Below are 115,343 nucleotides of genomic sequence, written 5' to 3'. Positions count from 1 at the left end.
CGTCATCGCCGTCGTGGTCACCGACTCGCCCACCGGGCAGATGCGCTCGAAGATCCTGCGCGGCTGGCTGGTCATCGGCGTCGGCGAGATCGCCGCGATGCTCCTCGCGCTCAGCGCCGCGCTGCGCCTGACCGGCTGGGTGCTGCGGCCCGTACGGGTCCTCGACGCCACCACCCACGACATCGCGACCGGCCGCCTGAAGTCACGCGTCGCGGCCGCGGGCGGGCCGCCGGAACTCAGACGCCTGGCCCGGTCGTTCAACGAGATGGCCGACAACGTCGAGGACGTGCTGGAACAGCAGCGCGCCTTCGTCGCCGACGCCTCGCACCAACTGCGCAACCCCCTGTCCGCCCTGCTGCTGCGCATCGAACTGCTCGCCCTGGAACTCCCCGAGGGCAATGAGGAGATCGCCTCCGTCCGTACCGAGGGCAAGCGCCTCGCGCAGGTCCTGGACGACCTCCTGGACCTCGCCCTCGCCGAGCACGCCGAGGCGGACCTGCGGCTCACCGACATCGGCGAGCTGACCGCCGAGCGCGTGGCGTCCTGGTCGCCGCTCGCCGACGACAAGGGCGTACGACTCGTCGGGACCTGCCCCGCCACGACCGCGTGGGCCGACCCCGTCGCCCTGTCCAGCGCCCTGGACGCGGTGATCGACAACGCGCTGAAGTTCACCCCCGAAGGAGAGTCCGTCGAGGTCGAGGTGGCCTCCAACGGCGAGGTCTCGACCATCGTCGTCACCGACCTCGGTCCCGGACTCAGCGACGAGGAACTCACCCGCGTCGGCGACCGCTTCTGGCGCAGCCCCGGCCACCAGAACGTCAAGGGCTCCGGCCTCGGCCTGTCCATCTCCCGGGCCCTGCTCGCGGCGGGCGGCGGCGCCATCACGTACGAGCACCACGAGCCGCACGGCCTGAAGGTGACGGTGAGCGTGCCGCGGACGGTGCCGGGAGCCTGAACGGCCGCGTGAGCGGCGCCCGCGCCGGCCGCCCCGGCCCCACTGCGGCCACCGTCGTACGAGCCGCAGCCGCGGCCCTGCGAACCGCTGTGGCTCAGCCGCAGCCGCCCTGCGAACCGCTACGGCTTGACCGAGCGGTAGTAGCGTCTCGCGCCCTCGTCCAGCTCCAGCGGATCGGTGTAGATGGCGGTCCGCAGGTCCACGCGCTGTGCCGCGTGCACCTCCTCACCGATGCGGTCGCGACTGTGGATCACCGTGCGGGTCATCCCCTCGGTCAGCGTCGCGTCCGTTCCCGCCCGGGTCACGAGCAGGTTCGCCACCGCCACCGTCTGCACGGAGACTCCGGACTGGGCACGGGGATAGGCCTCCGCCGGCATGACGGCGGACCGGTAGTACTCGGCTTCCTGGCCCTGGTCGTGCAGCTTCTCCACGAGGTCGGGGGTGATCGGGACCAGCCTGATGTCGAACCTGTTCGAGAGGTCGCCAACGGCAGTCGTCGGGAGCCCGCCGGACCAGAAGAAGGCGTCGATCTTCCCCGATTCGAGCAGCCTCGGCATGTCTCCTATGCCGACGGGCACCGGCTCGATGTCCTTGTCCAGGTCCAGGCCGGCCGCTTTCAGCACATGCTCGGCGACGAGCCGCACCCCGGAGCCGGTCGGCCCCACCGCGACCTTCTTGCCCTTCAGCTCCCCGATGGACTCCACGGTGGACGTCTGGGGGACGACCACGTGCACGTAGTCGTCGTACAGCCGGGCGCAGCCGCGCAACTGGTCCGCGCCCCGGCCGCCCTCCCGCTGGTACTTCGCCACCGCGTCGGCGGCCGCGATGGTGAAGTCGGCCTGCCCGGTGGCCACCCGCCGCACGTTCTCCTGCGAGCCGACGCTCTCCCGCAGATCCACGTTCAGGCGTGGCATGTCCTTGGCGAGCGCCTCCTGCAGCAGCGTCCCGTACAGCTGGTACACGCCGGAGGGCGACCCCGTACTGAAGGACACCGTCCCGCCCGGTGAGCTCTTGCCCAGGGGCAGCAGCCACCACAGGAGCAGCCCGAAGGCCACGAAGGCGGCGGCCGAACCCTGTAGGGCCCGGCGTCTGCCGATACGGGAAAATGCCTGGAACATGCGCGCGATCCTGCCAGCACACCGCCCACGATGACCAGGGCCGGGCCCCCGGAGGCGGGTGCCGCGGTCCGCACGCCCCCGTACGAAAGGCGCCAGGGCCGGACGTACCCCGGGCACCGCCTGCCCTTGTCGCATGAGCGGCAGCGACCGGAGCCGTGCAGGTCGTCCGGGAGGCTGAAGGCCGCATCGGTCGGAGGGGCGGGCGCCTTGGCCAGGATCTGGGCGTCGTGGAGCAGGCTGTCGGCGAGGGCTCGACCGGCGGGTCGCCGGCCGGAGCCAGGCAACACGCCCATTCCAATACATGTGGCATCCGGTCGCCGCGGTGCCGGTTCAGTATCGGGTGTCCGGTACCGAGCGGCACGGGCCGGTGCTGGCGCGGATGGTGATGAGTGGTCTCAGCAGGACGTTCCGGGGAGGGGCGGCGGGCGACTTCAGCCGCTCCATCATCAACTCGACGGCGATCCGGCTGATCTCGGCGACCGGCTCCTCGGCCGCGGTGAGCGGCGGGATCACCGAATGCGTCAAGGTGGGCCCGGCGGTCAGGCCGACGACTGAGAAGTCGCGGGGCACGATCCGCCCGGCGCGCGTCAGACCGCGGTACAGGCCGCCCACGGACGCCTCGCTCAGGGTCGCCACCGCCGTGGTGGCCGGATCGTCCCGCAGGATCTGCTCCAGGCACGCCTCGCCGGCGGCCGTGTCGTCTCCGCAGAAGTACGTGCGCCCCGTGAGCCCCAGTTCCTGGATGCCCTGGTTGAAGCCGTCGAGCCCGCAGTGCGCGGATTCGTACCCGGACCGGAAGAATTCCTCCGACCGGTTGATGAAGGCGATGGTGGTGTGGCCCAGATCGGCCAGATGCCGCACGCAGTTGCGCCCCAGGGCCACGAAGTCCAGATCCACCCACCAGGCGTCCTCGATGCCGGGCCGTCCGATCGCGACGAAGGGGAAGCCGATCTCGGTCAGGTGGTCGACCCGGGAGTCCGTCAGCTTGATCTCCATCAGGATCACGCCGTCCACCCGGTCTCCGGCCAGCAGCCGCTGGAGCGGGGGGTCGCCCACCTCTCTGCCGGTGGTGAGCAGCAAGTCGTAGTCATAGGCCTGGGCCGCCTCGGCCACCCGGCCGACGAAGTCCAGCTGCATCTCCGTGTAGTGGGGGTCATTGGGCGGGCAGACCATCCCGAGCACGCGTGTCCGGTCGACGGTCGGCAGCGCCCCGCTACCGGTGTCGGCGTTCCCCGGTGTCACAGATCTGCCCACCCCGGGCCGTTCGGCAGGAGCTGCTCGGCCCAGATGGTCTTGCCGGTGCTGGTATGACGGGTGCCCCAGCCCTGCGTGAGCTGGGCGACCAGGAGGAGTCCGCGGCCTCCCTCGTCGAAGGTACGAGCGCGGCGCAGATGGGGAGCGGTACTGCTGCCGTCGGAGACCTCACAGATCAGGGTGCGGTCGCGGATCAGCCGCAGCTGGATGGGAGCTTCGCCGTACCTGATGGCGTTGGTGACCAGTTCGCTGACCACCAGCTCGGTGATGAACGAGGCTTCCTCCAGCCCCCAGGCCGCCAGCTGGCGGGAGGCCTGCGCTCGCGCGTCCGCGACTACCTCGGGATCGACAGGCAGGCCCCAGGTGGCGACCTGGTCGGCGTGGAGGGCGCGGGTGCGGGCAACCAGCAGGGCGACGTCGTCGGCGGGGCGCTCGGGCAGCATGGAGCCGATCAGGGTGTCGCAGGTGGCTTCCAGGGAGGGGGAAGCGGCGGCCAGGGAGTCGCGCAGCCGGGCGAACCCCAGGTCGAGATCGCGATGGTGGGCGTCGACCAGTCCATCGGTGTGCAGGGCGATGAGGCTGCTCTCGGGCAGTTCCAGTTCGGTGATCTCAAAAGGCACGCCGCCCACACCCAGCGGGGGCCCCGGAGAGACACCAATGGTGACGACCGTGCCATCGGGGTAGAGGACGCTGGGCGGGGGATGGCCTGCGCTGGCGAGGGTGAAGCGCCTGGACACCGGGTCGTAGACGGCGTACAGGCAGGTGGCGCCGAACTCGCCCACGCCCGGCCCGCCCAGGCCCACACCGTCATCGTCGCTGCCGAGATGGGTGACCAGGTCGTCGATGTGGGTGAGGAGCTCGTCGGGCGGCAGGTCGACATCGGCGAGGGTCCGTACGGCGGTACGCAGCCGTCCCATGGCGGCGGAGGCGTGGACACCGTGTCCGACCACATCGCCGACGACCAGAGCGACCCGGGTCCCGGACAGCGGGATGACGTCGAACCAATCGCCGCCCACTCCGCTCTCGGAGCTGGCCGGCAGATAGCGGAAGGCGGCCTCGACCGCGGCCTGCTGGGGCAGCACCTGCGGCAGCAGGCTGCGCTGCATGGTGAGGGCGGCGGCATGCTCGCGGGTGTAGCGCCGGGCGTTGTCCATGCTTACGGCGGCCCGGCCGGCCAGTTCCTCGACGAGCAGCAGGTCGTCCTGCTGGAACGTCCCCGGGCGAGTCGAGCGCCAGAGTACGACCACACCGAGCACCATGCCCCGGGCTCGCAGCGGTACCGCCATGCCCGAGTGGATGCCGTCGCGGTGGACGCCGGCGCTTCTGATCTCGTCGCCCTCGATCCAGCGGACGAAATCGGGGTCGTCGAGCCCGCTCAGCAGGGGTCGTGCCGCGGCGAGACAGCGGGCCGGGGGAGAGAACGGCGGGTAGGTGTCGACCGCGCCCAGTTCGACGGCGAGCTCGGGGACGCCCTCAACGGCGGACAGGGCCGCGGCCCTGCGCAGCAGCACGGGTTCACCGGCCTCATAGGGCGTCGGCTCGTCTCCCTCGAGGACTGAGTCGAAGAGGTCCACGGTGACGAAGTCGGCGAGATTCGGGACCACCACCTGGGCCAGCTCCCGAGCGGTGCGTCCCACGTCCAGGGCGGTGCCGATCCTTGCGCCCGCCTGGTTCAGCAGGGCCAGCCGCTGGTGGGCCCCGTGCTGCTCGCTGTTGTCGAACGCGGCGGTGCCCACTCCGCACATCCGGCCGGAGGAGTCCTTGACCGGCCACATCTCGACGCTCCAGGCGCGGTCACCGATGTAGCCGTCGTAGCGTGCCGGTGATGCGGTCTCGGCGACCTGGCGCAGCTGCCTCAGCCAGCCCCCGTCGGCGCCGTCCGGAAGAACATCGGCGTAGGACCGTCCGTGCAGCTGTGCCTCCCCGGTTCCCAGCATGTCCACGTGGAGGCTGTTGACCTGTAGGTACCGCAGTTTCGCGTCGAAGGTGGCCAGGGCGACCGACGCCTGGGCGAAGGGCGGCTCCAGCATGGCCCTGTCGGACCCGCCCGCGGTCCCGGCCCCTTGGGTCCTGTTCCCGGACGAGTGCGGGGAGACGGTCACGGCCACGACGGACCACCCGTGGGCCTTGCCCTGACCGCCCAGGGACGGACAGGCGCGCAGAGTGCCGACGAGTCGGTGGCCGTCCCGATGGCGGACCTCCACGGGCCCGCTCCATGCCTCACCCGTGGCCAGGGCGTCCCAGGCCGGAGAGTCGTCCACGGCGAGCAGCTCGGTGACGGCGTGGCCGACGACCGCGGGGGAGTGGCCGAGCAGGCGCTGGGCGTCGTCGCTCCAGCCCAGCACCTCGCCGTGCGCGCCGACGACGATCGTGGCCAGGTCAGCCGGAGGCCGGTGGTCATGGGGGCTCTCGCGTACAGCGCTGCCACGCTGTGCCATCGCCGCTCACCCCGCAACCCTCAATCCGCTCGAAGCCAACAATACCTTCATATATCAGACATATCAGTGAAGCATCATGTGCGGCCATTCGCGCCGTTCGGCGTCCGTCGCGAACCGTGAGGCGGCATCTGGCCTCTGTCGCCCGCGCCTGAGTGTCGCGAGGGGTCGGGCGTTTGCGACCCCTCGCTGCGTCCGGCGTGGCGAGGGGGCCCCTTCCCTGGTTCCCTATAGTTCATATGCGAGACATTCCACCAAAAAGGGAAGTCTGTCCGTGTCGTTCTCTCCCTCGCCGCCTGTCGGTATGCGCCCGTCCGGTCCGGTCCGGCCCAGCGACCGGGCGCGGATCGCGCTGCGGCCGGCTGAGATCGCCCGGATCACCGGAGGTTTCTGGCGTGAGCGCCGCCGCGTCAACGCGGAGGTGAGCATCCCCCAGGGACCGGCCCTGCTGGAATCCGTCGGCAATCTGCACAATCTGCGGTTGGCCGCCGGGACCGCAGACGGTGCGTACCGGGGGGCGCTGCCCTTTCTGGACAGTGATGTGACCAAGTGGCTGGAGGCCGCTTCCTGGCAGCTGGCTGATCCTGACACACCGGACCGCACCACCCTCTCCGGGGCCGTGGACATGATGATCCGGCTGCTCGCCGAGGCCCAGCAGGACGACGGCTATCTGCAGACCTGGTACCAGGTGGCCGATCCCGGTCCGCGGTTCGCCGAGTTGCTCTGGGGCCACGAGCTGTACTGCGCCGGTCATCTCTTCCAGGCCGCCGTCGCCCATCACCGCTCCACCGGACGTGAGGATCTGCTCACCGTCGCCCGCCGCTTCGCCGACCACATCGACGGCACATTCGGCCCCGGCAAGCCCGTCGACGGCATCTGCGGGCACCCTGAGATCGAAACCGCCCTCGTGGAGCTCTACCGTGAGACCGGGGAGCGCCGCTACCTGGACCTCGCCGGATACTTCATCGACCGGCGCGGCCACGGCCTGCTCGACAAGGACGACCCCCTCGGCCTCCGTCCGGGCCCCGACTACTGCCAGGACCACGTTCCCGTGCGGGAGGCCGAGACGGTGACCGGCCACGCCGTACGCCAGCTCTATCTGCTCGCCGGGGCCACCGATGTGGCGGCCGAGACGGGCGAACCGGAACTGCGCGCGGCGACGGAACGGCTGTGGGAGGCGATGACCACCACCAAGACCCATCTCACCGGGGGCGTGGGAGCGCACCACCGATGGGAGGACTTCGGTGACCCCTACGAACTGCCCAACGAACGCGCGTACTGCGAGACCTGCGCGGCCGTCGCCTCGGTCCAGTGGAGCTGGCGGATGGCGCTGCTCACCGGTCAGGCACGTTACTCGGACCTGATCGAGCGGACCCTCTACAACGGCGTTCTCCCCGGAGTCTCCCTGGACGGCCGGAGCTGGCTCTACATCAACCCCCTCCAGGTGCGCGACGGCCACGAGCACCACGGCAAGGACCAAGGAGCCCACCGGGCCCCTTGGTTCACCTGCGCCTGCTGCCCGCCGAACGTCATGCGGCTGCTCGCCAGCCTGCCCCACTATGCCGCCAGCACCGACGCGGACGGCCTGCAGTTGCACCAGTACGCCGACGGAGCATACGGCGGGCCCACCGACGGCGGGCGGGTCCTGGTCCGGGTACACACCGACTACCCCTGGCAGGGCCGGATCGCGGTGACCGTCGACGAGGCGGGCCCGGGGGAGCGGACCCTCTCGCTGCGCGTGCCCCAGTGGTGCCGGGAGTACACGGTGACACCCCCCGCTGGGGACGCCCCGGGCTCCGGGAAGGCCAGCGGGGCCGGACAGCCGGCGCAGCAGGACGGCTGGCTGCGGATCCGCCGCACCTGGCGGCCCGGCGACACGGTCGTTCTGGACCTCGGGTTGCAGCCGCGGCTGACCGCGGCAGACCCGAGGGTCGATGCGGTACGCGGCTGTGTGGCTCTCGAACGCGGCCCCCTTGTGTACTGCCTGGAGCAGATGGATCAGCCGGGCGTCCCCCGTCTGGACGACATCCTGCTCGACACCACCGCCGGGCTGGCCACCAGGCACCGTCCCGATCTACTGGGTGGGCTCACCACTCTGATCGGCTCCGGACTGCTGCGTCGGCCAGGGGCCTCGCGGGCGGACTGGTGGCCGTACCGCTCGGTGCCCAGCGGCAGGAGGGACGCGGACCGGGTCCTGCGCGACACAGGGGCCCGGGACGCGGCGGCCGTCCCCGTCGAGCTGACCGCCATCCCCTACTACGCCTGGGCCAACCGCGACCGGGGCAGCATGCGCGTCTGGCTGCCCACCTGCTGAAGCACCCACCGCAAGCCTGCTCCTAGGACGGCAACCATGAAGAAAAGAGCGACGACCGCAGGCGCACTGATGGCGTCCGTCATGCTGCTGGCCGGAGCATGCGGGGCCGGAGCGCAGTCATCGGCATCGACCACGGACGCCACCATCAGTCTGTGGACCCGTGACACCCAGAAGGAGTTCATCAACCAGATCGTGGACGCCTGGAACGAGAGCCACGACACCAAGGTGAAGGTCACCATCGTCCCGGCCGCCAACTTCGTCCAGAAACTCGCCACCACGGCCGCGTCCGGCAACGCACCCGATGTCGCCTCCATCGACCTGGTGTATCTGCCGTACTTCGCCTCCACCGGGACGCTGGAGGACATCACACAGCTGGCCGACGACCTGCCGTACAAGGACGGCCTGAGTCCTTCTCACCGCGCACTCGCCGTCTACAACGAGCGCACCTACGCACTGCCGTTCACCGGTGATGCGTCCGTGCTGTTCTACAACAAGGAGCTGTTCGAAAAAGCCGGTCTAGACCCGGACCGGCCCCCGAAGAACTACGCGGACATCATCTCCGCCGCCAACAAGATCAGTGATCTGGGTCCGGACATCCACGGCTTCGCCATCGCCGGGCAGTGCGGGGGCTGCAACGTCTTCGAGTTCACGCCGCACGTGTGGGCCAGTGGCGGCGAGGTGCTCTCCGACGACGGCACAGAGGCCCTGTTCGACTCCCAGGAGGTCACCGACGCCCTCACCTTCTACCGTCGGCTGTACACCGACGGCACAATGCCGGCGCAGTCCCGGACGGACAACGGCACCCACCAGCCCGCGGCGTTCCTGAGCGGCAAGGTCGGCATGGTGCCGTCCGGCACCTTCTACTCGCAGGTACTCAAGAAGGATCCGGACATCGACTTCGGTGTCACTTGGCTGCCCGGCAAGAACGGTGGCCGGTCCTCCTTCGCGGGCGGTGACGAGATCGCCGTCATGAAGAACGGCGACAACACGGCAGGAGGGCGGGAGTTCGCCACCTGGGCCACCGGCGAACAGGCTCAGAAGGTGCTCGCCGACAACGGCATCGCCCCCGTGCGCAACGATCTGACCGACGAGATCTACGTCCCGCTCGATCCTCGCAACAAGCTGTTCGCCGAGGCCCTGGAAGCGGGGCGTACGCCGTACAGCACCGTCGAGCACCAGCTGTTCAACGACAACAACGGACCCTGGGTCCAGATGATCAACAAGGCCGTCTTCGGCGGCGACATCGCCACGGCCCAGAAGCAGGGGCAGGAGGCCGCCCAGGCCATCATCGACAGAGCGCCGCAGGGTACGAACTCCCGGGGCCGCAGCGGATGACGTCCCCCACCGGCCTCAGCGGTGATGCCGCACCGAGAAGGACGCTGACCCGGGCCGGGCGGCGCCGAGTGGCCGGGGCCGCCCTGACAGCCCCGGCGCTGGCGCTGATCGCCGCCTTCTTCTACGTCCCGCTCGTGACGATGCTGTGGATGTCGCTGCACGACTGGCCCCTGCTGGGAGAGCGCCGCTTCGTCGGGCTGGAGAACTACGGCACCGCACTGGACGACTCGGCGTTCCGCAGGGCCGTGCTCTTCACCTTCGAGTACACGCTGATCACCACACCGGTGCTGCTGCTGTCGGCGCTCGGACTCGCCCTGTTGGTCAGGAGGAAGGGCCGCGCAGCCCGCTTCTTCCAGGCCGTGTACTTCATGCCGGTGGTGATCGGTCTCGCCGCGGGATCCTTTCTCTGGCTGTTCATGTTCCAGTCCGACATCGGACCCGTCGGCGACCTTGCCGACCGCCTCGGCGTCGCGAGCCGCAACACCGACTGGTTCGCCGGAACGACCTCCGCGCTGCTCGTGGTCGTTGCCATGGTGACCTGGAAGATCGTCGGACTGCAGATGCTTCTGCTGCTCGCCGGGCTGCAGGCGATCCCGGCCGAGGTGGAGGAGGCCGCCCAGGTCGACGGTGCGAACCGGTGGCAGTCGTTCCGCCACATCACCCTGCCGCTGCTGCGCCCCACGCTGGCCCTGGTTCTCGTCTTCTCCGTGGCCGGCTCGCTGCTCGCCTTCGACCAGTTCTACATCATGACCGGCGGGGGCCCCACCAACTCGACCATCACAGCGGTGTTCGAGATCTACCGCACGTCCTTCATCCAGTTCGAGCTCGGACTCGGCGCCACCTTCTCCGCCCTGCTGATGATCGTGCTCGTCGCGGTCAGCGCCCTGCAGATGTATCTGCTCCGCTCGTCCGACGCCGGATCCGAGACCTGACCGAACCCCGAGGCGAACTGAGTCGATGCAAGCGAACATGCGCGGCGAGGCCCTGTGAGCGGCCGCAGCCACGAGCAGAACCCGCCGGAACCTCCGGAGCACGAGGAGAGCCCGCCGGACGCGGCCATGCGGTCACACTCGAAAGCGGCTCCCGAGCGGCTGCCGGCCGCCATCCGGCGATCGCTGCCACGGGCGGCCTGGTGGGTGGTCTGCGCCAGTCTGGCCGCGCTGTTCCTGTACCCGCTGTACGTGATGATCGCCCACAGCCTCAAGACCCCCATCGAGGCGACCGCCGCACCTCCCACCCTCTACCCGCACGATCTGTCCCTGGATCACTACCGGGCACTCGCCGGTGACGGGGGGATCGACGTCCTGGCCAACGTCCGCAACAGCCTGGTGGTCTCACTGGGCACCACCCTGGCGACGGTGGTCCTCAGCATCCTCGCGGGCTACGGCTTCGCACGGCTGCGCTTCCCCGGCAGCAACCTCCTCTTCTTCGCCGCCCTCGTGACCTTCATGGTCCCCTTCCAGGCGCTCATCACCCCGCTCTACCTGCTCCTCAAGCATCTCGGGCTGCTGAACTCGCTCCTGGGACTCATCCTCGTCTACACCACGTTCCAGCTCCCCTTCGGCCTGTTCCTGATGCGGAACTCCTTCGCGGCGGTCCCCCGCAGCCTGGAGGAAGCCGCACGGATCGACGGCTGCGGCACCCTTCAGACGCTGGTCCGGGTGATGCTGCCCGTCGCCGTACCCGGAGTGATCGCCACCGGCCTGCTAGCCTTCTTCACCGCCTGGAACGAGTTCTTCGCCGCGCTGATCCTCGTGACCGACCAGGAGCGATTCACCCTCCCGGTGAGCCTGAGCGTGATCAGCAGCGAAGCGCTCGGCAGCGTCAACTGGGGAGTCCTCCAAGCAGGCGTCACGGTGACCGTCATCCCTTGCGTGATCATCTATGTGCTGCTGCAGAAGTACTACGTCGGCGGATTGCTCAGCACTCTGGGCAAGTGAACTCCGGCCGCTTCGGAGGGGTCCCGCGGTACGTGCAGGGCGCCTTGGCCACCGGGTCCACGAAAGAGTCACTCCGCCACCACGCTGGGTACCCGCGCTTGCCGGGAGCGCCCTTACGGAACCCACTCCGGGAGGCGCGGGAAATCGGCTTCCACCAACCGCCTACCCTTGACGCATGACCAGCAGCAGCGACCGGAGCCCGGCAGTGGACGTTCGTTCATCTAAAACCTACGAAATCCGAACCTACGGATGTCAGATGAACGTCCACGACTCGGAACGGCTCTCCGGGCTGCTCGAGCACGCCGGTTACGTGCGCGCGCCCCAGGGCTCCGACGGTGACGCCGACGTCGTCGTGTTCAACACCTGCGCGGTGCGGGAGAACGCCGACAACCGTCTCTACGGGAACCTCGGCAGGCTCGCGCCGATGAAGACGAAGCGGCCCGGCATGCAGATCGCCGTCGGCGGCTGCCTCGCCCAGAAGGACCGCGACACCATCGTGAAGAAGGCGCCCTGGGTGGACGTCGTCTTCGGCACGCACAACATCGGCAAACTGCCCGTCCTCCTGGAGCGCGCCCGCGTACAGGAAGAGGCACAGGTCGAGATCGCCGAGTCGCTCGAAGCGTTCCCCTCGACGCTGCCGACCCGCCGCGAGAGCGCGTACGCGGCCTGGGTCTCCATCTCCGTCGGCTGCAACAACACGTGCACCTTCTGCATCGTCCCGGCGCTGCGCGGCAAGGAGAAGGACCGCAGGACCGGCGACATCCTCGCCGAGATCGAGGCCCTGGTCGGCGAGGGCGTCTCCGAGATCACGCTGCTCGGGCAGAACGTAAACGCTTACGGCTCCGACATCGGTGACCGCGAGGCCTTCAGCAAGCTGCTGCGGGCCTGCGGGAAGATCGAGGGCCTGGAGCGTGTCCGTTTCACCTCGCCGCACCCGCGCGACTTCACGGACGACGTCATCGCCGCGATGGCCGAGACACCGAACGTCATGCCGCAGCTGCACATGCCGATGCAGTCCGGTTCGGACACCGTCCTGAAGGCGATGCGCCGCTCGTACCGGCAGGAGCGGTACCTGGGGATCATCGACAACGTCCGCGCCGCGATCCCGCACGCCGCGATCACCACCGACATCATCGTGGGCTTCCCCGGCGAGACCGAGGAGGACTTCGAGCAGACCCTGCACGCGGTCCGCGAGGCCCGCTTCGCGCAAGCGTTTACGTTCCAGTACTCCAAGCGCCCCGGCACCCCGGCGGCCACCATGGAGGGGCAGATCCCCAAGGCAGTCGTGCAGGCGCGCTACGAGCGTCTCGTCGCCCTCCAGGAGGAGATCTCCTGGGACGAGAACAGGAAGCAGGTCGGCCGCACCCTGGAGCTGATGGTCGCCGAGGGCGAGGGCCGCAAGGACGGCGCCACCCACCGCCTCTCCGGCCGCGCCGCCGACAACCGCCTGGTGCACTTCACCAAGCCCGACACCGAGGTCCGCCCCGGCGACGTCGTCACCGTCGAGATCACGTACGCGGCTCCCCACCACCTGCTCGCCGAGGGCGCCGTCCTCGACGTGCGCCGCACGCGTGCGGGGGACGCCTGGGACAAGCGCAACGCCACCGAGGCCGCGAAGCCCGCGGGCGTGATGCTCGGCCTGCCGAAGATCGGTGCGCCCGCGCCACTGCCGGTCGCCACGGCCAGCGGCTGCGGCTGCGACTGAGGGCCCCGGCACGACACGGGCGGGAACGTGGCACGCAGCCGTCGAGGAGTGCCGTCGGGCCGCCACACGGGGCTACGCTGCCGATCATGCTTGTCGCCGCTGCCGTCTGTCCCTGTCCGCCCCTTCTCGTGCCCGACGTCGCCGCGGGCGCCGCGCCCGAACTGGACGCCGCGCGTGCCGCCTGCACGGACGCCCTGGGGGTGCTGGCCGCCGCGCGGCCCGACCGGCTGGTGGTCGTGGGCCCCGCCGAGCAGAGCGGGCGTGGGCCGCATCCGGAGGGCGCTCGGGGCACGTTCCACGGCTTCGGCGTGGATCTCGACGTCCGACTGGGCGGGAACGGGGCCCGGACGCCGGAAGACCCGGCCGGATCAGGGCCCGTCGAGGGCGCTGATCGTCCCCTGCCGCCGTCGCTCGCCGTCGCGGCCTGGCTGCTCGGTCGTACGGGCTGGTCGGACGCCCCCGTGGAAGGTCTCGGTGTGGGGGAACCACTCGCGGCCGAGCGGTGTATCCAAACGGGAAGGGAAATCGCCGCGCAGGCCGAGCGGGTGGCGTTGCTGGTGATGGGCGACGCCAGCGCGTGCCGCACGCTCAAGGCGCCCGGGTACCTGGACGACCGGGCGGCAGGCTTCGACGCGGAGGTGGCGCATGCGCTCGGAGCGGCCGACGTGGCCGCGCTCCAGACACTGGACGCGGAGCTGGCGTACGAGTTGAAGGCCTCTGGCCGCGCCCCCTGGCAGGTGCTCGCGGGCGCGGCCGAGGGCGCGGGGCTCGCCGGCGCGCTCCTGTACGAGGACGCGCCCTACGGCGTGGGGTACGTGGTGGCGGCCTGGTCGTAGCGCCAGGGCGGGGGGCGTAGGACTTGGGCGGGGTGCAGGGCGCTGGTGGGGCGCGCAGGGCCTGGGCTGGGCGGTCTTCGTGCCTGGGGAGGGTGCCGGCGGTCGTAGCGCCCGGGGTGGTCGTCGTGCCTGGGCCGACCCTGTCGTCCGCTCCTGCGCGCCGGTCACACTGACCGTGCGCCGGGTGCGTGGCACCGGGCGGGACATGTCTCTGCAGAGGTCGCGCGCAGGGGCGAATGCCGACAGGCACGGGGCGTCAGGCGATGTGTCGGGCGCGGACCACACGGCGCAGGCCGTCAGCGTCCCGCCAACACGGCGGACGGCCCGGAGCCCGACGTGCTCCGAGGCCGTCCGTCGATGTGGTGTCGCTCAGGATGCCGAGGGCGGTGGTGCCGGGGGAGACGGGGGCGTCGCGCCGCCGTCCGTACCGTCACCCTCCTTGTGCGCGAGTCGGTCCAGAGCCCCCTTGGCCTTGCCGGTGCCCGTCTGGATCTTGTCGCTGTACTTGCCCTTGGTCTTCTCATCGGCCAGCTTCGCGGCCTTGTCGAGACCCTGCTCGATCTTGTCGATCCTTCCCCCGTGCTGCTGCGCGAGGTCGGAGACCTTCTCCTTGGCAGGCGCGAGTCCGGCCTTCAGCTTGTCCAGGAGACCCATGGTTCACCTTCCCTCGCGGGACAGTTACTTTCGGGCGCCCTCGCCGGCCTCGCTGTCGGCCGCCTCCTCGGCGGACTGCTGCTTGGGGATCTCGACGCCCTCCGCCGCGGACTCGTCGGACTCCGCCGACTCCGTCGCCGCTCCGGATGCGGTCTCGGTCTCGGCCTTCGCCGACCCCTTCGCCGCGTCCTCCGCATCCGCCCCGGACTCGGCCGTCACAGCGCCGACCTCACCCTCGGCGGTCGACGTCTCCTCCGAACCCTTGGACTTAGGCCCATCCTTACGAAGAAGCCGTGCAAAAACGCCCATATCATCTCCATACTCTACTCATGTGGGCGAAATTCCGCGTTGCCCGGTGCGTCCCATTGCGTCGCCCGGGTCACCGGCCCTCACGACCGGCGGCTGGAACCTCGCAACAGGCAACGACCCCGGCCCCGCGCCGTCACGTAGCTCGTTCGAGAAGAGGCCCCGAGGTTTGCGAGACTGTTGCGGTGAGTAGCCCTGCCCCCGCCCCGCGGGTCATCGCCGTCGTCGGTCCCACCGCGGCGGGAAAGTCCGATCTCGGCGTCCATCTGGCCCAGCGCCTGGGCGGCGAGGTCGTCAACGCCGACTCGATGCAGCTCTACCGGGGGATGGACGTCGGTACCGCGAAGCTGACGCCCGAGGAACGGGGCGGCATCCCGCACCACCTCCTGGACATCTGGGACGTGACGGTGACGGCGAGCGTCGCCGAGTACCAGCGGCTCGCGCGCGACCGCATCGACGCACTCCTCACCGAGGGCCGCTGGCCGGTCCTCGTCGGCGGCTCCGGGCTGTACGTCCGGGGGGCCGTCGACAACCTGGAGTTCCCCGGCACCGACCCGGAGGTACGGGCCCGCCTGGAGGAGGAGCTCACCCTGCGCGGCTCCGGTGCCCTGCACGCCCGGCTCGCCGTCGCCGACCCCGAGGCCGCCCACGCGATCCTGCCCAGCAACGGCCGCCGGATCGTCCGGGCCCTGGAGGTCATCGAGATCACCGGCAAACCCTTCACCGCCAACCTCCCCGGCCACGACTCCGTCTACGACACCGTGCAGATCGGCGTCGACGTGGCGCGTCCCGAGCTCGACGACCGCATCGCCCTGCGGGTGGACCGCATGTGGGAGGCCGGCCTCGTCGACGAAGTGCGCGCACTGGAGGCGCAAGGGTTGCGCGAGGGGCGTACGGCGTCGCGTGCCCTCGGCTACCAGCAGGTGCTCGCGGCGCTCTCGGGGGAGTGCACGGAGGACGAGGCGCGTGCCGAGACCGTACGGGCCACCAAGCGCTTCGCGCGCCGTCAGGATTCCTGGTTCAGGCGCGATCCACGGGTGCATTGGCTGAGTGGGGCTGCGGCGGATCTCACAGAACTTCCGCAGCTCGCGCTGGCGTTGGTCGAACGACCGGTCACAGCCTGATCACGTCCTGGCATCGGGACGCTCCGGCCGTCATCCCGGTCTGCGAGGCCGTGCCATCATCGAGCTTCGATCGACCAAGTGGAGTCCGAGTTGGGAGGGCGCGTGGCGATGGAGGCCGGCCCTCGCGACACCGCACAAGGCGCGGAACAAGGCACCGCCACCGGCGGGGCGCACGACACCGCACAGGAGCAGCAGGACCCCGATGAGGACCGACTGAGCCCGGACGGGCCCGACGAGATCACCGGCGGGGTCACCGCCGACGGACCCGAGCCCGACGAGATGTTCCCGGGGCCCGAGGTCGAGGTCGAGCTGCGCCCCCAGCGCCGTATGCGCATCTGGCAGCTCGCCCCCATCGTGAGCCTCTCCGCACTCGGCTCCCTGATGTTCGCCTTCCCGCTCGCCTTCGACTTCGGCGACAGCGGGGCCATGATCGCCATGCTCGGCCTGCTGATCTGCTCCTGTGCCGCCGGCTGGGGCATGATGGCCGCCCGCCGCGTGGGTTACACGTGGCCCGGCCTCCCGCAGCGCGGCTCCGGCCGCCGCCCGGACTGGCGGGTCGCCATCGCGTACGCCGTGGTCGTCGCCGCGGTCGTGGTGCTCGCCGTGTGGCGCGTGGCCCGGCTGCGCTGAGCCCTCCAGGCGGCCTGCCACGGCGTCTGCGGTCCTGCGTGAGGCCCGGGGCGGGTCCGGTCGCCGGACAGCTCGGCCGGGTTGTCGTACCGACCCCTTACGATCGAGGAATGAGCACGCGGATCGCCTTCCTCAAGGGGCACGGGACCGAGAACGACTTCGTGATCATCCCCGACGCCGAGAACGTCATCGACCTGCCCCCGGCCGCCGTCGCCGCCCTGTGCGACCGCCGCGCGGGCCTCGGCGGGGACGGTCTGCTGCACGTCGTACGGTCCGCGGCGCACCCCGAGGCTCGGGCGATGGCGGCCGAAGCGGAATGGTTCATGGACTACCGCAACGGCGACGGCTCGGTCGCGGAGATGTGCGGCAACGGAGTGCGTGTGTTCGCCCACTATCTCCAGCGCGCCGGACATGTGACCGAAGGTGACATCGCAGTCGCCACGCGCGGAGGCGTCAAGACGGTGCACATCGCCAAGGAGGGCGACATCACCGTCGGCATGGGCAAGGCGCTCCTCCCCGAAGGGGACGTCACCGTGAGCGTCGGCGGCCGCAGCTGGCCCGCGCGCAACGTCAACATGGGCAACCCCCACGCGGTCGCCTTCGTGGAGGACCTCGACCACGCCGGAGATCTGTACACGGCGCCGCCGTTCAGCCCCGCCTCCGCGTACCCGGACGGCGTGAACGTCGAGTTCGTCGTCGACCGTGGTCTTCGTCACGTCGCTCTGCGTGTCCACGAGCGCGGCTCCGGCGAGACCCGCTCGTGCGGCACGGGCGCGTGCGCCGTGGCCGTGGCGGCGGCCCGCAGAGACGGCGCCGACCCCGCGGTGACCGGCACACCGGCGACGTACACGGTCGATGTGCCCGGCGGACGCCTGGTGATCACCGAGCGGCCCGACGGCGAGATCGAGATGACCGGGCCCGCGGTGATCGTCGCAGAGGGTGAGATCGACGCCGGGTGGCTCGAAACGGCGACCCCCTGAACCTTCGCTCGAATGGGTGATCCGTTTCACGCTCGGCGAGAGGCGGTCAGTCGGGCGTGGTGGGCTCGGTAGCATCAAGCACCGGCCCGGACGGGGGAACGACGCCATCCCCAGAGCCGCGCAGTACGCCATGGGGCACCCCGTCCGCCGGTCCACGCAGCCGGAGGTGCCCATGAGTGCGGAGGCCACGAACCCCGCGACGCCCGGCCCCACGACGCCCGGGGTGCAGCGCAGGAGAAGCCGCCCCCGGATCGATCTGCGACGCCTCGGCCGGGCCGCCCTGCTGGGACCCACGGCCCGCGGCCGGCTGCCCGACGCGATCGGCCATATGGCCGAGGCTCATCGAGCCCATTACCCCGACGCCGACCTGGACCCGCTGCGCCGCGCGTACGTGCTGGCCGAGTCCTCGCACCGCGGCCAGATGCGCAAGAGCGGCGAGCCGTACATCACGCACCCGCTCGCCGTGACGCTGATCCTCGCCGAACTCGGCGCGGAGACCACGACTTTGACGGCGTCCCTGCTCCACGACACCGTCGAGGACACGGAAGTGACGCTCGATCAGGTGCGGGAGGAGTTCGGCGAGGAGGTCCGCTATCTCGTCGACGGCGTGACGAAGCTGGAGAAGGTCGACTACGGGGCGGCCGCCGAGCCCGAGACGTTCCGCAAGATGCTCGTCGCCACCGGCAGCGACGTACGCGTGATGTCGATCAAGCTCGCCGACCGGCTGCACAACATGCGCACCCTCGGCGTGATGCGCCCCGAGAAACAGGCACGCATCGCCAAGGTGACGAGGGACGTGCTGATCCCGCTCGCCGAACGCCTGGGCGTGCAGGCCCTGAAGACCGAGCTGGAGGACCTCGTCTTCGCGATCCTGCACCCCGAGGAGTACGCCCACACCCGCCAACTCATCGTCGACAACGCCTCACGCACCGACGACCCCCTCGACGAGATCGCCGAAGAGGTACGGGTGGTCCTGCGCGAGGCCGGGCTGCAGGCCGAAGTCCTCATCCGGCCACGGCACTTCGTCTCCGTGCACCGCGTCTCGCGCAAGCGCGGCGAGCTGCGCGGCTCCGACTTCGGACGCCTCCTGGTGCTCGTGAACGAGGACGCCGACTGCTACGGGGTCCTCGGCGAACTGCACACCTGTCTCACGCCCGTGGTCTCGGAGTTCAAGGACTTCATCGCCGTCCCCAAGTTCAACCTGTACCAGTCGCTGCACACCGCGGTCGCCCGCACCGACGGCCAGGTCGCCGAAGTCCTCATCCGCACGCACCAGATGCACAAGGTCGCCGAGGCCGGCGTCATCGCGCTCGGCAATCCCTACGCTCCTCCTTCGGAGGAGCAGACGGACGGCGACAGCACACGCGCCGGCGACACGGTGGACGGCGAGCGCGCCGACCCGACCCGTCCCGGTTGGCTCTCCCGCCTCCTCGACTGGCAGGAGGCGGCCCCGGACCCCGACACGTTCTGGTCCACGCTCCGCGAGGACCTCGCCCAGGACCGGGAGATCACCGTCTACCGGCCCGACGGCGGCACGCTCGGGCTGCCCGCGGGCGCCAGTTGCGTCGACGCCGCCTACGCCCAGTACGGCGAGGACGCGCACGCCTGCATCGGCGCGCGCGTCAACGGCCGCCTGGTGAGGCTCAGTACGGTCCTGAGCGACGGCGACACCGTGCAACTGCTCATGGGCCAGGACCCCGCCTCCGAGCCCTCCAGGGAGTGGCTGGAGCACGCGCACACACCCGTCGCGCGGATCGCCATCACCCGCTGGCTGGCCACCCACCCGTCGCCCGCGACGCCGCCCGAGGCTCCCGCCACGACCCGCCGCCCGTCCGCGGACGGGCCCGCCGCGCGCCCGGCCGCCGCGGACGTCGTCGTCGACCAGCCCGGCGCGACCGTACGCCTCGCGGGCTGTTGTACGCCCGTGCCGCCCGACGACATCACCGGCTTCGCCGTACGTGGCGGAGTGGTGACCGTGCACCGCGTCGAGTGCGCGGGCGTGACCCGCATGAAGGACCTCGGGCGCACGGAGGTCTCAGCGCGCTGGGGCGACACCTCGGAGTGCCGCGTCACGCTCTTCGTCGAGTCCTTCGGCCGGCCCCATCTGCTCGCCGACCTCACCGAGGCCATCGCCCTGGAGGGTGTCGACATCGTCTCGGCGACCGTCGAACCGCCCAGCCAGCAGCGCGTACGCCACACCTACACGCTCCAACTCCCGGACGCCGCCGACCTCCCCGTGCTGATGCGGGCGATGCGCAACGTCCCGGGCGTCTTCGACGTGGGCCGCGCACAGCATCAGACGACGACTTCGTAGAACGCCGCGCACGGCACCGGACGACGACTCCGTAGAACGCGCACAGCACCGGACGACGACTCCGTAGAACAGCGACCGGGCGGAAAGCGCCCGTTCGGGTGGGCTCGGCGCGAGTCGTCGCCGTGGGGAGGGCCGTCGCTGATAGCCGTGGTCCATGCTGCGCACCCCCAGGACCACCCCCCGTACCGGGACTCCACGCCCGAAGGCCCCCCGGCGGCTCCGCACGGCGTTCCTCGCCTCCGCCGCCTCTGTCTGCCTCATCGCCGCGAGCGCCCCCGCCCCGGCCCCGCTCGGCATCGGCGACCGGCTCTTCCCGCACCTGGGCAACCCCGGGTACGACGTCAAGGCGTACGACCTCGCCTTCACCTATCCCGGCAGCAACAGCAAGCCGCTGCCGGCCGTCACCACTATTGAGGCCAGGACGACAGACTGGCTGGAGCAGGTCAATCTTGACTACTCGCACGGAACAGTGCGATCCGTCGAGGTCGACGGCGAGCCCGCGGAGTTCCGGAGCGCCGGGGAGGACCTGGTGGTCACGCCCGCGGAGCCGCTGCCGCCCGGCGTCCGGATGCGGATCACCGTGCGCCACGACAGCAACCCCGTGTCGAGCAAGGACCAGGACAGCGGCTGGGTACGGACCGAGGACGGCCTCGCGATGGCCAACCAGGCCGACGCCGGCCACCGGGTCTTCCCGAGCAACGACCACCCCTCGGACAAGGCCCTGTTCACCATCCGGGTCACCGCGCCCAACGGCTACACGGCCGTCGCCAACGGGCTGCCCCTGGGCGTGAACCGCCGCGCCGCCGCGACCACCTGGACGTACCGGACCGAGCACCCCATGGCCACCGAGCTGGCCCAGGTCTCCATCGGCCGCTCCTCCGTGCTGCACCGGAGCGGGCCGGACGGTCTGCCCGTACGCGACGTCGTGCCCACCAAGGACCGCGAGGCGCTGGAACCGTGGCTCAAGAAGACACCCGACCAGATCGCCTGGATGCAGGAGAAGGTCGGTGACTACCCCTTCGAGACGTACGGGCTGCTGATCGCCGAGGCCCGCACCGGGTTCGAACTGGAGACACAGACGCTCTCCCTCTTCGAGAAGGAGCTCTTCACGCGGCCCGAGTACCCGAAGTGGTACGTCGAGGCGATCATGGTGCACGAACTGGCACACCAGTGGTTCGGCGACAGCGTCTCCCCGCGCACCTGGTCCGACCTGTGGCTCAACGAAGGACACGCCACCTGGTACGAGGCCCTCTACGCCGAGGAGAAGGCCGACAGGTCCATGGAGGCACGGATGCGGGCCGCCTACCGGGCCTCCGACACCTGGCGCGCCACGGGAGGCCCGCCCGCCGCGCCCAAGGGGGCCGCGCCCGGCGAGAAGCTCAGCATCTTCCGCCCGAACGTCTACGACGGCAGCGCCCTGGTCCTGTACGCGCTCCGCGAGGAGATCGGCCGCCGCTCCTTCGAACAGCTGGAGCGGACCTGGGTGAGCACCCACCACGACGGGGTTGCCGACACCACGGACTTCACGCGCCTCGCCTCGGGCATCGCGGCCCGTGATCTGAGCGGATTCTTCGAGGCATGGCTCTACGGGGAGAAGACCCCGCCCATGCCGGGCCACCCCGACTGGCGCAGCGAGAAGCCCGTCGAGAAGCCCGCCAAGCCCACGCGATAGCCCCGAAAACCCGATGACGAGACGGGCCGTGCCGTGCGAACATCTTCACATCGACGCCACTTCACATCGACGCCACTTCGGGTCGACGCCACTTCGGGCCGGCGGCACGGCCCTCCGGAATCCGGACGGGAATCTCCCGGCGGCCCCGGACGTTGTGGTGGGTGTCGGACGGAAGTCCGTCGTCCCACAGGTATCCCCATCGACGTAAGGACCCAATGACCTCCTCTTCTTCCCCTTCCCAGGACACACAGAGCCTCGCGCAGAACTACCCCGACGGTCTTCGGGCCGATGCCCTGATGGAAGAGGACGTCGCCTGGAGCCACGAGGTCGACGGAGACCGGGACGGCGAACAGTTCGACCGCTCCGAGCGTGCGGCCCTGCGCCGCGTCGCGGGCCTCTCCACCGAGCTCGAGGACGTCACCGAGGTCGAGTACCGGCAGCTCCGTCTGGAGCGCGTGGTGCTCGTCGGTGTGTGGACCTCCGGGACCGCGACCGATTCGGAGAACTCCCTCGCGGAGCTCGCCGCCCTCGCCGAGACCGCCGGCGCGCTCGTGCTCGACGGCGTCATCCAGCGCCGCGACAAGCCCGACGCGGCCACCTACATCGGCTCCGGCAAGGCCAACGAGCTGCGGGACATCGTGCTGGAGACCGGCGCGGACACCGTCATCTGTGACGGTGAGCTCTCGCCGGGCCAGCTGATCCACCTCGAAGACGTCGTCAAGGTCAAGGTCATCGACCGTACGGCCCTGATCCTCGACATCTTCGCCCAGCACGCCAAGTCCCGAGAGGGCAAGGCGCAGGTCGCGCTCGCGCAGATGCAGTACATGCTGCCCAGGCTGCGAGGCTGGGGTCAGTCGCTGTCCCGTCAGATGGGCGGCGGCAAGGGCGGCGGCCTCGCCACCCGTGGTCCCGGTGAGACCAAGATCGAGACCGACCGGCGTCGTATCCGCGAGAAGATGGCGAAGATGCGCCGGGAGATCGCGGACATGAAGACCGGCCGCGAGATCAAGCGCCAGGAGCGCCGTCGCAACAAGGTGCCCTCGGTGGCGATCGCCGGCTACACCAACGCCGGCAAGTCCTCGCTGCTCAACCGCCTCACGGGCGCGGGCGTGCTGGTGCAGAACGAGCTGTTCGCCACCCTCGACCCGACCGTGCGCCGTGCCGAGACGCCCAGCGGGCGGATCTACACACTCGCGGACACCGTCGGCTTCGTCCGGCACCTGCCGCACCACCTCGTCGAGGCGTTCCGCTCCACGATGGAGGAGGTCGGGGACGCCGACCTGATCCTGCACGTGGTGGACGGTTCGCACCCGGCGCCGGAGGAGCAGCTGGCCGCCGTACGCGAGGTCGTCCGCGACGTCGGCGCGACCAAGGTGTCCGAGATCGTGGTGATCAACAAGGCGGACGCGGCCGACCCGCTGGTGCTCCAGCGGCTCATGCGGAACGAGAAGCGGTCCATCGCCGTCTCGGCCCGTACGGGCCAGGGCATCGCCGAGCTGCTCGCGCTCATCGACGTCGAACTGCCGCACCCCTCGGTCGAGATCGAGGCGCTCGTGCCGTACACGCTCGGCCGGCTGGTCGCGCGCGCCCACTCCGAGGGCGAGGTGATCTCCGAGGAGCACACCCCGGAGGGCACCCTGCTGAAGGTGCGGGTGCACGAGGAGCTGGCGGCGGAGCTGGCGGCGTACGTTCCGGTGCCGGCTGTCTGACCTGATCGGTCTGCTCTGATCGGTCTGCTCTGATCGAAAACGTCGAAGGCCCGCCCCCTCTGGCAGGGGGCGGGCCTTCGACGCGTGCGGGGCGCGGATGCCGTAGGCATGGCTCCTGCGTGCGTGCGTACGGGCGAGGGCGCCTACTTGGCGCCGTACTCCTTGCTCATGTTGTCGAAGAGCGTCTCGGCGCCCCGGCCCAGTTGAGGTCCCGCGAGCCAGGTGTTGTCGGCCGGGCCGATCGAGGTGTTCGAGACGAGCACGGTCTTGCCGTCGATGACCCGGAACCAGCCGCCGCCCGACGAACCGCCGGTCATGGTGCAGCCGATGCGGTACATCGTCGGCAGACTCGGGCTGAGCGAGAGCCGGCCCGGCCGGTCGACGCACTTGTGCATGATCAGACCGTTGTACGGCGGCGCCGCCGGGTAGCCCCAGGCGCCCATCGATCCCGCGTCCGCCGCGGCGGGGGTGGAGAAGTCCACGTCCAGCGCCGTACCGACGGTCTCCTCAAGGGACTTGGAGCCCGACTCCGGCTTCACGTGCAGCACCGCGTAGTCGTACGCGGCACCCGCGCCGCCCGACTCCGAGCCGCCCTGGATCCACTCGTTCGAGGTGGACGCCCAGTCCGCCCAGTACTGGCCGTACGGGGAGATCTCCTGCCGTGTCGCGTCGGCCAGCTCGGTCTCCGACTTGCCGAGGTCGTTGTAGGCGGGCACGAACGCGATGTTGCGGTACCAGCCGCCGCCACCGCCCGCGTGGACACAGTGGCCGGCGGTCCACACGAGGTTGGACTTCCCAGGGTTGCGCGGGTCCTTGACGACCGTGCCGGAGCAGACCATCGAGCCTTCGGGGGAGTCGAAGAAGACCTTTCCGACCGGGGCGGCGTTGTCGTGGTACGGGGTCTCTTCCCGCGTCGCGGTGACCGGGGCCGGTGCCGGGTCGCTCACGCCCTGGTCGGCCGAGGCGTCCTTCGCGGAGATCGTCTTGTCCGGGTCCTTGGCGGACTTCATCCGCTCGGGCTTCCAGAGGCCCTCGATCACCGGGTTGACGAAGTCCTCGGCCTCAGTGAGCCACTTGTCCTTGTCCCAGTTCTTCCATTCGCCGTCCTTCCAGTCGTCGACATCGATGCCGTGCTCCTTGAGCTTGCCGGCGATGTCGGCCGGAATTTCGATCCTGTCGCCACCGGAGGCCCCGGTCCCGGTCCCGGCCCCGGAGCCGGTGGCGGCCGGCTTGTCGGCGGCGTTGTCGTCGCCCGACTCGCAGGCGGTGGCGGTGAGCGTCAGAGCCGCCGCCAGCCCCGCGGCGGCGAGGACGCGGCGTCGCCCGCGCATCCCCGAGAAGGACAGACGTGTGGAACGCATGGTGTTGTTACCCCCGATGGAACGTGCAGCTTTCGTCTGCGGGTCAGGCGCGAAGAGCGCGAAGAAGGCTCTCCGCGGAGCCCGTGTCACCGCGACACCCCACTATGCCCGGAGAGTCGAGGACGAACGGCGGCCGGGCGGTGAAGGTTTCCGTGAGGCCCACCCTGCCGCCGTCCGTCCCTGTGCCGCTACTTGCTGTACTGCTCGGCTGCGCCACTGCCGTACTGCTACGGCCGCGCCGCTATTGCCGTGTCGCTACTGCTGCGCCGCGAACTTCTTGCTCACCGAGTCGTAGATCCCCTTGGCCTCCGTGCCCAGATGCGGGCCCGCGAGCCAGCCCGCGGTCACCGGGCCGATAGAGGTGTTGGACACCAGCGCGGGCTTGCCGTCCGACCCCGCAGCGACCCAGCCGCCGCCCGACGAACCGCCGGTCATGGTGCAGCCGATGCGGTACATCGTCGGCTGGGACTCGGCGATCGAGAGCCGGCCCGGCTTGTCCGCACACTGGAACATGGTCTCCCCGTCGAACGGCTTCGCCGCCGGGTAGCCGGTCGCGGTGATGTCCCCGACCTGCGCCACGGCCGGAGCGTTGAAGTCCACCGGGAGCGCCGAACCGACGGTCTCCTCAAGGGACTTGCCTCCGCTGCCCTTCTCCGGCGTCACATGAATGACCGCGAAGTCGTACGAGGCACCGTCGCCGCCCGTCGCGCCGCCCTGCTCGATCCACTGGTCCGAGGTCTGCGCCCAGTCACCCCACCAGAGACCGTACGGAGCGACCTCCTCCTTGGTGGCGGTCGCGAGCTCCGCCGCCGACATGGCGTCGTTGTTGTACGAGGGCACGAAGGCGATGTTGCGGTACCAGCCGCCCTTCTTGCCGGCGTGCACACAGTGGCCCGCGGTCCACACGAGGTTGGACTTGCCCGGGTGGGCCGGGTCCTCGACCACGGTCGCCGAGCAGACCATCGTGCCCTCGGGGGAGTCGAAGAACACCTTGCCCGCCTCGGGCGCGTTCTCGTGGTACGCCGCCGGGACGGACTTCGCCTCCACAGGCGCCGGCTCCGGGTCGGTCACGCCCTGGTCACCCGAGAGGTCGTTCTCGTCGACGCCCTTGCCCTGGTCCGGGTCCTCGGCCTCGCGCATGCGGTCCGGGTCCCACAGGTCCTTGATGATCGGGTTGATGTAGTCACCGGCCTCGCGCAGCCAGTCGTCCTTGTCCCAGTTCTTCCAGGCGCCGCCCTTCCACTGGTCGATGTCGATCCCGTGCTCCTTGAGCCTGTCCTTGATGTTGTCCGGGATCTTGATCTTGCCGTCGCCCGCCGCGGACGCCGACGCCTCGGCGCTTGCGTTGGTGTCCTCGTCCGAGCCGCAGGCGGTGGCGGTCAGGGCCAGTGCGGTGGCCAGTCCGACCGCGGCCAGCACGGGGGAGGTTCTGCGGCGCGAGCTCCTCCCTCGACGGGCGGCGAAGGGCGGGCGTATGGGTCGCATGGTGTGACTCCCCCTGGAGGTGAACGAACAACTCTGCGCTGCCACATGGGACTTCGTACGGATCCGGTGACCCGGATGTGTCCGACGTGGACCGTGGGTGCTGATCAGCGGGGATTCGCTGAACGGCACCACAGACTATGCCGTTGCTGTGGGGGACTTCCGACGGAACCGCAACGGTTCCGTCACGGCAAGGATCTTCGTCCCACCGTTGCCCCTCGCGGTCCTCGTCGTTGGTACGTACGGGGGACGTTCCGGCTGCGTTCATTCCCCTGTCGCCTCCCACCGGGCGGCCGAGCAACTCGCCTCTTCTGGACAGCGGGAGGACCGACAGACGTGGCTGTGACCGAGTCTGCGCCCCAGGCGGCGCCCGCGATGCCCGAGGCCGCGGGGGCGCGTGCGACACCGGAGAACGTCGGGGCGCGCGCGGCGCACGAGGGGATCCTGCGGCGCCAGGCGGCGCGTGAATCCGCGGCGCGCACCTACGCACGCGCCCTGCCGATCGTCCCCGTCCGCGCGCGAGGCCTGACGATCGAGGGAGCCGACGGGAACCGCTACCTCGACTGCCTCTCGGGCGCCGGGACGCTGGCCCTCGGCCACAACCACCCGGTCGTGCTGGAAGCCATCAGGAAGGTCCTCGACTCCGGGGCGCCGCTGCAGGTCCTCGACCTGGCCACGCCCGTCAAGGACGCCTTCACCACCGAGCTGTTCCGCACGCTGCCGCCCGGTCTCGCCGACCACGCGCGTGTGCAGTTCTGCGGGCCCGCCGGTACGGACGCCGTGGAGGCAGCGCTGAAACTGGTGCGTGCCGCGACCGGGCGCAGCGGGATTCTCGCCTTCGCCGGCGCCTACCACGGGATGACCGCGGGGGCGCTCGCGGCATCCGGGGGCGCGTCCGATGTACGTGTCGCGCGCCTGCCCTATCCGCAGGACTACCGCTGTCCGTTCGGCGTCGGCGGCGAGCCGGGAGCCGAACTCGCCGCACGCTGGACCGAGTCCATCCTCGACGACACCAAGTCCGGGGTGCCGAGCCCCGCCGGGATGATCCTGGAGCCGGTGCAGGGCGAGGGCGGAGTGATTCCGGCCCGCGACGACTGGATGCGGCGGATGCGGGAGATCACCTCGGCGCGCTCCATCCCGCTGATCGCCGACGAGGTCCAGACGGGAGTCGGACGGACCGGCGCCTTCTGGGCGGTGGAGCACAGCGGCGTCACACCCGACGTGATGGTCCTCTCCAAGGCCATCGGCGGCAGCCTGCCGCTGGCGGTCGTCGTCTACCGCGAGGACCTCGACGTGTGGGAACCGGGTGCCCACGCGGGCACGTTCCGCGGCAACCAGCTCGCCATGGCGGCCGGCGCCGCGACTCTCGCGTACGTCCGTGAGAACGGCCTCGCCGAGCGGGCCGCGGCGCTGGGCACCCGCATGATCGCCCGACTCCAGAGCCTCGCCGACGACTTCGACTGTGTCGGCGACGTGCGCGGCCGGGGGCTGATGATCGGCGTCGAACTCGTGGACCCCGAGAAGCCGCCTTCGTCCCCCGGCGGACCGTCTCCCGCGGCCCCCGAACTGGCGGCCGCCGTCCAGCGGCAGTGCCTGCGCCGCGGGCTGATCGTGGAGCTCGGCGGACGGAACTCCAGTGTGGTGCGCCTGCTGCCACCGCTCACGATCAGCGACGAACAGGCGAGCGCGGTGCTCAACCGACTGGCGGACGCGGTGGCGGAGGTCGCGAAGACTCCCACCGGCCCGGCGGCCGAGAGCACCCGGCGGACAGCGACCGTGCACGCCCAAAAGATCGCGCACGCCCAAGGCACCGAGCACACCCAACGGGCCGAGCGCTCCGGATAACCGGCCGGCCCAGCGGACGCCTCGGCCGTGGGACTCCGGATACGTCGTCCTCCGGCGGCACCCACACCGCATCACCACAACTGCCTCCTCCGCCCCCGCACCCCCAACACCCCCGCACCCTCGAAGCCAGACGACACCCGCACCCGCATCAACCAGGAAACGCACGGGTCCAACGCACGCCGGAACAGCCCCGGTTCGTCGCCGCACGAACCAGAACCACCCCCGAGGAAGCCTCTTGAACGCCATCCCCGCACCCGACGGCCACCCCTACACCCACGAGCGAGGAGGGCGCGGCACACAGGCCCCGCTCGGGTCGGGGGCCGAATCGGTCCCCAGGCAGAAGACAGGGTCCCAGGAGTCCGAACGGCTGCGCGGCGCCACCACCGACCTGCTGGAACACCCCGACCCCCACACCGCGGCCCAGGCCGCCGCCATCGAGAACCTGCTGCGCTGCTGGGTACGCGAGCACGACCTCGCCGCCCCCGACGACGGCACCCTCCGCATCCCCCTCCCCGCGAGCGGCACAGCCCTCGTCGTTCCCGTCCACTACTGGTCCCCCACCGGATGGCACCGCCTCGGCCCTCCCTACCTCTCCGACGCCCCCGACCAGGCACCTCCCACGGACGCGGTCACCCTCGCGGCCCTCCTGGGACGCGAGACCCCGACGACCGGGGCCCCCACCCAGCCGACCGCCCTCACCGCCCCGGACGCTCCCGCCGAGCCGAGCGCCCCCGACGCGACGGACACTCCTGCCGAGCCACACGCCTCCGCCACGACGGACGCTCCCGCCCAGGCCCAGGGCCACACCGCGGTCGACAGCGGTGACCTGGTCGGCCGAGTCGCCGACTCCGTACGGCGGACCGTCGTCTTCATCACGGACCGCAGGGAAAACCCCGCCGACGGCCCGGACCTCTTCCTCTCGGCCGAGCAGGCGCTGCTGCTCGGCCACCCGCTGCACCCCACCCCGAAGAGCCGCGAGGGGCTCTCCGGGGCCGAAACCCGCCTCTACTCACCCGAGTTGCGCGGCTCCTTCCCCCTGCACTGGATGGCCGTCGACCCCTCCGCGCTCGCCACCGACTCGGCCTGGACCGAGCGAGGCCGACTCGTGCCCGCAGAGCAGCTCACCCCCCGGCTCGCCGGTGCCGGACTGCGGCTGCCGGACGGATACGCCGCGCTGCCCATGCACCCCTGGCAGGTCCGCGAGATCCGCCACCGCCCGGACACGGCGAAACTGCTGGACGCCGGACTGCTCCTGGACCTCGGTCCCCATGGCTCCCCGTGGTACCCCACCTCCTCCGTACGCACCCTCTACCGCTCCGGTGCCCCCGCGATGCTCAAGCTGTCGCTGGGCCTGCGCATCACCAACTCCCGCCGGGAGAACCTCCGCAAGGAACTCCACCGCGGTGTCGAGGTCCACCGGCTGCTGCGCGGCGGCCTCGCCGAACAGTGGCAGGCGGCCCACCCGGGCTTCGACATCGTCCGCGACCCGGCCTGGCTCGCGGTGAACGACCCGGACGGCAACCCCGTGCCCGGCCTCGACGTGATGATCCGCCACAATCCGTTCACGCCGACGGACGACGTCTCCTGCGTCGCCGGACTCGTATCACCCAGGCCTCAGGCCCAGCCCACCGGACAGCAGCACCCCGAGCAGAGCAGGACCACGACACGGGCCAGGCTCACCGAGATCGTCACCCGGCTCGCCGGGCGCACGGGTCGGCCACGCGGCGCCGTCGCAGCCGAGTGGTTCCTGCGCTATCTGGAGCAGGTCGTCCGCCCCGTCCTCTGGCTGGACAGCGAGGCGGGCATCGCGCTGGAGGCCCACCAGCAGAACACCCTGCTCCTGCTGGACCAGGAAGGATGGCCCGCGGGCGGCCGCTACCGCGACAACCAGGGCTACTACTTCCGCGACTCCCGGCGCGTGGAACTGAACGAACGACTCCCCGGCATCGGCGACCACAGCGACACCTTCGTCTCCGACGAGGTCACCGACGAGCGCTTCGCCTACTACCTCGGCATCAACAACGTGCTCGGCCTCATCGGAGCCTTCGGCTCCCAGCGCCTCGCCGACGAACGGCTGCTGCTCGCCGCCTTCCGCCGATTCCTCGCCGACGTCGCCTCGGGGCCCGCCCGGCTGCGTACCTCCCTGCCCTCCCAACTGCTCGACTCACCCGTTCTGCGCTGCAAGGCCAACCTGCTGACCCGGCTGCACGGCCTCGACGAACTCGTCGGTCCGGTCGACACCCAGTCCGTCTACGTCACCATCGCCAACCCCCTTCATTCCTGAGGAACATGACCCACCCCGTCTCCTGAGAGGAGCGTCGCCGTGCCTCCCACCGATGCGAGCACCGACGCCGGTACCGCCCCCTACACCACCGCCGGCAGCGACACGGGTCCCGGTGCGGACACCGAGGACACCCTCGATCTGCGCCTGCCCGACGAATTCCTCGCGTTCTTCGCCGAGAAGGCAGAGGAAGCGAAGAGCGAGGTGGCCGGGGGAGCGAAGGCCGAAGCGGCCCGGGGAGCCGCGGAACGGGCAGAGCGGAACGGCGGAGGCCGGAACACGGTGGGCACGGCGTGGGGCTCGGCGCCGGGCACAGCGTGGCCCGCCCCGGTCCCCCCGGCCGGTGACGACCTGCTGGACCGTGTCGGTGACTGGGGGCCGACCGCCACCGCCGCGGGCGTCTTCCACCTGGTCCCCGTAGACCTTGACCGAGACCTCCCGCTCATCGGCCGCTGGATGAACGACCCTGCCGTGGCCGCCTTCTGGGAGCTCTCCGGACCCGGGACGGCGACCGAGGACCATCTGCGCGTCCAGCTCGGCGGCGACGGACGCAGCGTCCCCTGCCTAGGCGTGCTGGACGGCACGCCGATGAGCTACTGGGAGATCTACCGGGCGGACCTCGACCCCCTGGCCCGCCACTACCCCGCCCGCCTTCACGACACCGGCATCCACCTCCTCATCGGCGGTGTCGCCAATCGCGGGCGTGGACTCGGCACGACTCTGCTCAGAGCCGTCTCCGATCTCGTCCTCGACCGCCGCCCGTCATGCGCACGCGTCATCGCTGAACCCGACCTCCGCAACATCCCCTCCGTGTCCGCCTTTCTCAGTGCCGGCTTCCGGTTCTCTGCCGAGGTCGACCTGCCCGACAAGAAGGCAGCCCTCATGGTCCGGGACCGGGCCCTGCGCGATCTGTTGTAGCGCCGTCACTTCTAGTACACCGCTCGCCCCGATCAGGTTCCCAGTCGAGGAGTCCCCGTGCCGAACCCGTCCGCCGCCCCGACTCCCGGAGAGCCGTCGTGGCTCTACGACCCGCCCGAACTGAGCCCGGAACGATGGGAAAGCGCGGGGCGCCGCCTGCTCGCCAAGATGATCGGGGAGTTCGCGCACGAGGAGATCCTGGTACCCGAGGCGGACGGGAAACGCCCCGGCGCGGCAGCGGCAGCGCCCTGTCCTCCCGAGGTCACGGCACCGGTCGGAGCCCGGGACCCCAGAGGAGACGATTCGCCTCCCGCCGCAGGAGCCGATGCCGATGCCGAGCGTTCGTACACCCTCCGCCTCGACGCCGGCGGCATCGTCGCCTTCCGAGCCCGCCGCGGCGCGTACGACAGCTGGCAGGTCGATTCGTCCTCGATCACCTTGGCCGAGGCAGCCGGAGCGACCAGTGAGACCGCGGGACGAGAACCCACACGCCCCTACAGCGACCCCCTCGACTTCCTCACCCGAGCCCGCGCCACCCTCGGGCTCGACGGTGCCACCCTCGGGCACGTCATCAGGGAACTGACCACCACACTCGCGGCGGACGCCCGCCTCGACCACACCGCGCTGCCCGCCGCCCGGCTCGCCGACCTCGGATACGCCGAGCTGGAAGGCCATCAGACGGGCCACCCCTGGATCGTCCTCAACAAGGGGCGCCTCGGCTTCTCCGCCACGGACGCCGCCCACTGGGCACCCGAGGGCCGCAGAGGGACGGCCCTGCCATGGATCGCGGTCCACACCTCGCTGGCCACATACCGGGGCGTCGCGGGCCTGGAGATCGCGGACGAGCTGTACGCACGCGAGCTCGACCCCGCCACCAGGGAGTCCTACGACGTCGCACTACGCGCGCGTGGGCTCACGCCGGAGTCGTATCTCTACCTGCCCGTGCACCCCTGGCAGTGGAACGACGTCGTGCTGCCGCTCTTCGCGCCGTCTGTCGCCGTCGGCGCCATCGTTCCGCTGCCCCCGGACGCCGATTTACGTCTGCCCCAGCAGTCGGTCCGTACCTTCCTCAACACCTCGCGCCCGGACCGGCACACCGTCAAACTGCCGCTGTCCGTGCTCAACACCCTGGTGTGGCGGGGCCTCCCGACCGAGCGCACTCTCGCGGCGCCCGCCGTCACCGCCTGGATGCACGGCCTGCGCGACGCGGACCCCTTCCTGCGCGACTCCTGCGGGGTCATCCTCCTCGGCGAGGTCGCGTCCGTCACGGTCGGGCACCCCGTGTACGACGCACTGCCGGAAGTCCCTTACCAGTACAAGGAGTTGCTGGGCGCGATCTGGCGCGAGCCGCTCTGCCGCCATCTGGCGCCCGGCGAACGCGCCCGCACCCTGGCCGCTCTCCTGCACACCGACCCCGACGGCCGGGCCTTCACGGCGGAACTCGTCGAGCGCTCGGGGCTGGCCCCTCGGATCTGGCTGCGCCGACTCTTCGCGGCGCTGCTGCCGCCCCTGCTGCACTTCCTCTACCGCTACGGCACTGTGTTCAGCCCACACGGCGAGAACGCGATCGTTGTCTTCGACGACCATGACGTACCCGTCCGACTCGCGGTGAAGGACTTCGTGGACGACGTGAACGTCAGCGCCGAGCGGCTGCCCGAGCACGCCTCCATGCCGGACGACGTACGGGCCGTTCTGCTCAAGGAGCCTGCCGCCTTCCTCACGCAGTTCATCCACTCCGGGCTCTTCGTCGGTGTCTTCCGCTACCTGGCCCCGCTCTGCGAGGCGCAACTGAGTGTCCCCGAGGCCGAGTTCTGGTCGCTCGTCCGGGCGGAGATCCTCCGTCACCACAGGCTCTTCCCGGAGCTCAAGGAGCGATACGAGACGTTCGACCTGCTCACTCCGCGTATCGAGCGGCTGTGCCTCAACCGCAACCGACTGCATCTGGACGGCTACCGTGACCGCCCCCAGCGCCCGCACGCCGCCGTGCACGGCACCGTTCCGAACCCCCTGCACCAGCCATGATCGGGTCCCTCGTCCCGGCCTTGATCGCCCGGTTGTCAGTGCGGCCCCGTAGGGTGGTCGGGCTATGACAGAGCCCTCACTCCCCGAACTCCTGCATGCCGCCGTCACAGCCGTCGGCGGCACGGAGCGCCCTGGCCAGGTGACCATGGCCGAAGCCGTCGAGCAGGCCATCGACGACGGCTCCCATCTGCTGGTCCAGGCCGGCACGGGTACCGGAAAGTCCCTCGGCTACCTCGTGCCCGCGCTCGCGCACGGAGAGCGCGTCGTCGTGGCGACGGCCACCCTGGCGCTCCAGCGGCAGCTCGTGGAGCGGGACCTGCCGCGCACGGTGGACGCGCTGCATCCGCTGCTGCGCCGCCGCCCCGAGTTCGCGATGCTCAAGGGCCGGTCGAACTACATGTGCCTGCACCGCCTCCATGAAGGCGTCCCGCAGGACGAGGAGGAGGGCCTCTTCGACCAGTTCGAGGCGGCCGCTCCCACCAGCAAGCTGGGCCAGGACCTGCTGCGGATGCGGGACTGGGCGGACGAGACCGAGACGGGCGACCGCGACGATCTCACCCCCGGTGTCTCGGACCGGGCCTGGTCACAGATCTCGGTGTCCTCCAGGGAATGCCTCGGCGCCTCGAAGTGTGCCTATGGGGCGGAGTGCTTCGCCGAGATGGCCCGCGAGCGCGCCAAGCTCGCCGACGTCGTCGTCACCAACCACGCCCTCCTCGCGATCGACGCCATCGAAGGCGCCCCGGTCCTCCCGCAGCACGAGGTACTGATCGTGGACGAGGCGCACGAGCTGGTCTCCCGGGTCACCGGAGTCGCGACCGGCGAGCTCACCCCGGGCCAGGTCAACCGCGCCGTGCGCCGCGTCGCGAGGCTCGTGAACGAGAAGGCGGCCGACCAGCTCCAGACAGCCGCTGAGGGCTTCGAGCGTCTGATGGAGCTCGCCCTTCCCGGCCGCCTGGAGGAGGTCCCCGAGGATCTCGGGTACGCGCTGATGGCCCTGCGGGACGCCGCGCGTACGGTCATCTCGGCGATCGGCGCGACCCGCGACAAGTCCGTCGCCGACGAGGACGCCGTCCGCAAACAGGCCCTCGCCTCCGTGGAGTCGGTCCACGACGTTGCGGAGCGGATCACCAACGGCTCCGAGTGGGACGTCGTCTGGTACGAGCGGCACGACCGCTTCGGCGCCTCCCTGCGGGTCGCCCCGATGTCCGTGTCGGGCCTGCTGCGCGAGAAGCTCTTCACGGACCGCTCCGTCGTCCTGGCCTCGGCCACGCTCAAGCTCGGCGGCGACTTCAACGGCGTGGGCGCCTCGATGGGCCTGGCCCCGGAAGGCGTCGAGGGTGAGGACATCCCGGCCTGGAAGGGCATCGACGTCGGTTCGCCCTTCGACTACGGCAAGCAGGGCATCCTGTACGTCGCGAAGCACCTGGCGCGGCCCGCGCGCGACAGCGATCGCGGGGACATGCTCGACGAGCTCACCGAGCTGATCCAGGCCGCCGGCGGCCGCACGCTCGGCCTGTTCTCCTCGATGCGGGCAGCCCAGCTCGCCGCGGAGGAACTGCGCACCCGCATCCCGGAGTTCCCCATCCTGCTCCAGGGCGAGGAGACGCTCGGAGAGCTGATCAAGAACTTCGCGGCGGACCCGAGGACCTGCCTCTTCGGCACGCTCTCGCTCTGGCAGGGAGTGGACGTCCCGGGCGCCAGCTGCCAGCTGGTCGTCATGGACAAGATTCCCTTCCCCCGCCCCGACGACCCGCTGATGAGCGCCCGCCAGAAGGCGGTCGAGGACGCCGGGGGCAACGGCTTCATGGCCGTCGCGGCCACCCACGCGGCCCTGCTGATGGCCCAGGGCGCCGGCCGTCTCGTACGGGCGACGGGGGACCGCGGTGTGGTCGCCGTGCTGGACCAGCGGCTCGCCACGGCTCGCTACGGCAGCTATCTGAAGGCGTCACTGCCCGACTTCTGGCTCACGACGGACCGTAACCAGGTGCGAAGGTCCCTGGCCGCCATCGACGAGGTGGCGAAGAAGGCGGAACAGAACACAGAAGAGGCGTAGACGTCAGTGGCCTGCCCCCGGACGAAACCGGGGGCAGGCCACTGACGTGCGTGCGCAGGTGCGGACAGCACAGGGCCCCGGAACCGGCGCAGGGGTCCCGGGGCCCGGTCAGGGGCGGATCCTCAGATCCGCCGCAGCACCGCCACGACCTTGCCGAGGATGGTGGCCTCGTCACCGGGGATCGGCTGGTACGCGGAGTTGTGCGGGAGCAGCCACACGTGGCCGTCCTCGCGCTTGAAGCGCTTGACCGTGGCCTCGCCGTCCAGCATGGCCGCCACGATGTCGCCGTTCTCCGCGACCGGCTGGCGGCGGACCGTCACCCAGTCTCCGTCACAGATCGCGGCCTCGATCATCGAGTCTCCGACGACCTTCAGGACGAACAGCTCGCCGTCGCCCACCAGCTGCCGGGGCAGCGGGAACACGTCCTCGACCGATTCCTCGGCGAGGATCGGACCACCGGCGGCGATCCGGCCGACCAGCGGGACGTACGACGCGGCCGGCTTGCCCGCCGTGTCGGTGGGCTGCGCGGCGGACTGGTCGGACCCGCGGACCTCGTATGCTCGCGGTCGGTGCGGGTCGCGGCGCAGGAAGCCCTTGCGCTCCAGTGCCATCAGCTGGTGTGCGACCGATGAGGTGCTGGAGAGGCCGACGGCCTGTCCGATCTCCCGCATCGACGGCGGGTATCCGCGCCGCTGTACGGAGTCCCTGATGACCTCGATGACCCGGCGCTGCCGGTCGGTGAGTCCGGAGCTGTCCGCCCGGATACCTGGAGGTCGGCCCGGCAGGGAGCGTGTGGGCTTGGGCCCCTCCTGGTTCACTTCATTCATGGCATGCACCGGCTCAAATCGGCCCTGGGAGCGGTCCTGGGCAGTGATGGTGGCACTGTCTGCGGTGGTGGTCACGTCGGCCCCTCTCGTTCGTCTCCCTGCTGGACAACGGTAGTTGCTTTCGAAAGGTTGCGCCAAACACACGTTCGAGTGAAAAAGTGTGGATGGCCTGCCGTGATCATGTGTCTGGGTGTATGGCTAACGCTGCACCGGGCGGACAAAAGCGCTCATTGCTGTACTCTTCACCGCCGGGGCGATGGCCTTGTGGGCCGGAGTGGGGCGAGGGTCAGTCTGCCACCAGGTGTCCCGTCGGCCGGGAACCGGCCCCCTGTCCCTGTGGCGCCCACCGTATCCCCGTACGCCTCTCACGGGTATGGCCATGCGGCACATGCCAATACGGGGGCGACACGCGCGCCGGGTGTGAATTTACGAGCCAATCCCCACATGTAGTGGTTGGATTGCAACAGCAGCCCAGAAGTTGTGGTCCCCCGGTCTTCCGGACCCATGGTCATCACCTATGCTGGGGTCTGCTTCGAGGGGCTCAAGGGCCCTGACGAGGCTATTGAGTCGTGCTTGTGAAGGAGGGTTGGAGTCAGATGCACTGCCCCTTCTGCAGGCACCCCGACAGCCGTGTCGTCGACAGCCGTACGACGGACGACGGTACGTCGATCCGCAGGCGCCGCCAGTGTCCCGACTGCTCCCGTCGTTTCACGACCGTGGAGACGTGCTCGCTCATGGTGGTCAAGCGGTCCGGAGTCACCGAGCCCTTCAGTCGTACCAAGGTCATCAACGGCGTGCGCAAGGCGTGCCAGGGAAGGCCTGTCACGGAGGACGCGCTCGCTCAGCTCGGCCAGCGGGTCGAGGAGGCGGTGCGGGCCACCGGAAGCGCCGAACTGACCACCCACGACGTGGGACTGGCCATACTCGGCCCCTTGCAGGAGCTCGACCTCGTCGCCTATCTGCGCTTCGCGTCCGTGTACCGGGCGTTCGACTCGCTGGAGGACTTCGAGGCCGCCATCACTGAACTCAGGGAAGAGACGCAGCGCCCCGCCGCGGCCGACGAAGACGCGGGCGAGGAGTGCCAGGGAATCGACCGCGGGTCCGGAGAGACTGTCGAAGTCCCCGTGCCCGCCAGCGCCGCCGACTGACGAGAGGGGCCGGACCGGCCCGGACGGCGGCGACCACAGACCTGTTGCGAGCGGACGCGTACGCGTGGCTCGTGGCATTCAGACACACACCGTGCCACGGGAAGAACGAGGCACTTCTGGGCGTTTTAGCCCGATACAGGGAGGCGGCATGACAGAGACGGCGAGCGGTCCGGCGCGGAGTTCCCGAGCCAAGGGGACGAAGGCGAACAAGGGACTGCGCATCGAGCGGATCCACACGACTCCGGGCGTGCACCCGTACGACGAGGTCGAGTGGGCGAGCCGTGACGTCGTCATGACCAACTGGCGCGACGGCTCGGTCAATTTCGAGCAGCGTGGCGTCGAGTTCCCCGCCGAGTGGGCGGTGAACGCGGTCAACATCGTCACCAGTAAGTACTTCCGCGGCGCTGTGGGCACCCCGCAGCGCGAGGTGAGCCTCAAGCAGCTCATCGACCGCATCGTGAAGACGTACCGGAAGGCCGGCGAGGACAACAAGTACTTCGCCTCGCCCGCCGACGCCGAGATCTTCGAGCACGAGCTGGCCTACGCCCTCCTGCACCAGATCTTCAGCTTCAACAGCCCGGTGTGGTTCAACGTCGGTACGCCCCAGCCCCAGCAGGTCTCCGCCTGCTTCATCCTGGCCGTCGACGACTCCATGGAGTCGATCCTCGACTGGTACAAGGAAGAGGGCATGATCTTCAAGGGCGGCTCCGGCGCCGGCCTGAACCTCTCCCGGATCCGCTCCTCCAAGGAACTGCTCTCCTCGGGCGGCAACGCCTCGGGTCCCGTCTCCTTCATGCGCGGTGCCGACGCCTCCGCGGGAACGATCAAGTCGGGCGGCGCCACCCGCCGCGCGGCCAAGATGGTCATCCTCGACGTCGACCACCCCGACATCGAGGGCTTCATCGAGACCAAGGTGAAGGAAGAGGAGAAGATCCGCGCCCTTCGCGACGCGGGCTTCGACATGGACCTGGGCGGCGACGACATCACGTCCGTCCAGTACCAGAACGCCAACAACTCGGTCCGCGTGAACGACGAGTTCATGAAGGCCGTGGAGAACGGCGACAAGTTCGGCCTGCGCGCCCGCATGACCGGCGAGGTCATCGAGGAGGTCGACGCCAAGGAGCTCTTCCGCAAGATGGCCGAGGCGGCCTGGGCCTGTGCCGATCCCGGCATCCAGTACGACGACACCATCAACGCCTGGCACACATGCCCGGAATCCGGCCGGATCAACGGCTCGAACCCGTGCAGCGAGTACATGCACCTGGACAACACGTCCTGCAACCTCGCCTCGCTGAACCTGATGAAGTTCCTGAAGGACGACGGCCTCGGCCACCAGTCCTTCGAGGTCGAGCGCTTCTCGCAGGTCGTCGAGCTGGTCATCACCGCGATGGACATCTCCATCTGCTTCGCGGACTTCCCGACGCAGAAGATCGGCGAGAACACCCGCGCCTTCCGCCAGTTGGGCATCGGCTACGCCAACCTCGGCGCCCTCCTGATGGCGACCGGCCACGCGTACGACTCCGACGGCGGCCGCTCCCTCGCCGGTGCCATCACCTCGCTCATGACCGGAACCTCGTACAAGCGCTCCGCCGAACTCGCCTCGGTCGTCGGCCCGTACGACGGCTACGCCCGCAACGCCCAGCCGCACCAGCGCGTCATGAAGCAGCACTCCGACGCCAACGCCGTGGCGGTCCGCGTGGACGACCTGGACTCGCCGGTCTGGGCCGCCGCCACGGAGGCCTGGCAGGACGTGCTGCGCCTCGGCGAGAAGAACGGCTTCCGCAACGCGCAGGCCTCGGTCATCGCCCCGACCGGCACCATCGGTCTCGCGATGTCCTGCGACACCACCGGCCTTGAGCCCGACCTCGCGCTGGTCAAGTTCAAGAAGCTGGTCGGCGGCGGGTCGATGCAGATCGTCAACGGCACCGTCCCGCAGGCCCTGCGCCGCCTGGGTTACCAGGAGGAGCAGATCGAGGCGATCGTCGCCCACATCGCCGATCACGGCAATGTCGTCGACGCCCCGGGGCTCAAGCACGAGCACTACGAGGTCTTCGACTGCGCCATGGGCGAGCGCTCCATCTCCGCGATGGGCCACGTCCGCATGATGGCCGCGATCCAGCCGTGGATCTCCGGCGCGCTCTCCAAGACGGTCAACCTGCCGGAGACGGCGACCGTCGAGGACGTCGAAGAGGTCTACTTCGAGGCGTGGAAGATGGGCGTCAAGGCGCTCGCGATCTACCGCGACAACTGCAAGGTCGGCCAGCCCCTCTCCGCGAAGACCAAGGAGAAGGAGAAGGTCGAGGTCACCGCCAAGGCCGAGGAGACCATCCGTACCGCGGTCGAGAAGGTCGTCGAGTACCGCCCGGTCCGCAAGCGCCTCCCCAAGGGCCGTCCCGGCATCACCACCTCCTTCACGGTGGGCGGCGCCGAGGGCTACATGACCGCCAACTCCTACCCGGACGACGGTCTCGGCGAGGTCTTCCTGAAGATGTCCAAGCAGGGCTCCACCCTCGCGGGCATGATGGACGCCTTCTCGATCGCCGTCTCCGTAGGCCTGCAGTACGGCGTGCCCCTGGAGACGTACGTCTCGAAGTTCACCAACATGCGCTTCGAGCCGGCCGGCATGACGGACGACCCGGACGTGCGGATGGCGCAGTCGATCGTCGACTACATCTTCCGCCGCCTGGCGCTCGACTTCCTGCCCTTCGAGACGCGCTCCGCGCTCGGCATCCACTCCGCCGACGAGCGTCAGCGCCACCTGGAGACGGGCTCGTACGAGCCGACCGACGACGAGCTGGACGTCGAGGGTCTCGCCCAGTCCGCGCCCCGCGCGCAGGAACTGAAGGCCGTCGCCGCGCCGAAGGCCGTGGTCGAGGCGGTCAAGCCCGCCCCGCAGCAGGCCCACACCAGCGCCGAACTGGTGGAGATGCAGCTGGGCATCCAGGCGGACGCCCCCCTGTGCTTCTCCTGCGGCACGAAGATGCAGCGGGCCGGCTCCTGCTACATCTGCGAGGGCTGCGGCTCGACCAGCGGCTGCAGCTGATCCGCACCCGCAGTTGATCCACAAACCGTGAGGGGCGGTACGGCCACCGGCCGTACCGCCCCTTCGGCGTGCGTGAGTGCGTCGGGTCAGGACTCCTCGGGGTTGCCCATGATCCTGGCGAAGGTCGCCGGGTCGGCGTCGAAGCCGCGGATGTCCGACTGGAAAGTCCACTCTCCGGAGTCGTCGCGTACGAAGTCCGCGACCGTCGTGGCCGTCGAGCCCAGGACGCTGCCGAAATCGCCCTCGGCCAGGACGTTGTAGCCCTCGCGGATCCGCAGGCCCGGGTTGTGCACGCCGACGAAGGTCGACCGTCCGGAGCGCTGCTGGATGGCGACGCCGACGACCACGCGCGCGTACCGCTTGTCGAGGCGGGTGAGCTCCAGGGTCATCACCTCGTCCCAGCCGAAGCCCTTGCCGTCCTTGCTGTCCCGGTTGAGATAGATCGTGCCGTCGGGCGAGCGGCTGTCGAAGTGCACTACGTAGTCGGGGTTTTTGTACGTGTCGGTCGCGAGGTAGGTGGCGGCGACGATGTCGAGATCGGTGGCCGGTTCGCCGGCGGGACTGGGATCCCATTTCACCGAGATCTCGACCTTGTTGATGCCCTTGTTGAGGCCGTTCACCGGTTCTCCCCTCGTGGTCCCCTGGCGTTGGGCGCCTCAACTGCCCGGCAGGTGAGGCGTGTTGCCCATCGTGCCACGCGCATGGGGGCGCACGGGCGGCCACAGTCGGCCCGAGCGTGACCGACGCCACGTTCCTGGGCCGTACGATGGCGCGGTGCTGGTCAAGTGGATTCGCTGCACCGTGGTGGACCGCCGCGGTTTTGAACGGGGGCAGCGGAAATGGGCGGGACTTCTGGGGGAGCCGGGTTTCCGGGGGCAGGGCGGGGGCTGGAGCCGGGGAAGGCCCGGAGTGGCCCACATCTTCGCCTTCTGGGAGAGCCGTGCCTTCTACGACTCCTTCATGGCGCGCTCCCATGACCGGCTGGCCGCAGCCCAGTCCGGCACCTTCAAGGACGCGCAGAGCAAACTCTTCGATCACCGCTTCGACGTGAAGACCGGCTTCGAGCCGCGCTTCACGGAGGCCGATCTGGTGCGGGTGGCGCACTGTCGCGTCCACGAGGAGCGCGCCGAGCACTTCGCGCTGATGCAGGAGAAGGTGTGGAATCCGGCGATGGCCGGCTCGCCCGGCATGGTGAGGGGCCTCTTCGGCGAGGCGCCCGGCCACGAGTTCATGGTCCTGTCCATGTGGCAGTCGGCCGCCGAGCACGGCAAATACCGGGCCGAGCGTGTGGAGCGGCTCGCCCTGCGGGCCCAGCTGGAGGCGGACGTCGCGGCGCTCACGGGCGACATCGTCCAGTTGGAACCGTCCTGGACGGTCTGAGACGCGCGCGATTCGTGTGACCTGTGCCGTATCGAGCCCGTACGAGTGCTCGATCGGGCGCTACTCGATCTAGGGTCTCGGTATGGCACGTCCACGGCGCATCGTCCTTGTCCGGCACGGCGAGTCGGTGGGCAATGCCGATGACTCGGTGTACGAACGCGAACCCGACCACGCCCTGGCGCTCACCGAGAAGGGGTGGCGGCAGGCGGAGGAGACGGGCACGCGGATCCGAGAGGTCCTCGGCGACGAGCGCGTAAGCGTTTACGTCTCCCCGTACCGCCGCACGCACGAGACCTTCCGGGCCTTCCACCTCGACCCCGGACAGGTACGCGTACGGGAGGAACCCCGGCTGCGTGAACAGGACTGGGGAAACTGGCAGGACCGGGACGACGTACGGCTGCAGAAGGCGTATCGCGACGCGTACGGGCACTTCTTCTACCGCTTCGCTCAGGGCGAGTCCGGTGCCGATGTGTACGACCGGGTCGGCGGCTTCCTGGAGAGCCTCTTCCGGAGCTTCGAAGCCCCGGATCACCCGCCGAACGTGCTCCTCGTGACCCATGGCCTCGCCATGCGGCTGTTCTGCATGCGCTGGTTCCACTGGACGGTCGCGGAGTTCGAGTCGCTGTCGAACCCGGGGAACGCGGAGGTGCGCATGCTCGTTCTCGGGGAGGACGGCAGGTACACCCTTGACCGTCCTTTCGAACGCTGGCGTGATCCGGAACCGTACGGAGTCACCGGATAGAGTGGCAGGGCGATGACCGCTGACTCCTCACCCGACGGGCGCCTGGACCGCGCCCTGGCCAGCCTGCGCGGACTCGCCGTCGGGGACGCGCTGGGCTCGCAGTTCTTCGTGCCCGTGAACTATCCGCTGCTCAAGCACCGCGGGCTGCCACCCGGCTCCTGGCAGTGGACCGACGACACGGAAATGGCCTCCTCCGTAGTGGCCACTCTGGCCGTCCACCGCCGCATCGACCAGGACGCGCTGGCCCGCTCCTTCGCTGAGCACCACGACTTCGACCGCGGCTACGGCCCCGCGGTCAACCGGCTGCTGCGGCAGGTCCGGGAGGGCGGCGACTGGCGCGAGCTGGCCTCGGCCCTCTTCAAGGGACAGGGTTCGTGGGGGAACGGCGCGGCGATGCGGATCGCCCCCCTGGGCGCCTGGTACGCGGACGATCCGGAGCAGGCCACACACCAGGCCGAGATCTCGGCCTACCCCACGCACCAGCACCGCGAAGCCGTGGTCGGCGCCATGGCCGTGGCCGCTGCTGCCGCGCTGGCCGCCGCCCCGGGCGGCCCGCCGAGCCCCGGGGCGCTGCTCGACGGCGTCATCGCCCTGGTGCCGCGCAGTGCGGTGGAAGCGGGTCTGCGGCGTGCCCGGGACATGCTCGACTACGGAGACACGACGACCGTCGCCGCGGTCCTCGGCTGCGGGCGGCGTACGACCGCGCACGACACCGTGCCGTTCGCCCTGTGGTCGGCGGCGCGGGCTCTCGGCGACTACGAAGAGGGCTTCTGGGCGACCGCCCAGGTCGGCGGCGACATGGACACGACCTGCGCCATCGTCGGAGGCGTCGTGGCCGCGGGGAGGAACGGGACGCCGCCCGCGCAGTGGGTGGAGCGGACCGAGGCGCTTCCGGAGTGGTTGTCGGAGAAAGCTGCGGGTTGAGGCCGGCGGCGAGAGTTGTGGGTCAAGGCCGGCGGTGCGCGTCGTCGGCGAAGCTGTGGATGAGGGTCGCGGGGTCAGGGCTTGCGTTCGGCTGTCGGCGAGGGGGCCGTGCCTGCCCGTTTCCTCCCGTCCCAAGCGTCTGCCACTGTCACAGCCCTGCCACAGAGAGCCGGTGACCGGCTGCCCTGCGTGTCCCACGGTTAGCCTTTCCGCCACGCCGCTCGTTGATCATCACGGGCGCGCGCCGACGAGACACCGGTCCCTGGGCTTCCGCGGCGGCCACGAGCCGCGCTGTCCGGACCGGTCGGGGAGGGGGTCCCGTGTCCGACACGCCGTCCGAGGCCGAGCCGAGAGGGTCGGCCTCGAAGGATTCAGGGGTGAAGCCGGGTAACGACACCGGGGAGCCCGAGGTGCCGGAGGCGCCCAGGGACGAGGTGCCTGCGGCCCGCACGGGTGACGCGCTCTCGAAGGGCGACTCCGCGCGGGGTGACTCCGACGGGTCCGGTTCGGGCGGGACCGTTTCGGCCGGGTCCGGTTCGCGCAGGACCGCCGCAAGTGGGACCGATTCCGCGAAACGTGATGTCGACACGCGGGACGTCGACACACAGGGTCTCGACGAGGACGAAGAGTGGGACGGCCCCGTCGTCGAGTCCTGGTTCGCCGGCGTCCAGGTGGAGCCCCCGGCCCCCATCCGCGACGCCTCGCTCTGGGCCGCCCTCGCCACCGGCGTGCTCAGCATGGTCCTGCTCGGCGACGGCCTGGCCCTCAACCTCCTGCTGGTGGCGATACCGGCCGCGCTCGGCGCGTACTACGCGGCTCAGGCAGCGGGCCGGCGACCGCACCGCTGGACGCTGGTGTGGGGCGTGGGAGGCCTTGCCCTGCTGAGCGTGCCCGCGCTTCGCGACGCCGACTGGCCGTCGTTCCTCGCCGTCGTGGCCGCCGTGGCGGCGGGCTCGCTCGCCCTGCACGGCGGTCGCACCTGGACGGGGGTGCTGTTCGGCCCGATCGGTCTCTACACCTCGCTGGTCACCGGTCCCCTCTGGGGCTGGAGCGGCCTGCGGGAGCGGTCCGGCGGGGCCCGGGGCAACATGGGCCCGATGGTGCGCGCGCTCGCCGTCGCCGCGGTCCTGCTGGTGGTCTTCGGCGCGCTCTTCGCCGGGGCGGACGCCGCCTTCGCGGACCTCCTCGGCGGTCTTGTGCCCGACGCGTCGGTCTCGGGAGGGCCCTGGCACGTCGTCCTGTTCGTCATCGGCGTGGTCGGGGCTCTGGTGGTGGCGCACACGGCCGCCGCACCCGTTCAGTGGGACCGCGTCGAGGTCCCGGCGGGCCGCGCTCGCGGACGCGCCGAGTGGGCGCTGCCCCTGATCGTGCTCGCCGCGCTCTTCGCGGTCTTCAACGCGGTCCAGCTCGCCGTCCTGTTCGGCGGCTACGACGCCGTGCTGGAGAAGACGGGCCAGACCTACGCCGAGTACGCGCGCCAGGGCTTCTGGCAACTGCTGCTGGTCACGCTCCTCACGTTGCTCGTCATCGTCTTCGCCCTGCGCTGGGCCCCGCGTGACAGCTCCGGCGACTGGACCCTGGTGCGTGCCGTTCTCGGAACGCTGTGCGTCCTCGCGCTGGTTGTCGTGGCATCGGCGGTGCGGCGTATGGACATGTACGTGGCGGCGTACGGGCTGACGCGACTGCGGATCTCCGTGGTGACCGTGGAACTCTGGCTCGGCCTGGTCATCGTGCTCATCATGGCGGCCGGTGTCTGGGGCGCCCGCTGGCTGCCGCGTGCGGTCCTGGCGAGCGCCGCCGCGGGAGTGCTCGCCTTCGGGCTGATGTCGCCGGACGCTCTGATCGCCGAGCGCAACGTCCAGCGGTACGAGGCGAAGGGCTCGTTCGACCTCGACTACGCGCGCGGGTTGTCCGCCGACGCCGCCCCGGATCTGGACAAACTTGACGAGCCGCTGCGTTCCTGTGCCCTGCAGTCCATCGCGCAGGACCTGGCGGGGGCCGACAAGTCCTGGTACGCCACGAGCCTGGGCGAGGCGCGTGCCCGGGACATCCTCGACGGACGGCCGCTGTCCCCCGACGCCGACTGGAACGTGTGCAACCAACTGGGCACCGAGCTGGCGTACCGCTGAGGCGGGGCGCGCACGGACCGCGTACGCCCCTGAGAGGAATCCGTCGTCGCCGGACTCGTACGAACAGGGACGTACGGTCTCTGATCCGTCGGTCTCTGCTCCGTACGAGCGACGAGGCCGGGCCGCCGTCCCAGTACGGCGGCCCGGCCTCGTCGTGTCGTTCAGCCCGCGCCGGGTCCTGCCGTGCCCGCCAGGGCGTCGAGGTCGCTCTTGCGGACCCGGATCACCAACGCGGCGACGGCCAGGGCCAGCACCGCCATCGCGACGGCCGGGATGAAGGCCGTGGAGATCCCCTGTGACAGCACCTCGTGGCTCCAGGGAGCGGGCAGCTGGTGGGTCTTGGCGAACTCCGCCTTCTGTTCGGCCGAGGCGGTGGCCATGAAGTCGGTGACCTGCTTCTCCGCCTCGGCACGGCTGGCCGTGCCGAAGACCGTGGTCAGGATGGAGAGGCCGAGCGAACCCCCCACCTGCTGCGTGGCGTTGAGCAGGCCGGACGCCGCGCCCGCCTCGTGCACGGCGACCCCCGAGACCGCGGTCAGGGTCAGCGTCACGAAGTTCAGACCCATGCCGAAGGCGAACAGCAGCATCGGACCGAGCACCCCGCCGACGTACGTACTCCCGGTGTCCATGAAGGTCATCCAGCCGAGCCCGAGTGCGACGAGGGCCGAGCCGACCATCATGAACGGCTTCGGGCCGAGCACCGGCAGGAACTTCTGCGACAGACCCGCGCCGACGGCGATCGCGACCGTCACGGGGAGGAAGGCCAGGCCCGCCTCGATCGGCGTGTAACTCAACACGTTCTGCACGAAGAGAACGATGAAGAAGAACATGCCGAACATCGCCGCGGCCAGGCTCAGCATGATCACGTACGTACCGGAGCGGTTGCGATCGGCGAACATCCGCAGCGGTGTGATCGGTTCCTTCGCACGGGACTCGATCAGCGCGAAGGCGGCCAGTAGAACCACCGCCGCACCGAAGGAGCCGATGGTGAGACTGTCCCGCCAGCCCTCTTCCGCGGCCCGGATGAAGCCGTAGACGAGCGACGCCATGCCGGCCGTGGAGGTCAGCGCACCCGCGATGTCGAAGCGCCCAGGATGCCGTTCGGACTCGCTGATGTAGAGCGGCGCGAGCACGGCGATCAGTACACCGATGGGTACGTTGACGAAGAGCACCCAGCGCCAGTCGAGCCACTCGGTGAGCATGCCGCCGGCCAGCAGGCCGATCGCGCCGCCACCGGCCGAGACCGCGGCGAAGACTCCGAACGCCCTGTTGCGCGCGGGCCCTTCGGGGAACGTCGTGGTGATCAGTGCGAGCGAGGTGGGTGACGCGATCGCGCCACCGACGCCCTGGAGGGCGCGTGCGGCCAGCAACTGCCAGGGTTCCTGGGCGAATCCGCCGAGCAGTGAGGCGAGTGTGAAGAGCAGGATGCCGGTCATGAAGACCCGGCGACGGCCGAGGATGTCACCGGCCCGGCCGCCGAGCAGCAGCAGACCGCCGAAGGTGAGCGTGTACGCGCTGATGACCCAGGTGAGGTCGGTGGTGGAGAACTTGAGCGCGTTTTGAATGTGCGGGAGGGCGATGTTCACAATCGTCGTGTCGAGTACCACCATGAGTTGGCAGGCCGCGATGACGGTGAGCGCGATGCCGGGATGCCCCTCCCGGCGGGCCGCTCCCGGCTTTGGTTCCTGTGTCAGCGGAGAGGTTGTCACTATCCAGTCCCCCCGATGGCGTTAGTGAACGCTCGCGTTCGCTGCCGCGTCAAACGGTAGTGAGTCCCCGACAGTGAGCGCAAGCGTTCGCTGAAGTCGCTGCCGCTTTGCCTCACTTGACCCCGTGGGGACCCCCGGTCCGCACGGCACGTCTGTACGCGCGTGCGTGCCGTCTGCCCGCTCAGACGGAGACACGCTCATGGTTACTTCGAGTTGGACGGCCGCCTTCGCTCAGGCGGCCTCCCCCCGCGCCGCCGTGGTGACGTACTCGAACGTGCGATCCTCGAAGCCGCGCAAGATCAGCTCGGCAAGGTCGGCTGGAACGGACTCACGATGGAGGGTGTCGCCGCCGGCGCCCAGACCGGCAAGGCCGCGGTCCACCGCCGCTGGCCGTCGTAAGGAGGACCTGGTCGCGGACGCACTCCGGGCGGGGCTGCCGTCTTTCGACGACGTACCCGAAATGGGAAGTGTGCGGGAAGGCCTGCCGGAGCTGTGCCGGCGGGCACGCGAGGCGATGTTCTCGCGCCCCGGATTCGCGATGCGCTCCGTGATTCACGAATGTGACGCGTCACGGGCTCAGTGCTTCCAGGCTGTGATCTTCGGAGGTGTCGTGGAGCCGACCTTCCGGCTGTTCGGTTAGGTCGTCGACCGTGGAATCCAGCGGGGAGAGATACGGCCCGACGCGGCGAACTCCTATGTCTTCGACGCCATTCCGGCGATGATGATGAATCGGTCCAAGGTGTGCGCGAGTGAATGGAACGAGCGGGACATCGAGGAGGCGATCGACCGGCTGATGGTCCCGCTGCTGCGGCCGACGGGTGCGTGAGCGGTCTCCGCGACGGTGAGGCCGGAGCGCCGAGGCCGACTGGGGAAGCCTGGGTGTCGCGTGGGGTTCCGGGCGGCGTAGGCTGAGGGCGCCATGCCGTACGAACCACCAACCCACACTGTCGAGCGCTCCCTGCGCGCCACGACCGGAGCGAAGGTCATTGCCGGTGTCGACGAGGTGGGGCGCGGCGCTTGGGCCGGCCCGGTCACCGTCTGCGCGGCGGTCACGGGCCTGCGCCATCCGCCCGAAGGCCTCACCGACTCCAAGCTCCTGACCGTCAAGAGGCGCACCGCGCTCGCCGAGATACTGGCGAAGTGGGTGACGTCGTACGCCCTCGGGCACGCCTCTCCGGAGGAGATCGACGACATGGGGATGACGGCCGCGCTGCGACTTGCCGCCGGCCGTGCTCTCGAAGCCCTGCCGGTGCGCCCCGACGCAGTCATCCTCGACGGGAAGCACGACTACCTCGGGGACCCCTGGCGGGTCCGTACGGTGATCAAGGGCGACCAGTCCTGCGTCGCTGTCGCGGCGGCCTCGGTGATCGCCAAGGTCCAGCGCGACAAAATGATGGCCGAACTGGGTATCGACCATGCAGACTTCGGTTTTGCGGCCAACGCCGGGTATCCGTCACCGGTGCACAAAGCCGCGCTGGAGATGCGGGGCCCCACCCCGTACCACCGGATGACGTGGGCGTATCTTGATGCGCTGCCCCAGTGGCGGCATCTCAAGAAGGCCCGCAGTTGGGCGGATGGAAACGTTCCGGAGATCGAAGGGCAGCTCGGCTTCGATTTCTGACGATTCCACTCGCACTCATGTGCCACCCGCCGACGCGACTCGCACCGGCGTTTGATAAAAATCAGCTCATGCCTCTCATTCCCGAGGAGCCTCAGATTCACGAGAGTGTCCAGGGTCCCCGCGCCACTCCGGCCGCAGGCCGTACCGCGCCGACCCCCCGTCCCGTACCCGGACCCCGTCCCGCGGCTCCGCCGCGTCCCGGCCGTCCGGGTCCTGTCCGGCCTGTGCCGCCGGTGCAACGCGCGCCGCACGACACGGCCGTGGCCAAGCCGGGGCCATCCGCCCCGGCGGCCCCCACCGCCCCCTCGACTCCGCAGATCCAGCTGATCCCGGCCTCGGCCGAGGGCGCGCTGGACGCGGCCGAGGAAGCGGTCGACCTGCTCCTCGACTCGGGCCGCGTCCCCGGTGAGGTCCTGGTGATCACCACCGGCGAACCGCACCCGTGGGCCGCGCACGAGCTCTCGTTCGGCGAGGCCGCCTACTGGGCCCAGCACGACGCGGGAGACGACGTCTTCTACGCCGACGCGTCCGCCCTCGGTCGTGCCGCGTCCCGGCCCGTGGTCGTCGTCGCCGTCAACGGCGGACCCGACGCCACTGCCGCCACCGCCCTGCCGCTGGCTCTCGGCCGAGCCGGCACCCTGCTGATCGTCTGCGGGGATCCGCAGCAGATCAACTCGGTGCTGGGCGCGGGGGTCTGAGGACCCCCGTTCTTCTGGGGGTACCTGGGGGGTGGAGTGCCACTGCGGCCCAGGCCGCGGTGGCATCAGCACGGTGGACGGTCCGACGTGTGCCGGTACGGGGGACGTGCCGGCCGCCGGCACGGCTGTCATGGTCCGCCCGATCGGCATGGCCGTTCAGCGTTGTTGTCGTACCTGTCCGAGGGGCCCGTGCGGGTTCGAGGGCGTGTGTGCGTGCCCTGGTGTCGTTGCTTGGGCGAGCTCTCGTACGGGCTGTGGCCCTCCGGTGCGTGCTGATTTCTCGCGTGAGTTGAGGGGTCTGTACGCGGTGAGGGTTTGTACGCGTCGAAGGTTGTACGTGTGCCCCTGTGCGGGTTCGGGGTACCGGGTTGGCCCCTCTCTCGCGGTCTTCCGGCTCCCCTGCAGTTTTCGGACGACCGGTGTTGTGGCCGGTCCTGCTTCAGCGAGGCCGGGGTGGTCCTCTGTGACTGCGCGGCGGCCGCTGGGGCCGGTGCTGAGGGCCGGCCGGACGAACGGCCGACCGGTGCCGCTTGCGGCGGTCACGGGCTCCGCCTCAGCGGGCCGCCGCGCGGCGCAGCACCTCCGAGGCCGAGCCACCGGTGCGTGGCTGAATGCTCTCGACCGCGGCGAGGGCGTCCAGGGACTCCGGCTTCGAGTCCGCGCTCGGCCGACGTCCGCCACGCCCTTCACCGAGCACCTGCCAGCCCTCACGCGTCAGCGTGATGTACGCCCCGCAACGCAGCCCGTGCAGCGTGCAGGCGTCTCGCAACCCCCACATCCACGCGCCGTCCTCCTCGGTCCATCGCCCGTCGCCCTCACGGCAGTAGAGCAGGACGGCCGTACGCACCGGTGTGCGGCGCCGCAGGTCGTGCGGGATGACCCGGCGCAGCTGCGCGAGCAGCGCGTTGCGGAACATCCAGCCGTCCGCCGGGGCCGGCCGCCGGACGAATGAGGCGCTGGCCCTGAGCCGTTCGTCCGGATCGAGGACGGCGACGATCGCGGTGTCCGGCCGGGGCCGATGCCGGGAGTGCAGCCCGCTGACGACTTCCCGGGGATTGCGCAGCAGCGGAATCCCCGCGGCGGCCCATTCGGCGGGTTCGAGCATCCGGGCGAGTGAGTTGGCGGAAGCGGCGGACGTCGACATCGATGCCGCCGAGGACGGAGCGAATCCGAAGGTCACGGTCCTCCCTTCGGCTACGCGCCCATACAACGGGCGGGGGTCGGACTTGGGGGAGCGCACCGCGGCACAGCCCGAACGGGCGGCCCAGGAAGGACCACGCGGGGCGCGAGGCCAATTCTTCCTGTCGAACTTGGTTGCGGCAACGAGCAATTGGGGCCACGGACCGTTATCCGGTGATCCGCCTCATATATCCCTGCCCGATACCCCGGATGTCACGCCTGGATCACCCTTGCACGGCAAGGACCAGCGGCAACACCCCCTGTGCACCGGCCCGCCGGAGCAGGCGCGCGGCCACCGCCAGCGTCCAGCCGGTCTCGGTCGAGTCGTCCACGAGCAGGACGGGTCCCTTGGCCTCGGCCAGCGTGGTGGCCAGACCGGGCGGCACCACGAGCGCCCCGTCGAGGGCCTTCAACCGCTGCGCGCTGTTGCTCCTGGAGACCTGCGCAGCCTCGTGTCCGGGGGCGTACTCGATGGAACCCAGCAGGGGCAGGCGTCCGACCTCCGAGATCCGCGTGCCCAGCGACTGGATCAGACGCGGCCGGCCGTGTGAGGCCATGGTGACGACACCGACCGGGCGCGGCTGTGCGTCGGGGCTCCCCGAGGCCCAGCCGCCAGGCCCCTTCGCCCAGTCGGCCAGCACACCGACCACGGCCTTCGCCACATCGTCCGGAACGGGCTCGTCAGGGGCCTGGGGCGAGAGCATCGGCCGCAGCCGGTTGCCCCAGCCGATGTCCGAGAGCCGTCCCAACGCCCGCCCGGACGCGGCCTGTTCACCGGCCGGAATGCGCCCCTTCAGGTCCACGCCGACCGCCGGCAGGCCCGTCGGCCACATCTTCCGGGGCTCGACCTCGACACCCGCCCGGCCCAGCTCACCACGCGCGGAGTCCAGGGACGACGAGGACACGGCGTCGGTGAACCGGGGCCCCGCGCACATGTCGCAGCGACCGCACGGAGTCGCTCCCTCGTCGTCCAACTGGCGCCGCAGGAACTCCATTCGGCATCCGGTCGTCGTCACATAGTCACGCATCGCCTGCTGCTCGGCCGCACGCTGCTTGGCGACCCAGGCATAGCGCTCGGTGTCGTAGGTCCACGGGTCGCCCGTGGAGATCCAGCCGCCCTTGACGCGGTGCACCGCGCCGTCCACGTCCAGGACCTTGAGCATCGTCTCCAGGCGTGACCTGCGCAGCTCCACCAAGGGTTCGAGCGCGGGCAGCGACAGGGGCCGGCCCGCCTGGGCGAGGACGTCCAGGGTGCGCCGGACCTGCTCCTCCGGAGGAAAGGCGATCGACGCGAAGTACTGCCAGATCGCCTGGTCCTCCTTGCCGGGCAGGAGCAGCACCTCGGCATGCTCCACCCCGCGCCCCGCACGGCCGACCTGCTGGTAGTACGCGATGGGGGAGGACGGGGACCCCAGATGCACCACGAACCCGAGGTCGGGCTTGTCGAAGCCCATGCCCAGCGCCGACGTCGCCACCAGTGCCTTGACCCGGTTCGCGAGCAGATCCTCCTCGGCCTGCTGACGGTCCGCGTTCTCCGTCTTCCCGGTGTACGAGGTCACTGTGTGCCCGCACTGCCGCAGGAACGCGGTGACCTCCTCGGCCGCGGCCACCGTGAGCGTGTAGATGATTCCGGAGCCGGGCAGCTCGCCCAGATGCTCGGCCAGCCAGGCCATCCGGTGTGCGGCATCGGGCAGCTGCAGCACACCGAGGCTCAGGCTCTCCCGATCCAGCGGGCCGCGCAGGACGAGAGCGTCCGTGCTGCCGCCGGTGCCCAGTTGTTCGGCGACATCGGCCGTCACGCGCGCGTTGGCCGTGGCGGTGGTGGCGAGGACCGGGACGCCCGGCGGGAGATCCGCGAGCATCGTGCGCAGCCGGCGGTAGTCCGGCCGGAAGTCGTGGCCCCAGTCGGAGATGCAGTGTGCTTCGTCGACCACGAGGAGGCCGGTCGCGGCGGCGAGCTTGGGCAGCACCTGGTCGCGGAAGTCCGGATTGTTGAGCCGCTCGGGGCTCACCAGCAGGACGTCCACCTCGCTCGCGGCCACCTCGTCCTGGATCGTGTCCCATTCCTCCGTGTTGGACGAGTTGATGGTCCGCGCCCGGATGCCGGCGCGTGCGGCCGCCTCGACCTGGTTGCGCATGAGGGCGAGGAGCGGGGAGACGATGACGGTGGGGCCCGCGCCCTGTTCCCTCAGCAGCGCCGTCGCGACGAAGTACACCGCGGACTTGCCCCAGCCGGTGCGCTGCACGACCAGGGCTCTGCGCTTGTCGGCGACCAGTGCCTCGATGGCGCGCCACTGGTCCTCGCGCAGCCGGGCATCACCCGCCGGGGCGCCGACGAGGCGGGCGAGGACGGTGTCGGCCGCGGTGCGCAGCTCTGCGTTGCTCATGGCCCCATGCAACCCGATGGGTCGGACATCACGCGAATGAGGCGGTCAGCCTGTGGACAAGTTCTGACGTGATCATGGTCGTGGTTATCCACAGGTCAAAGCGGAATATCGGGATCCGCGGGATGGTCACGGCATGACGAATCACAGCGAAGCGGCCGGGAACCTCGGCGACGGTGACATGAGCGGGTGCGGCGGGCGTCGTGAGGGCGACGGGATTGGAGGGCTCGACGGGTTTGGAGGACTTGGAGAGTTTGGAAGGAGTGGGGGCGCGGGTGGTGAGCATCGCCAGGTCGATGGCGGTGATCGCGAAGTGAGTGGTGGGCAGGCCGAAGCTTGTGGTGGACGCGGCTCAGGGCGTGGCGGACACGGGTCAAGGCAAGGCGGACAGGGCTCGGCGCATGGTGGAGATGATCCAGGCAGTGATGGGCGCGGTTCAGGGAGCGGGGGACATGGCTCGGGGAGCGGAGGGCACGGCTCGGGACCGGGTGCACGAGGTGGGGGCCGTGGAGGTGAGAGCCGTGGCGGCCCCGCACACGGCGCGTCGGGCGTCCCGTTCGCCGAGCATCAGGTAACCCTCCGCACTCCCGCCGAACTGGCGGACGCACTGCCGTACCTGCTCGGATACCGGCCCGAGGACAGCATCGTGCTCGCCGCCCTCCACGACAGGGACGGGCGTGGCAGGTTCGGCGGACGGGCCCGGCTCGGCATCCCCGGCAACGCGGACGACTGGGCGTCCGTCGCCCGACAGCTGACCGAGGGACTTGTGAAGGGCAGTGAACGCAGGGGCGCGGTGCCCGAGAGCATGGTCGCCTTCCTCTGCCAGGACCCCAAGGACGGAGAGTCGGCCCGGGAAGTCATGGAACGACTGCGCCCACTCGCACAGTTCCTGCGCACGGCCTGCGGTGCCCTGGACGTGCCCGTGATCGAGGCCCTGTGCATCTCGGACGGCCGCTTCTGGTCGTACTGCTGCCCCAGTGCGCAGTGCTGCCCTTCCGACGGGACACCCATGGGGCTGCCCGGCACGTCCGTGCTGGCCGCCGCGGCGACCTACGCCGGCCTCCAGATCCGGGGATCCCTGCGGGAGTTCAGGGCGAGGCTCATTCCGTGGGAGACGGCGGCCGCGCTGGAGCAGGAGTCCGCGCTCGATGCGGTGAGCATGGCGCTGATCCCGCGAATCCTCGACGACGAGAACCGCACAGCGGTGGCTTCCGAGACCTTGGACCTGGCTCATCGGGTCATGTGTCGGTTCGCCGACTCCACGTCTGTGGCCGGTGTGTCGGGTGTTTCCGGTGTACCTGCTGTGTCCGGCTCGGCAGGTGTGTCCGGTGCGGCGGGTGTGTGCGGCGCATTGTCGGCGGATCTCCGGGACGACGAACTCCTGGGCCACGACGAGGCAGCCACCTTGATTCTCGGCCTCCAGGACCGCACGACGCGCGACCGGGCGGCGCAGTGGATGGAGGGCGACGAGGCAGGCCCCGCCCTCCGCCTCTGGCGGGCTCTGGCCCGCCGCTGTGTCGGCCCGTACGGCGAACACGCCGCGGCGCCGCTCACTCTTGTGGGATGGGTCGCCTGGTCCTCCGGTGACGAGCTGGAGGCCCGTGAAGCCCTGGCGATGGCGCTCGGAGCGGATCCGGGATACCTGTTCGCCCGTCTTCTCCACCAGGCGTGCAACGAGGGCCTGGACCCGGAGTCGATTCGCCGCTGCCTCCGCAAGGAGCGTGTGGATCGTGCCGACGCGGAGGTGATCGCGTCGTCGGTGTCCGCGGCGCCCTCGGCGTCCCCGGTCGACGCCGACGGACCGTCCGGGCCCGCCTCGACATCGTCGACCCGGGTGGCTTCCCGTCGCCGACGCAAGCCGCGGTCGACGGGGAGCGCGGCGAGCCGACCGGGTTCCCGGCCCTCCGGGACCGCGGGCACACGCCGTCCCCGGTCCACCGCCGACGGCTCTCCGGCGCCGGAAGCACCCACCAGGGCCGGTGACGGTACGAGTGGCGGCACCCGGTCCCGCCGAGGGGACGGCCGGCCTGGGACGAAGCACGGCGAGACATGAGGGCGGGTGAGTGGTGCCGAGCGAGTTGGCCGACTCGGTTCGGATGGTCGGCCTGGCTGCTTCGGGTGGCGGTTTGGGGGTTGGCGGGGCTTGGGTTGGTGTGGGGGCCTTTCGGACTCGGGGCGATGTGGCGCGGGGTGCGTGCGCGGGTCCTGGGAGCGATTGCGCCCTGGAAGGGCGGGACTTCTGAGGACACTCCGGGGGCGGCTGGCTGGGTGGAATACGCCTCCGCCCCGGGTCGGCTGTCGGAAGAGACGTCAGGCGGTCGGGGCCGGGCGTTGGAAGGCGCGTCCGGCCCGGGCAGATTGCCGGTAGGTGCGTCCGATCCGACTCGGCCGTCGGCAGGTGCGTCCGACCCGAGGCGACCGTCGGAAGGCACGCCCGACCCAAGTCGTCGGCCGGAAGATGCGGCCGACCCGAGCCGCAGGCCGGAAGACGCAGGTGGTCCGAGCGACCTGCCGGAGTCGAGTGGCGTAGCGCTCCGTGAGGCGGGAGGCATTGCCCGGCTCCGGGCCGCCGGATACGGCGAGGGTGACGAGGCGGTTGTTGTGCCACTCGCCCCCGTCGTTCTCTGCAGACGCCTCCTCCCTGCCGGAGCGCCTGGCTGGGATGGCACCCATGCTGCGACAGCGGGTCCGCGCGTGTGCGACCCCCAGGCCGGCGTCATCCACGTACGCCACCCCCAGAGCGGCGTGATCCACGTACGCCACCCCCAGACCGGCGTCGCCCCGGCTCTCGGCCGTACCTGCCCAGGCAGGCCGTCAGAGCAGCCCGTGCAAGCCCACCCCGCTCCGCGGAGCAGCCGCGACCGCGCTTCGGAGCCCCCGGCTCACCGCCAATCGGTCGGCTTCCGTGAACCGGGGCGTGACCCGGGACAGGCCCGTTCCGTTCACCTGAGTGGCGCAGCCCGCGGCCGGGCCGTGCCATCGCATCGAACCCGCCCTTCCGGAGCCCCTCACACGCAGCTGAGTGCGCACTCAGCGCACGGAGCGCAGAAGAAGCCGCCCCATGCCCCTGCCCACCCAGTCCTCCATTCCGCACGACAATCACCCTCTGCTCCGCAGGCCCGCACAGCTCCCCATAGCCCCCGGCGGTGCCACAACTCCGAAGGCACCCCTGTCCCTGCCGCACGCGACGGCGAATCTGCCTCCCACGCACAACGCGCTGATCTGCGTCGCCCTGCCCGGACTTGCGATCTCCCCGGAGCACGGCCAGCTGACCGGACAGGGACTGGAAGGCTTCTACCGCGCGGGCCGACGCATGCTCTCCCGATGCCGACTGCGCGTCGCGGGGCGGGAGCCTCTCGCGATCCAGGCCCGGATGATCGCGGCCGACCAGGCCCGTTTCGTGGCGACCTTGAGCCTGTCGGCCGACGGTGGCCCCGACCCGGATGTCATCGTCGAACGGACGCGATACGCGGACGGCACGGAACGGATCACCCTGCGCAGCGCGGCCCACCGCCATCTGCGCCTGCCCGTCGAGATGTCGCTCGGCACGGACCTGGCGGAACTGGGCGCGGTCGCCTCCGGGCAGGCCGGTCCCGACCTGCCTGCCAGCGTCCATGACTCGGGCATGCGGTGGTCCTGCGCCACCGGGCACTCCGTCGTCACGGCCCACCCGCCGCCCTCGGACGCGCTGGCCTCGGCGGGACTGCTCCGATGGGAACTCGAACTGCCGCCCGGCGACACCCGAAGCGTGGAGCTGAGGGTACGGCCGACCGGTGCGGGTCCCATCCGGGCCGTCGCGCGCGCTGCCACGAGCCCGCTTGCCCAGGCACGGGCGGTGAGCGACGACCCAAGGGCCGAGGCGCTCCTGCGCACGAGCATCGAGGACCTCCAGGCCCTGCTGCTGCGTGACCCGGCCTATCCGTCCGACAACCACCTCGCGGCCGGCGCGCCCTGGCGCTGCGGCATGGCGCCGGCCGACGCGCTGGCGGCGGCGCGCATGACCCTGCCGCTGGGCACCCGCCTCGCCGCGGGCACCCTGCGCTCCCTGGCGCGCACCCAACTGGTGGGCGCGGGGCCGCGATCCGGACTGCTGCCCGGGCCGCGACGCCACGCCGGTACGTATCTGCCACCGAGCTGCACGGGCGAAGAGGCGACCCTGCTGTTCCCTGTCGTTCTCGCGGAAGCCAGGCGTTGGGGGCTCCCTGAACAGGAGACCGAGGAACTGCTTCCTGTGGCCGAGCGCTGCCTGCAGTGGCTGCGGACGGCGACCGGCGACGGTACGTATCTGCCCGACCCGCGCCCCGGCGGACCACGGCGCTGCGAGACCCAGGCGCACGCCCACCGGGCCGCGCTGCTGGGCGCCGATCTCCTTGACGCGTACGGCAGGGGAGGTGGCCCCGAGTTGCGGGGATGGGCTCGCGGAATGAGGGCCGCGTTCCAGGAGGACTTCTGGATCGAGGACAGGGGAGGCGGCAGACCGGCCGCGGCCCGTCTGCCGGACGGGCGGATCGTGCCGCACCTCGGCGCGGCCAGTGCGCACCTCCTCGACACCGGGCTGCTCGGCGTGGGTGCCCCGGCCCAGGGGCTGCTCGACAAGGTGCAGACGGAGCAGCTCGCGCGGCTGCTCGGCGGGCCCGCCATGGACTCGGGCTGGGGACTGCGCAGCCTCGGCGCGAAGGAGGCGGCGTACAACCCGTTCGGGCACCGAGGCGGGGCCGTGCGGGTCCACGAGACGGCTGTCGCCGTCGCGGGACTGGCCGCCGCGGGCTACGAAAAGGAGGCGAGCTCACTCCTGCGGGGTGTGCTGTCGGCGGCAGAGGCCTTCGGGCACCGGCTGCCGGAGATGTACGCGGGGGAGCAGCGCACGGAAGGAGGTGCCCCGCTGCCGCATCCGGCGGCTTGTCGGCCTGCGGCCACGGCCGCGGCGGCAGGGATCCTTCTGCTCACCACCCTCGCAGGAATCCGCCCCGACGCCCCTGCCGGAACGGTGACGCTGCGGCCCGTCCGCGGCGCACCCCTGGGCGAGCTCGGGCTGACCGGCCTGCGCGTCGCCGGCGCCCCCTTCTCCGTACGTGTCAGCAGGCTCGGCCTCGCCATGGTCGAGGAGGCTGCCGACGGGCTCCAGCTGGGAGTGTGAACGGGCGGAAGCCGGCGAGGGGAGGGGCGGAGCAGGCCCCGGCGTCCGTACCGGAGAGCAGTGGATCAGCCATTGAAGCGACCGACGAAGGGAGTGTTTATCGTCAGGCAGACGACTATGATCTCGACATGCCCTACGACCCGTCAGCCTTCCCGCCGTTCGCCGTCACCGTTGACCTGGTCGTGCTGACCGTGCGTCGCCATGCTCTGTGCGCGTTGGCGGTACGGAGGGGTGAGCCGCCCTTTCAGGGGCGGTGGGCGCTGCCCGGCGGCTTCGTACGGCCGGACGAGGACCTGGCGCAGGCGGCGGCGCGGGAACTGGGCGAGGAGACCGGGCTGTGCGCCCATGACCCTGCCGCGCCCGCGCAGGCCAACGGCGCGCACCTGGAGCAGCTCGCGACCTACGGCGATCCGAAGCGCGACCCGCGGATGAGGGTCGTCAGCGTCGCTCATCTCGCCCTCGCCCCCGATCTGCCCGCGCCCAGGGCGGGCGGAGACGCGAACAGCGCGCGCTGGGCCCCCGTCGAGGAACTGCTTCAGCGGGGCGGCTACGGCCGTGACGGCGAACAGGCCGCGCCGCTGGCCTTCGACCACGCGCAGATCGTGGCGGACGGTGTGGAGCGCGCCCGCTCGAAGATCGAGTACTCGTCACTGGCGACCGCCTTCTGCCCGACTGAGTTCACGGTCGGTGAACTGCGCCGGGTGTACGAGGCGGTGTGGGGCGTGGCGCTCGACCCCCGCAACTTCCACCGCAAGGTGACCGGCACGCCGGGATTCCTCGTCCCCACGGGCGGTACGACGACCCGCCAGGGCGGTCGCCCGGCCCAGCTGTTCCGCGCGGGCGGTGCCACGCTGCTCAACCCGCCGATGCTCCGCCCCGAGGTCTGACACCGCTCCTGGAGCGGCGCCGGGACGGAACCGAGCCAAGAGGGGCGCGGCCTCGCGATCCGTGCCGAGACCGGGCATGGCCCCGAGAACCGTGCCGAGACCCGAGGTCACCCGGGATCGGCCGTCAGGCCAAGTGGTCGGACAGGCGCGGGGCATACCGTTCAGCCCGCCCAGAATGCCCGAAAAACCGTACATATCGCGCTATCTTGCTTCGGGTGATCCAGGCCATCGGACTGACCAGCAACGCCCGCAAGGAGCTTCCCCCCGCCGTCGACGACGTCTCCTTCGAGGTGCCCGCGGGCCGCGTCACAGCGCTCCTCGGGGCCCCGGGCGCGGGCAAGACGACGGCGCTCAGGCTCATGCTCGAACTCCAACAGGGCCGCGGGATCACCTACTTCAGAGGTCGTCCGCTGCATCGCATCGCCCATCCCTCGCGCGAGGTCGGCGTGCTCCTCGGGGAGGTCCCCGGTCATCCGGCACGCACGGTCCGCGGTCAACTCCGCATGCTGTGCGCCGCGACAGGCGTGCCGGCCCGGCGCGCCGACGACGTCCTCGAAGTGGTGGGCCTGGTCAGCCTGCGCGACCAGCGTCTGAGCGCGCTCTCGCGCGGCATGGACCGTCGCCTGGGTCTGGCCTGCGCACTGCTGTCAGACCCGCACACGCTCGTGCTCGACGACGCCGCCGAGGGACTCTCCGCCCGAGAGGGCCGCTGGCTGCACGGGATTCTGCGGGCCCACGCCGCCGGGGGCGGCACCGTGCTGTTCGCCACGGGCGACCCGAAGGAGGCCGCGCGGACCGCCGACCGTGTCGTCACGCTGGAGGAGGGCAGGCTCGTCGCCGACCAGGACGTCACCGACTTCGCCCGCACCCGTCTCCGGCCCCGCGTAGCCGTCCGCAGCCCGCACGCCGCCCGGCTCGGCGCCCTGCTCACCAAGGAGGCCCGCACCACTCGACGCTCCGTGGAGGTCGTACGGGAGGACGGCAACCGCCTCTCCGTGTACGGCAGCACGTGCGCCGACATCGGCGAAACCGCTTACCGCCACAGCATCCTCGTACACCAACTCGCGGACGAGATCGGCGACATGGGGCCCGTCCCCGCGCGGCAGTCAGCGAGTGACCCCCAGGGGGCCGAGCAGCCGGCACGCACCCCGGAGGCGGAAGGCGCGAGCGAACTGTCTCCTCTCCCGCCGCCCATCACCGCCAGGCCGGGCTCCAGCCCCTTGCGGCCGCTGCGCTACGAACTGCGCCGTGCGGCCGGGGTCGCCACCGGCTACCTCACCGCTGTCGCCGTGCTCGTCGCCTCCGCCCTGGTCTCCGTGCTCCTGGCCAGAGCGGGGCACACCCCGCAGCCGCGTCTGCTCGCCGCGTGGCCGAGGGAATTTCCTCTGCCGCCCGCGGCGCTCGGCGCGGGGCTGCTCGGTGCCATCGCCTTCGGCGATGAGTTCCGTCATCCCGCCCTGGCCGCCGATCGCGGGAACGTCCCCCGCCGACTGGGGCTCCTCGCCGCCAAACTCCTCGTCGCCGCCGCCACCGCGCTGCTGCTGGCCCTCCTCGCGGTGGGTGTGGACGCCGAACTGCTCTACCTCGTCTACGGACGGGAGCTCGCGGGAGTTCCCGAGGACTGGCTTTCGCTGAGCGCGAGTTGGATCGGTCTCGTCGTGGGCTGCGCCTGGGCGGGCGTCCTGGCGGCCGGTATCTTCCGGTCGACGACCGCCGGACTCGCGGCGGTACTGGCCGTACCGGTCCTCGTCGTACCGCTCGTGCAGAAGGTCCTGGAGGGACCGTCCGTGCGGACCGCCGCCGGGTTCTCGACCCGGCTGCGCGAGCTCGTGCTGGTGCAGTGGCCGTTCGGAGGCGAGCGCTATGTGGCTGCTGTGGCGCGAGTGATCGCCCAACCCGTCGGCGGCGCACTGATGTTGTCGATCAGCGCCCTGCTCTGCGCATACCTGCTCACCACCCTACGGAGCAGGGTCCGATGACGACCGCCCGTGCACATGCGTTCCCTTCGTGTGCGCAACTCCACGCAGAACGCCCATTTCTTTCCGATAAGGCGTCAATTGCGACGGGGTGAGCGATCACCCTTTCGTGTGCTTTTCACCAAAGACCTCAAGGGAGTTGGAGACGGAGCCGACAAAGGATCCGTGAGTACCCTTGCGCACACCATGATGACCGCCGCTCGTTCCGCAGACTCCGGCCTCGCCGGTCCGGGCGAACTCGACCGCTACCCCTACGGGGAGGTCCCCGGCGCAGACCGCGTCAGCGCCTCCGTGTGGGACAGCACGGACCCGGATCTGGGCCGCATGGGCCGACGTGCCGCCGGCAGCCGCGGCCGCGGCCTGCATGGCCAACTGGTCCAGCAGCTGGGGCAGATGATCGTCTCCGGCGACCTGGGCGCGGACCGCCCGCTGGTGCCCGAGGAGATCGGCCAGCGATTCGAGGTCTCCCGTACCGTCGTCCGTGAGTCGCTCCGCGTTCTTGAGGCGAAGGGCCTGGTCAGCGCCCGCCCCAATGTCGGCACGCGCGTGCGCCCGGTCAGTGACTGGAACCTCCTTGACCCGGACATCATCGAGTGGCGGGCCTTCGGGCCGCAGCGCGACGACCAGCGCCGCGAGCTGAGCGAGCTGCGCTGGACGATCGAACCGCTCGCCGCCCGCCTCGCCGCCGGACACGGCCGGGAGGAGGTGCAGCAGCGCCTCGCCGACATGGTCGAGATCATGGGCCACTCCATGGCGCAGGGTGACGCGCTCACCTTCTCGCGCGCCGACGCGGAGTTCCACTCGCTGCTCATCCAGGTCGCCGGCAACCGCATGCTGGAGCACCTCTCCGGCATCGTGTCCGCTGCGCTCCAGGTGTCCGGCAACCCGGTGACGGGTTGTGACCGGCCGACCGAGGTGTCCCTCGGGTGCCATGCCCGCATCGTCGACGCCCTCGCCGCCGGCGACGGGTCGGGTGCCGAGACGGCCATGCGCCAACTGCTCACCGTCCACCCCGAGGTGGAGCGCGTCGTGCCCGCGCCGCGCGAGCACTGACCGCGCACCGAGGGCGGCGCGGTCGGTGGCGGGTGCCCCGTGTGGCATCGCTTGGCCGGCGAATCATCTGCCGCCGGACCCCCTGGATGCTTCTGGAATCCGGCGGGGTCCGGCGGTGTGATGGGGTACTGAGGTCATCGGCTGACCACCTCTGACCGCATCTGGGAGCTTTTGATCACTTACGGGGTGTGACTCGGGCCACGCAGATTGGGCGTAACGCTCCACGGGGCAGCGCGATGACCTAAGAGGTGACAGCCGAGTAGGGAATACAGCCGCCGTTCAAGGCGCTGTGACTCTTCCCGGCCCTCGCCCGCGCCGTCGGCCCATCCCCAAGTCGGCGGTCGTCGGCTCCTGTCCGTACCGGACGGGGCCGGAAGCCGTTTTCCAACGTTCCGAGAGGTTGTTCGTGTCGGCCAGCACATCCCGTACGCTCCCGCCGGAGATCGCCGAGTCCGTCTCTGTCATGGCGCTCATCGAGCGGGGAAAGGCTGAGGGGCAGATCGCCGGCGATGACGTGCGTCGGGCCTTCGAAGCTGACCAGATTCCGGCCACTCAGTGGAAGAACGTACTGCGCAGCCTCAACCAGATCCTCGAGGAAGAGGGTGTGACGCTGATGGTCAGTGCCGCGGAGCCCAAGCGCACCCGAAAGAGCGTCGCAGCGAAGAGTCCGGCCAAGCGCACCGCCACCAAGACCGTCGCGGCGAAGACGGCGACGGCCAAGAAGGCCACCGCCACCGCCACTCCGGCGATGCCTGCCGCAGACGCTCCCGCCGAGGACGCAGCCGAGAAGAAGGCCGCTGCCAAGAAGGCGACGGCCAAGAAAGCCGTAGCGAAGAAGACCGTCGCGAAGAAGGCGACGGCGAAGAAGACCACCGCCAAGAAGGACGACGCCGAGATCGTCGACGACGAGGCGGCCGAGGAGACCCCCGGTGCGGCCAAGGCCGGTGGCGAGGAGACCCCCGAGGACGGCGCCCAGGGCTTCGTCCTGTCCGACGAGGACGAGGACGACGCGCCCGCGCAGCAGGTCGCCGCGGCTGGTGCCACGGCCGACCCGGTCAAGGACTACCTCAAGCAGATCGGCAAGGTCCCGCTGCTCAACGCCGAGCAGGAGGTCGAGCTCGCCAAGCGCATCGAGGCCGGTCTGTTCGCCGAGGACAAGCTGGCCAACGCCGACAAGCTCGCCCCGAAGCTCAAGCGCGAGCTGGAGATCATCGCCGAGGACGGCCGCCGCGCCAAGAACCACCTCCTGGAGGCCAACCTCCGTCTGGTGGTCTCCCTGGCCAAGCGTTACACCGGCCGCGGCATGCTCTTCCTGGACCTCATCCAGGAGGGCAACCTCGGTCTGATCCGCGCGGTGGAAAAGTTTGACTACACCAAGGGCTACAAGTTCTCGACGTATGCCACGTGGTGGATCCGTCAGGCGATCACCCGCGCCATGGCCGACCAGGCCCGCACCATCCGTATCCCGGTGCACATGGTCGAGGTCATCAACAAGCTCGCGCGCGTGCAGCGTCAGATGCTCCAGGACCTGGGCCGCGAGCCCACCCCGGAGGAGCTGGCCAAGGAACTCGACATGACCCCGGAGAAGGTCATCGAGGTCCAGAAGTACGGTCGTGAGCCGATCTCCCTCCACACCCCTCTGGGTGAGGACGGCGACAGCGAGTTCGGTGACCTCATCGAGGACTCCGAGGCGGTCGTCCCGGCCGACGCGGTCAGCTTCACGCTCCTCCAGGAGCAGCTGCACTCGGTCCTGGACACGCTGTCCGAGCGTGAGGCGGGTGTCGTCTCGATGCGCTTCGGTCTCACCGACGGTCAGCCGAAGACCCTCGACGAGATCGGCAAGGTGTACGGCGTGACGCGCGAGCGCATCCGCCAGATCGAGTCCAAGACGATGTCGAAGCTGCGCCACCCGTCGCGTTCGCAGGTGCTGCGCGACTACCTCGACTAGGTCTCGGCCGTACGTCACCGAGGGCCCGGTTTCCCGCTCAGGGAGCCGGGCCCTCGGTCTGTGCGGAGTGCGGAGTGCCGCCATCTGGATCACGCTGGGTGTCTCATGACAACCCCAGAGTGAGGAGCGCGCATGCCTCGTCCCTTTGCCCGAGTGCTGGCCGTCGCGGCCACGGCGGCCGTCATACCGTTGGCCTGTCCGGCCCCCGCGACGGCCGATGTCATCATCGGCGGCTATCCGGTCGAGATTTCCGAGAGCCCCTGGACGGTCGCCGTGTCCAGCCGTGACCGGTTCGGGGGTACGCGTGCCGGACAGTTCTGCGGGGGTGTGGTGATCGGCCGCTCGACAGTGCTGACCGCGGCCCACTGTTTGAGCAAGGAGGTGCTGGGCACGCCTCCGCAGCAGGTTCGCGATCTGAAGGTGATCGCGGGCCGCGGGAATCTGCTGTCGGCCGAGGGCAGGGAGATCGCCGTACGCGACACCTGGATCAACCCGCGCTACGACAGCTACACGAACGCGGGGGACTTCGCCGTACTCACTCTCGCGGAGCCCCTCGCCGCGAGCGCGGTCATCCCCATGGCGGGCCCCGGTGACGCCGCGTACAAGCCCGGCCCGGGGGCCGTGGTCTACGGCTGGGGCGACACCACGGGGAGCGGCGACTACGCGACGGCTCTGCGGGCCGCGCGTGTGCAGGTGTTGCCCGACGCACTCTGCGAGGAGGCCTATCCGGGGAGCGCTGACGGAACGTACGTGGCCGCTTCGATGCTGTGCGCGGGGGAGGAGGAGGGGGGCCTGGACGCCTGTCAGGGGGACAGTGGCGGGCCACTGGTCGCTCAGGGGCGGCTGATCGGCCTCGTGTCGTGGGGGAGCGGCTGTGGGCGGGCCGGCAGTCCCGGCGTCTACACACGGGTCTCGGAGGTCGTCAGGACGCTCGGAGCGGGCCGCTGAAGGCCCTTCTGTGCCCCTGGGAGGCGTGAGCCGTCCACGGGCTTCAGGGAGCACGAGCGCGGGCGGCCACCCCTGGACAGGGGCGGCCGCCCGGTCACCGGCCTGTGCCGGAGATGGCTCGTCGTCTGCGCGAAGTGTCAGTGCTCTTCGTCGTTGGCGCTTGCCGGGGCGGCAGTCAACCGCTCCGTCTCGTCCTGTATCTCAGCGGCGATCTTCTTGAGTTCCGGCTCGAACTTGCGCCCATGGTGGGCACAGAAGAGCAGCTCACCACCGCTGAGGAGGACGACGCGCAGATATGCCTGGGCGCCGCAACGGTCGCAGCGGTCAGCGGCCGTCAGCGGGCTCGCGGGGGTCAGAACAGTAGTCACGTCGCCTCTTCTCTAGCTCGACGAGCTGTCGTACCAGGGTCAACATCCAACCAGGCCGAAAACGTTCCCGCTCGTGGCTCTTCCTCGAAAAAAATCTTTCGAGTCGGCTGTCTGCTGCCGGTTGGCGGCGAATGAGCCGTATTGCGTGTCTTCGTGTCTTACGGGTTCGCGCTCTGTCAGGTTCAGTCCTCCCGGCTGGCTTGCCGGTTGTTCTTGAGGACGTGCCCGGAGCCTAAATGGTTCATGCCTGGAAGGGAACGTGATATGTACTTCACTCCAACGAGGGATCGAACAAGCATGCGACGCTGGTCTAGTCTGAGTTTCGGACGAGGGTGGCGTTACAACGGCTCTACCAGGCCTCGGTACCCTCGGAGCGGCGACCGAAGCCGGGCCCTTACCCAAAAGGGCCACACCTGAAATTCAGCGAGGAGCGAACCGCGTGACCGCCGAGACGTCCGTGCCGTCCACAGCGCTGCTGACCGGAGCAGACCGGGACGGTTCCAACTACACCGCGCGGCACCTGCTCGTCCTCGAAGGACTCGAGGCCGTGCGGAAGCGCCCGGGCATGTACATCGGGTCGACCGACAGCCGCGGTCTGATGCACTGCCTGTGGGAGATCATCGACAACTCCGTGGACGAGGCCCTCGGAGGCTACTGCGACCACATCGACGTGACCCTTCACGACGACGGCTCGGTCGAGGTGCGCGACAACGGCCGGGGCATCCCGGTCGACGTCGAGCCCAAGACCGGTATGTCCGGCGTCGAGGTCGTGATGACCAAGCTGCACGCCGGCGGCAAGTTCGGCGGCGGCTCGTACGCCGCGTCCGGCGGCCTGCACGGCGTGGGTGCCTCCGTGGTGAACGCGCTCTCGGCCCGTCTGGACGTCCAGGTGGACCGCGGAGGCCACACCCACGAGGTGAGCTTCCGCCGCGGCACCCCTGGAGCGTTCAAGGGGGACGGGGCCGACGCCGCCTTCGACGCGTCCGCCGGGCTGCGCAAGCTCAAGAGGGTCCCCAAGAACCGCACCGGCACGCGCGTGCGCTACTGGGCCGACCGGCAGATCTTCCTCAAGGACGCGAAGCTCTCCCTGGAGCACCTGCACCAGCGCGCCCGGCAGACCGCCTTCCTGGTGCCCGGCCTGACCATCGTCGTCCGCGACGAGTACGGGCTCGGCGAGGGCGGCAGCAAGGGTGAGGAGTCCTTCCGCTTCGATGGCGGCATCAGCGAGTTCTGCGAGTACCTGGCCAGCGACAAGCCTGTCTGCGATGTCCTCCGTTTCTCCGGACAGGGCAGCTTCAAGGAGACGGTCCCGGTCCTGGACGACCACGGGCAGATGACACCCACCGAGGTCACCCGGGAACTGGGCGTCGACGTGGCGATGCGCTGGGGAACGGGCTACGAGACGACCCTGAAGTCGTTCGTGAACATCATCGCCACGCCCAAGGGCGGCACTCACGTCGCGGGCTTCGAGCAGGCCGTCGCGAAGACGATGAACGAGGTGCTGCGCACCAAGAAGCTGCTGCGCGTCGCCGAGGACGACATCGTCAAGGACGACGCCCTGGAAGGACTCACGGCTGTCGTCACGGTCCGCCTCGCCGAACCGCAGTTCGAGGGTCAGACCAAGGAGATCCTCGGCACCTCGGCGGCCCGCCGGATCGTGACGAACGTGGTCTCCAAGGAGCTCAAGGACTTCCTGACCTCCACGAAGCGGGATGCCGCCGCGCAGGCCCGGGTCGTCATGGAGAAGGCCGTCTCCGCCGCCCGTACGCGCATCGCGGCCCGTCAGCACAAGGACGCGCAGCGCAGGAAGACGGCCCTTGAGTCCTCCTCACTGCCGGCCAAGCTCGCCGACTGCCGCAGCGACGACGTGGACCGCAGCGAGCTGTTCATCGTCGAGGGGGACTCCGCGCTCGGCACTGCCAAGCTCGCCCGGAACTCCGAGTTCCAGGCGCTGCTGCCGATCCGTGGAAAGATCCTCAACGTCCAGAAGGCGTCCGTCACGGACATGCTGAAGAACGTCGAGTGCGGCGCGATCATCCAGGTCATAGGAGCAGGGTCGGGCCGGACCTTCGACATCGACGCCGCGCGCTACGGGAAGATCATTCTCCTCGTCGACGCCGATGTCGACGGCGCGCACATCCGCATCCTGCTGCTGACGCTCTTCCAGCGCTACATGCGGCCGATGGTCGAGGCGGGGCGGGTGTTCGCGGCGGTGCCGCCGCTGCACCGCATCGAGCTCAGCCAGCCCAAGAAGGGCCAGGACAAGTACATCTACACGTACTCCGACCGCGAGCTGCGAGAGACCGTGCTGGAGCTCCAGCGCAAGAACGTGCGGTACAAGGACTCGATCCAGCGCTACAAGGGCCTTGGCGAGATGGACGCCGACCAGCTGGCCGAGACGACCATGGACCCGCGCTTCCGTACGCTGCGCCGGATCAACATCTCCGACCTGGAGGCCTCCGAGCAGGTGTTCGACCTGCTGATGGGCAACGACGTCGCCCCGCGCAAGGAGTTCATCTCCAGCTCCGCGGCGACGCTGGACCGCTCGCGCATCGACGCGTAGACGGTCGCGCGGCCGGTTCGGCCGAGTGAGTCCGTCGGGACCGCGAGAGGTCCCGTCGGGCGTCGGGCCGGGAGACGTCCGTGCGCCCCGTCTCCACCCGCGGGTGGAGACGGGGCGTTTTCGGGATCCACCCATGATCCACCCTGGCTCCGATCTGCCGACCTGCCCGTTTCCGTAGCGTCGAAGGCGTCGACAGCGCCCGCTGCCGGCACCCGCCCTTCCTCGCTACACGGAGGCCGCGATGTCCGGGCTTGTCGATGCCTTGGTGATCCTCGCCGTTGTCGTCCTGGTGATCGCCCGCCAGTTCCGCACCCGTCGGATAACGACGGACAGGAGCTGGTGGGCCGTGCCCGCGGTCCTGGTCTTCCTCGCCCTGCGCAAGCCGGGTCTGCTCGACCCCGACCACCGGACGCTGTCGGTCCTCCTGCTCGGCACCGAACTCCTTGTCGGCCTGGCCACCGGCGTCGGCTGGGCCTGGACCACGCGGATGTGGAGGACACCGGACGGCACGGTGTGGAGCAGGAGCAGCAAGGCTGGCGCTCTCGTCTGGACCGTCGGGATAGCCCTGCGGGCGGGCTTGTTCGGCATCGGTGCCGTCCTCGGCCTGCACCAGGACAGCTCCGCCCTGCTCCTCGCACTCGCGGTGACGCTGCTGGTGCGCTCCGGGATCATGGTCCGACGGGCGCAGACACTGCCCCCGGCGAGCGGGCAGAGCACGGCGTACGGTGACGGCATGCCCCAGCCCTCGCGGAAGGAGCGTGTATGACGGAGAACGTCTGGATGCTCTGGCCCTCCCGCGAGGCACTCTCCCGAGTAGGAGTGCACAGGGCCCGGCGCGCGCTCGCCGGGGCCGCGCGCGTCTTCGCCGTCGGGGTCCTCCTGGTGACGACCTTCACGGACAGCGACCTGCACGGCTGGGGTGTCGCAGGGGCCGCTCTGGGAGTCCTTGTCTGCGGACTCGGGGTCTGGGGCTTCTGGAGGGCCACGCTCGAGCATCGCCTGCTTCCCTCCTTGGGGTTGCTCGTGCTGCTCTTCGCCGTCGCGACGGCGGCGCAGAGCGCGGGGTTGCGGGTTCCTGCCCTCGTCGTGTGGTGCGTCTGCGCCGTCAGCGCCATGGAACGGCTGCCGCTCGCGGCGGCACTGCCCGCAAGCGCCGCGGCTCTGGGAACGTACGCGGCGGTGAACAACGACGCCTGGCTGACCACCCTGGCCACGACCGTGGGGCTCGCTCTGGCCGGATACGTGCTGCGGCTGGACGCTGAGGCCCGGGGCAGCGCCCAGCGGCTTCTCGCCCAGGAGCGGGCCGCACGGGCGGCCGAGGCGGAGTCGGCGGCGCTCGCGGAGCGGGCCCGGATCGCGCGGGAGATCCATGACGTGCTGGCGCACAGCCTCTCGGCGCAACTCGTGCACCTGGAGGCGGCACGGCTGATGATCGAGAGGGGAGCGGAGCGGGACAAGATCCTCGATCGGGTCGTGGCGGCACGGGGAATGGCCCGCGAAGGCCTCGCCGAGACCCGGCAGGCACTCTCCGCGCTGCGCGGAGAGCTGTCCCCGCTGGAGGAGTTCCTGAGCGAACTGGTCGCTGACACCGCCGGCGCCGATGTCACCGTCACGGGTGAACGGCGGCTGTTGCCGGCCGAGGCGTCGCAGGCCGTGCGCAGGGTCGCCCAGGAAGCACTGACGAACGTCCGGAAGCACGCCCCCGGGGCCAAGGTCCGCATACGCCTGGAGTACGGCGAGCGCGAAGTGATGTTGAACGTAAGGGATTCGGGAGCGCCGCCGGGCGAATTTACACACTCTGGTGCCGGATACGGTCTGCTCGGAATGAGGGAGCGGGCCGAGCTGCTGGGCGGCTCGCTGGAGGCCGGGCCGTACGAGGAGGGGTTCGTGGTGACGCTGAAGGTGCCCGTATGACGGAGGTGGGCGGGGCGCCGGCCCGTGTCGTCGTGGCGGACGATCAAACCGTGGTGCGCGAGGGCATCGTGATGCTGCTCGGGCTGCTGTCGGGGATCGAGGTCGTCGGGGCCGCCGCCGACGGGCACGAGGCCGTGCGCCTGGTCGCCGAGCTCGACCCGGACGTCGTGCTGATGGACCTGCGCATGCCCCGCTGCGACGGGGTGGAGGCGACCAGACGCATCCGGGCCGAACACCCCAGGACGCAGGTCGTCGTGCTCACCACGTACGCGGACGACGCCTCGCTGTTCCCTGCGCTCAGAGCTGGGGCCCGTGGCTATCTCACCAAGGACGCGGGCGGCGAAGAGATCGTACGGGCCGTGCGGAGCGTGCTGTCCGGGGATGCCGGGCTCTCCCCGGGCATTCAACGGCGCCTGCTGGAGCGGCTGTCCGATCCGGAACCCGCCGTTCCCGCGGAGGGTGCCGGGGCGCCGGACGGGCTCACCGCTCGGGAGACGGAGGTGCTTGTGCTGATCGCCGACGGTCTGACCAACCAGGAGATCGCCCGCAAGCTCCATGTCTCGACGGCCACCGTGAAGACCCACATCAACAACCTGTTCGCCAAGACGGGGCTCAAGGACCGTGCGCAGGCGGTCCGTTACGCCTTCGGGAAGGGACTTGTGCGGCCACCAGGGGGGTGAGTCACCTGATGGGGTGAAGAGCGCGGAGAGAAGAGTCTGGGATCTTCCCGATCTGTCCATCCTTGGGCACGCGGCCGAAACGGGCAGCGGACAAGGAGAGTTCGGTGGAGAAGCACGACGGTCCCGACTCCGGAAAGGTCCGGTTCGACGACCCCTGGTACGACGCGCTCGCCTCCGGCTGGGGCGAGTTGGACAGCACGGGTGCGCCCGCTCCCGCCGTGCCGCCCGCGCGCGGGGAGCAGGAGGACCGGACAGCCCGTGCGGCCGACGTCTATCTGGAGGTGCAGCGCAGCGCGGCCTTCCAGGAGGTGCGCAGCCGGTACCGGAGGTTCGTGATCCCGGCCGTCGCCGTCTTCTTCACCTGGTATGTGGGCTATGTGGTGACGGCGACGACGGCTCCGGAATTCATGGCGCAGCCCGTCGCCGGCGCGGTGAACGTGGCGATGCTCGCGGGGCTGGGGCAGTTCCTCACGACGTTCCTGTTCACCTGGGCGTACGCACGGCACGCCCGGCTGCGCAGAGACCGGGCCGCGCTCGATCTGCGCTGGGACACACAGGAGCTGACGCGAAGTGTCGCGGGTGGTGACCGGTGACCGGGAACCATCAGACGCTGGCGCTGTTGCTGTTCAGCGTGTTCGTCGCGGTCACCCTGGGGATCACGACCTGGGTGAGCCGCCACCGGCATGGTTCGGCGGAGGAGTTCTACGCGGGCGGACGGCTCTTCTCGCCCATGGAGAATGGTTTTGCCATCGCGGGCGACTACATGTCCGCCGCTTCCTTCCTCGGTATCTCGGGGCTGATCGCGCTCTTCGGCTACGACGGGCTGCTGTACTCGGTGGGCTTTCTCGTCGCCTGGCTCGTCGTGCTGTTCCTCGTCGCCGAACTGGTGCGCAACTGCGGGCGGTTCACGCTCGCGGACGTCGTCGCGGCTCGTATGAGTGAGCGCCCGGTGCGGATCGCGGCGGGGACGTCCTCGGTGACCGTGTCCGTGCTGTACCTGGTGGCGCAGATGGTAGGCGCGGGCAGCCTGGTCGCGCTGCTGCTGGGAGGTACGAGCGAGGCGGCTCAGGCCTGGACGGTCATCGGCGTCGGGGCGCTGATGGTCATCTATGTGTCGATGGGAGGGATGCGGGCCACCACGTGGATCCAGATCGTCAAGGCGGTCCTGCTGATGGGCGGGACGATCGCGCTGACCGTGCTTGTCCTGATGCGGTTCCAGGGGGACTTCGACCAGTTGCTGCGTACGGCGGCGGATCGGAGCGGGCACGGGAAGTCGTTCCTCGCGCCGGGGCTGAGGTACGGCGGGGACTGGACCGCGCGCCTGGACTTCATCAGCCTGGGACTCGCGCTCGTGCTGGGCACTGCGGGGCTGCCGCACATCCTGTCGCGCTTCTACACCGTGCCGACCGCGCGAGCCGCACGGCGCTCGGTCGTCTGGGCGATCGGTCTGATCGGCGGGTTCTACCTGATGACGATCGTGCTGGGGTTCGGGGCGGCGGCGATCGTCGGGCCCGATGCCGTGCGCGGGTCGAACGCGGCCGGGAACACGGCGGTTCCGCTGCTGGCGCTCGATCTGGGCGGTGGCGCCGGTTCCACCGGAGGAACGGTTCTGTTCGCGATCGTCGCCGCGATCGCCTTCGCCACGATCCTTGCGGTGGTCGCCGGAATCACGCTCGCCTCGTCGGCGTCCGTGGCCCACGACCTCTACGCGTCGCTGCGACGGCGGCGGGCGAAGCCACGCAGCGAGGTGGCCGTCGCGCGGACAGCCGCGGTCGGCATCGGCGTCGTCGCCATCGCGCTGGGCCTGCTCGCGCGCGACCTCAACGTGGCCTTCCTGGTGGGGCTCGCCTTCGCCGTCGCCGCGTCGGCGAATCTGCCGGTGCTCATGTACTCGCTGTTCTGGCGGAACTTCACGACGCGCGGCGCGGTGTGGTCCGTGTACGGGGGCCTGGTGCCGGCCCTGGTGCTCGTCGTGCTGTCCCCGGTGGTGACGGGCAGCCCCGCGTCGCTGTTCCCGGGAGTCGACCTCCAGTACTTCCCGCTGGAGAACCCGGGCCTGGTGTCGATCCCGCTCGGCTTCCTGGCGGGCTGGCTCGGTACGGTCACCTCGGCGGAGCCGCCGGACGAGGCCAAGCACGCCGAAACCGAGGTACGGGCGCTTACGGGGGCGGGAGCGGTCTGACCGACGGGCGGGAGGGAGGCCTGGCGCGACGCCCTCAGGCGGGGCCCACGAAGCCCGTATGGCGGTCTGGCAGGGCTCACTGGTCCGGCGGGGCTCACCGGCTCAGGGCGCAACCCACGCGTAGCGGTGTTCCGGGCGCCCTGTGTCCCCGTACTTGAGTGAGAGCCGGAGACGGCCCGCCTGTTCCAGGTGGCGGAGGTAGCGCTGGGCGGTGGAGCGGCTGAGGCCCGTTTCGGCGGCGACCTCGTGGGCCGAGAGAGGGTGGTCGGCCTGGTGGAGGACGGTGCAGATCAGGTCCGTCGTCGGCTCCGAGTGACCGGTGGGCAGACCCGGCGCGGACGGGGCGGGCGTCGTACGCAGGGCGCCGAACATGCGGTCGACTTGCTCCTGCCCCGCCACGCCCTGGTCGCTGACTCTGTCGACGGTGCGGCGCAGTGCGGCGTACGACTCGAGCCGCGTTCGCAGCGCTGCGAACGTGAACGGCTTGACCAGGTAGTGCAGAGCGCCCAGACGCATCGCGGCCCGCACGGTCTCCACGTCGCCGGCCGCGGTGATCATGATGACGTCCGCGCCCATGCCCAGTTCCCGCATCTGCTGGACGAGTTCGAGGCCCGTCCGGTCGGGCAGATAGTGGTCGAGCAGGATCAGGTCGACGGGCTCCCGGCCCGCCGCGTCCAGGGCCTGGGCGGCGCTGTGCGCACGGGCGGCCACCCGGAAGCCGGGAACCTTCCCCACGAACTTGGCGTTGATTTCGGCGACACGGAAGTCGTCGTCCACGACCAGGACGTCAATCATCGGGCCTCTCTCCCCGAGCCGGGCGAGCGGTGAGCCCGTGCTGTCGGCCCCAGTGTTGTGGAGTGAGCAGAAAGAGCACAACACCCTTCTGTAATCAGAAGAACGCCTTGCGCACACAAGACTGATGCCGTGGCGCGGGCCACGGCTACGGTCGCGGGGCATGAGCGCAGACACCGGCCCCGCCATCGCACTGCGAGGCGTGCGCAAGGTCTTCACAACCCCGCCGGGGGAACTGCACACGGCTGTCCGCGGACTCGATCCGACCGTGGGACGCTGCGAGTTCACGGCCGTCGTGGCCCCCACGGACCGCGGCGGGTCGACCACATCGACCCTCGTCAGCGGTCTCGAAGAACTTACGGAGTGCGAAGCCCTGGTGCCGGACGAACCGCTCGACCCCCGGGAAGACACACGCGGCTTGGTCGTATTCGGCGCCCGCGCCCTCAATGAGCCCATCGCCCGCGTCGGCAAGGGCGTCGCGTTGACGGCGGGTCCCGTCACCGGGAAACGGGTCTTCGGCACCGGTCCGGCGCGACCGCACAGGGCGGCGTCGGTGAGTCCGCGGACATGGCCATCGAGGTCTGCCGCGAGTTCCGGGAGGCCCTCAGCGAAGAGGTCCGCATCATCCGAGAGGGGGGCTGCCGATGCGGCCTGACGTCATCCCTTGGATGCTCACCGCGCCAGCTGCCGCCAAGGTCACCGAGGCCGCCAAAGCCGTCAAGGTCACCGAGGCCGCCAAGTCGCCCCGTACGGCCTCCCGCGTGCGCGCCGCCCGCGCGAGCAGGACCGTTGTCGCCGTCCCCCGCCTGCTGCCCCTGGCAGCCGGCACGCGGTCCCTGGGGACACGCGGTCGCCGGGTGACGTGCCAGGAGGAACTGCACACGTTCGCCGAGCGCCGTATCTCCCGGTGGACGCCGTTGTAGACCGAGAGCCGAGCTGCCTGCTCAGGGCACGCACAGGACCGAATGCCCCTCCTAGGACCCCGTTTTTCGTTGAGCGCCTCCCTAGGAGGCGCATTTCGTAGACAGCCCTCTCCAGGACACCGGTTTTCCTTCGGCGCCGGTCTCTCGGTGGAGCGGCCGGTTCCCCCGTCACCGGCCGCTCCAAGGCACCCGTTTTCCCGCACCGCCTTCTTCACAAGGACGTGAACGAACATGCCCAAGACCCTCAGACACGGGTCGCTGGCAGCCGCCGGCCTGCTTGTCCTCTCCTCGCTCACCGCCTGTGCCAATGACGTGACCGGATCGGCGTCCGCCGCCGACCAGGCGGACGGCAAGGGAGAGAAAGTCAAAATCATGGTCGGCGGCCTGGACAAGGTCATCTACCTGCCCGCGATGCTCACCGAGCGGCTCGGCTACTTCGATGACGAGGGCCTCGACGTGGAGTTGCTGGGCGAGCACGCCGGTGTGGAGGCGGAGACCGCGCTCGTCGCCGGGCAGGTGCAAGGAGCCGTCGGTTTCTACGACCACACCCTCGATCTGCAGGTCAAGGGCGAGGAAGTCCAGTCGGTGGTGCAGTTCTCGCACGCGCCCGGTGAGGTCCAGATCGTGTCCGACAAGGCGGCGACCGAGATCAGTTCACCGGAGGACTTCAAGGGCAAGAGGCTCGGCGTCACCGGCCTCGGCTCCTCGACCGACTTCCTCACCAAGTATCTCGCCGTCAAGAACGGTGTGTCCGTCAGCGAGTTCACGACCGTCGCGGTCGGCGCGGGAGAGAGCTTCATATCCGCGCTCAAGAAGGGGTCCATCGACGGCGGTATGACGACCGACCCGACCGTCGCCACGATCCTGGCGGAGAACAGCGGCAAGGTGATCCTCGACATGCGTACCCCGCAGGGCTCCGACGAGGCGCTCGGCGGCGCGTACCCGTCGTCCAGCCTCTACATGCAGACGGACTGGGTGAACGACAACAAGGAGACGGTCCAGAAGCTGGCCAACGCCTTGGTGAAGACCCTCAAGTGGATGGCCGGGCACAGCGCCAGTGAGATCGCCGACGAGATGCCGGACGACTACGCGAAGGGCAACGGGACGCTCTACGCCAGCGCGATCCAGAGCACCATGCCGATGTTCACCCAGGACGGTGTGATGCCCGCGGACGGTCCCAAGACCGTCGAGAAGGTCCTCAAGGCGTTCAACCCCGAGATCAAGAACGCCGACGTGGACCTCGACAGGACGTACACCACGGAGTTCGTGGACAACGTCGTGGACTGACCCGCCGACCGGTGTGGACCGAACCCCCGGACCAGCGGTCTTCCCCGACCGCGGGCTGAGCTCCTGTGTACTGCTGAACTCCCCTGACAGCCGTACACAGGCGGGTGCGGTCGCTTCCCCCGTACCGCGGTCGTGTCCTCAGGCGCGGGTCGCCCAGACGTAACGGTGCTCCGGGCGGCCCGCGTCACCGTATTTGAGGGTCAGCGTGGCCCGTCCCGTGCGTTCCAGGAGCTTCAGATAGCGCTGGGCGGTCTGGCGGCTCAGTCCGGTCCGGTCGGCGGTCTCCTGGGCCGACAGAGGGCCTTCAGCGGTCATCAGCGCCCGGCGTACGGCCTCCGCGGTGGTGGGGGAGTGCCCTTTGGGCAGACCGGGCTCCGAGCCCGCCGAAAGGGCGCCGAAGATGCGGTCGACCTCGGCCTGTTCGGCCTCGCCGCCGCCGTCGAGGGTGCGGCGCAGGTCCGCGTACGCCTCCAGCTTGGCGCGCAGTCCGGCGAAGGCGAACGGTTTCACCAGGTACTGGAGCGCGCCCTGTCGCATCGCCGCCTGGACCGTGGAGACGTCACGGGCCGCGGTCACCATGATCACGTCTGCCTGGTGGCCGCGTCTGCGCATCTCCTGGACGACCGCGAGGCCCGTCTCGTCCGGCAGATAGTGGTCGAGAAGGACCAGGTCCAGCCGGGGCAGCGTCTCCAGTTGCCGCAGTGCCTCCGCCGCGGAGTGTGCCTCGCCCGCGACATGGAAGCCCGCGACCTTCTCCACGTAGGCGGCGTTGACCCGGGCGACCCGGATGTCGTCGTCCACGACCAGTACCTCGATCATCGCGACTCCTCTTTGACGGTCGTGGCGGCACTCTTCAGTACGAGGCCGGGCGTGGGCTCCGGAGCGAGACCCGGCTCCGCCAGTGCCTCCGGCAGCACGATGACGAACTCGGCGCCTCCGCCGTCCGCCTCCGAGACCCGGGCGCTGCCACCTTGCCGCTCGGCGAGCCTGCGCACCAGGGAGAGACCGATCCCGCGCTTTCGGTGGGCCGGGGGCTTCTTGGTGGACCACCCGTCCGTGAAGATCAACTCCCGTTGTTCGGCAGGAATTCCAGGACCTGTGTCCCGCACCCTCAGGACCGCCGTACGCCCTTCCGCGCGCAATTCGACCTCCACGCGCGCGTGGAGGGTGCCCGCGGCGGCGTCGAGCGCGTTGTCGACGAGGTTCCCGACGATCGTGACCAGCCCCCTGGGGTCGATCAACCGGTCCGGGAACAGTGTCGTGTCCGAGATCCACAGGGCCACTCCGCGCTCCGCCGCGACGGTGGCCTTGCCCACCAGGAGGGCGGCGAGCAACGGGTCATGGATCTTCTCCGTGACCTGTTCCGCGGTCGCCCTGTGGTCACCGACCACCTCGCCGACGAACTCCACCGCGTCGTCGTACATCTCCAGTTCCAGCAGCCCGAGCAGCGTGTGCATGCGGTTGGCGTGTTCGTGGTCCTGGGCGCGCAGGGCGTCGATCAGGCCGCGGGTGGAGTCGAGTTCGCGGCCCAGCTGCTCCAGTTCGGTGCGGTCGCGCAGGGTGGCCACGGCACCGCCGTCGTCGGTGGGCATGCGGTTGGCGACCAGGACACGCTGACCGCGGACGGTGAGCAGATCGGTTCCGGTGACGGTCCCGGCCAGTACATCGGTCGTACGGCCCTCTCCGAGCGCGGTGTCGAGAGGCTGCCCGACGGCCTCGTCGCCGATCCCCAGCAGGCGCCGGGCCTCGTCATTGAGGAGCCGGATCCTGCCCTCGCGGTCCAGCGCGACGACGCCCTCCCTGATGCCGTGCAGCATCGCCTCGCGCTCCGCAAGGAGGCCGGCGATGTCCGAGAAGGCCAGGTCACGGGTCTGCCGTTGCACCCGCCGTGAGATCAGATAGGCGGCCAGCGCGCCGACGGCCAGGGCTCCTCCGGCGTACGCGAAGAGCCCGGGGATCGCGTGGATGAGGCGGGCACGCACGCTGTCGTACTCGATGCCGACCGAGACCGCGCCGACGATCCGGCCGTCGGTGTCGCGCAACGGCACCTTGCCGCGCGCCGAGCGGCCCAGGGTGCCGCTGTCGATCTCCATGACCTCCCGGCCGGACAGGGCGGACCTCGGATCGGTCGAGACGTGCCCGCCGATCTCGGCGGGGTTCGTGTGCGACCAGCGGGTGCCGCGGACGTTCATCACGACGACGTACTCGGCCCCGCTGGCCTTGCGGATCCGCTCCGCCTCGGCCTGCACGGGCCCGTCGGCCGAGGCCGGTGTCGACTTCAGCTCCTCGGCGAGCCTCGGCTGCGCCGCCGTGGTCTGCGCGATCGCGAGAGCTCGGCGCATCGCCTGGTCGTCCAGCTGTTCGCTCAGCGGAGCGAGGAACAGCCCGGTCGCGAGGACGGCGACCCCGGCGGCGATCGCCACCTGCATCAGCAGCACCTGCGAGAACATCCGCTTCGGCATGCCCAGGCGGAGTCGTCGAGGGGGAGTGGGGCTCATGCCTACGACGGTACGGGGAGGGGCGCGCGGTGCCGTAGGGGGTGTGGCGTGGATCTCGTTCGGAAGGGGCGGTCAGTGGGAAGCGGGGCGCGCGGCAGCCGTAACGGACAGCTCGCGCACCGCCATCACGTCCATCCGGGCCGGAGAGCCGAGAGCCGAGCCGCAGCTCTCCGGGCGGGGCGGCAGGGCCGCGCCCCGGGCGACCGTGACGAGCCAGTGGCGGCCGTCGGTGTGGGCGACCGTCACCTCCCAGCGGGGCGCCGAACCCTCCGTACGGACGACGCTCAGAGCGCCCGCGGCGTCCTCGTGGGCCGCCGTGCGCACGGCCAGTTCGGCGGCCTGCCCGGGACGTTCCCAGGCGGAGCTCCCGCGGCATCCTTCGGTGACGACACGGCCCTCGCGTACGCCCTGGAGGATCTCCTTGACGGCATGGGCCTCGGCTCGCCCGTACGCGTATCCGAACGGCAGTACGAGGAGGGTGGGGGAGAAGCGGTGGCCCCCCAGGTGCGTGACCTCCCAGATGCCGTCCACTCCGGAGGCGGCGAGTTCGGCGGCGAGAGGACGGCCCAGTAGGGCGCAGCAGCGGTCGCGCTTGCCGTTCGTGCACACGAGCGCGAGCGGGTCGCCGGTGTGCGGGGCGCCGTCGAGGGTCGTGTCGAAGGTCCCGGGCAGGCCCTCGCCCAGCTCGGAGAAGTCAAGTTCGAGCAGTCGTTCGGGGGCAGACGTGGTGGCCTTGTGCAGCCATACGTTTCCCGGGGTGATGTGGGCCGCGTACACCTGGCGCTCGGCGACCGTGTGGCAGTCGGCGTGGCGGCCCGGGCGCCGGATCAGCGCGATACGCACGCCGGTGCCCTCGGCGGCCCGGTCCAGCGCTCGGCCCAGTGCGGGGTCCAGGTGGCTCGATGTCAGCGCTTGGGCGCCCCAGGGGCCGGGCTGTTCGACCAGCAGCCACGTCCTCGCGGTGGCGGCGGTCCCCGCGAGGGGCTCCTCCAGGTCCCGTGAGACCTTCGCGCACGTACTCACAGAGGTGAGCCTAACCTGACTTGGCCGGGGTGACTTCCGGGGCGGGTGGTGTCACTGCTCCGGAAGTGGCTGAGGGGGCCGCGGGCCTACGTAGTGTCCGCTCGGGCGCATGCGCAGCGGGGCCTCGTCGTACTCCTCCAGCACATGGGCGATCCAGCCGGCCGTGCGGGCCACGGCGAAGATCGTCTCGCCTGCTGAAGCGGGCATGCCGGACGAGGCCGTGAGGACGGCGAGGGCCAGGTCGACGTTGGCGTGCAGAGGCGCGTGGCGGGCCGTGGTGTCCACGATGTCGCGGGCCGCGGCCAGGGCGGGGGCGGCACGGGGGATCTCCTCCAGGAGGCCGAACAGCACGCGCGCGCGTGGGTCCTCGCCGGGGTAGACGCGGTGACCCAGCCCGGGGACGCGGCGCCCGGCCCGCAGCTCGTCCGCGACCACCGGGGCCGCCGTGCCCCTGTCCAGGACGTCGAGCAGCATCCGGTGCGCCAGGCCGCTGGCCGCTCCGTGCAAGGGGCCTTCGAGGACGCCGAGGCCCGCCGAGACGGCGGCGTAGGTGTGGGCGCGGGCCGAGGCGGCGACCCGGACCGCCAGTGTCGAGGCGGCCAGGTCGTGGTCGACGAGCAGCGCGAGCGCGGTGTCCAGGGCGCGCAGGGCCGCCTCGTCGGCTTCGCGGCCGCTGAGCCTGGCCCACAGGCGGTGCGCGAGTGAGTCGCCGTCCCGACGGTCGTGCGTCTTGGTCGGCAGGGCGGCGACGAGGGTGGGGATCAACGTGCGGGCCGTGCCGAGCACGGCCTGCTCGGAGAGGTCGAAGCGCAGCGGGTCGGCGGTCGCCGCGGCGATGGCCGCGACACGGAGCCGGTCGGTCGGGCCGGTGTGCTCGGGCAGCGCGTCGACGGCCCGACGGGCGACTGCGACGGATGCCTCCGGTGCCGTGAACGTGGCACCCGGGAGCAGGACGCCCGTCCACAGCCACTCGGCGACCTCTTCGTAGGAGTGGCGTACGGCCAGCTCGGTCGCGTCGACCCCCCGGAAGTAGTACCGGTCCTTGTCGATCAACGTGATCCGGGTGCGTACGGAGAGCTTGCCGGCGGCCGGTGAACTCTCGGCCGGCTCACGCCTGTTGCGACGCGCGAGCGCCTCCACCTCCTTGGTGTCGAAGGTGCTGCCCCGGCCGCCCGTGCTGCGGCTGCTGCTGAGCTGGCCGCGGCTCACATACGCGTACACCGTCTCGGGCTTCACTCCGAGCAGTTCGGCGGCTTCCTTGGTGCTGATCCGCCGCGCTCCGTACGCGAGGGCCGGTTCTTGATCCGTCATGAGCATCACCGTATCTGTGGAGTCGAGTATTGATTCAATCAATATTGACAGGGATTGAGTCAAGCATGGACAGTCAAATCAAGTCCAGGGAGGAAACATGCCGATCAACCGGGCCGCGACCGCCTCTGTCGACGTACCGCGAGGACTCGCGGGCGTCGTCGTCACCGACACCGTGCTGGGTGACGTCAGGGGGGTCGAGGGGTTCTATCACTACCGCCAGTACTCGGCCGTCGACCTCGCGCGGAACCGCAGCTTCGAGGACGTCTGGCATCTGCTGGTACACGGTGAACTGCCGGACGCGGCGCAGAGTTCCGCCTTTGCCGCGCGGACGGCGGAACTGCGGAAGCTGCCGGTGGAGGTGCGGGCCGTACTGCCCGCGATCGCCGCGGCCGGCGGGAGGTCAGGGGCGCTCGCCGGGATGCGGACCGCTTTGTCGCTGCTCGGTGCGGCGCGGGGGTTCCGGCCGGTGTACGACATTGACCCCGAGCAGCGTCGGGCGGACACGCTCGCCGCGTCGGCGGCTGTGCCGACGTTGTTGACGGCACTCCACCGGCTCGGGCAGGGCCTCGAACCGATCGAGCCGCGTGACGATCTGCCCTACGCCGCGAACTACCTCTACATGCTGACGGGTTCGGAGCCGGATCCGGAGCGGGCGCGGGCCGTCGAGCAGTACCTGATCTCCACCATTGACCATGGATTCAATGCATCAACATTCACCGCTCGGGTGATCACGTCGGCCGGGGCGGATGTGGCGGCCTGTCTCGTCGGTGCGGTGGGAGCCCTCTCCGGTCCGCTCCACGGTGGCGCCCCGAGTCGTGCCCTGGACACCCTCGACGCGATCGGGACTCCCGACCGCATCGACGCCTGGATCCGCGAACGTGTCCTCGCCGGCGACCGCATCATGGGCTTCGGTCACCCCGTCTACCGCACTGAGGACCCCCGTTCGCGCATGCTCCGCGGCATCGCCCAGCAGTTCGGCGGCCCCCTGGTCGACTTCGCGGTCGAGGTCGAACGCCACGTGGAGGCGATCCTCGCGGAGCTCAAGCCCGGCCGGGAACTCCACACGAACGTGGAGTTCTACGCGGGCGTCGTCATGGAACTCTGCGGCCTGCCGCGCGAGATGTTCACGCCGACCTTCGCCGCGGCCCGCGTCGTCGGCTGGAGCGCCAACATCCTTGAACAGGCAGAGGATCCGAAGATCATCCGCCCGGCGGCGCGGTATGTGGGGCCGGGGGCGCCGGTTGCGGTGCCTGCCATGACCTGACATACCGACGGCCCGACGTCGCGTGAGGCAGTGTCGGGCCGTTCGGGAGCCGGGCTCAGGCGTCGGGAATATCGGCCTTGGCCTGGATGAGAGTCTCGCGAGTGATGACAACGATGCGCTCGTAGTCGGCGCGTGAGGCATCGGAGGGGAGGCCGGGGTCGAGTGAGTCTGTGGCGTCCGTGCCGATGACCGCGAAGTTGCCATCGGCCAATTCGAAGATGTCGGGACAGTTGGCTCCACTCACGCTGCCCCGAGCGCGCGGAGATGCACCGATCCGACGGATGATGTGACTCACTGTTGATTCCCTCTGGTTCTCACGTCTGAAGAGCTTGCGCACAACGGCTGCGGGCAGGAAGGCGCCCTGTGGGTGCGCTCGTCCGTCCGGCGGTGTGAGCAACGGTCTTGTGGAGTCGCTCGACACGATCAGGCGTGAGTCAACCCCAGTGACGCCTGAGACAACTGGGAATGTCACCTGTTCGTTATGGGCCGAGGGTGTGATTTCCGCGCCACCGGGCGCGAGCCGGACGGCGCGAGACCGCGGACACCGCAGTGCGCGAGGGTCACGAATCCGGCGGTTCGCCGACAACCCACCACTCTTCCGTGTCCGACTCCTCCAGTTGGATGAGGAGTTCGTCCACCATGCGTCCGAACTCGGCTTCGTCCGAGTCCTCGGCGATGGTCGCCCGTTGATGCCGGGTTGCGTGCCAGTAGTCGCGAACGATGGGGTTCTGCAGGATTCCTCTGATGTACCCGAAGAACTCTTCGCGGCTGATGTTGCCGATCCGGTAGTAGAAGAGCGCGTTCGTGTAGAGAACGTTGGCAAAGAGGTACTGGCGCCGCTGTTTGGGCGATACGGGTGCCTCGTAGAGGTCCAGGACTTCGGACAGGTCGGGGTCGTCGATGGCCTTGCTCAGCAACTCCCAGTGAAGACGCTGCTGATTGGCCAGATTGGCGTGCCGCTGGGTGTGCGCGGCCTGTTCCACGCGCTCCAGGCGTGTTCGCAGGAGCTCGAGCGCGTGACGGTGCGCGGTCATGTTGACGAGGATCCCCGCCACCATGCCGATGCCGGCCGCCGCGGCGCAACCCAGTCCGTGTATCCCAAACTTCCGTGTGGCCATGTCAACCCCCGAGTCAGGCGACCGTCCGCCGGTCGTCGGTGCGGTTCGTCGGTGCGGGTCGACGGGGAGCAGACCGGCGAGCGGTGGGCGGCGCGCTTGCCGTCTCCCAGGGTGCCGAGCGGCTCTGATCGGCGGGGAGGCGGAGAGGAGGCGCACGGAGGGAAGCGCGGGTCGCGCAACTCGGCGCCATGCCAGACGTGTGCCCCGCGAGCGCCGCTAACAATCGTTCACTCCGAGGGCTTTCCACCGGCTCGTATCCTGGTTCGGCATTCGTCTACCGTCATGAGAGCCGGTCCGTGAGCCGGTGTACGCATAGGTGAGAGAGGTCGCGCGTTGAGTCAGGCGAGCCCCCAGCAGATCCCGGTCGTCGTCCTCGCCGGCTTCCTGGGCTCCGGCAAGACCACCCTGCTCAACCATCTCCTGCACCGCAGCGGTGGCAGCCGAATCGGGGCGATCGTCAATGATTTCGGTGCCATCGAGATCGATGCGATGGCCGTGGCCGGGGCGCTCGGCGACTCCACCGTCTCACTGGGCAACGGGTGTCTGTGCTGTGCGGTGGACGCCAGTGAGCTCGACGTCTTCCTGGACCGGCTCACTCAGCCCGCCGTCCGGATCGACGTCATCGTCATCGAGGCGAGCGGACTGGCCGAGCCCCAGGAGCTGGTCAAGATGCTCCTGGCCAGCGAGAATCCGCGCATCGTCTACGGCGGCCTCGTGGAGGTCGTCGACGCCGCGGAGTTCGACGCCACCCGCCGGAAGCATCCCGAGATCGACCGGCACCTCGCCATCGCGGATCTGGTCGTCGTCAACAAGGCGGACCGTGCGCCGGATCCCGACCGTGTGATCGGCCTCGTACGGTCCCTCGCAGACCGTTCCGCCGTCGTCGTGTCCGCCTCGTACGGGCGGATCGACCCCGAGATGCTCTTCGACCGCAGGCCCACGGAGGAGCGCATCGGGCAGCTCTCCTTCGACGACCTGCACCGGCACGAGGAGGGTGAGCCCGACGGCCGTCCCGAGCCGCACGGCCTTCCCGACCCCAGTGACCATCACGGCCATCTGCACTCCGCCTACGAGTCCGTCGCCTTCACCTCCGAAGTGCCCCTCAGCCCCCGGCGGTTGATGGACTTCCTCGACAGCAGGTCCGAGGGTCTCTACCGCATCAAGGGGTACGTCGACTTCGGAGCCGCCGACCCCCGCAACCGGTACGCCGTGCACGCCGTCGGCCGTTTCCTGCGTTTCTACCCGGAGCCCTGGGCCCCGGGCGAGCGCCTCAGCCAGCTCGTCCTCATCGGCTCGGGCATCGACGCCCCCGCCCTCGGCAAGGAACTGGAGGCGTGCAAAGAGGACGCCCCACACGCCGACGAGCACGGCATGTGGGGCGTCCTCCGCTACGTACAGGAGTGGGAGCAGGAGCCGGAGGCGGCGCAGGACCCGGACGGTCGGGCTCAAGGCGCCGACCTGCCGGGTGCCTACGACGTCTAGACCGGGCCCGCCACCACCGAAACCGTCTTCGCCAGTGAGACGCCCGAGCCGTCCCGGCGCGGGTCCATCTCGGGCAGCTCCGCGGGCGTGCCGTCCTTCTGCGCGGCCCGGGCTGGCGCGGGACCCGCCCACGCGAGGCTCAGGCAGTCCTCGCCCTTGAGGAACCGCTGGCAGCGAACGCCGCCCGTGGCGCGGCCCTTGCGCGGGTACTGGTCGAACGGCGTCAGCTTGGCCGTCGTCTGGACCGAGTCGTCCAGCGTGCCGCGCGAGCCCGCCACCGTGAACACCACCGCGTCCACCGCCGGGTCCACCGCCGTGAACGAGATCACCTTGGTGTTGTCCGTGAGCTTGATGCCCGTCATACCGCCCGCGGGCCGGCCCTGTGGCCGGACCTGGGAGGCCTGGTAGCGCAGCAACTGGGCGTCGTCGGTGATGAAGATCAGGTCCTCCTCGCCCGTGCGCAGCTCGGCCGCGCCGACGATCCGGTCACCTTCCTTGAGCGTGATGACCTCCAGCTCCTCCTTGTTGGAGGGATAGTCGGGCACCACACGCTTGACGACACCCTGCTGCGTGCCGAGCGCGAGCCCCGGCGAGGACTCGTCGAGCGTCATCAGACACACGATGTCCTCGTCGCCCTCCAGGGTCAGGAACTCCGAGACCGGCGCGCCTCCCGAGAGGTTGGGCGCCGCCGTGGTGTCGGGCAGCTGCGGAAGGTCGATGACGTTGATCCGCAGCAGCCGGCCTGCGGACGTGACCGCGCCGATCTCGCCCTGTGCCGTCGCCGGGACGGCGGAGAGGATCAGGTCGTGCTTGGCGCGCTTGCCGTCGCTCTCCCCGAAGGGGTCACCGTTGGCCGTACGCGCGAGGAGCTTCGTCGACGACAGGAGCACGCGGCACGGGTCGTCGGCCACCTGGAGCGGCACGGTCGCGGCGGCGGAACCGGCGGACTCCAGCAGGACCGTACGCCGCTCGGTGCCGAACTTCTTGGATACCGCGGCCAGTTCGGACGACACCAGCTTGCGCAGCTCGGAGTCCGACTCCAGGATGCCGGTCAGCTCGTCGATCTCGCCGTTGAGCCGGTCGCGCTCGGTCTCCAGCTCGATGCGGTCGAACCTGGTGAGCCGGCGCAGCGGCGTGTCCAGGATGTACTGCGTCTGGATCTCGCTCAGCGAGAAGTGCTCGATCAGGCGCTGCTTGGCCTGGGCCGAGTTGTCGCTGGAGCGGATGAGACGGATGACCTCGTCGATGTCCAGCAGGGCGACGAGCAGGCCCTCGACCAGGTGCAGCCGGTCGCGCTTCTTGGTGCGGCGGAACTCGCTGCGGCGGCGCACGACCTCGAAGCGGTGGTCGAGGTACACCTCCAGGAGTTCCTTGAGGCCCAGCGTGAGCGGCTGGCCGTCCACCAGTGCCACGTTGTTGATGCCGAAGGACTCCTCCATCGGCGTCAGTTTGTAGAGCTGCTCCAGGACGGCCTCCGGCACGAAGCCGTTCTTGATCTCGATGACCAGGCGCAGGCCGTGCGTACGGTCGGTGAGGTCCTTGACGTCCGCGATGCCCTGCAGCTTCTTCGAGCCGACCAGGTCCTTGATCTTGGCGATCACCTTCTCCGGGCCGACGGTGAACGGCAGCTCGGTGACGACGATGCCCTTGCGGCGCGCTGTCACGTTCTCCACGGCCACCGTCGCGCGGATCTTGAAGGTGCCGCGGCCCGTCTCGTACGCGTCCCTGATGCCGGTGAGGCCCACGATGCGGCCGCCCGTGGGCAGGTCGGGGCCCGGGACGTGCTTCATGAGCGTCTCGAGATCGGCGCCGGGGTGGCGGATCAGGTGACGGGCGGCGGCGATGACCTCACCGAGGTTGTGCGGCGCCATGTTCGTCGCCATGCCGACCGCGATGCCCGACGAGCCGTTGACCAGGAGGTTCGGATAGGCGGCCGGGAGGACCGACGGCTCCTGCTCCTGACCGTCGTAGTTCGGGGAGAAGCCGACCGTGTTCTCGTCGATCGACTCCGTCATCAGGGAGGTCGCGTCGGCCATCCGCGCCTCGGTGTACCGCATGGCGGCCGGCGGGTCGTCGTTGCCCAGCGAACCGAAGTTGCCGTGGCCGTCGACCAGGGGCAGGCGCATGGAGAAGGGCTGGGCCAGCCGGACCAGGGCGTCGTAGATCGACGCGTCACCGTGGGGGTGGAGCTTACCCATGACCTCGCCGACGACGCGGGCGCACTTCACATAGCCGCGGTCGGGGCGAAGCCCCATCTCGTTCATCTGGTAGACGATGCGGCGATGCACCGGCTTGAGGCCGTCGCGGGCGTCCGGCAGGGCTCGGGAGTAGATGACCGAGTACGCGTACTCGAGGAAGGAGCCCTGCATCTCGTCGACGACGTCGATGTCGAGGATGCGCTCCTCGAAGTCGTCTGGCGGCGGGGTCTTCGTGCTGCGGCGGGCCATCGCTGCTGCGACTCCTTCACAGTCTCTGCCGGGGCATGAACGGGTTCTGACGGGCTCCATTGTGGACCGGCCCACTGACAACGCGGACCACGACCCGTCCGTACGGGCCTCCCGAGCCGAGTCTCCGGCCGCCCCAACAGGCGTGGCGGGCCGCCTTCTCGGCCTTTTCCACAGGCCGCGGAAGCGGTGAATCCGCGTGTCCGCACAGGGCTTCGGAGGCCGTGCGGCCGCACGAGCGTACGGGCTCCCGGCGCCGCCCGCGTGCTCGCTCTCGGCGTACGCGCCGCGGGAACTTCGCCAGCTGTCCGCGCGCTTGCATACAGTGGCACGACTAGCAGGAATTGAGCAGTTTTCCGCGATCGAAGGGACGTACATGCCCATGGGTCACACGGCCACAGCTGAGGCCGGTTCCGGCGGCCTGACAGCGACCGAGCACCGCCTGGCCAACGGCCTGCGTGTGGTGCTCTCCGAGGACCACCTGACCCCGGTCGCGGCGGTTTGCCTCTGGTACGACGTCGGTTCGCGCCACGAGGTCAAGGGCCGCACCGGACTTGCCCACCTCTTCGAGCACCTGATGTTCCAGGGCTCGGGCCAGGTGAAGGGCAACGGTCACTTCGAACTGGTGCAGGGCGCGGGCGGTTCGCTCAACGGCACGACCAGTTTCGAGCGCACCAACTACTTCGAGACCATGCCGACCCACCAGCTGGAGCTCGCCCTCTGGCTGGAGGCCGACCGCATGGGCTCGCTGCTCGCCGCGCTCGACGACGAGTCCATGGAGAACCAGCGGGACGTCGTCAAGAACGAGCGCCGGCAGCGTTACGACAACGTCCCCTATGGCACCGCTTTCGAGAAGCTGACCGCCCTCGCCTACCCGGAGGGCCACCCTTATCACCACACTCCGATCGGCTCGATGGCGGACCTGGACGCGGCCACGCTGGAGGACGCGCGCGCGTTCTTCCGCACCTACTACGCGCCCAACAACGCCGTTCTCTCGATCGTCGGAGACATCGACCCGGAGCAGACGCTCGCCTGGGTCGAGAAGTACTTCGGCTCGATCGCGGGCCACGACGGCAAGCCCGCCCCGCGCGACGGCGCGCTGCCCGAGACCATCGGTGAGCAGCTCCGCGAGGTCGTCGAGGAGGAGGTCCCGGCCCGCGCGCTGATGGCCGCCTACCGGCTGCCGGAGGACGGCACGCGCGCGTGCGACGCGGCGGACCTGGCCCTGACCGTGCTCGGCGGCGGCGAGTCGTCCCGGCTCTACAACCGGCTCGTACGCCGCGACCGCACCGCCGTCGCGGCCGGGTTCGGCCTGCTGCGTCTCGCGGGAGCGCCCTCCCTGGGGTGGCTCGACGTGAAGACGTCCGGCGACGTCGAGGTGCCGGTGATCGAGACCGCCGTCGACGAGGAGCTCGCCCGGTTCGCCGAGGAGGGTCCCACCGCCGAGGAAATGGAGCGCGCCCAGGCCCAGTTGGAGCGCGAGTGGCTGGACCGTCTCGGCACGGTCGCGGGCCGCGCCGACGAACTGTGCCGGTTCGCCGTGCTGTTCGGCGACCCGCAGCTCGCCCTGACGGCCGTCCAGCGCGTTCTCGACGTCACGGCCGAGGAGGTCCAGGAGGTCGCCAAGGCCCGCCTGCGCCCCGACAACCGCGCGGTGCTGGTCTACGAGCCGACCGTCGCCGAAGAGGCCCAAGAGACCGACTCCGCTGACGACACCGACGAGGAGGCGGCCAAGTGACCGAGCTCGCCACGATGGAATTCCACCCGCAGCCCCAGGCCGGCGAGGCCAGGCCCTGGGCCTTCCCGGCCCCCGAGCGAGGCGCGCTCGGCAACGGCCTGACGCTGCTGCGCTGCCACCGCCCCGGCCAGCAGGTCGTCGCCGTCGAGATCCTCCTGGCGGCCCCGCTGGAGGCCGAGCCGCAGGGCCTGGACGGCATCGCCACGATCATGGCGCGTGCCTTCACCGAGGGAACCGACAAGCACTCCGCCGAGGAGTTCGCCGCCGAGCTGGAGCGCTGCGGCGCGACCCTGGACGCGCACGCCGACCACCCCGGCGTACGGATCAGCCTCGAAGTCCCCGTCTCCAGGCTCCCCAAGGCGCTCGGTCTGCTCGCCGACGCCCTCAGGGCACCCGCCTTCGAGGACAGCGAGATCGAGCGGCTGGTGCGCAACCGGCTCGACGAGATCCCGCACGAGACCGCCAACCCGGCCCGCCGCGCGGCCAAGGAGCTCTCCCGGCAGCTCTTTCCGGCGACCTCGCGCATGTCGCGCCCGCGCCAGGGCACCGAGGAGACGGTCACCGCGATCGACTCGGCGGGCGTCCGCGCCTTCTACGAGAAGCACGTGCGCCCCGCCACCGCGACCGCCGTGGTGGTCGGCGACCTCACCGGCGTCGACCTCGACGCCCTGCTCGGGGACACGCTCGGCGCCTGGACCGGTTCGCAGGCCGAGGCCCGGCCCATTCCGCCGGTGACCGCCGACGACACGGGCCGCGTGATCATCGTCGACCGTCCCGGAGCGGTCCAGACGCAGCTGCTCATCGGCCGTATCGGCGCCGACCGGCACGACCGCGTGTGGCCCGCCCAGGTGCTCGGCACGTACTGCCTCGGCGGCACCCTCACCTCGCGCCTGGACCGCGTCCTGCGCGAGGAAAAGGGATACACCTACGGTGTGCGGGCGTTCGGCCAGGTGCTGCGCTCCGCGCCGGACGGGACGGGCGCCGCGATGCTCGCCATCAGCGGCTCCGTGGACACCCCGAACACCGGCCCGGCGCTCGACGACCTCTGGAAGGTGCTGCGCACCCTCGCGGCCGAGGGCCTCACCGACGCCGAGCGCGACATCGCCGTACAGAACCTCGTGGGCGTGGCGCCGCTGAAGTACGAGACGGCCGGCGCCGTCGCGGGCACCCTCGCCGACCAGGTCGAGCAGCACCTGCCGGACGACTTCCAGGCGACGCTGTACCAACAGCTCGCCGCGACCGGCACCGTGGAGGCCACCGCGGCCGCCGTGAGCGCCTTCCCGGTGGACCGTCTGGTGACCGTCCTCGTCGGTGACGCCACACAGATCGAGGAGCCGGTCCGGGCCCTCGGAATCGGCGAAGTCAGCGTCGTGACAGCGGAGTAGAGCGCGGAGCGGAACGCGGAGTGGAACAGCGCCGCTCCGTCGGGAACCCAGGTGACCGAAGGGTCGCCTGGGTTCTCCTTTTGCCCGGGCTTCGGCACCAGAACGGCGGGTTGTCCGTATTGATAGGGAGGTTGCCTGTCTGGCCTGTGGCGTGCGCTACAAAATCCTTGATCCGTTTGTTGATTGAAAGACGCCACGCTTAGCTTCGGTTCGGCTGTTCGTCAGGCAGTGCGCCGCGCCCGCGGCACCGGACAGTCATCGCCGAGTCCCCGTACGGTGCGAGCCAGGGGAGCCGGGGACCCGTATGCAGTCCCTGGGGTGAATCGGACGCCCTTCCCGAAGGGGGTCCGTAGGAGACCTTCCTGCTCCGAACCCGTCAGCTAACCCGGTAGGCGAGAAGGAAGGAAAGGACCAGCCACTTCATGGCGTTCACTCGCCCCGCCGGGAAGCACCGTCGTCCCAGCCGCATGAAGCGCACGACCAACCGGACCGTCGGCGTCGCCGCACTCGCCACCACCGGTGTCGTCGGCACCCTGGCTGCTCCCGCACTCGCCGCCGAGAGCCCCGCCGAGCAGACCCTGACCCAGGCGGTCATCATCGGCGACACGGTCGCCGACCAGGCCGACCAGATCGACGCGCAGGCCGCCGCGCAGCAGCAGGCCGCCGACGAGACCGCCGCCCGCGAGAAGGCCGAGGCCGACGCCAAGGAACGTGCCAAGGAAGCCGCGGAGAAGGCCAAGAAGGAGCGCGAGGTCAAGGTCCGTGCCGCCCGCGCGGCCGAGCGTGAGCGTCTGTTGAACTCGTACACCGCGCCCATCTCCGGCTCGTACGTCTCCACCGGCTACAAGACGGGCGGCGCCGTCTGGTCCTCCGGCAGCCACACCGGCATCGACTTCCACGCCGCGAGCGGCACCGCCGTGCACGCGGTGGGCGCCGGCACCGTCGTCGAGGCCGGCTGGGGCGGCTCGTACGGCAACGAGGTCGTCATCAAGATGGACGACGGCACCTACACCCAGTACGGGCACATGTCGTCCCTCGGTGTCTCGGTCGGCCAGACGGTCACGCCCGGCCAGCAGATTGGCCTCTCCGGGGCGACCGGCAACGTCACCGGGGCGCACCTGCACTTCGAGGCGCGGACGAGCGCGGAGTACGGCTCGGACATCGACCCGCTCGGGTACCTCCGCCAGCACGGCGTGAACGTCTGACGGCAGGCGACAGCCCTCCGACGCGGCAGCTCTCCCACGCGACAGCCCTCCCGCGCGGACCTCTCTCCCGAAGGCCCCGGCTCACCGAGCCGGGGCCTTCGCGCGGTTCTGATCACTTCCCGATGGAGTCCCGACCACTTCCCGACCGACTTCGTACCGGACGACTGCCTGTTCAGAAGCGAGGTGTGTCCAAAAAATATCCATGGATTCCGGTCCGCCATCGGAATTTCCCGCTCTCTGCAATAGAGTCACCGAACAAGCGTCAATCGACCGCGTTTCGCGGGGGTTAAGGCGGAGGTCCGGTCATGCGTATTCCCGCGCACTCGGTATGCACGGCGATCCGTGACGACATCGTCGCGGGTGTCTACGAGCGCGGCAGCCGGCTCACCGAAGAACTGCTCGCGCGCCGGTACGGCGTCTCGCGGGTCCCCGTGCGGGAGGCCCTGCGCACCCTGGAGGCGGAGGGCTTCGTCCTCACGCGCAGGCACGCGGGCGCGTGCGTCGCGGAGCCCACCGAGCAGGAGGCCGCCGACCTCCTGGAGATGCGCATGCTGCTGGAGCCGCTGGGCGCCGCGCGCGCGGCCCAGCGCCGCACCGAGGCGCACCTCAAGGTGCTGCGCGGCCTGGTCAGGCTGGGCCAGGAGCGGGCCAGGAGGGGCAACAGCGAGGATCTGCGCTCGCTCGGCGGCTGGTTCCACGAGACGCTCGCCCAGGCCTCCGGCAGCCCCGCGCTGACCTCCACGCTCGCCCAGCTGCGGCACAAGATCGCCTGGATGTACTCGGTCGAGGCGCCCGCCCACCCCGCCGAGTCCTGGACCGAGCACGGGGCCATCGTGGACGCCGTCGCGCGCGGCGACAACGACCGGGCCAGGGCGATCACGGCACTGCACACCGAGCGGGCGATGGCCGCACACCGGCTGCGCTTTCCCGGCGGCGGTGACCGCGCGGAGCGTGTGAGGACTTCGCAACATCCTGTAAACACGGCAGGCCTGCGGCATTAACAGGGGCACCGTATACAAAGAGATGTAATTCGCGGGGGATTATTTCTGTTGCCCATAATCGGGAAAAGCAAAGGGCCCGCCTCATTTGTGAGGCGAGCCCTTCGTCGTGTGAGTGGGACGGGTCTCGAAGCGAAGAACACCGTCACCGTCAATTGGGGAACCCCGACGCGCGTAACCAGGTCCGCGAGAGCGGCGCCGGTTTGGACGAAGGGGTGCTCAGACGGTCTCGGGGAGCTCGTCGAGACCCTCGGCGACCAGCTTCGCCAGGCGGTCGAGTGCGACGTCCGCGCCCTCGGCGTCGGAGGCCAGGACGATCTCCTCGCCGCCCTGGGCGCCCAGGCCGAGAACCGCGAGCATCGAGGCGGCGTTGACGGGGTCGCCGTCGGCCTTGGCGATCGTCACGGGGACGCCGGAAGCCGTGGTGGCCCGGACGAAGATGGAGGCGGGACGGGCGTGAAGGCCCTCGGCCCAGCCGACGTTGACGCGGCGCTCAGCCATGTGATGCTGCCCTTCAGGTGTCTCACGGTTGTCTAGACCATTGTTTCATATCGCGATGCGTGGCCCCGAGCGGGTGCGGATTCCGGGCCCGGGGCGGCTTCCGTCCCCCAAGACTGCCTCGCGCCCCTGCCGGACGCGAGCCCGCCGTCGCCGGTACGTGAACGCCCGGGGTGTGACCCCTGGAGCACGAACCCCCGGACATGTACCGGGCCATGAACCCTCGCGACCAGGACCGGCCGTTGTCGGACCCGAGCCGTACTCTGGGCCCCATGCAGACCTCGCCGGACCGGCACGAGTACCCCGCTCACTGGGAGGCCGACGTCGTGCTGCGCGACGGGGGCACCGCGCGCATCCGGCCGATCACGGCCGACGACGCCGACCGCCTGGTCAGCTTCTACGAGCAGGTGTCCGACGAGTCGAAGTACTACCGCTTCTTCGCGCCGTATCCGCGCCTGTCCGCCAAGGACGTCCACCGCTTCACGCACCACGACTTTGTGGACCGGGTGGGACTCGCGGCCACCGTCGGCGGCGAGTTCATCGCCACCGTACGCTACGACCGCATCAACGCCGACGGCCTGCCCGCGTCGGCCCCCGCGGACGAGGCCGAGGTCGCCTTCCTCGTGCAGGACGCCCACCAGGGCCGCGGCGTGGCGTCGGCCCTCCTGGAGCACATCGCTGCCGTCGCCCGCGAGCGCGACATCCGCCGCTTCGCCGCCGAGGTGCTGCCCGCCAACAACAAGATGATCAAGGTGTTCACGGACGCCGGGTACCAGCAGAAGCGCCACTTCGAGGACGGCGTCGTACGCCTGGAGTTCGACCTGGAGCCCACCGACCGCTCGCTCGCCGTGCAGCGCGCGCGGGAGCAGCGGGCGGAGGGACGCTCCGTGGCCCGGCTCCTCGCGCCGGGCTCGGTCGCCGTCATCGGCGCGGGCCGCACCCCTGGGGGAGTGGGCCGCAGCGTCCTGGAGAACCTCCGCGAAGCGGGCTTCACCGGCCGCCTGTACGCGGTGAACGGGGCACTTCAGGAGAAGGAGCTCGGCGGAGTGCCGGCGTACGGCTCCGTCCGCGACATCCCCGAGCCCGTCGACCTCGCCGTCGTCGCCGTCCGGGCCGAGCGCGTCCCCGAAGTCGTCGCCGAGTGCGGTGAACACGGGGTGCAGGGACTCGTCGTGGTCTCCGCGGGGTACGCCGAGAGCGGCCCCGAAGGCAGGGAGCGCCAGCGCGAGCTCGTGCGCCAGGCGCGTACGTACGGGATGCGGATCATCGGGCCGAACGCCTTCGGAGTCATCAACACCTCCCCGGACGTGCGGCTCAACGCCTCGCTCGCACCGGAGATGCCGCGCGCCGGGCGGATCGGTCTGTTCGCCCAGTCCGGAGCCATCGGCATCGCGCTGCTGTCCCGGCTGCACCGGCGCGGCGGCGGGGTCACCGGCGTGACCGGCGTGTCGACGTTCATCTCCTCGGGCAACCGCGCGGACGTGTCCGGCAACGACGTCCTTCAGTACTGGTACGAGGACCCCGACACCGATGTCGCCCTCATGTACCTCGAATCCATCGGGAACCCGAGGAAGTTCACCCGCCTCGCGCGGCGCACGGCGGCGGCGAAGCCGCTGGTCGTCGTCCAGGGCGCACGGCACGGCGGGGCCGCCCCCCAGGGGCACGCCGTCCGGGCCACCCGGCTGCCGCACGCGACGGTGTCCGCGCTGCTCAGGCAGGCCGGCGTCATCCGGGTGGACACGATCACCGAGCTGGTCGACGCGGGCCTGCTCCTGGCACGCCAGCCCCTGCCGACCGGGCCGCGGGTGGCGATCCTCGGGAACTCCGAGTCCCTCGGGCTGCTGACGTACGACGCGTGCCTCGCCGAAGGCCTGCGACCGCTGCCCCCGGTGGACCTGACCACGGCCGCCTCGGCCGAGGACTTCCGCGCCGCGCTGACGCACGCGCTGGCCGACGACGCCTGCGACGCCGTCGTGGTCACCGCGATCCCGGCGGTGGGGGAGACCTCCACGGCCGACGCCGCCCTGGCGGAGGCGCTGCGCTCGGCCTCCGCCGCCGCTCCCGCCAAACCGGTCCTCGTGGTCCACGTCGAGCTGGGCGGCCTCGCGGAGGCGCTCTCCGCGGCCGCCAGCACCGCGCCCCAGGCGGCTCCCGCGGCGCCCCCGTTCTCGGGCAGCAACCACCCCATCCGCCCGGCGGACCGCCCGCCGGTGGTCGAGGAGGTCCCCGAGGCCGAGGTGGACTCCCGCCTCATCCCCGCCTACCCCGCCGCCGAGCGAGCCGTCCGCGCCCTCGCCGAGGCCGTGAGGTACGGCCAGTGGCGGCGCGAGGCCGCCGACCCCGGTCGAGTCCCCGAGTACGAGGACATCGACGAGAAGGGCGCGGCCGAGCAGATCGCCGGACTCCTCGGTGACGGTGGCATGGGCGGCCTCACCCTCGGCCCCGACGACACCTGCGCCCTGCTCGGGCGGTACGGCATCGACGTACGCCGCGCCCTCCCCGCGCGCACACCCGACGAGGCCGTCGCCGCCGCGGAGCGCCTCGGCTACCCCGTGGCGCTCAAGACCACCGCCCCCCACCTGCGCCACCGCGCCGACCTCGGCGGCGTCCGGCTGGATCTGGCGGACGAGGAGCAACTGCGCCGGGCGTACGCCGAGTTGACAGGCCTCTTCGGGACGCCCGAGGAGCTGCGCCCGGTGGTGCAGGCGATGGCACCGCGCGGCGTGGACACGGTCGTACGGGCGGTCATAGACCCGGCGGCCGGAGCGGTGCTCTCATTCGGGCTCGCCGGAGCCCCGTCGGAGCTGCTCGGAGACACCGCTCACCGGCTGATTCCGGTCACCGACCGGGACGCGGCCTCGCTGGTCCGGTCGATCCGGACCGCGCCGCTCCTCTTCGGCTGGCGGGGCTCCGCGCCGGCGGACGTCGTGGCCCTGGAGGAACTGCTGCTGCGCCTGTCACGCCTTGTCGACGACCACCCCGAGGTCGTCTCCGTGTCCCTGGAGCCCGTCGTCGTGGCCCCGTACGGGCTGAGCGCGCTCGGCGCCTCCGTGCGGCTCGCGCCGCCGCCCGCCCGCGACGACCTCGGTCCGCGCACGCTTCCTGTGTACTGAGCGGTGCCTCGCAGTCAGTGCGCCCCCGTAGGATGGACGTCATGGCCAAGACCAGTACGACGACCCAGGGGCTGCGATCGGCGATCGAGCGCAGCGGCTACTACCCGGCCCTCGTGGCCGAGGCTGTGGAGGCCGCTGTGGGCGGCGAGCCCATCCGGTCGTATCTGGTCCATCAGGAGACGACGTTCGACGCCAACGAGGTGCGTCGGCACGTGACGGTGCTCGTCCTCACGGGCAACCGTTTCATCGTGAGCCACACCGACGAACAGGCGGCGGACACCACGTCCCCGACGCCGTACGCGACCACGTCGACCGAGTCCGTGAAGCTTGGCCGGATCTCGTCGGTGGTTCTCAGCCGGGTTGTCGCCAATCCGGAGAAATACGTCCCGGGGACGCTGCCGCGCGAGGTCGTCCTCACCATCGGCTGGGGCGCGGTCGCCCGTATCGACCTGGAGCCGGCCGCCTGCGGCGACCCCAACTGCGAGGCGGACCACGGGTACACGGGCAGTTCGACGGCGGACGACCTGAGCCTGCGCGTCAGCGAGGCCGGGGACGGACCGGACGCCGTGCGGCAGACCCTCGCCTTCGCGCAGTCGCTCTCCGAGGCGACCGCGGACGTCACCCGCTGATGTCCCAGCAAGTCTGGGACCACCCGGAACCGCTCTCCCTCGACTCCGCTCCCGTGCCCGAGTACGGGGCCGGTTCGCTCGCCGACCTGCTGCCCACCCTGGCCGCGGGCATGGACGTCCCGGACGTCACCGCCTCGCTCACGGAACTGAGCCCGGCCGACCGGAACTGCGTCTTCCTGATCGACGGCCTCGGCTGGGAGCAGCTGAGGACGCATCCGGACGAGGCCCCGTTCATGACCTCCCTCCTGGGCACCTCACGCGGCGGCACCGGCCGCCCGATCACAGCGGGTTACCCCGCGACCACCGCGACCTCCCTGGCCTCGGTCGGTACGGGCCTGCCGCCGGGCGCGCACGGCCTGCCCGGCTACACCGCGCGCAACCCGGAGACCGGCGAGCTGATGAACCAGCTCCGCTGGCAGCCGTGGACGAAGCCGGGCAAGTGGCAGCCGTACCCCACCCTGTTCCAGCTGGCCGACGCGGCGGGCGTGCACACCGCCCAGGTGTCGTCACCGCACTTCCAGAACACCCCGCTGACCAAGGTCGCCCTCAGCGGCGGCACGTTCCACGGGCGGCTGACCGGCGAGGACCGCATGGACCTGGCGGCCGAGCAACTGGCCGCCGGTGACCGCTCGCTGGTCTACACGTACTACGCGGAGGTCGACGGCAAGGGCCACCGCTTCGGCGTCGACTCGGACCCCTGGCGCGGACAACTCATGTACGTGGACCGGCTGGTCCAGCGCCTGGCCGAGCAACTGCCCCCGCGCACGGCCCTGTACGTGACGGCGGACCACGGGATGATCGACATCCCCTTCGACGAGCAGCACCGCATCGACTTCGACGAGGACTGGGAGCTGCGTGCCGGAGTCGCCCTTCTCGGCGGCGAGGGCCGCGCCCGGCACGTCTACGCGGTCCCGGGCGCCGAGTCGGACGTCCTGACCTGCTGGCGCGAGGTGCTCGGCGAGCAGTTCTGGATCGCCTCACGGGACGAGGCGATCGCGGCGGGCTGGTTCGGCCCGCACATCGACGAGCGAGTGTACGCGCGCATCGGCGACGTGGTCGCGGCCGCCCGCGACGACGTGCTGATCATCGCGTCCGAGCGGGAGCCGAAGGAGTCGGCGATGGTCGGCAACCACGGCTCGATGACACCGGTCGAGCAGCACATCCCGCTCCTGGAAGTACGTTCCTGACCCTCCCCGCCCGCCCAGCGAACCTCTCATGCCGAAAGGTGCTCAACTCCCCATGCCCGAGCTGGTGTTCTTCTCCGGAACCATGGACTGCGGGAAGTCGACACTGGCTCTCCAGATCGAGCACAACCGCTCGGCCCGCGGTCTGCAGGGCATGATCTTCACCCGCGACGACCGCGCGGGCGAGGGCAAGCTGTCCTCCCGCCTCGGCCTGGTCACGGACGCGGTGGAGGTCGAGGACGACCAGGACGTGTACGCGTACGTCGTCGACCACCTCTCGCGGGGCGGCCGCGCGGACTACGTCATCGCGGACGAGGCGCAGTTCCTCGCCCCCGAGCAGATCGACCAACTCGCCCGTGTGGTCGACGACCTGGGCATCGACGTCTTCGCCTTCGGCATCACGACGGACTTCCGCTCCAAGCTCTTCCCCGGCTCCCAGCGCCTTGTCGAACTCGCCGACCGGGTCGAGGTCCTCCAGGTCGAGGCCCTCTGCTGGTGCGGCGCCCGCGCCACCCACAACGCCCGCACCATAGGCGGCCGGATGGTCGTCGAGGGGGCGCAGGTCGTCGTCGGTGACGTCGACCAGTCGGAGGACATCGGCTACGAGGTCCTGTGCCGCAGACATCACAGCCGCCGGACGACCGCGGCCAGCGCCCATGCGGGCGTGCTCTCCCCGGACGTGCTGCCGGTGGACGCGGTGTCCCGGACCTGAGGGGACTGTTCGCGAGAGGTCTGCCCGGCCCTGAGAGGGCGCTGGGCCGCCCTCAGGGGGTCGTCCGCACCACCGAGAACACCGCCCCCTCCGGGTCCGCCACCGTGGCGATACGGCCGTGCGGGGTGTCACGGGCCGGCTTGAGGACATGGCCGCCCAGGTCGAGCAGATGGGCGAGCGAGGCGTCCACGTCGGCGACCTCGAAGTACGTCATCCAATGGGGTCCCCGGTCGCGGGGCAGCGAGTTGCCGACGCCGTGGATGCCCGCCACCGGACGCCCCTTGATGTGCAGGGTGATGTAGTCGAAGTCGGCGGAGACGACGGGCTCCTCCTCGAAACCGAAGACCGTCTCGTAGAACTTGGCGACGCCGGAGGAGTCGCGGGTCATCAGCTCGTTCCAGGTGGGGGTGCCCGGGACGTCGGTGATGCCCGTGCCGAGGTGGGCCGCGGCCTGCCAGATACCGAAGACGGCGCCCGCCGGGTCCGAGGCGATCGCCAGCCTGCCGGCGTCCTCCGCGTCGAGCGGGCCGACGCCGACCGTGCCGCCGCAGTGCCGGACCGTCTCCGCCGTCAGGTCCACGTCGTCCGACGCGAAGTAGGGCGTCCAGGCGATGGGCAGATGACGGTCGGGCGGGAGCTGGCCGATACCCGCCACCTCCTGGCCGTCGAGCTGCGCCCGCACGTACGAGCCGAGGTGCTGGGGGCCCGGCTGGAACTCCCAGCCGAACAGCTCCCCGTAGAACTCCTGGGTCGCGGCCATCCCGTGCACCATCAGGCTCACCCAGCAGGGCGTGCCGGGCGTGTACGCACTGCCGTTCAGGTCGGCCGACCCCCGTGCCTCGGTCATCGTCACCCTCTCCTCGGCGCCTCGTGGGGCCGCTTCACTTCCACTACCGAACCGCGTGTTCCGCCGCCGTGCGCGTTCCGCGCCCGGTGCCGATGTTCGCACCGCCAGGGGCACGACGCGCCCCGGCCGGGTGGCCCATGGCGGGAGGATGCCCGAATTGCCGGTCCCCATCCGTTTCCCCGCCATTGCCTGCTGATGTCCATCAGGCATACAGCGTGTGGCCGAGCCCGCACGCCGAGTGGTCGGGGCGGCCCGGCCGAGCACAGTAGCCGGACCTGGACGATGCGGCCACCCCGTGCGCAAGGATGGTGGCCATGAACGCCATCATCTCCGCACCCGAACTCGCGAGCGACCTGGCAGGTCCGAACCCGCCGGTCGTCCTGGACATCCGCTGGCAGCTGGGCGGCCCGAACCTGCGCTCCGCCTACGAGGAGGCGCACATTCCGAGGGCCATCTACGTGGACCTGGACTCGGAACTCGCCGCCCCCGCAGGAGCGGCCGGCCGCCATCCGCTGCCCGACATGGAGGTCTTCGGAGCGGCCGTGCGGGCGGCCGGAGTGTCCGAGAACCGGGACGTGGTCGTGTACGACGGAGGGCTCGGCTGGGCCGCCGCGCGTGCCTGGTGGCTGCTGCGCTGGACGGGTCATCCGTCGGTGCGTGTGCTTGACGGCGGCCTCGCGGCCTGGAGCGGCCCGGTCGAATCCGGCCACCCGGCCCCGGCCGCCGGCACCTTCGTACCCGCCCCCGGCGCGCTGTCCCTCCTGGACGCCGACGGCGCCGCGGCGCTGGCCCGCACCGGTGTGCTTCTGGACGCCCGGGCAGCCGAGCGCTACCGGGGCGACGTCGAGCCCATCGACCGGGTCGGCGGGCACATCCCCGGGGCGTTCTCCGCCCCCACCACGGAGAACGTGGCCGAATCCGGCCACTTCCGCCCCGCCGCGGACCTCGCCGACCACTTCAAGTCGCTGGGCGTGACCGGCACTTCCGAGGTCGGCGTCTACTGCGGCTCGGGCGTCTCGGGCGCGCACGAGGTGCTCGCACTCGCGGTCGCGGGCATCCCGGCCGCGCTGTACGTGGGTTCCTGGTCGGAGTGGTCCCAGGACGACGACCGCCCGGTGGCCACGGGCCCGGACCCGCAGTAGCTCCGTCGTGGCTGTGGCTGTACGGGTCCGTGAGGAACGGCGCACGGCAGCGGAAAGGGCTCGCACCAAGGTGGTGCGAGCCCTTTCCGGCATGTCCTAGTCCTGCTTCTTCCTGCGTGTCCCGAAGACGATCTCGTCCCAGCTCGGTACGGCCGCTCTGCGCCCGGGACGGACCCCGTCCGCCTCGGCCTGGCGGTCGGTCGCACCGATCAGCCGGTCGCGGTGACTGGCCACCGAACGCGGCATGAGCACGTCCGCGTACGCGGAACCCGCCGAGGCCGCGGGAGCCGGGGGCTCCTCCGCCTCGGGCTCCACGTCGAGCGGTTCCTCGACCTCGGGACGCTCCGTGGTGGAGGTCGTCGAGGCGGCGGGAACGGGAGCGGTCGACGGACGCTCGGGCACCACCATGTCGCCGCGGAAGCTGGGCACCGCCTCCAGGAGACTGGTGAGCGAGTCGCGCTCGCTGGCGGTCTCCTCCAGGTCCGGCTCGGGCGACGGCGAGGGCAGGCTCGGCCGCTCCGTCTGCCGGTCCAGGGCGCGGTCCATCGGACGGTCGCGCGGCAGCCGGGCGATGCGCGGCACGAACGGGAAGCTGGGCTCGGCCGCGGCGAGGTCGTCGGACTCGCCGATCAGCGAGCGCGCCTCGTCGTCCACGGCCTGGACGAGCCGCCGGGGCGGGTCGTACGTCCAGCTCGCCGAGTGCGGTTCACCCGCCACCAGGTAGACCAGCAGGACTTCCCAGGTGCCGTCGTCGCGGCGCCAGGAGTCCCACTGGACGGTCTCCTTGTCGGCGCCGCGCAGCAGAAGCCGCTCGTGCACCGCCTCGCCGAGCTGGGGACCGGTGGTTTCGCCTGGGCGGCGGACAGGGGTCTTCCGGGCACGCTCCGCCATGAAGGCACGCTCGGCGAGTACCGGTCCCTCGAAGCGACGCACCCGGTCGACGGGGATACCGGCGAACTGGGCGACCTCTTCGGCGGACGCTCCCGCACGTATACGTGCCTGGATGTCTCGGGGGCGGAGATGGCTCTCCACCTCGATCTCGATCTGGCCGAGGCGGGGACGGTCGCCGCGTACGGCGGCGCGCAGACGCTCATCGATCGGAAGCGTGTACTCCGTGCTGTCCGCAGCCTTCAGCACCAGCCGTGTGCCGTCGTTAGAGACGGCCACGACACGCAGTTCGGGCATGGGGACCTCCCGGGTGGTGCCTGCCGACGTCACGTGCGTCGCTGCTTCCGCTAGTCGAGTGTGGCCTGCCCGGGTGCAGCCTGCCACAACCTTGCCGAGTTGCCCGGCGTGTCGGGCGGTGGCCCGGGAGCGCCGTTATGGCACGGTTACCTATTCGCAACGCTAAGTGACGAACTCCATCACCCTGTGCAACGAGCCCCCTCCCGGCGGTCCTGGAAGGCCCCGGACGCCCTGGCGAGTGTCCGGACCCAGGGCTCGCAACAGTACTCCATTCGGGCCACTTGCGTGGATCGGCACGCGGCCGAACTTCTGTCCGGGGACGGGAGTTGGCCACCAGGGGTGACGTTCCGGTGATCATGGCGCGCGGCACGCTTCGTGGAATCCCCGCAAACGGAACTAATCGTTTCGCCTGTACGTCCTCTTCTCGCGCGGGCGTCTCGAAGCCTCGTGCAAACGTCCGCGTCTACTCGCCCAGTACACGGCGCAAGTAGTCGTTCCCGAACCGCCGTTCCGGGTCGAGCCGGTCCCGCAGTTCGGTGAACTCGCCGAAGCGCGGGTAGACATCGGCGAAGTACTCCGCGTCACGCGTGTGCACCTTGCCCCAGTGCGGACGCCCCTCGTGCGCGGTGAAGATCCGCTCGGCGGCGCTGAAGTACGCCTGGTACGGGGTGCCCCGGAACATGTGGACGGCGATGTACGCGGTGTCCCGGCCGGACGCCGTGGAGAGCGTGATGTCGTCGGCGGGCGCCGTACGCACCTCCACCGGGAAGCTGATGCGCAGAGGAGAACGGTCGACCATGGCCTTCAGTTCGCGCAGCGTCTCGACGAGGGCCGCGCGCGGGACGGCGAACTCCATCTCCGTGAAGCGGACCCGGCGCGGGGAAGTGAAGACCTTGTAGGGAATGTCGGTGTAGGTGCGCGCAGACAGGGCGCGGCTGGAGATCCTGGCGATCGAGGGGATGGCGGCGGGCACGGCCCGGCCCACGTAATTGGCCACCTGGAAGACGCCGTTGGAGAGGAACTCGTCCTCGAAGAGGCCGCGCACCGTGCCGACCGGCCTCTCCGGGCCCGCGCTGCGGTTGTTGCGCTTGGTGTTGCAGTTGCCGGTGTGCGGGAACCAGTAGAACTCGAAGTGCTCGTTCTCCGCGAACAGTTCGTCGAAGGAACCCGTCACCTCGTCGAAGCTCATCGGCTCCTCACGGGCCGTGAGAAGAAAAGTGGGCTCTACGGAGAAGGTGATCGCGGTGATGATCCCCAGCGCGCCGATGCCGACGCGGGCCGCCGCGAACACCTCGGGGTTCTCTTTCTCCGAGCAGCTGAGCACCGAGCCGTCGGCCGTCACCAGCTCAAGTGCCGTGATCTGGGCGGCTATCGAGGCCGAGTCGCGGCCGGTGCCGTGCGTCCCGGTGCTGACCGCCCCCGAAACCGTCTGCTCCATGATGTCGCCCATGTTCGTGAGAGACAGCCCCTCGCGTGCGAGAGCCAGGTTGAGACGCTTGAGCGGTGTGCCCGCCTCGACGGTGACGGTGCCTGCCTCACGATCAACCTTGCGGATCCCGGTCAACAGTTGAGGATGGATCAACACGCCGTCGGTGGCGGCGGCCGCGGTGAAGGAGTGACCGGTGCCGACGGCCTTCACTCTGAGTCCGTCCTCCGCGGCCTGGCGCACGGCGGCGGAGAGTTCCTCGACGGAAGCCGGAGTGACTTGCCGGGCCGGCCGGGCGGTGACGTTCCCCGCCCAGTTACGCCAGGTGCCGCTCTTCCCGCTCACTGTGCTGTTCATGGGTTCCTCCCCGCTGCGGAACCGGCCTGCTGAGCCGGCGATACCCCAGGAAACCCACCGCGACCGCGACGGCTCCGGCCGCGACCGGAACCCCGTACCCGGCCCGCGCCCCGGCCGTGTCGATCACCCAGCCGGACAGGGAGGAGCCGAGCGCGACCCCGACCATGAGCCCGGTGCTCACCCATGTCATGCCTTCGGTCAGTTTCGCGCGAGGTACGTGCAGTTCGACGAGGGCCATCGTCGTGATCATCGTCGGCGCGATGGACAGGCCCGCAACGAACAGCGCCACGGCCAGGAACGGCAAGTTTCCGACCAGTAGGAGGGGGATCATACTCACGGCCATGGTGCATACGCCCAGCACCCACCTGCGGGCGGGCGCTCCGCCGAGGCGCAGCAGCCCGAACACGGCACCCGCCAGACAGGAGCCCGCCGCGTACACGGCCAGGACGACGCTCGCGGCCCCCTTGTGACCCTGCTCGTCGGCGAAGGCGACGGTGACCACGTCGACCGCCCCGAAGATCGCCCCCGTCGCCACGAAGGTGGCCACCAGGACCTGCAGTCCGGCCGAGCGCAGGGCCGAGCCGCCCGTGTGGTGCTCGCGCGGATGCGGCGGGGGTTCGGTGGCGCGCTGGGAGGTCAGCCAGAAGACGCCTGCCCCGAGGAAGCAGGCCGCGAGCAGCGGCCCGGCCTCCGGGAACCAGACGGTGGACAGGCCGATGGAGATGATCGGCCCGAAGATGAAGCAGACCTCGTCCACGACGGACTCGAAGGCGTACGCGGTGTGCAGTTGAGGCTTGCCCCGGTACAGGTACGCCCAGCGCGCCCGGGTCATCGCGCCGATGCTCGGTACGCACCCGATGCCGGCCGCGCAGAGGAACAGCACCCAGTCCGGCCAGTCGAAGTGTGTGGCCAGCAGCAGTCCGGTGGCCGCGGCGAGTGCGACCAGTGTGGCGGGGCGCAGCACCCGCCGCTGCCCGTGCCGGTCCACCAGGCGGGATATCTGCGGGCCGAACACCGCGGCGGACAGCGCCATGGTCGCCGAGAGCGCGCCCGCGAGCCCGTACCGTCCGGTGACCTGCGAGATCATCGTGACCACGCCGATGCCCATCATCGACAGCGGCATCCGGCCGAGGAGGCCCGCGGTGGTGAAGCCCCTGGAGCCGGGGGCTGCGAACAGGGCGCGGTAGGGGCTGGGCACGGGGGTCTCCGGGAGCGGTCCGGTAAGGCGCGAATGCGGCCGATACAGCTTACGAGTCAGGTGACCCTAACGCATACGCGGATGTCGGCCATCCCGCTGTCCGCCGGCTGTCCGGCACCCCGCCGTTGTCCGGCTGTCGGAGCCGGGTGGCAGGATCGAGACATGCGAGACGCGCTCGATGCCACCCCCTACGACGCCCTGCTCCTGCTCTCGTTCGGCGGCCCCGAGGGCCCCGACGACGTGGTCCCGTTCCTGGAGAACGTGACACGTGGACGGGGCATCCCCAAGGAACGCCTCAAGGAAGTGGGGCAGCACTACTTCCTGTTCGGCGGGATCAGCCCCATCAACGACCAGAACCGCGCCCTGCTGGACGCCCTCCGCAAGGACTTCGCGGAGCACGGGCTCGACCTGCCGGTGTACTGGGGCAACCGGAACTGGGGCCCGTATCTGACGGACACCCTGCGCGAGACGGTCGCCGACGGCCGCCGCCGGGTCCTGGTCCTCGCCACGAGCGCGTACGCCTCGTACTCGGGCTGCCGGCAGTACCGCGAGGACCTCGCCGGGGCCCTGGCCACCCTGGAGGGGGAGGGCCTGGAGCTGCCGCGCATCGACAAGCTGCGGCACTACTTCAACCACCCCGGCTTCCTGGAGCCCATGATCGAGGGCCTCCTGAAGTCCCTCGCGGAACTCCCCGAGGACGTCCGCGCGGGCGCGCGCATCGCCTTCACGACCCACTCGATCCCGAACGCCTCGGCGGACACCTCGGGCCCGGCCGAGGACCACGGCGACGGCGGGGCGTACGTGAAGCAGCACCTGGACGTCGCGCGGCTCGTCGCCGACGCCGTGCGTGAGCGGACCGGCATCGACCACCCCTGGCAGCTCGTCTACCAGTCGCGCTCGGGCGCCCCGCATATCCCCTGGCTGGAGCCGGACATCTGTGACCACCTGGAGGAACTGCACGGCGCCGGCGTCCCGGCCGTCGTCATGGCACCCATCGGGTTCGTGTCGGACCACATGGAGGTCCTGTACGACCTCGACACGGAGGCCACGGCGAAGGCCGCAGAGCTGGGACTGCCGGTGCGCCGCTCGGCCACCGTCGGCGCCGACCCGCGGTTCGCCGCCGCGATCCGCGAGCTGGTCCTGGAGCGGGCCGCCGCGGAGAGCGGCCGGGCCGTGACGCCCTGCGCCCTCGGCGCCCTGGGCCCGAGCCACAACCTGTGTCCCGTGGGCTGCTGCCCGGCCCGCGCCCCCAAGCCCGCAGCCGCGGGCGCCGACAGCCCGTACGCATGAGGAGCACCGTGACCGCCACAGCGAACGACGAGCTGAAGGCCGAGCTACTGGAGATCGCGCTCGACGCGGCCCACCGCGCGGGCGCCTTTCTGCGCGACGGCCGCCCGGACGACCTCGGCGTGGCCGCCACCAAGTCAAGTGCCGTCGATGTCGTCACCGAGATGGACATCGCCTCCGAGAAGCTGATCACCGGTCTGCTGGCCGACCGCAGGCCGGACGACGGCGTGCTCGGCGAGGAGGGCGCCAGCGTCGAGGGCACCAGCGGCGTCCAGTGGGTGATCGACCCGATCGACGGCACGGTCAACTACCTGTACGGACTGCCCAGTTGGTGCGTCTCCATCGCGGCCCTCAAGGACGGCGAGACCGTCGTCGGAGTGGTGCACGCCCCACTGCGCGCGGAGACCTACCGGGCCGTCCTGGGGCAGGGCGCGTACGTGAACGACCACCCCGCGCGCGTGCGGCCCGCCCCCGCCTTCGGACTGGCCCTCGTCGGCACCGGCTTCGGCTACCTCGCCGAGCGCCGGGCCCGGCAGGCCGAGGTGGTCGGACACCTGATCCCCCAGGTCCGGGACATCCGCCGCGGCGGCTCGGCGGCGATCGACCTGTGCGACGTGGCGACGGGCCGCCTGGACGCGTACTACGAGCGGGGCCTGAACCCCTGGGACTACGCCGCCGGCGACCTGATCGCCCGCGAGGCGGGCGCCCTGACCGGCGGACGCCCCGGAGAGCCCCTCTCCACGGACCTGACCATCGCGGCCCCACCCGGCCTCTTCGAACCGCTCCAGGCCCGCCTGGAGGAGCTGGGCGCCTGGCACGACTGAGCACGCGGGGACACCCGGCGCGACTGACGCCGAGCAGAGCAGCGGCGACAAAAAAGCAGGCCCCGGCACTGGATCGATGCCGGGGCCTGCTTTCGTGCGAGCTGGTCAGACGTGTGACGCGCCGACCTGCACGCCGTGCTCTGCGGCAAGGCGGTGCAGATCGTCGAGCTCTGCCTGCTCGACCTCGGCGAGGAAGTCGTCGCCGGTCTCGCGAGCCATCGTCAGGTCGGACTCGGTCGCCCTTATGCGCTGCAGAAGTCCTGCGGTGAATGCGTCCATGCTGCGCCCCCTCGTCCTGGGTCGTGGGTCGGTGGCACGGGGGTGTGCCGTTCGGAAGGGGCGATCACGTCTCCAGGGTGCCCAGCGCTGCCCGCACTGGGCGGCGACGGTGCCGGACACCCACGCCCGCCCTGCGGAAGCGGACCGTGACGTACCGCATGGTGGTGCGGCACAAGCAGAGCGTGATCGCGGGGTGTAAAGCCGTCCTCCCCCCGCTCCCTTCCACGGAAACCTCAACCGCACGAGAAAATCTGGCATTCCCTGGCCCCCGCACCCGCCTTACAGCCGACTTATGGCCGAAAAGGGCAGGATGGAGACTCAACCCGCGACAGACCCTGCCCGCGTGCGCCGAAGAGGCGCTACGCGGGTGGACAGAGGAAGGAACAGCGACGTGCGCGTACTCGTCGTCGAGGACGAGCAACTGCTCGCCGATGCGGTGGCCACCGGACTGCGCCGGGAGGCCATGGCCGTCGACGTCGTGTACGACGGCGCGGCCGCCCTGGAGCGCATCGGCGTCAACGACTACGACGTGGTCGTCCTCGACCGTGACCTCCCCCTCGTGCACGGCGACGACGTCTGCCGCAGGATCGTCGAACTCGGCATGCCCACCCGCGTGCTGATGCTCACGGCCTCCGGAGACGTCAGCGACCGCGTGGAGGGCCTGGAGATCGGCGCCGACGACTACCTCCCCAAGCCCTTCGCGTTCAGCGAGCTGACGGCACGCGTGCGTGCCCTCGGCCGGCGTACGAGCATGCCGTTGCCGCCCGTCCTGGAGCGCGCCGGGATCAAGCTCGACCCCAACCGCCGTGAGGTCTTCCGGGACGGCAAGGAGGTCCAGCTCGCGCCCAAGGAGTTCGCCGTCCTGGAGGTGCTGCTGCGCAGCGAGGGCGCCGTCGTCTCCGCCGAGCAGCTCCTGGAGAAGGCCTGGGACGAGAACACCGACCCGTTCACCAACGTCGTGCGCGTCACGGTGATGACCCTGCGCCGCAAGCTCGGTGAGCCCCCGGTCATCGTCACGGTGCCCGGTTCCGGCTACCGGATCTGATATCCGATGACAACGACACCCGCTCCTCCCAAGGCGCCCCCGAAGCCCACCTGGGACCCGAGGAAACCGGAGCCGCCGTTCCCCTGGCTGCGTCCGACCATCCGGATACGGCTCACGCTGCTGTACGGCGGCATGTTCCTGATCGCCGGGATCCTGCTGTTGTCGATCATCTACCTGTTGGCGGCCCAGGCCCTCCGCGAGGGCAGCAGCGTCTCCTTCCAGGTGACCGGCAGCAACCTCAAGCTCTTCAGCGAGAACTGCCCCCAGCTGAGCGACGCCGGGAGCAACCAAGAGCTGAACGCGATGCTCAAGGAGTGCACGGCCACCCAGCAGCAGCATGCTCTGGACGGCCTCCTCAGCCGCTCACTGCTCGCCCTCCTGGGTCTCGCCGTCATCGCGTTCGCCTTCGGCTACGCGATGGCAGGCCGGGTGCTGTCGCCGCTCGGGCGGATCACGCGCACCGCGCGCGCGGTGGCGGGGTCGGACCTGTCACGGCGGATCGAGCTGGACGGTCCCGACGACGAGTTCAAGGAGCTGGCGGACACCTTCGACGACATGCTGGAGCGGCTCCAGAGAGCCTTCACGGCCCAGCAGCGGTTCGTCGGGAACGCCTCGCACGAGCTGCGGACGCCGCTGGCGATCAACCGCACGCTCCTTGAGGTGCACCTGTCCGATCCGGGAGCGCCCGTGGAGCTCCAGCAACTCGGCAAGACGCTGCTCGCCACGAACGAGCGCAGCGAGCAGCTCGTCGAGGGCCTGTTGCTTCTCGCCCGCAGCGACAACCAGATCGTCGAACGCAAGCCGGTCGACCTCGCCGAGGTCGCCTCGCAGGCCATCGACCAGGCCCGTGGCGAGGCGGAGGCGAAGGGCGTGGCGATCCGCGGGAAGCGCGATGCCGCGGTCGTCCAGGGCAGTGGCGTCCTCCTGGAGCGGATCGCCCTGAACCTCGTCCAGAACGCCGTGCGGTACAACGTGGCGGAGGAAGGCTGGGTCGAGGTGACCACAGAGGTGCAGCACGGCCAGGCGGTTCTCGTGGTGTCCAATACGGGGCCCGTGGTGCCCGCGTACGAGATCGACAATCTTTTCGAGCCTTTCCGGCGACTGCGTACGGAGCGGACGGGAAGTGACAAGGGGGTGGGTCTTGGCCTGTCGATTGCCAGGTCGGTGGCCCGTGCCCACGGCGGTCATATCGCCGCGGAACCGCGTGAGGGGGGTGGACTGGTGATGCGAGTAACCCTGCCTGTCTGAGACCATGTCGCCGACACGCGAGGATGTTCGCTTTGCGCGGAATTTTCTGGGCATGCGGCGAGCTGTCTCGTGTGTGATCGATCACAAGGGCGAATTTCCGGCCATCTACTCTCCGTGATCAAGAAGGCTGTCGTAAAGCCGGGATAATCCGGGTTTTCGGGGGTCGAGATCACGGGAAGTACACGGTGAGACGCCTTTGAAGTGCGGCATTCGGACCGTGTACGGTCCCGTTCGCCATCCAAGCCGATCACTCTTGAGGGGTCCGATTGGGTGTCGATTGAGTAACAGACCTTGATGTGAGGCAAAATCTCCGCCTCGGGTCGGGCACAAGTCCGGCCTCTCACGCGTTACGTGCGCTGGAGACACTGCAGACACCCAGAGGGGGAGAGCGACATGGCAACGGATTACGACACCCCACGCAAGACCGACGACGACGTCGATTCGGACAGCCTTGAAGAACTGAAGGCTCGCCGGAACGACAAGTCGACTTCGGCGGTCGACGTGGACGAGTTCGAGGCCGCAGAAGGCCTGGAACTGCCCGGCGCGGACCTCTCGAACGAGGAGTTGGCCGTCCGGGTCCTGCCGAAGCAGCAGGACGAGTTCACCTGCATGAGCTGCTTCCTGGTCCACCACCGCAGCCAGCTGGCCCGCGAGAAGAACGGCCAGCCGATCTGCCGCGACTGCGACTGAGGCAGGGTCGGCCGTGACAGGCTCGACCCCGCCCTGGAAGCGCCGCTTTCGTGACCAGGGAGCGGCCGGTCCGTCCTCGGACGGCATGCATGACGACGAGCGGGGCCACCCGGCCTCGCTCGAAGCAGTGGACGCGACAGGCGCCTCCGGTGCCCTGGAGGTGCCGGTTCCGAAGGCGTCTGTCGCCAAACGCAGGGCCGCCGCAGTCGGCCACGGGGTCAAGGAAGGTGTCCGTAAGGGCGGCAGCCGCGCCAGGGCGGGCCTGGCGTACCTCACCGACCGCATCATCGAGAACGCCCCGCGAATCCCCGTACGCGACCTCGCGACCCTCCGCAGGCAGTTCCCGGCCCTGGGCCCCGAGCAGCTCGCGGACAAGCTCGTGGCGGGCGCGTGCAACGCGACCTCCACGGTGGGCGCGGGAATCGGCGCGGCCGCGATGATGCCCGTACCCCCGGCGATGCCCACGGAACTGGCCGCCGAGATCACCGGCGTGGCCGCGATCGAGATGAAGATGATCGCGGAGTTGTACGAGGTCTACGGCCTGCGGCCGCCGGGCAGTCTGAAGCAGCGCTCCACCACGTATCTGAGTTCGTGGTCGGAGGAGCGCGGAATCGACGTGACCAAACCGTCGACGATCAACGCGGCCCTCGGAGGCCAGCTGAAGCGCGAGCTGCGCCAGCAGATCATGAAGCGCATGGTCAGAAACCTGCCGAACCTGATGCCGTTCATGGTCGGCGCCGCCGTCGGGGCGGTCATGAACCGCCGTGACACGAGAAAGCTCGCGGAGCGCATCCGCAAGGACCTCCGCAAGGCGCAGGTGCCGTGGGACGCGCTGCCGGCGCTGCCGCCCCTGGAGAAGCCGGCCGATCCGCTGCGCGTCGGGGAGATTCCCAAGGAACTGGGGCGCTGACCCCCGCTGACCCTCTTCCCCCGGCCCTGGCAGGCAAAGTTCTGACCCGTGGAAGGGAAAGTTTCCGTACGGGACATGAGTGCGAGCACGGCCGGAACTCGGCCGCGAGCCGGTCCGGGACCGGGAGTGGATCCGGCCGGATCCACGCCGTCGCCGTCATCTACGCCGTCGTCGTCCGTGCCGCTTCCAGTGCCGCCGCCAGGCGCTCCGGGTCGCGGGTCGACAGGTACAGGTACGGGGTCGGGTCGGCCGGGTCGGTGACCTCCACGCGCAGCGCCGTGGGGATGTAGGAGCGCAGGAGCATGAAGGCGCGTGTGTCGGCCTTGAACGTGCGCCAGGCGCGCGTCTCCTCCGGGTCGAGGACATGGGCCTCGCCGAGCGCCGAGACCGGGATCTTCGCGTCGCCCGCGATCAGGGAACCGGCCACCACACGGATCCGCACCGAGCCGTACGAACTGGCCGCCACCGCCGCGACCGCCGTGCCGCCGACGAGGCCTCCCAGCAGGGGAAGCGTGCCGAACGGCAGCAGGATCAGGGCCATCGAGAGGCCCACCAGCAGGCTGATGAACCACCAGGAACGGGGCGCGGTCAGACGTTCTTCGTACGGCGAGGCGGAAAGCTGCATACGGCCTAGCCTGCCACGGTGCGTGCGCGGCGCTGACGCGGAGGTAAGGTCTGCGCCTGTGAGTGGTACATCTTCAGCTCTGCGGCCCCCGGCCGACGCCGTGGCGCCGGTGAGGCATCCCGACGCGCCCGCGCCCGGCGAGCTGCTCGGCGCGCACTACGGCGAGTGTTTCGGCTGCGGCGGGGAGCAGCCGCACGGACTGCACCTGGAGGCCCGCGCGGGCGACGGGGTGCGGATCACCGCCGAGTTCACCGTGAAGCCCGCCCACCAGGGCGCTCCGGGCCTCGCGCACGGCGGAGTCCTGGCGAGCGCCCTCGACGAGAGCCTCGGTTCGCTGAGCTGGCTGTTGCGCGCCATCGCCGTGACCGGACGGCTGGAGACCGACTTCGTACGGCCCGTGCCGGTCGGCACCGTGCTGTATCTGGAGGCCGAGGTCACGGCGGTGGCGGGGCGCAAGATCTACTCGTCCGCCACCGGACGGATCGGCGGCCCGGACGGGCCCGTCGCCGTCCGCGCGGACGCCCTGTTCCTGGAGGTGAAGGTGGAGCACTTCATCGACAACGGCCGCCCGGAGGAGATCCGTGCGGCCATGGACGACCCCGACCAGGTCCGCCGTGCCCGTGCCTTCGAGGTGAACCCGTGACCCCGACCCCGACCACGACTCCCGTGGGCGTGCTGATCAAGCGCGTCGATCCGGACGTACCGCTTCCGGAATACGCGCACCCCGGTGACGCCGGCGCGGACCTCCGGACGACGGAGAGCCGCGTACTGGAACCGGGCGAGCGGGCCGTGCTGCCCACGGGAGTGTGCATCGCGCTTCCTGAGGGGTACGCGGCCTTCGTGCACCCGCGTTCCGGGCTCGCCGCCCGTTGCGGTGTCGCCCTGGTGAATGCCCCGGGGACGGTTGATGCCGGGTACCGTGGGGAGATCAAGGTGATCGTGGTGAATCTCGACCCGCGCGAGTCCGTGCGGTTCGAGCGCTTCGACCGGATTGCCCAACTGGTCGTCCAGCAGGTCGAGAAGGTGCGCTTCCAGGAGGTGGCGGAGCTTCCCGACTCGGCGCGGGCCGCAGGGGGCTTCGGGTCCACCGGCGGGCATGCAGCCGTGGGCGGCACAACGGGTGGGAATCGATACGCTTCGGTCGTATCCGACCGGGAAGGACAGTGACGTGTTCGGACGTCGCAAGAAGGGCAGTGCCGCCGAGGACGCGGCGGGCGAGGCCGAGCAGGTCGCCGACAGTGTCGGCGCTGAGGCGGACGACGCGGAGCGCGAGCGCGTGAGGCTTGAGCCCGAGCCGCGCCCCGACGGCCCCTGGGACAGCACAGAGGTCCGGGATCCGGCCGAGGGCCGGGTCGACCTGGGCGGTCTCTTCGTGCCCGGGGTCGACGGCATGGAGCTCCGGGTGGAGGTCGCGGGCGACGCCATCGTCGCGGCGACCGTGGTGCTCAAGGACAGCGCCGTCCAGCTGCAGGCCTTCGCCGCCCCCAAGCGCGAGGGCATCTGGGGCGAGGTGCGCGAGGAGATCGCCACCGGCATCACCCAGCAGGGCGGTGTCATCGACGAGGTCGAGGGCCCGCTGGGCTGGGAGTTGCGCGCTCAGGTACCGGTACAGCTGCCGGACGGGACGGGCGGCTTCCAGGTCGTCCGGTTCATCGGCGTGGACGGGCCCCGCTGGTTCCTGCGCGGAGTGATCTCCGGCCAGGGCGCCGTGCAGCCGCAGAGCGGCGGTCTGCTGGAGCAGATCTTCCGCGACACCGTGGTGGTCCGCGGTGAGGGCCCGATGGCTCCGCGCGACCCGATCGTCCTGAAGCTGCCGGACGACGCGCAGATGGTCGCCGAGGGCGTCCAGCAGGAGGAGCAGGCCGGTTCCCGCTTCTCCGGCGGCATGGGGCAGTTGCAGCGCGGACCGGAGATCACCGAGGTCCGGTAGCCCCATACACGAAAGCGCGGCCACGGAAATAGGGCCACGGAAGCAGGGCGTTGGGCCGCACTCCCCTTCGAAGGGGAGTGCGGCCCAACGCCGTTTCCCGGGATCTCCCCTCAGGCGGCGTCCGGGATCCACGAGCCGTGGATCATCGCCGGTACACGGCGCGGCAGACGGACCGTCGCGACCGGCGCTCGGTGTGGGGCTGTGCCGCGAGGCGGCGGGACAGGAGGGGAGTCAGCGCGGCGCCGACGGCGAGTGCGGCCGCCGAGAAGGGGAAGGCGAGCCGGTAGCCCTCGGTGAGGGCCGCCGCGGGGGAGTGGTGGTGCGCGGCGGCCGTACGGGAGGCGGCGAGGGTGCCGAGGACGGCCAGGCCCACGGCTCCGCCGATCTGCCGGGTGGTGTTGACCAGGCCGCTGGCCAGACCCGAGTCGGTGGGCCGTACGCCGGTCACGGCGGCCCCGGTGAGCTGGACGAACGCCGTGCCGAGGCCGAGGCCGATCACGAGGATCGGGCCGAGCAGGTCGGCCGGGTAGCTGCCGTCCGCCGTGATCCTGGACAGCCACAGCAGTCCGGCGGCCTGGGTGAGCAGGCCCGCGGCGAGCGTGACGTGCGGCCCGAACCGGCGGGCCAGCCGCGGGGCGAACCAGGAGCCGAGCATGTTCGCCGCCGCCAGGGGGAGTTGGGAGAGGCCGGTCTCCAACGGTCCGGCGCCGAGGACCTGTTGCTGATAGAGCGGCAGGAAGAAGAACAGGCCGACCCACACGGCGCCGAGCAGTGTCATCACGAGGTTGGCGGGTGCGACCAGCCCCTCCGACGACAGGCGCGGTGGCAGCAGCGGAGCGGGGTGGCGCCGCTCGACCAGGAGGAACAGCGCGAGCAGCACGGCCGCGGCGCCCAGGGAGCCGAGCACTCAGGGGTCGGTCCAGCCGGAGCGTCCGGCCGACGTGAGCCCGTACACCAGCGTGACCAGTCCGGCCGTGACGGTGAGCGTGCCGACGAGGTCGAGCCGCCCGGGAGCGCCGTCGTCGGGCGGTGAGGCGGGGACCAGCACCAGGGTGGCCGACGAGCACGGCGGCCGCGCCGAGCCCGGACACGTGGAAGACCCACGGCCGGCCCAGGCCCTCGGTGAGCACCCCGCCGAGCAGGACTCCGGCGGCTCCGCCGGCGCCGGACACCGCGCCCCAGACCCCAATTGCCTTGGCGCGCCCGGGTCCTGGCGGGAAGAGCCGCATGACCAGGGAGAGCGCGGCGGGCGCCACGGCGGCGGCTCCGACGCCCTGTGAGGTGCGCGCGGTGATCAGCGTCCACGGGCCGGTGGCGAGGCCCGCGGCGACCGATGCCGCGGTGAACAGCGCGAGGCCTCCGAGGAGGACGCGGCGTCTGCCCACCAGATCGGCGGTCCGTCCGCCCAGCAGGAGCAGCGCTCCGAAGGCGAGGCCGTAGGAGTTCACGACCCAGGACATGCCGGTGTCCGACAGCCCGACGCCGTCACGGACCGCGGGCAGGGCGACGTTGACGACGGACGTACTGAGCGCGACGGCGAACTGGGCGGCGGCGAGGACCGCGAGTGCGGCGCCGGGGCGCACCGCCCTTGCTCCCTTTCGCGTGCTGGACATCGGGTTCCCCTTCTCGCGGGTTGCTGTGAGGTCCTGTGAGTTCTTGGGCGTGACGAGTGTGTGTGGCTGACCACTCACTCTTTGACTCGAAAAGAGGCGGAGCTGTCGGGTCGGGTGTGAAAGGCGACCCCTTGCCCCGCCGCGGTGGGCTCGTCAGTAGTGCCGGATGCCCGCCGTGAGTGTGCGCGTCCATGGGGCGTCCACTTCCTGCGCCTCCATCGACACCACGAGATGGCAGAGCATGCCGACGGCGAAGAACTCCTGGACCTGCCGGTCGTCGCCCCCGGAGGCGCCGCGCACGTACTCCACCGTGCGGGCGTACCCCGCTCGCACGGCGTCCCGGATCGCGGGGACGGAGACCGCGGCCGCCTGGGCGTGCAGCTGGACGAGCAGTAGGTCGTTGTCGCTGATCAGGCGGGCGTAGGCGTCGCCCATCGACGAGAGCACCGC

Annotated in this window: 93 protein-coding genes, 2 pseudogenes and 1 riboswitch (2 of these 96 cut by a window edge); of the genes and pseudogenes, 62 read left to right on the top strand and 33 right to left on the bottom strand. The window is 70.4% G+C overall.

Annotation, left to right across the window (positions count from 1 at the left end):
* Nucleotides 1-955, top strand: partial view of a HAMP domain-containing sensor histidine kinase gene (locus ACH4YP_RS15045; protein WP_361059203.1) — the 3' portion only. 449 nt of this gene lie to the left of the window's left edge; 955 of the gene's 1,404 nt are visible here — the last part of the coding sequence; the start codon falls outside the window, past its left edge; the stop codon is at nt 953-955.
* A 119-nt stretch (nt 956-1,074) separates the two neighbouring features.
* On the opposite strand, the gene ACH4YP_RS15040 is transcribed toward ACH4YP_RS15045, so the two are convergent.
* The 3 genes from ACH4YP_RS15040 to ACH4YP_RS15030 all read right to left on the bottom strand — a co-directional run bounded on the left by ACH4YP_RS15040 (nt 1,075) and on the right by ACH4YP_RS15030 (nt 5,765).
* Complete coding sequence (locus tag ACH4YP_RS15040) at nt 1,075-2,073, bottom strand: TAXI family TRAP transporter solute-binding subunit (protein WP_361059201.1); 999 nt, start codon at nt 2,071-2,073, stop codon at nt 1,075-1,077.
* A gap of 330 nt (nt 2,074-2,403) precedes the next feature.
* On the bottom strand, nt 2,404-3,315 hold the full coding sequence (locus tag ACH4YP_RS15035) for a substrate-binding domain-containing protein (protein ID WP_361059199.1): 912 nt from the start codon (nt 3,313-3,315) through the stop codon (nt 2,404-2,406).
* Nucleotides 3,312-5,765, bottom strand: a complete 2,454-nt coding sequence (locus tag ACH4YP_RS15030; RefSeq protein WP_398490803.1) for a SpoIIE family protein phosphatase — start codon at nt 5,763-5,765, stop codon at nt 3,312-3,314. Before ACH4YP_RS15030 ends, ACH4YP_RS15035 begins: the two co-directional genes overlap by 4 nt.
* A 301-nt stretch (nt 5,766-6,066) precedes the next feature.
* Between ACH4YP_RS15030 and ACH4YP_RS15025 the strand changes: the two genes are divergently transcribed.
* From ACH4YP_RS15025 to ACH4YP_RS15000, 6 genes are all read left to right on the top strand, one after another.
* Nucleotides 6,067-8,076 carry a glycoside hydrolase family 127 protein gene (locus tag ACH4YP_RS15025; protein WP_398490832.1) on the top strand — a complete coding sequence of 670 codons (2,010 nt, stop codon included), beginning with the start codon at nt 6,067-6,069 and terminating at the stop codon, nt 8,074-8,076.
* 36 nt (nt 8,077-8,112) lie between these two features.
* On the top strand, nt 8,113-9,411 hold the full coding sequence (locus ACH4YP_RS15020) for an ABC transporter substrate-binding protein (RefSeq protein WP_398490802.1): 1,299 nt from the start codon (nt 8,113-8,115) through the stop codon (nt 9,409-9,411).
* Nucleotides 9,408-10,343 carry a carbohydrate ABC transporter permease gene (locus tag ACH4YP_RS15015; RefSeq protein WP_398490801.1) on the top strand — a complete coding sequence of 312 codons (936 nt, stop codon included), beginning with the start codon at nt 9,408-9,410 and terminating at the stop codon, nt 10,341-10,343. The genes ACH4YP_RS15020 and ACH4YP_RS15015 overlap by 4 nt, the downstream gene beginning before the upstream one ends.
* Before the next feature lie 54 nt (nt 10,344-10,397).
* Nucleotides 10,398-11,351, top strand: coding sequence for a carbohydrate ABC transporter permease (locus ACH4YP_RS15010; protein ID WP_398490800.1), 954 nt, complete (start codon nt 10,398-10,400; stop codon nt 11,349-11,351).
* Nucleotides 11,352-11,526: 175 nt separating this feature from the next.
* Entirely contained in the window at nt 11,527-13,056 is a 1,530-nt protein-coding gene (gene miaB, locus ACH4YP_RS15005; protein WP_398490799.1) for a tRNA (N6-isopentenyl adenosine(37)-C2)-methylthiotransferase MiaB, read from the top strand.
* Between the two features lie 86 nt (nt 13,057-13,142).
* A complete protein-coding gene (locus tag ACH4YP_RS15000) occupies nt 13,143-13,892 on the top strand; it encodes a class III extradiol dioxygenase subunit B-like domain-containing protein (RefSeq protein ID WP_361059187.1) in 750 nt (249 codons plus the stop codon).
* Between the two features lie 369 nt (nt 13,893-14,261).
* Here the strand turns inward: ACH4YP_RS15000 and ACH4YP_RS14995 are convergent, their stop codons facing one another.
* Complete coding sequence (locus tag ACH4YP_RS14995) at nt 14,262-14,546, bottom strand: antitoxin (RefSeq protein WP_361059185.1); 285 nt, start codon at nt 14,544-14,546, stop codon at nt 14,262-14,264.
* 24 nt (nt 14,547-14,570) lie between these two features.
* Nucleotides 14,571-14,855 carry a hypothetical protein gene (locus ACH4YP_RS14990; protein WP_361059183.1) on the bottom strand — a complete coding sequence of 95 codons (285 nt, stop codon included), beginning with the start codon at nt 14,853-14,855 and terminating at the stop codon, nt 14,571-14,573.
* Nucleotides 14,856-15,037: 182 nt separating this feature from the next.
* Between ACH4YP_RS14990 and miaA the strand changes: the two genes are divergently transcribed.
* The 6 genes from miaA to hflX all read left to right on the top strand — a co-directional run bounded on the left by miaA (nt 15,038) and on the right by hflX (nt 23,281).
* The gene (gene miaA, locus ACH4YP_RS14985) at nt 15,038-15,976 is read left to right on the top strand and encodes a tRNA (adenosine(37)-N6)-dimethylallyltransferase MiaA (RefSeq protein WP_361059181.1); all 939 of its coding nucleotides are present in this window, start codon (nt 15,038-15,040) and stop codon (nt 15,974-15,976) included.
* A gap of 108 nt (nt 15,977-16,084) precedes the next feature.
* Nucleotides 16,085-16,606: a hypothetical protein gene (locus tag ACH4YP_RS14980; protein ID WP_361059262.1), complete on the top strand. Its 522-nt coding sequence runs from the start codon at nt 16,085-16,087 to the stop codon at nt 16,604-16,606.
* 110 nt (nt 16,607-16,716) lie between these two features.
* Nucleotides 16,717-17,586: a diaminopimelate epimerase gene (gene dapF / locus ACH4YP_RS14975; RefSeq protein WP_398490798.1), complete on the top strand. Its 870-nt coding sequence runs from the start codon at nt 16,717-16,719 to the stop codon at nt 17,584-17,586.
* Between the two features lie 172 nt (nt 17,587-17,758).
* Nucleotides 17,759-19,900: a RelA/SpoT family protein gene (locus ACH4YP_RS14970; protein WP_398490797.1), complete on the top strand. Its 2,142-nt coding sequence runs from the start codon at nt 17,759-17,761 to the stop codon at nt 19,898-19,900.
* Between the two features lie 154 nt (nt 19,901-20,054).
* The gene (locus ACH4YP_RS14965) at nt 20,055-21,572 is read left to right on the top strand and encodes a M1 family metallopeptidase (protein WP_398490796.1); all 1,518 of its coding nucleotides are present in this window, start codon (nt 20,055-20,057) and stop codon (nt 21,570-21,572) included.
* A 215-nt stretch (nt 21,573-21,787) separates the two neighbouring features.
* Nucleotides 21,788-23,281: a GTPase HflX gene (gene hflX / locus ACH4YP_RS14960; protein ID WP_361055472.1), complete on the top strand. Its 1,494-nt coding sequence runs from the start codon at nt 21,788-21,790 to the stop codon at nt 23,279-23,281.
* 143 nt (nt 23,282-23,424) lie between these two features.
* Here hflX and ACH4YP_RS14955 read toward each other — a convergent pair whose 3' ends face one another.
* Together ACH4YP_RS14955 and ACH4YP_RS14950 are read right to left on the bottom strand one after the other, a co-directional pair.
* Nucleotides 23,425-24,642 (bottom strand): hypothetical protein, encoded by a 1,218-nt coding sequence (locus tag ACH4YP_RS14955; protein ID WP_398490795.1) that lies wholly within the window; start codon nt 24,640-24,642, stop codon nt 23,425-23,427.
* 255 nt (nt 24,643-24,897) lie between these two features.
* Nucleotides 24,898-26,127 (bottom strand): hypothetical protein, encoded by a 1,230-nt coding sequence (locus ACH4YP_RS14950; protein WP_361055466.1) that lies wholly within the window; start codon nt 26,125-26,127, stop codon nt 24,898-24,900.
* Nucleotides 26,128-26,460: 333 nt separating this feature from the next.
* Here ACH4YP_RS14950 and ACH4YP_RS14945 point away from each other — a divergent pair, with 333 nt between their 5' ends.
* The 5 genes from ACH4YP_RS14945 (at nt 26,461) to ACH4YP_RS14925 (ending at nt 35,243) form a co-directional block, all read left to right on the top strand.
* A complete protein-coding gene (locus ACH4YP_RS14945; RefSeq protein ID WP_398490794.1) occupies nt 26,461-27,969 on the top strand; it encodes a diaminobutyrate--2-oxoglutarate transaminase family protein in 1,509 nt (502 codons plus the stop codon).
* A 235-nt stretch (nt 27,970-28,204) separates the two neighbouring features.
* The gene (locus tag ACH4YP_RS14940) at nt 28,205-30,253 is read left to right on the top strand and encodes an IucA/IucC family protein (RefSeq protein WP_398490793.1); all 2,049 of its coding nucleotides are present in this window, start codon (nt 28,205-28,207) and stop codon (nt 30,251-30,253) included.
* Nucleotides 30,254-30,292: 39 nt separating this feature from the next.
* The gene (locus ACH4YP_RS14935; RefSeq protein ID WP_361055463.1) at nt 30,293-31,168 is read left to right on the top strand and encodes a GNAT family N-acetyltransferase; all 876 of its coding nucleotides are present in this window, start codon (nt 30,293-30,295) and stop codon (nt 31,166-31,168) included.
* A 57-nt stretch (nt 31,169-31,225) separates the two neighbouring features.
* Nucleotides 31,226-33,190 carry an IucA/IucC family protein gene (locus tag ACH4YP_RS14930; RefSeq protein WP_361055460.1) on the top strand — a complete coding sequence of 655 codons (1,965 nt, stop codon included), beginning with the start codon at nt 31,226-31,228 and terminating at the stop codon, nt 33,188-33,190.
* Between the two features lie 64 nt (nt 33,191-33,254).
* Nucleotides 33,255-35,243 (top strand): ATP-dependent DNA helicase, encoded by a 1,989-nt coding sequence (locus ACH4YP_RS14925; RefSeq protein WP_398490792.1) that lies wholly within the window; start codon nt 33,255-33,257, stop codon nt 35,241-35,243.
* Nucleotides 35,244-35,365: 122 nt separating this feature from the next.
* On the opposite strand, the gene lexA is transcribed toward ACH4YP_RS14925, so the two are convergent.
* Entirely contained in the window at nt 35,366-36,145 is a 780-nt protein-coding gene (lexA, locus tag ACH4YP_RS14920; RefSeq protein ID WP_398490791.1) for a transcriptional repressor LexA, read from the bottom strand.
* 521 nt (nt 36,146-36,666) lie between these two features.
* Here lexA and nrdR point away from each other — a divergent pair.
* Nucleotides 36,667-37,218: a transcriptional regulator NrdR gene (gene nrdR, locus ACH4YP_RS14915; RefSeq protein ID WP_361055453.1), complete on the top strand. Its 552-nt coding sequence runs from the start codon at nt 36,667-36,669 to the stop codon at nt 37,216-37,218.
* A 148-nt stretch (nt 37,219-37,366) separates the two neighbouring features.
* Entirely contained in the window at nt 37,367-40,261 is a 2,895-nt protein-coding gene (locus ACH4YP_RS14910; protein WP_398490790.1) for a vitamin B12-dependent ribonucleotide reductase, read from the top strand.
* 86 nt (nt 40,262-40,347) lie between these two features.
* Here the strand turns inward: ACH4YP_RS14910 and ACH4YP_RS14905 are convergent, their stop codons facing one another.
* The gene (locus ACH4YP_RS14905; protein WP_398490789.1) at nt 40,348-40,881 is read right to left on the bottom strand and encodes a TerD family protein; all 534 of its coding nucleotides are present in this window, start codon (nt 40,879-40,881) and stop codon (nt 40,348-40,350) included.
* Between the two features lie 154 nt (nt 40,882-41,035).
* Between ACH4YP_RS14905 and ACH4YP_RS14900 the strand changes: the two genes are divergently transcribed.
* From ACH4YP_RS14900 to ACH4YP_RS14885, 4 genes are all read left to right on the top strand, one after another.
* The gene (locus ACH4YP_RS14900; RefSeq protein WP_361055445.1) at nt 41,036-41,641 is read left to right on the top strand and encodes a YdbC family protein; all 606 of its coding nucleotides are present in this window, start codon (nt 41,036-41,038) and stop codon (nt 41,639-41,641) included.
* 82 nt (nt 41,642-41,723) lie between these two features.
* Entirely contained in the window at nt 41,724-42,383 is a 660-nt protein-coding gene (locus tag ACH4YP_RS14895; protein WP_361055443.1) for a histidine phosphatase family protein, read from the top strand.
* 12 nt (nt 42,384-42,395) lie between these two features.
* Nucleotides 42,396-43,307: an ADP-ribosylglycohydrolase family protein gene (locus tag ACH4YP_RS14890; protein ID WP_361055440.1), complete on the top strand. Its 912-nt coding sequence runs from the start codon at nt 42,396-42,398 to the stop codon at nt 43,305-43,307.
* Between the two features lie 671 nt (nt 43,308-43,978).
* On the top strand, nt 43,979-45,436 hold the full coding sequence (locus tag ACH4YP_RS14885; protein ID WP_361055478.1) for a DUF4173 domain-containing protein: 1,458 nt from the start codon (nt 43,979-43,981) through the stop codon (nt 45,434-45,436).
* A gap of 161 nt (nt 45,437-45,597) precedes the next feature.
* Here ACH4YP_RS14885 and ACH4YP_RS14880 read toward each other — a convergent pair whose 3' ends face one another.
* Nucleotides 45,598-47,145, bottom strand: a complete 1,548-nt coding sequence (locus ACH4YP_RS14880; protein ID WP_398490788.1) for an MFS transporter — start codon at nt 47,143-47,145, stop codon at nt 45,598-45,600.
* Between the two features lie 199 nt (nt 47,146-47,344).
* Here ACH4YP_RS14880 and ACH4YP_RS14875 point away from each other — a divergent pair.
* The 3 genes and pseudogenes from ACH4YP_RS14875 (at nt 47,345) to ACH4YP_RS14865 (ending at nt 49,464) form a co-directional block, all read left to right on the top strand.
* Nucleotides 47,345-47,971 (top strand): annotated as a pseudogene (locus ACH4YP_RS14875) (TetR/AcrR family transcriptional regulator).
* A gap of 93 nt (nt 47,972-48,064) precedes the next feature.
* On the top strand, nt 48,065-48,766 hold the full coding sequence (locus tag ACH4YP_RS14870) for a ribonuclease HII (RefSeq protein WP_361055434.1): 702 nt from the start codon (nt 48,065-48,067) through the stop codon (nt 48,764-48,766).
* Nucleotides 48,767-48,834: 68 nt separating this feature from the next.
* A complete protein-coding gene (locus ACH4YP_RS14865; RefSeq protein WP_398490787.1) occupies nt 48,835-49,464 on the top strand; it encodes a hypothetical protein in 630 nt (209 codons plus the stop codon).
* A gap of 553 nt (nt 49,465-50,017) precedes the next feature.
* Here the strand turns inward: ACH4YP_RS14865 and ACH4YP_RS14860 are convergent.
* From ACH4YP_RS14860 to ACH4YP_RS14850, 3 genes are all read right to left on the bottom strand, one after another.
* Nucleotides 50,018-50,644, bottom strand: a complete 627-nt coding sequence (locus ACH4YP_RS14860) for a hypothetical protein (RefSeq protein ID WP_361055428.1) — start codon at nt 50,642-50,644, stop codon at nt 50,018-50,020.
* A 223-nt stretch (nt 50,645-50,867) separates the two neighbouring features.
* Nucleotides 50,868-53,030: a RecQ family ATP-dependent DNA helicase gene (locus ACH4YP_RS14855; protein ID WP_398490786.1), complete on the bottom strand. Its 2,163-nt coding sequence runs from the start codon at nt 53,028-53,030 to the stop codon at nt 50,868-50,870.
* 28 nt (nt 53,031-53,058) lie between these two features.
* On the bottom strand, nt 53,059-53,313 hold the full coding sequence (locus ACH4YP_RS14850) for a hypothetical protein (protein WP_398490785.1): 255 nt from the start codon (nt 53,311-53,313) through the stop codon (nt 53,059-53,061).
* A gap of 27 nt (nt 53,314-53,340) precedes the next feature.
* Between ACH4YP_RS14850 and ACH4YP_RS14845 the strand changes: the two genes are divergently transcribed.
* From ACH4YP_RS14845 to ACH4YP_RS14815, 7 genes are all read left to right on the top strand, one after another.
* A complete protein-coding gene (locus ACH4YP_RS14845) occupies nt 53,341-55,080 on the top strand; it encodes a DUF4192 domain-containing protein (protein ID WP_398490784.1) in 1,740 nt (579 codons plus the stop codon).
* A gap of 1,008 nt (nt 55,081-56,088) precedes the next feature.
* Nucleotides 56,089-58,164 carry a glycogen debranching N-terminal domain-containing protein gene (locus ACH4YP_RS14840; protein ID WP_398490783.1) on the top strand — a complete coding sequence of 692 codons (2,076 nt, stop codon included), beginning with the start codon at nt 56,089-56,091 and terminating at the stop codon, nt 58,162-58,164.
* Between the two features lie 128 nt (nt 58,165-58,292).
* A complete protein-coding gene (locus ACH4YP_RS14835) occupies nt 58,293-59,051 on the top strand; it encodes an NUDIX domain-containing protein (protein WP_143638125.1) in 759 nt (252 codons plus the stop codon).
* 215 nt (nt 59,052-59,266) lie between these two features.
* Complete coding sequence (locus ACH4YP_RS14830) at nt 59,267-61,030, top strand: ATP-binding cassette domain-containing protein (protein ID WP_398490782.1); 1,764 nt, start codon at nt 59,267-59,269, stop codon at nt 61,028-61,030.
* 162 nt (nt 61,031-61,192) lie between these two features.
* A complete protein-coding gene (locus ACH4YP_RS14825; protein WP_361055414.1) occupies nt 61,193-62,080 on the top strand; it encodes a FadR/GntR family transcriptional regulator in 888 nt (295 codons plus the stop codon).
* A gap of 406 nt (nt 62,081-62,486) precedes the next feature.
* On the top strand, nt 62,487-64,028 hold the full coding sequence (locus tag ACH4YP_RS14820; protein ID WP_361055411.1) for an RNA polymerase sigma factor: 1,542 nt from the start codon (nt 62,487-62,489) through the stop codon (nt 64,026-64,028).
* A 132-nt stretch (nt 64,029-64,160) separates the two neighbouring features.
* Complete coding sequence (locus ACH4YP_RS14815) at nt 64,161-64,976, top strand: S1 family serine peptidase (RefSeq protein WP_398490781.1); 816 nt, start codon at nt 64,161-64,163, stop codon at nt 64,974-64,976.
* Between the two features lie 137 nt (nt 64,977-65,113).
* Here the strand turns inward: ACH4YP_RS14815 and ACH4YP_RS14810 are convergent, their stop codons facing one another.
* Complete coding sequence (locus ACH4YP_RS14810) at nt 65,114-65,344, bottom strand: hypothetical protein (protein WP_055513118.1); 231 nt, start codon at nt 65,342-65,344, stop codon at nt 65,114-65,116.
* 439 nt (nt 65,345-65,783) lie between these two features.
* On the opposite strand from ACH4YP_RS14810, the gene ACH4YP_RS14805 reads away from it, so the two are divergent.
* From ACH4YP_RS14805 to ACH4YP_RS14780, 6 genes are all read left to right on the top strand, one after another.
* Nucleotides 65,784-67,907, top strand: a complete 2,124-nt coding sequence (locus ACH4YP_RS14805) for a type IIA DNA topoisomerase subunit B (protein ID WP_398490780.1) — start codon at nt 65,784-65,786, stop codon at nt 67,905-67,907.
* 241 nt (nt 67,908-68,148) lie between these two features.
* Nucleotides 68,149-68,673, top strand: a complete 525-nt coding sequence (locus ACH4YP_RS14800; protein WP_361055402.1) for a DUF1453 domain-containing protein — start codon at nt 68,149-68,151, stop codon at nt 68,671-68,673.
* Entirely contained in the window at nt 68,670-69,821 is a 1,152-nt protein-coding gene (locus ACH4YP_RS14795; RefSeq protein WP_398490779.1) for a sensor histidine kinase, read from the top strand. The genes ACH4YP_RS14800 and ACH4YP_RS14795 overlap by 4 nt, the downstream gene beginning before the upstream one ends.
* Nucleotides 69,818-70,501 carry a response regulator transcription factor gene (locus tag ACH4YP_RS14790; RefSeq protein WP_361055396.1) on the top strand — a complete coding sequence of 228 codons (684 nt, stop codon included), beginning with the start codon at nt 69,818-69,820 and terminating at the stop codon, nt 70,499-70,501. Before ACH4YP_RS14795 ends, ACH4YP_RS14790 begins: the two co-directional genes overlap by 4 nt.
* Before the next feature lie 104 nt (nt 70,502-70,605).
* Nucleotides 70,606-71,094: a DUF485 domain-containing protein gene (locus tag ACH4YP_RS14785; protein WP_398490778.1), complete on the top strand. Its 489-nt coding sequence runs from the start codon at nt 70,606-70,608 to the stop codon at nt 71,092-71,094.
* Nucleotides 71,091-72,683, top strand: a complete 1,593-nt coding sequence (locus tag ACH4YP_RS14780; RefSeq protein ID WP_361055390.1) for a cation acetate symporter — start codon at nt 71,091-71,093, stop codon at nt 72,681-72,683. Before ACH4YP_RS14785 ends, ACH4YP_RS14780 begins: the two co-directional genes overlap by 4 nt.
* A gap of 102 nt (nt 72,684-72,785) precedes the next feature.
* Here ACH4YP_RS14780 and ACH4YP_RS14775 read toward each other — a convergent pair whose 3' ends face one another.
* Nucleotides 72,786-73,478, bottom strand: a complete 693-nt coding sequence (locus ACH4YP_RS14775; protein ID WP_361055387.1) for a response regulator — start codon at nt 73,476-73,478, stop codon at nt 72,786-72,788.
* Nucleotides 73,479-74,143: 665 nt separating this feature from the next.
* Between ACH4YP_RS14775 and ACH4YP_RS14770 the strand changes: the two genes are divergently transcribed.
* Together ACH4YP_RS14770 and ACH4YP_RS14765 are read left to right on the top strand one after the other, a co-directional pair.
* The gene (locus ACH4YP_RS14770) at nt 74,144-74,398 is read left to right on the top strand and encodes a hypothetical protein (protein ID WP_398490777.1); all 255 of its coding nucleotides are present in this window, start codon (nt 74,144-74,146) and stop codon (nt 74,396-74,398) included.
* A gap of 231 nt (nt 74,399-74,629) precedes the next feature.
* Entirely contained in the window at nt 74,630-75,685 is a 1,056-nt protein-coding gene (locus ACH4YP_RS14765; protein ID WP_361055381.1) for an ABC transporter substrate-binding protein, read from the top strand.
* A gap of 138 nt (nt 75,686-75,823) precedes the next feature.
* On the opposite strand, the gene ACH4YP_RS14760 is transcribed toward ACH4YP_RS14765, so the two are convergent.
* The 4 genes from ACH4YP_RS14760 to ACH4YP_RS14745 form a co-directional block, all read right to left on the bottom strand.
* The gene (locus ACH4YP_RS14760; RefSeq protein ID WP_361055378.1) at nt 75,824-76,504 is read right to left on the bottom strand and encodes a response regulator; all 681 of its coding nucleotides are present in this window, start codon (nt 76,502-76,504) and stop codon (nt 75,824-75,826) included.
* Nucleotides 76,501-78,183: an ATP-binding protein gene (locus ACH4YP_RS14755; protein WP_398490776.1), complete on the bottom strand. Its 1,683-nt coding sequence runs from the start codon at nt 78,181-78,183 to the stop codon at nt 76,501-76,503. The genes ACH4YP_RS14760 and ACH4YP_RS14755 overlap by 4 nt, the downstream gene beginning before the upstream one ends.
* Before the next feature lie 72 nt (nt 78,184-78,255).
* Nucleotides 78,256-79,206, bottom strand: coding sequence for a sucrase ferredoxin (locus ACH4YP_RS14750; protein ID WP_398490775.1), 951 nt, complete (start codon nt 79,204-79,206; stop codon nt 78,256-78,258).
* Between the two features lie 51 nt (nt 79,207-79,257).
* Nucleotides 79,258-80,517 (bottom strand): citrate synthase, encoded by a 1,260-nt coding sequence (locus ACH4YP_RS14745; RefSeq protein ID WP_398490774.1) that lies wholly within the window; start codon nt 80,515-80,517, stop codon nt 79,258-79,260.
* A 97-nt stretch (nt 80,518-80,614) separates the two neighbouring features.
* On the opposite strand from ACH4YP_RS14745, the gene ACH4YP_RS14740 reads away from it, so the two are divergent.
* Nucleotides 80,615-81,781 (top strand): citrate synthase, encoded by a 1,167-nt coding sequence (locus ACH4YP_RS14740; RefSeq protein WP_398490773.1) that lies wholly within the window; start codon nt 80,615-80,617, stop codon nt 81,779-81,781.
* A 55-nt stretch (nt 81,782-81,836) separates the two neighbouring features.
* Here the strand turns inward: ACH4YP_RS14740 and ACH4YP_RS14735 are convergent, their stop codons facing one another.
* A complete protein-coding gene (locus ACH4YP_RS14735) occupies nt 81,837-82,076 on the bottom strand; it encodes a hypothetical protein (RefSeq protein ID WP_361055363.1) in 240 nt (79 codons plus the stop codon).
* Nucleotides 82,077-82,341: 265 nt separating this feature from the next.
* Nucleotides 82,342-82,899: a DUF6082 family protein gene (locus ACH4YP_RS14730; protein WP_361055360.1), complete on the bottom strand. Its 558-nt coding sequence runs from the start codon at nt 82,897-82,899 to the stop codon at nt 82,342-82,344.
* Between the two features lie 333 nt (nt 82,900-83,232).
* Between ACH4YP_RS14730 and ACH4YP_RS14725 the strand changes: the two genes are divergently transcribed.
* A complete protein-coding gene (locus tag ACH4YP_RS14725; RefSeq protein ID WP_398490772.1) occupies nt 83,233-84,381 on the top strand; it encodes a CobW family GTP-binding protein in 1,149 nt (382 codons plus the stop codon).
* Here the strand turns inward: ACH4YP_RS14725 and ACH4YP_RS14720 are convergent.
* Nucleotides 84,378-86,828, bottom strand: a complete 2,451-nt coding sequence (locus ACH4YP_RS14720) for a DNA topoisomerase (ATP-hydrolyzing) subunit A (protein ID WP_398490771.1) — start codon at nt 86,826-86,828, stop codon at nt 84,378-84,380. The two genes, ACH4YP_RS14725 and ACH4YP_RS14720, sit on opposite strands and share 4 nt — an antisense overlap.
* Before the next feature lie 373 nt (nt 86,829-87,201).
* On the opposite strand from ACH4YP_RS14720, the gene ACH4YP_RS14715 reads away from it, so the two are divergent.
* From ACH4YP_RS14715 to ACH4YP_RS14700, 4 genes are all read left to right on the top strand, one after another.
* Nucleotides 87,202-88,563: a pitrilysin family protein gene (locus ACH4YP_RS14715; protein ID WP_361055351.1), complete on the top strand. Its 1,362-nt coding sequence runs from the start codon at nt 87,202-87,204 to the stop codon at nt 88,561-88,563.
* Nucleotides 88,560-89,948: a pitrilysin family protein gene (locus ACH4YP_RS14710; protein WP_361055349.1), complete on the top strand. Its 1,389-nt coding sequence runs from the start codon at nt 88,560-88,562 to the stop codon at nt 89,946-89,948. Before ACH4YP_RS14715 ends, ACH4YP_RS14710 begins: the two co-directional genes overlap by 4 nt.
* Nucleotides 89,949-90,197: 249 nt before the next feature.
* Nucleotides 90,198-90,358: riboswitch (cyclic di-AMP (ydaO/yuaA leader) on the top strand.
* Between the two features lie 12 nt (nt 90,359-90,370).
* Complete coding sequence (locus ACH4YP_RS14705; protein ID WP_361055346.1) at nt 90,371-91,153, top strand: M23 family metallopeptidase; 783 nt, start codon at nt 90,371-90,373, stop codon at nt 91,151-91,153.
* 305 nt (nt 91,154-91,458) lie between these two features.
* Nucleotides 91,459-92,154, top strand: coding sequence for a GntR family transcriptional regulator (locus tag ACH4YP_RS14700; protein ID WP_361055343.1), 696 nt, complete (start codon nt 91,459-91,461; stop codon nt 92,152-92,154).
* Nucleotides 92,155-92,370: 216 nt separating this feature from the next.
* On the opposite strand, the gene ACH4YP_RS14695 is transcribed toward ACH4YP_RS14700, so the two are convergent.
* Nucleotides 92,371-92,652 (bottom strand): HPr family phosphocarrier protein, encoded by a 282-nt coding sequence (locus tag ACH4YP_RS14695; protein ID WP_361055340.1) that lies wholly within the window; start codon nt 92,650-92,652, stop codon nt 92,371-92,373.
* 269 nt (nt 92,653-92,921) lie between these two features.
* Here ACH4YP_RS14695 and ACH4YP_RS14690 point away from each other — a divergent pair, with 269 nt between their 5' ends.
* The 4 genes from ACH4YP_RS14690 to ACH4YP_RS14675 are packed head-to-tail and all read left to right on the top strand — an operon-like array spanning nt 92,922 to nt 98,287.
* The gene (locus ACH4YP_RS14690; protein WP_398490770.1) at nt 92,922-95,762 is read left to right on the top strand and encodes a GNAT family N-acetyltransferase; all 2,841 of its coding nucleotides are present in this window, start codon (nt 92,922-92,924) and stop codon (nt 95,760-95,762) included.
* A 41-nt stretch (nt 95,763-95,803) separates the two neighbouring features.
* Nucleotides 95,804-96,391 (top strand): DUF5998 family protein, encoded by a 588-nt coding sequence (locus ACH4YP_RS14685; RefSeq protein ID WP_361055335.1) that lies wholly within the window; start codon nt 95,804-95,806, stop codon nt 96,389-96,391.
* On the top strand, nt 96,391-97,578 hold the full coding sequence (locus tag ACH4YP_RS14680) for a nucleotide pyrophosphatase/phosphodiesterase family protein (protein WP_361055332.1): 1,188 nt from the start codon (nt 96,391-96,393) through the stop codon (nt 97,576-97,578). The genes ACH4YP_RS14685 and ACH4YP_RS14680 overlap by 1 nt, the downstream gene beginning before the upstream one ends.
* 52 nt (nt 97,579-97,630) lie before the next feature.
* Nucleotides 97,631-98,287 (top strand): thymidine kinase, encoded by a 657-nt coding sequence (locus ACH4YP_RS14675; protein WP_398490769.1) that lies wholly within the window; start codon nt 97,631-97,633, stop codon nt 98,285-98,287.
* Between the two features lie 52 nt (nt 98,288-98,339).
* On the opposite strand, the gene ACH4YP_RS14670 is transcribed toward ACH4YP_RS14675, so the two are convergent.
* Nucleotides 98,340-99,134 (bottom strand): VOC family protein, encoded by a 795-nt coding sequence (locus ACH4YP_RS14670; protein WP_361055328.1) that lies wholly within the window; start codon nt 99,132-99,134, stop codon nt 98,340-98,342.
* Between the two features lie 314 nt (nt 99,135-99,448).
* Here ACH4YP_RS14670 and ACH4YP_RS14665 point away from each other — a divergent pair, with 314 nt between their 5' ends.
* Nucleotides 99,449-100,276 (top strand): sulfurtransferase, encoded by an 828-nt coding sequence (locus ACH4YP_RS14665; RefSeq protein WP_398490768.1) that lies wholly within the window; start codon nt 99,449-99,451, stop codon nt 100,274-100,276.
* A gap of 96 nt (nt 100,277-100,372) precedes the next feature.
* Here ACH4YP_RS14665 and sepH read toward each other — a convergent pair whose 3' ends face one another.
* The 3 genes from sepH to ACH4YP_RS14650 form a co-directional block, all read right to left on the bottom strand.
* Nucleotides 100,373-101,461 (bottom strand): septation protein SepH, encoded by a 1,089-nt coding sequence (sepH, locus tag ACH4YP_RS14660; RefSeq protein ID WP_361055322.1) that lies wholly within the window; start codon nt 101,459-101,461, stop codon nt 100,373-100,375.
* A 463-nt stretch (nt 101,462-101,924) separates the two neighbouring features.
* Nucleotides 101,925-103,244, bottom strand: a complete 1,320-nt coding sequence (locus ACH4YP_RS14655) for a D-arabinono-1,4-lactone oxidase (RefSeq protein ID WP_361055319.1) — start codon at nt 103,242-103,244, stop codon at nt 101,925-101,927.
* Nucleotides 103,204-104,442, bottom strand: a complete 1,239-nt coding sequence (locus ACH4YP_RS14650) for an MFS transporter (RefSeq protein WP_398490767.1) — start codon at nt 104,440-104,442, stop codon at nt 103,204-103,206. The genes ACH4YP_RS14655 and ACH4YP_RS14650 overlap by 41 nt, the downstream gene beginning before the upstream one ends.
* Before the next feature lie 162 nt (nt 104,443-104,604).
* Between ACH4YP_RS14650 and ACH4YP_RS14645 the strand changes: the two genes are divergently transcribed.
* Nucleotides 104,605-105,732, top strand: a complete 1,128-nt coding sequence (locus ACH4YP_RS14645; RefSeq protein ID WP_398490766.1) for a ferrochelatase — start codon at nt 104,605-104,607, stop codon at nt 105,730-105,732.
* Complete coding sequence (locus ACH4YP_RS14640; RefSeq protein ID WP_398490765.1) at nt 105,729-106,553, top strand: inositol monophosphatase family protein; 825 nt, start codon at nt 105,729-105,731, stop codon at nt 106,551-106,553. The genes ACH4YP_RS14645 and ACH4YP_RS14640 overlap by 4 nt, the downstream gene beginning before the upstream one ends.
* Nucleotides 106,554-106,658: 105 nt before the next feature.
* Here ACH4YP_RS14640 and ACH4YP_RS14635 read toward each other — a convergent pair whose 3' ends face one another.
* The gene (locus ACH4YP_RS14635) at nt 106,659-106,832 is read right to left on the bottom strand and encodes a hypothetical protein (protein ID WP_266760762.1); all 174 of its coding nucleotides are present in this window, start codon (nt 106,830-106,832) and stop codon (nt 106,659-106,661) included.
* Between the two features lie 391 nt (nt 106,833-107,223).
* Here ACH4YP_RS14635 and ACH4YP_RS14630 point away from each other — a divergent pair, with 391 nt between their 5' ends.
* The 4 genes from ACH4YP_RS14630 (at nt 107,224) to ACH4YP_RS14615 (ending at nt 110,725) form a co-directional block, all read left to right on the top strand.
* Complete coding sequence (locus tag ACH4YP_RS14630; protein ID WP_307535873.1) at nt 107,224-107,877, top strand: response regulator transcription factor; 654 nt, start codon at nt 107,224-107,226, stop codon at nt 107,875-107,877.
* 6 nt (nt 107,878-107,883) lie between these two features.
* The gene (locus tag ACH4YP_RS14625) at nt 107,884-109,125 is read left to right on the top strand and encodes a HAMP domain-containing sensor histidine kinase (RefSeq protein ID WP_361055306.1); all 1,242 of its coding nucleotides are present in this window, start codon (nt 107,884-107,886) and stop codon (nt 109,123-109,125) included.
* Nucleotides 109,126-109,518: 393 nt separating this feature from the next.
* The gene (locus ACH4YP_RS14620) at nt 109,519-109,815 is read left to right on the top strand and encodes a DUF4193 domain-containing protein (RefSeq protein ID WP_005481602.1); all 297 of its coding nucleotides are present in this window, start codon (nt 109,519-109,521) and stop codon (nt 109,813-109,815) included.
* Nucleotides 109,816-109,828: 13 nt separating this feature from the next.
* Entirely contained in the window at nt 109,829-110,725 is an 897-nt protein-coding gene (locus ACH4YP_RS14615; protein WP_398490764.1) for a hypothetical protein, read from the top strand.
* Between the two features lie 160 nt (nt 110,726-110,885).
* On the opposite strand, the gene ACH4YP_RS14610 is transcribed toward ACH4YP_RS14615, so the two are convergent.
* Complete coding sequence (locus ACH4YP_RS14610) at nt 110,886-111,350, bottom strand: DUF3093 domain-containing protein (RefSeq protein WP_055615447.1); 465 nt, start codon at nt 111,348-111,350, stop codon at nt 110,886-110,888.
* Nucleotides 111,351-111,408: 58 nt separating this feature from the next.
* On the opposite strand from ACH4YP_RS14610, the gene ACH4YP_RS14605 reads away from it, so the two are divergent.
* From ACH4YP_RS14605 to ACH4YP_RS14595, 3 genes are read left to right on the top strand one after another with little or no spacing between them, the layout of a single operon-like run.
* Nucleotides 111,409-111,993, top strand: coding sequence for a PaaI family thioesterase (locus ACH4YP_RS14605; RefSeq protein ID WP_398490763.1), 585 nt, complete (start codon nt 111,409-111,411; stop codon nt 111,991-111,993).
* On the top strand, nt 111,990-112,517 hold the full coding sequence (gene dut, locus ACH4YP_RS14600) for a dUTP diphosphatase (RefSeq protein ID WP_361055297.1): 528 nt from the start codon (nt 111,990-111,992) through the stop codon (nt 112,515-112,517). Before ACH4YP_RS14605 ends, dut begins: the two co-directional genes overlap by 4 nt.
* A 1-nt stretch (nt 112,518) precedes the next feature.
* Entirely contained in the window at nt 112,519-113,280 is a 762-nt protein-coding gene (locus ACH4YP_RS14595) for a DUF3710 domain-containing protein (RefSeq protein ID WP_361055294.1), read from the top strand.
* Between the two features lie 142 nt (nt 113,281-113,422).
* Here ACH4YP_RS14595 and ACH4YP_RS14590 read toward each other — a convergent pair whose 3' ends face one another.
* The 4 genes and pseudogenes from ACH4YP_RS14590 to ACH4YP_RS14575 all read right to left on the bottom strand — a co-directional run.
* A complete protein-coding gene (locus ACH4YP_RS14590) occupies nt 113,423-114,187 on the bottom strand; it encodes an MFS transporter (RefSeq protein ID WP_398490762.1) in 765 nt (254 codons plus the stop codon).
* Complete coding sequence (locus tag ACH4YP_RS14585; RefSeq protein ID WP_361072103.1) at nt 114,188-114,328, bottom strand: hypothetical protein; 141 nt, start codon at nt 114,326-114,328, stop codon at nt 114,188-114,190. It abuts the gene before it with no gap.
* A gap of 85 nt (nt 114,329-114,413) precedes the next feature.
* Nucleotides 114,414-114,893 (bottom strand): annotated as a pseudogene (locus ACH4YP_RS14580) (MFS transporter); the annotation flags it as partial.
* A 153-nt stretch (nt 114,894-115,046) separates the two neighbouring features.
* Nucleotides 115,047-115,343 carry the 3' portion of a TetR/AcrR family transcriptional regulator gene (locus ACH4YP_RS14575; protein ID WP_143638208.1) on the bottom strand. 270 nt of this gene lie beyond the right edge of the window, so 297 of the gene's 567 nt are visible here — the last part of the coding sequence; its start codon lies off the right edge, out of view; the stop codon is at nt 115,047-115,049.

This window comes from Streptomyces sp. NPDC020747, assembly GCF_044334695.1.
Taxonomy (GTDB): Bacteria; Actinomycetota; Actinomycetes; order Streptomycetales; family Streptomycetaceae; genus Streptomyces.
Note: the sequence above shows the minus strand (reverse complement) of the source record. Positions and strands in the feature narration are given on the sequence as shown.

Coding starts and splice junctions, on each gene's coding strand:
- ACH4YP_RS15040 (WP_361059201.1), bottom strand. CDS start 2,073: ATGTTCCAGGCATTTTCCCGTATCGGCAGACGCCGGGCCCTACAGGGT.
- ACH4YP_RS15030 (WP_398490803.1), bottom strand. CDS start 5,765: ATGGCACAGCGTGGCAGCGCTGTACGCGAGAGCCCCCATGACCACCGG.
- ACH4YP_RS15025 (WP_398490832.1), top strand. CDS start 6,067: ATGCGCCCGTCCGGTCCGGTCCGGCCCAGCGACCGGGCGCGGATCGCG.
- ACH4YP_RS15020 (WP_398490802.1), top strand. CDS start 8,113: ATGAAGAAAAGAGCGACGACCGCAGGCGCACTGATGGCGTCCGTCATG.
- ACH4YP_RS15015 (WP_398490801.1), top strand. CDS start 9,408: ATGACGTCCCCCACCGGCCTCAGCGGTGATGCCGCACCGAGAAGGACG.
- miaB (WP_398490799.1), top strand. CDS start 11,527: ATGACCAGCAGCAGCGACCGGAGCCCGGCAGTGGACGTTCGTTCATCT.
- ACH4YP_RS15000 (WP_361059187.1), top strand. CDS start 13,143: ATGCTTGTCGCCGCTGCCGTCTGTCCCTGTCCGCCCCTTCTCGTGCCC.
- ACH4YP_RS14995 (WP_361059185.1), bottom strand. CDS start 14,546: ATGGGTCTCCTGGACAAGCTGAAGGCCGGACTCGCGCCTGCCAAGGAG.
- ACH4YP_RS14990 (WP_361059183.1), bottom strand. CDS start 14,855: ATGGGCGTTTTTGCACGGCTTCTTCGTAAGGATGGGCCTAAGTCCAAG.
- ACH4YP_RS14980 (WP_361059262.1), top strand. CDS start 16,085: ATGGAGGCCGGCCCTCGCGACACCGCACAAGGCGCGGAACAAGGCACC.
- dapF (WP_398490798.1), top strand. CDS start 16,717: ATGAGCACGCGGATCGCCTTCCTCAAGGGGCACGGGACCGAGAACGAC.
- ACH4YP_RS14970 (WP_398490797.1), top strand. CDS start 17,759: ATGAGTGCGGAGGCCACGAACCCCGCGACGCCCGGCCCCACGACGCCC.
- ACH4YP_RS14965 (WP_398490796.1), top strand. CDS start 20,055: ATGCTGCGCACCCCCAGGACCACCCCCCGTACCGGGACTCCACGCCCG.
- hflX (WP_361055472.1), top strand. CDS start 21,788: ATGACCTCCTCTTCTTCCCCTTCCCAGGACACACAGAGCCTCGCGCAG.
- ACH4YP_RS14955 (WP_398490795.1), bottom strand. CDS start 24,642: ATGCGTTCCACACGTCTGTCCTTCTCGGGGATGCGCGGGCGACGCCGC.
- ACH4YP_RS14950 (WP_361055466.1), bottom strand. CDS start 26,127: ATGCGACCCATACGCCCGCCCTTCGCCGCCCGTCGAGGGAGGAGCTCG.
- ACH4YP_RS14925 (WP_398490792.1), top strand. CDS start 33,255: ATGACAGAGCCCTCACTCCCCGAACTCCTGCATGCCGCCGTCACAGCC.
- nrdR (WP_361055453.1), top strand. CDS start 36,667: ATGCACTGCCCCTTCTGCAGGCACCCCGACAGCCGTGTCGTCGACAGC.
- ACH4YP_RS14910 (WP_398490790.1), top strand. CDS start 37,367: ATGACAGAGACGGCGAGCGGTCCGGCGCGGAGTTCCCGAGCCAAGGGG.
- ACH4YP_RS14895 (WP_361055443.1), top strand. CDS start 41,724: ATGGCACGTCCACGGCGCATCGTCCTTGTCCGGCACGGCGAGTCGGTG.
- ACH4YP_RS14890 (WP_361055440.1), top strand. CDS start 42,396: ATGACCGCTGACTCCTCACCCGACGGGCGCCTGGACCGCGCCCTGGCC.
- ACH4YP_RS14870 (WP_361055434.1), top strand. CDS start 48,065: ATGCCGTACGAACCACCAACCCACACTGTCGAGCGCTCCCTGCGCGCC.
- ACH4YP_RS14865 (WP_398490787.1), top strand. CDS start 48,835: ATGCCTCTCATTCCCGAGGAGCCTCAGATTCACGAGAGTGTCCAGGGT.
- ACH4YP_RS14855 (WP_398490786.1), bottom strand. CDS start 53,030: ATGAGCAACGCAGAGCTGCGCACCGCGGCCGACACCGTCCTCGCCCGC.
- ACH4YP_RS14850 (WP_398490785.1), bottom strand. CDS start 53,313: ATGCTCACCACCCGCGCCCCCACTCCTTCCAAACTCTCCAAGTCCTCC.
- ACH4YP_RS14840 (WP_398490783.1), top strand. CDS start 56,089: ATGCCCCTGCCCACCCAGTCCTCCATTCCGCACGACAATCACCCTCTG.
- ACH4YP_RS14835 (WP_143638125.1), top strand. CDS start 58,293: ATGCCCTACGACCCGTCAGCCTTCCCGCCGTTCGCCGTCACCGTTGAC.
- ACH4YP_RS14815 (WP_398490781.1), top strand. CDS start 64,161: ATGCCTCGTCCCTTTGCCCGAGTGCTGGCCGTCGCGGCCACGGCGGCC.
- ACH4YP_RS14800 (WP_361055402.1), top strand. CDS start 68,149: ATGTCCGGGCTTGTCGATGCCTTGGTGATCCTCGCCGTTGTCGTCCTG.
- ACH4YP_RS14795 (WP_398490779.1), top strand. CDS start 68,670: ATGACGGAGAACGTCTGGATGCTCTGGCCCTCCCGCGAGGCACTCTCC.
- ACH4YP_RS14790 (WP_361055396.1), top strand. CDS start 69,818: ATGACGGAGGTGGGCGGGGCGCCGGCCCGTGTCGTCGTGGCGGACGAT.
- ACH4YP_RS14775 (WP_361055387.1), bottom strand. CDS start 73,478: ATGATTGACGTCCTGGTCGTGGACGACGACTTCCGTGTCGCCGAAATC.
- ACH4YP_RS14770 (WP_398490777.1), top strand. CDS start 74,144: ATGCTCACCGCGCCAGCTGCCGCCAAGGTCACCGAGGCCGCCAAAGCC.
- ACH4YP_RS14765 (WP_361055381.1), top strand. CDS start 74,630: ATGCCCAAGACCCTCAGACACGGGTCGCTGGCAGCCGCCGGCCTGCTT.
- ACH4YP_RS14760 (WP_361055378.1), bottom strand. CDS start 76,504: ATGATCGAGGTACTGGTCGTGGACGACGACATCCGGGTCGCCCGGGTC.
- ACH4YP_RS14755 (WP_398490776.1), bottom strand. CDS start 78,183: ATGAGCCCCACTCCCCCTCGACGACTCCGCCTGGGCATGCCGAAGCGG.
- ACH4YP_RS14745 (WP_398490774.1), bottom strand. CDS start 80,517: ATGACGGATCAAGAACCGGCCCTCGCGTACGGAGCGCGGCGGATCAGC.
- ACH4YP_RS14740 (WP_398490773.1), top strand. CDS start 80,615: ATGCCGATCAACCGGGCCGCGACCGCCTCTGTCGACGTACCGCGAGGA.
- ACH4YP_RS14730 (WP_361055360.1), bottom strand. CDS start 82,899: ATGGCCACACGGAAGTTTGGGATACACGGACTGGGTTGCGCCGCGGCG.
- ACH4YP_RS14720 (WP_398490771.1), bottom strand. CDS start 86,828: ATGGCCCGCCGCAGCACGAAGACCCCGCCGCCAGACGACTTCGAGGAG.
- ACH4YP_RS14715 (WP_361055351.1), top strand. CDS start 87,202: ATGCCCATGGGTCACACGGCCACAGCTGAGGCCGGTTCCGGCGGCCTG.
- ACH4YP_RS14705 (WP_361055346.1), top strand. CDS start 90,371: ATGGCGTTCACTCGCCCCGCCGGGAAGCACCGTCGTCCCAGCCGCATG.
- ACH4YP_RS14700 (WP_361055343.1), top strand. CDS start 91,459: ATGCGTATTCCCGCGCACTCGGTATGCACGGCGATCCGTGACGACATC.
- ACH4YP_RS14695 (WP_361055340.1), bottom strand. CDS start 92,652: ATGGCTGAGCGCCGCGTCAACGTCGGCTGGGCCGAGGGCCTTCACGCC.
- ACH4YP_RS14690 (WP_398490770.1), top strand. CDS start 92,922: ATGCAGACCTCGCCGGACCGGCACGAGTACCCCGCTCACTGGGAGGCC.
- ACH4YP_RS14685 (WP_361055335.1), top strand. CDS start 95,804: ATGGCCAAGACCAGTACGACGACCCAGGGGCTGCGATCGGCGATCGAG.
- ACH4YP_RS14680 (WP_361055332.1), top strand. CDS start 96,391: ATGTCCCAGCAAGTCTGGGACCACCCGGAACCGCTCTCCCTCGACTCC.
- ACH4YP_RS14675 (WP_398490769.1), top strand. CDS start 97,631: ATGCCCGAGCTGGTGTTCTTCTCCGGAACCATGGACTGCGGGAAGTCG.
- ACH4YP_RS14670 (WP_361055328.1), bottom strand. CDS start 99,134: ATGACCGAGGCACGGGGGTCGGCCGACCTGAACGGCAGTGCGTACACG.
- ACH4YP_RS14665 (WP_398490768.1), top strand. CDS start 99,449: ATGAACGCCATCATCTCCGCACCCGAACTCGCGAGCGACCTGGCAGGT.
- sepH (WP_361055322.1), bottom strand. CDS start 101,461: ATGCCCGAACTGCGTGTCGTGGCCGTCTCTAACGACGGCACACGGCTG.
- ACH4YP_RS14655 (WP_361055319.1), bottom strand. CDS start 103,244: ATGAACAGCACAGTGAGCGGGAAGAGCGGCACCTGGCGTAACTGGGCG.
- ACH4YP_RS14645 (WP_398490766.1), top strand. CDS start 104,605: ATGCGAGACGCGCTCGATGCCACCCCCTACGACGCCCTGCTCCTGCTC.
- ACH4YP_RS14640 (WP_398490765.1), top strand. CDS start 105,729: ATGAGGAGCACCGTGACCGCCACAGCGAACGACGAGCTGAAGGCCGAG.
- ACH4YP_RS14635 (WP_266760762.1), bottom strand. CDS start 106,832: ATGGACGCATTCACCGCAGGACTTCTGCAGCGCATAAGGGCGACCGAG.
- ACH4YP_RS14625 (WP_361055306.1), top strand. CDS start 107,884: ATGACAACGACACCCGCTCCTCCCAAGGCGCCCCCGAAGCCCACCTGG.
- ACH4YP_RS14620 (WP_005481602.1), top strand. CDS start 109,519: ATGGCAACGGATTACGACACCCCACGCAAGACCGACGACGACGTCGAT.
- ACH4YP_RS14610 (WP_055615447.1), bottom strand. CDS start 111,350: ATGCAGCTTTCCGCCTCGCCGTACGAAGAACGTCTGACCGCGCCCCGT.